Annotated in this window: 82 protein-coding genes, 2 tRNA genes and 2 riboswitches; of the genes, 47 read left to right on the top strand and 37 right to left on the bottom strand. The window is 36.3% G+C overall.

Annotation, left to right across the window (positions count from 1 at the left end):
• Window positions 1–307: 307 nt before the first annotated feature.
• On the top strand, window positions 308–1,090 hold the full coding sequence (locus ACFSAV_RS09250) for an SDR family NAD(P)-dependent oxidoreductase (RefSeq protein WP_379098850.1): 783 nt from the start codon (window positions 308–310) through the stop codon (window positions 1,088–1,090).
• Window positions 1,091–1,109: 19 nt separating this feature from the next.
• Here the strand turns inward: ACFSAV_RS09250 and ACFSAV_RS09245 are convergent, their stop codons facing one another.
• From ACFSAV_RS09245 to ACFSAV_RS09225, 5 genes are read right to left on the bottom strand one after another with little or no spacing between them, the layout of a single operon-like run.
• Entirely contained in the window at window positions 1,110–1,907 is a 798-nt protein-coding gene (locus ACFSAV_RS09245; protein ID WP_379098847.1) for a peptide ABC transporter ATP-binding protein, read from the bottom strand.
• A gap of 12 nt (window positions 1,908–1,919) precedes the next feature.
• Complete coding sequence (locus ACFSAV_RS09240; RefSeq protein ID WP_379098844.1) at window positions 1,920–2,969, bottom strand: peptide ABC transporter ATP-binding protein; 1,050 nt, start codon at window positions 2,967–2,969, stop codon at window positions 1,920–1,922.
• A gap of 8 nt (window positions 2,970–2,977) precedes the next feature.
• Window positions 2,978–3,865, bottom strand: a complete 888-nt coding sequence (locus ACFSAV_RS09235; protein WP_101775899.1) for an ABC transporter permease subunit — start codon at window positions 3,863–3,865, stop codon at window positions 2,978–2,980.
• The gene (locus ACFSAV_RS09230; protein WP_379098841.1) at window positions 3,855–4,820 is read right to left on the bottom strand and encodes an ABC transporter permease; all 966 of its coding nucleotides are present in this window, start codon (window positions 4,818–4,820) and stop codon (window positions 3,855–3,857) included. Before ACFSAV_RS09230 ends, ACFSAV_RS09235 begins: the two co-directional genes overlap by 11 nt.
• Window positions 4,817–6,508 (bottom strand): ABC transporter substrate-binding protein, encoded by a 1,692-nt coding sequence (locus ACFSAV_RS09225; protein WP_379098838.1) that lies wholly within the window; start codon window positions 6,506–6,508, stop codon window positions 4,817–4,819. Before ACFSAV_RS09225 ends, ACFSAV_RS09230 begins: the two co-directional genes overlap by 4 nt.
• Before the next feature lie 167 nt (window positions 6,509–6,675).
• Between ACFSAV_RS09225 and ACFSAV_RS09220 the strand changes: the two genes are divergently transcribed.
• The 3 genes from ACFSAV_RS09220 to ACFSAV_RS09210 all read left to right on the top strand — a co-directional run bounded on the left by ACFSAV_RS09220 (window position 6,676) and on the right by ACFSAV_RS09210 (window position 10,229).
• Entirely contained in the window at window positions 6,676–8,082 is a 1,407-nt protein-coding gene (locus tag ACFSAV_RS09220) for a YcjX family GTP-binding protein (protein ID WP_379098835.1), read from the top strand.
• Window positions 8,083–8,100: 18 nt separating this feature from the next.
• Entirely contained in the window at window positions 8,101–9,189 is a 1,089-nt protein-coding gene (locus tag ACFSAV_RS09215) for a TIGR01620 family protein (RefSeq protein WP_379098832.1), read from the top strand.
• An 86-nt stretch (window positions 9,190–9,275) separates the two neighbouring features.
• Window positions 9,276–10,229 (top strand): sigma 54-interacting transcriptional regulator, encoded by a 954-nt coding sequence (locus tag ACFSAV_RS09210; protein WP_379098829.1) that lies wholly within the window; start codon window positions 9,276–9,278, stop codon window positions 10,227–10,229.
• Window positions 10,230–10,283: 54 nt separating this feature from the next.
• Here ACFSAV_RS09210 and hflX read toward each other — a convergent pair whose 3' ends face one another.
• The 9 genes from hflX to orn all read right to left on the bottom strand — a co-directional run bounded on the left by hflX (window position 10,284) and on the right by orn (window position 17,810).
• Entirely contained in the window at window positions 10,284–11,663 is a 1,380-nt protein-coding gene (gene hflX / locus ACFSAV_RS09205) for a ribosome rescue GTPase HflX (protein WP_379098826.1), read from the bottom strand.
• 15 nt (window positions 11,664–11,678) lie between these two features.
• Window positions 11,679–11,975, bottom strand: coding sequence for an RNA chaperone Hfq (gene hfq, locus ACFSAV_RS09200; RefSeq protein WP_101775906.1), 297 nt, complete (start codon window positions 11,973–11,975; stop codon window positions 11,679–11,681).
• A 125-nt stretch (window positions 11,976–12,100) separates the two neighbouring features.
• A complete protein-coding gene (gene miaA / locus ACFSAV_RS09195; RefSeq protein WP_101775907.1) occupies window positions 12,101–13,051 on the bottom strand; it encodes a tRNA (adenosine(37)-N6)-dimethylallyltransferase MiaA in 951 nt (316 codons plus the stop codon).
• A gap of 4 nt (window positions 13,052–13,055) precedes the next feature.
• Window positions 13,056–14,927 carry a DNA mismatch repair endonuclease MutL gene (gene mutL / locus ACFSAV_RS09190; protein ID WP_379098821.1) on the bottom strand — a complete coding sequence of 624 codons (1,872 nt, stop codon included), beginning with the start codon at window positions 14,925–14,927 and terminating at the stop codon, window positions 13,056–13,058.
• A 3-nt stretch (window positions 14,928–14,930) separates the two neighbouring features.
• Entirely contained in the window at window positions 14,931–16,169 is a 1,239-nt protein-coding gene (locus ACFSAV_RS09185) for an N-acetylmuramoyl-L-alanine amidase (RefSeq protein WP_101775909.1), read from the bottom strand.
• A gap of 4 nt (window positions 16,170–16,173) precedes the next feature.
• Window positions 16,174–16,665 (bottom strand): tRNA (adenosine(37)-N6)-threonylcarbamoyltransferase complex ATPase subunit type 1 TsaE, encoded by a 492-nt coding sequence (gene tsaE / locus ACFSAV_RS09180; RefSeq protein WP_379098817.1) that lies wholly within the window; start codon window positions 16,663–16,665, stop codon window positions 16,174–16,176.
• A 160-nt stretch (window positions 16,666–16,825) separates the two neighbouring features.
• A tRNA-Gly gene (locus ACFSAV_RS09175) sits at window positions 16,826–16,901 on the bottom strand.
• A gap of 23 nt (window positions 16,902–16,924) precedes the next feature.
• A tRNA-Gly gene (locus ACFSAV_RS09170) sits at window positions 16,925–17,000 on the bottom strand.
• A 255-nt stretch (window positions 17,001–17,255) separates the two neighbouring features.
• Entirely contained in the window at window positions 17,256–17,810 is a 555-nt protein-coding gene (orn, locus tag ACFSAV_RS09165; RefSeq protein WP_379098814.1) for an oligoribonuclease, read from the bottom strand.
• A gap of 81 nt (window positions 17,811–17,891) precedes the next feature.
• Between orn and rsgA the strand changes: the two genes are divergently transcribed.
• The 4 genes from rsgA to crr all read left to right on the top strand — a co-directional run bounded on the left by rsgA (window position 17,892) and on the right by crr (window position 21,798).
• A complete protein-coding gene (gene rsgA, locus ACFSAV_RS09160) occupies window positions 17,892–18,944 on the top strand; it encodes a small ribosomal subunit biogenesis GTPase RsgA (RefSeq protein ID WP_379098811.1) in 1,053 nt (350 codons plus the stop codon).
• Window positions 18,945–19,168: 224 nt separating this feature from the next.
• Window positions 19,169–19,426 carry a phosphocarrier protein Hpr gene (ptsH, locus tag ACFSAV_RS09155; RefSeq protein ID WP_049215968.1) on the top strand — a complete coding sequence of 86 codons (258 nt, stop codon included), beginning with the start codon at window positions 19,169–19,171 and terminating at the stop codon, window positions 19,424–19,426.
• Between the two features lie 85 nt (window positions 19,427–19,511).
• Complete coding sequence (gene ptsI / locus ACFSAV_RS09150; RefSeq protein ID WP_379098808.1) at window positions 19,512–21,239, top strand: phosphoenolpyruvate-protein phosphotransferase PtsI; 1,728 nt, start codon at window positions 19,512–19,514, stop codon at window positions 21,237–21,239.
• Window positions 21,240–21,297: 58 nt separating this feature from the next.
• The gene (gene crr, locus ACFSAV_RS09145) at window positions 21,298–21,798 is read left to right on the top strand and encodes a PTS glucose transporter subunit IIA (RefSeq protein WP_379098805.1); all 501 of its coding nucleotides are present in this window, start codon (window positions 21,298–21,300) and stop codon (window positions 21,796–21,798) included.
• Window positions 21,799–21,849: 51 nt separating this feature from the next.
• Here the strand turns inward: crr and ACFSAV_RS09140 are convergent, their stop codons facing one another.
• Both ACFSAV_RS09140 and fumC read right to left on the bottom strand, forming a co-directional pair.
• Window positions 21,850–22,470: a hypothetical protein gene (locus ACFSAV_RS09140; RefSeq protein WP_101775915.1), complete on the bottom strand. Its 621-nt coding sequence runs from the start codon at window positions 22,468–22,470 to the stop codon at window positions 21,850–21,852.
• A 97-nt stretch (window positions 22,471–22,567) separates the two neighbouring features.
• Window positions 22,568–23,962 carry a class II fumarate hydratase gene (gene fumC, locus ACFSAV_RS09135; RefSeq protein ID WP_379098801.1) on the bottom strand — a complete coding sequence of 465 codons (1,395 nt, stop codon included), beginning with the start codon at window positions 23,960–23,962 and terminating at the stop codon, window positions 22,568–22,570.
• A gap of 238 nt (window positions 23,963–24,200) precedes the next feature.
• Between fumC and ACFSAV_RS09130 the strand changes: the two genes are divergently transcribed.
• From ACFSAV_RS09130 to ACFSAV_RS09110, 5 genes are all read left to right on the top strand, one after another.
• Window positions 24,201–24,629, top strand: a complete 429-nt coding sequence (locus ACFSAV_RS09130) for a DNA polymerase III subunit chi (protein WP_101776015.1) — start codon at window positions 24,201–24,203, stop codon at window positions 24,627–24,629.
• Window positions 24,630–24,640: 11 nt separating this feature from the next.
• Window positions 24,641–25,093 carry a DIP1984 family protein gene (locus ACFSAV_RS09125; protein ID WP_101775917.1) on the top strand — a complete coding sequence of 151 codons (453 nt, stop codon included), beginning with the start codon at window positions 24,641–24,643 and terminating at the stop codon, window positions 25,091–25,093.
• Between the two features lie 227 nt (window positions 25,094–25,320).
• Window positions 25,321–25,818 carry a thiol peroxidase gene (gene tpx, locus ACFSAV_RS09120; RefSeq protein ID WP_379098797.1) on the top strand — a complete coding sequence of 166 codons (498 nt, stop codon included), beginning with the start codon at window positions 25,321–25,323 and terminating at the stop codon, window positions 25,816–25,818.
• Window positions 25,819–25,973: 155 nt separating this feature from the next.
• On the top strand, window positions 25,974–26,147 hold the full coding sequence (locus tag ACFSAV_RS09115; protein WP_167383050.1) for a hypothetical protein: 174 nt from the start codon (window positions 25,974–25,976) through the stop codon (window positions 26,145–26,147).
• A gap of 114 nt (window positions 26,148–26,261) precedes the next feature.
• Window positions 26,262–29,126: a valine--tRNA ligase gene (locus ACFSAV_RS09110; RefSeq protein ID WP_379098793.1), complete on the top strand. Its 2,865-nt coding sequence runs from the start codon at window positions 26,262–26,264 to the stop codon at window positions 29,124–29,126.
• A gap of 179 nt (window positions 29,127–29,305) precedes the next feature.
• On the opposite strand, the gene ACFSAV_RS09105 is transcribed toward ACFSAV_RS09110, so the two are convergent.
• Together ACFSAV_RS09105 and prfC are read right to left on the bottom strand one after the other, a co-directional pair.
• Window positions 29,306–29,785: a Dps family protein gene (locus ACFSAV_RS09105; protein WP_379098790.1), complete on the bottom strand. Its 480-nt coding sequence runs from the start codon at window positions 29,783–29,785 to the stop codon at window positions 29,306–29,308.
• 243 nt (window positions 29,786–30,028) lie between these two features.
• Window positions 30,029–31,618 (bottom strand): peptide chain release factor 3, encoded by a 1,590-nt coding sequence (gene prfC, locus ACFSAV_RS09100; protein ID WP_379098787.1) that lies wholly within the window; start codon window positions 31,616–31,618, stop codon window positions 30,029–30,031.
• A gap of 176 nt (window positions 31,619–31,794) precedes the next feature.
• On the opposite strand from prfC, the gene ACFSAV_RS09095 reads away from it, so the two are divergent.
• The 4 genes from ACFSAV_RS09095 (at window position 31,795) to ACFSAV_RS09080 (ending at window position 35,962) form a co-directional block, all read left to right on the top strand.
• Window positions 31,795–32,655: a phosphoribosylaminoimidazolesuccinocarboxamide synthase gene (locus tag ACFSAV_RS09095; protein ID WP_101775922.1), complete on the top strand. Its 861-nt coding sequence runs from the start codon at window positions 31,795–31,797 to the stop codon at window positions 32,653–32,655.
• A gap of 66 nt (window positions 32,656–32,721) precedes the next feature.
• On the top strand, window positions 32,722–33,543 hold the full coding sequence (locus ACFSAV_RS09090) for an SDR family oxidoreductase (protein WP_379098784.1): 822 nt from the start codon (window positions 32,722–32,724) through the stop codon (window positions 33,541–33,543).
• Window positions 33,544–33,637: 94 nt separating this feature from the next.
• Complete coding sequence (argG, locus tag ACFSAV_RS09085; protein ID WP_379098781.1) at window positions 33,638–34,978, top strand: argininosuccinate synthase; 1,341 nt, start codon at window positions 33,638–33,640, stop codon at window positions 34,976–34,978.
• 117 nt (window positions 34,979–35,095) lie between these two features.
• Entirely contained in the window at window positions 35,096–35,962 is an 867-nt protein-coding gene (locus ACFSAV_RS09080; RefSeq protein WP_379098778.1) for a VirK/YbjX family protein, read from the top strand.
• A gap of 76 nt (window positions 35,963–36,038) precedes the next feature.
• Here the strand turns inward: ACFSAV_RS09080 and argF are convergent, their stop codons facing one another.
• From argF to ACFSAV_RS09050, 6 genes are all read right to left on the bottom strand, one after another.
• Window positions 36,039–37,043 (bottom strand): ornithine carbamoyltransferase, encoded by a 1,005-nt coding sequence (gene argF, locus ACFSAV_RS09075; protein WP_379098775.1) that lies wholly within the window; start codon window positions 37,041–37,043, stop codon window positions 36,039–36,041.
• Window positions 37,044–37,222: 179 nt separating this feature from the next.
• Entirely contained in the window at window positions 37,223–38,536 is a 1,314-nt protein-coding gene (gene potE / locus ACFSAV_RS09070) for a putrescine-ornithine antiporter (RefSeq protein WP_101775927.1), read from the bottom strand.
• A 56-nt stretch (window positions 38,537–38,592) separates the two neighbouring features.
• A complete protein-coding gene (gene speF / locus ACFSAV_RS09065) occupies window positions 38,593–40,755 on the bottom strand; it encodes an ornithine decarboxylase SpeF (RefSeq protein ID WP_379098771.1) in 2,163 nt (720 codons plus the stop codon).
• 284 nt (window positions 40,756–41,039) lie between these two features.
• Window positions 41,040–41,201 (bottom strand): leader peptide SpeFL, encoded by a 162-nt coding sequence (speFL, locus tag ACFSAV_RS09060; RefSeq protein WP_101775929.1) that lies wholly within the window; start codon window positions 41,199–41,201, stop codon window positions 41,040–41,042.
• Window positions 41,202–41,503: 302 nt separating this feature from the next.
• Window positions 41,504–44,275, bottom strand: coding sequence for a M16 family metallopeptidase (locus ACFSAV_RS09055; protein ID WP_379098768.1), 2,772 nt, complete (start codon window positions 44,273–44,275; stop codon window positions 41,504–41,506).
• Between the two features lie 83 nt (window positions 44,276–44,358).
• Window positions 44,359–46,779 (bottom strand): TonB-dependent receptor plug domain-containing protein, encoded by a 2,421-nt coding sequence (locus tag ACFSAV_RS09050; protein ID WP_101775931.1) that lies wholly within the window; start codon window positions 46,777–46,779, stop codon window positions 44,359–44,361.
• Between the two features lie 243 nt (window positions 46,780–47,022).
• Here ACFSAV_RS09050 and cmk point away from each other — a divergent pair, with 243 nt between their 5' ends.
• The 7 genes from cmk (at window position 47,023) to yciH (ending at window position 52,458) form a co-directional block, all read left to right on the top strand.
• Window positions 47,023–47,706 carry a (d)CMP kinase gene (gene cmk, locus ACFSAV_RS09045; protein ID WP_379098764.1) on the top strand — a complete coding sequence of 228 codons (684 nt, stop codon included), beginning with the start codon at window positions 47,023–47,025 and terminating at the stop codon, window positions 47,704–47,706.
• 105 nt (window positions 47,707–47,811) lie between these two features.
• Window positions 47,812–49,461, top strand: a complete 1,650-nt coding sequence (gene rpsA / locus ACFSAV_RS09040; protein WP_379098761.1) for a 30S ribosomal protein S1 — start codon at window positions 47,812–47,814, stop codon at window positions 49,459–49,461.
• Window positions 49,462–49,536: 75 nt separating this feature from the next.
• Window positions 49,537–49,821: an integration host factor subunit beta gene (locus tag ACFSAV_RS09035; protein WP_049213946.1), complete on the top strand. Its 285-nt coding sequence runs from the start codon at window positions 49,537–49,539 to the stop codon at window positions 49,819–49,821.
• A 95-nt stretch (window positions 49,822–49,916) separates the two neighbouring features.
• Window positions 49,917–50,213 (top strand): LapA family protein, encoded by a 297-nt coding sequence (locus tag ACFSAV_RS09030; protein WP_379098758.1) that lies wholly within the window; start codon window positions 49,917–49,919, stop codon window positions 50,211–50,213.
• Window positions 50,213–51,391, top strand: coding sequence for a lipopolysaccharide assembly protein LapB (gene lapB / locus ACFSAV_RS09025; protein ID WP_379098755.1), 1,179 nt, complete (start codon window positions 50,213–50,215; stop codon window positions 51,389–51,391). The genes ACFSAV_RS09030 and lapB overlap by 1 nt, the downstream gene beginning before the upstream one ends.
• 40 nt (window positions 51,392–51,431) lie before the next feature.
• Window positions 51,432–52,130 carry an orotidine-5'-phosphate decarboxylase gene (gene pyrF, locus ACFSAV_RS09020; protein WP_379098752.1) on the top strand — a complete coding sequence of 233 codons (699 nt, stop codon included), beginning with the start codon at window positions 51,432–51,434 and terminating at the stop codon, window positions 52,128–52,130.
• Between the two features lie 10 nt (window positions 52,131–52,140).
• Complete coding sequence (gene yciH, locus ACFSAV_RS09015; protein WP_379098749.1) at window positions 52,141–52,458, top strand: stress response translation initiation inhibitor YciH; 318 nt, start codon at window positions 52,141–52,143, stop codon at window positions 52,456–52,458.
• A gap of 70 nt (window positions 52,459–52,528) precedes the next feature.
• Here the strand turns inward: yciH and ACFSAV_RS09010 are convergent, their stop codons facing one another.
• Both ACFSAV_RS09010 and gyrA read right to left on the bottom strand, forming a co-directional pair.
• The gene (locus tag ACFSAV_RS09010) at window positions 52,529–52,879 is read right to left on the bottom strand and encodes a SirB2 family protein (RefSeq protein ID WP_379098746.1); all 351 of its coding nucleotides are present in this window, start codon (window positions 52,877–52,879) and stop codon (window positions 52,529–52,531) included.
• A gap of 60 nt (window positions 52,880–52,939) precedes the next feature.
• Window positions 52,940–55,630, bottom strand: coding sequence for a DNA topoisomerase (ATP-hydrolyzing) subunit A (gene gyrA / locus ACFSAV_RS09005; RefSeq protein WP_379098743.1), 2,691 nt, complete (start codon window positions 55,628–55,630; stop codon window positions 52,940–52,942).
• Window positions 55,631–55,782: 152 nt separating this feature from the next.
• Between gyrA and ubiG the strand changes: the two genes are divergently transcribed.
• On the top strand, window positions 55,783–56,511 hold the full coding sequence (gene ubiG, locus ACFSAV_RS09000; protein WP_379098740.1) for a bifunctional 2-polyprenyl-6-hydroxyphenol methylase/3-demethylubiquinol 3-O-methyltransferase UbiG: 729 nt from the start codon (window positions 55,783–55,785) through the stop codon (window positions 56,509–56,511).
• A gap of 148 nt (window positions 56,512–56,659) precedes the next feature.
• On the opposite strand, the gene parC is transcribed toward ubiG, so the two are convergent.
• Window positions 56,660–58,912 carry a DNA topoisomerase IV subunit A gene (parC, locus tag ACFSAV_RS08995; RefSeq protein WP_379098737.1) on the bottom strand — a complete coding sequence of 751 codons (2,253 nt, stop codon included), beginning with the start codon at window positions 58,910–58,912 and terminating at the stop codon, window positions 56,660–56,662.
• Between the two features lie 311 nt (window positions 58,913–59,223).
• Window positions 59,224–61,122, bottom strand: coding sequence for a DNA topoisomerase IV subunit B (gene parE, locus ACFSAV_RS08990; RefSeq protein ID WP_379098734.1), 1,899 nt, complete (start codon window positions 61,120–61,122; stop codon window positions 59,224–59,226).
• Between the two features lie 202 nt (window positions 61,123–61,324).
• Here parE and nspC point away from each other — a divergent pair, with 202 nt between their 5' ends.
• From nspC to ACFSAV_RS08970, 4 genes are all read left to right on the top strand, one after another.
• On the top strand, window positions 61,325–62,440 hold the full coding sequence (gene nspC, locus ACFSAV_RS08985; protein ID WP_379098731.1) for a carboxynorspermidine decarboxylase: 1,116 nt from the start codon (window positions 61,325–61,327) through the stop codon (window positions 62,438–62,440).
• A gap of 197 nt (window positions 62,441–62,637) precedes the next feature.
• A complete protein-coding gene (locus ACFSAV_RS08980) occupies window positions 62,638–63,876 on the top strand; it encodes a saccharopine dehydrogenase NADP-binding domain-containing protein (RefSeq protein WP_379098728.1) in 1,239 nt (412 codons plus the stop codon).
• 156 nt (window positions 63,877–64,032) lie between these two features.
• On the top strand, window positions 64,033–64,950 hold the full coding sequence (locus tag ACFSAV_RS08975) for a DUF7916 family protein (RefSeq protein WP_379098725.1): 918 nt from the start codon (window positions 64,033–64,035) through the stop codon (window positions 64,948–64,950).
• A 38-nt stretch (window positions 64,951–64,988) separates the two neighbouring features.
• Window positions 64,989–66,470, top strand: a complete 1,482-nt coding sequence (locus ACFSAV_RS08970) for a class I SAM-dependent methyltransferase (protein WP_101775945.1) — start codon at window positions 64,989–64,991, stop codon at window positions 66,468–66,470.
• Window positions 66,471–66,513: 43 nt separating this feature from the next.
• Here ACFSAV_RS08970 and glnE read toward each other — a convergent pair whose 3' ends face one another.
• Window positions 66,514–69,465, bottom strand: coding sequence for a bifunctional [glutamate--ammonia ligase]-adenylyl-L-tyrosine phosphorylase/[glutamate--ammonia-ligase] adenylyltransferase (gene glnE, locus ACFSAV_RS08965; RefSeq protein ID WP_379098721.1), 2,952 nt, complete (start codon window positions 69,463–69,465; stop codon window positions 66,514–66,516).
• A 217-nt stretch (window positions 69,466–69,682) separates the two neighbouring features.
• A riboswitch (TPP riboswitch) is annotated at window positions 69,683–69,775 on the top strand.
• Window positions 69,776–69,813: 38 nt separating this feature from the next.
• Here glnE and thiB point away from each other — a divergent pair.
• The 4 genes from thiB to bioB are packed head-to-tail and all read left to right on the top strand — an operon-like array spanning window position 69,814 to window position 74,143.
• Window positions 69,814–70,818 (top strand): thiamine ABC transporter substrate binding subunit, encoded by a 1,005-nt coding sequence (gene thiB / locus ACFSAV_RS08960; RefSeq protein ID WP_379098718.1) that lies wholly within the window; start codon window positions 69,814–69,816, stop codon window positions 70,816–70,818.
• A 4-nt stretch (window positions 70,819–70,822) separates the two neighbouring features.
• Window positions 70,823–72,433, top strand: coding sequence for a thiamine/thiamine pyrophosphate ABC transporter permease ThiP (thiP, locus tag ACFSAV_RS08955; RefSeq protein WP_379098715.1), 1,611 nt, complete (start codon window positions 70,823–70,825; stop codon window positions 72,431–72,433).
• A complete protein-coding gene (gene thiQ / locus ACFSAV_RS08950; protein WP_101775949.1) occupies window positions 72,426–73,076 on the top strand; it encodes a thiamine ABC transporter ATP-binding protein in 651 nt (216 codons plus the stop codon). The genes thiP and thiQ overlap by 8 nt, the downstream gene beginning before the upstream one ends.
• 59 nt (window positions 73,077–73,135) lie before the next feature.
• Window positions 73,136–74,143 carry a biotin synthase BioB gene (gene bioB, locus ACFSAV_RS08945; RefSeq protein WP_101775950.1) on the top strand — a complete coding sequence of 336 codons (1,008 nt, stop codon included), beginning with the start codon at window positions 73,136–73,138 and terminating at the stop codon, window positions 74,141–74,143.
• Between the two features lie 103 nt (window positions 74,144–74,246).
• Here the strand turns inward: bioB and nagE are convergent, their stop codons facing one another.
• A complete protein-coding gene (gene nagE, locus ACFSAV_RS08940) occupies window positions 74,247–75,707 on the bottom strand; it encodes an N-acetylglucosamine-specific PTS transporter subunit IIBC (RefSeq protein WP_379098711.1) in 1,461 nt (486 codons plus the stop codon).
• A gap of 305 nt (window positions 75,708–76,012) precedes the next feature.
• On the opposite strand from nagE, the gene nagB reads away from it, so the two are divergent.
• A complete protein-coding gene (nagB, locus tag ACFSAV_RS08935) occupies window positions 76,013–76,816 on the top strand; it encodes a glucosamine-6-phosphate deaminase (protein WP_379098709.1) in 804 nt (267 codons plus the stop codon).
• Window positions 76,817–76,826: 10 nt separating this feature from the next.
• Window positions 76,827–77,963 (top strand): N-acetylglucosamine-6-phosphate deacetylase, encoded by a 1,137-nt coding sequence (nagA, locus tag ACFSAV_RS08930; protein ID WP_379098706.1) that lies wholly within the window; start codon window positions 76,827–76,829, stop codon window positions 77,961–77,963.
• An 87-nt stretch (window positions 77,964–78,050) separates the two neighbouring features.
• Here nagA and purU read toward each other — a convergent pair whose 3' ends face one another.
• Window positions 78,051–78,887: a formyltetrahydrofolate deformylase gene (purU, locus tag ACFSAV_RS08925; RefSeq protein ID WP_379098703.1), complete on the bottom strand. Its 837-nt coding sequence runs from the start codon at window positions 78,885–78,887 to the stop codon at window positions 78,051–78,053.
• A gap of 78 nt (window positions 78,888–78,965) precedes the next feature.
• Window positions 78,966–79,370: an H-NS family histone-like protein gene (locus ACFSAV_RS08920; protein ID WP_379098700.1), complete on the bottom strand. Its 405-nt coding sequence runs from the start codon at window positions 79,368–79,370 to the stop codon at window positions 78,966–78,968.
• A 213-nt stretch (window positions 79,371–79,583) separates the two neighbouring features.
• Window positions 79,584–79,758: riboswitch (Lysine riboswitch) on the top strand.
• A gap of 88 nt (window positions 79,759–79,846) precedes the next feature.
• On the opposite strand from ACFSAV_RS08920, the gene ACFSAV_RS08915 reads away from it, so the two are divergent.
• The 4 genes from ACFSAV_RS08915 to cra all read left to right on the top strand — a co-directional run bounded on the left by ACFSAV_RS08915 (window position 79,847) and on the right by cra (window position 85,092).
• The gene (locus ACFSAV_RS08915; protein WP_379098697.1) at window positions 79,847–81,370 is read left to right on the top strand and encodes a Na+/H+ antiporter NhaC family protein; all 1,524 of its coding nucleotides are present in this window, start codon (window positions 79,847–79,849) and stop codon (window positions 81,368–81,370) included.
• A 289-nt stretch (window positions 81,371–81,659) separates the two neighbouring features.
• Window positions 81,660–83,384 carry an acetolactate synthase 3 large subunit gene (locus tag ACFSAV_RS08910; RefSeq protein WP_379098694.1) on the top strand — a complete coding sequence of 575 codons (1,725 nt, stop codon included), beginning with the start codon at window positions 81,660–81,662 and terminating at the stop codon, window positions 83,382–83,384.
• The gene (gene ilvN / locus ACFSAV_RS08905; protein WP_379098691.1) at window positions 83,377–83,868 is read left to right on the top strand and encodes an acetolactate synthase small subunit; all 492 of its coding nucleotides are present in this window, start codon (window positions 83,377–83,379) and stop codon (window positions 83,866–83,868) included. The genes ACFSAV_RS08910 and ilvN overlap by 8 nt, the downstream gene beginning before the upstream one ends.
• Before the next feature lie 234 nt (window positions 83,869–84,102).
• Window positions 84,103–85,092, top strand: coding sequence for a catabolite repressor/activator (cra, locus tag ACFSAV_RS08900; RefSeq protein WP_379098688.1), 990 nt, complete (start codon window positions 84,103–84,105; stop codon window positions 85,090–85,092).
• Here cra and ACFSAV_RS08895 read toward each other — a convergent pair.
• Entirely contained in the window at window positions 85,089–85,802 is a 714-nt protein-coding gene (locus ACFSAV_RS08895) for a SanA/YdcF family protein (protein ID WP_379098685.1), read from the bottom strand. The genes cra and ACFSAV_RS08895 overlap by 4 nt on opposite strands.
• Before the next feature lie 171 nt (window positions 85,803–85,973).
• Between ACFSAV_RS08895 and metX the strand changes: the two genes are divergently transcribed.
• Window positions 85,974–87,050, top strand: coding sequence for a homoserine O-acetyltransferase MetX (gene metX / locus ACFSAV_RS08890; RefSeq protein ID WP_379098682.1), 1,077 nt, complete (start codon window positions 85,974–85,976; stop codon window positions 87,048–87,050).
• Between the two features lie 198 nt (window positions 87,051–87,248).
• Here metX and folK read toward each other — a convergent pair whose 3' ends face one another.
• From folK to dksA, 3 genes are all read right to left on the bottom strand, one after another.
• On the bottom strand, window positions 87,249–87,743 hold the full coding sequence (gene folK / locus ACFSAV_RS08885) for a 2-amino-4-hydroxy-6-hydroxymethyldihydropteridine diphosphokinase (protein ID WP_101775962.1): 495 nt from the start codon (window positions 87,741–87,743) through the stop codon (window positions 87,249–87,251).
• Window positions 87,744–87,764: 21 nt separating this feature from the next.
• Window positions 87,765–89,129, bottom strand: coding sequence for a polynucleotide adenylyltransferase PcnB (gene pcnB / locus ACFSAV_RS08880; RefSeq protein WP_379098865.1), 1,365 nt, complete (start codon window positions 89,127–89,129; stop codon window positions 87,765–87,767).
• A 244-nt stretch (window positions 89,130–89,373) separates the two neighbouring features.
• The gene (gene dksA, locus ACFSAV_RS08875; RefSeq protein WP_101775963.1) at window positions 89,374–89,811 is read right to left on the bottom strand and encodes an RNA polymerase-binding protein DksA; all 438 of its coding nucleotides are present in this window, start codon (window positions 89,809–89,811) and stop codon (window positions 89,374–89,376) included.
• Between the two features lie 295 nt (window positions 89,812–90,106).
• Here dksA and ACFSAV_RS08870 point away from each other — a divergent pair, with 295 nt between their 5' ends.
• From ACFSAV_RS08870 to pgsA, 7 genes are all read left to right on the top strand, one after another.
• Window positions 90,107–92,524 carry a DNA internalization-related competence protein ComEC/Rec2 gene (locus ACFSAV_RS08870; RefSeq protein WP_379098678.1) on the top strand — a complete coding sequence of 806 codons (2,418 nt, stop codon included), beginning with the start codon at window positions 90,107–90,109 and terminating at the stop codon, window positions 92,522–92,524.
• 43 nt (window positions 92,525–92,567) lie between these two features.
• Window positions 92,568–94,316: a lipid A ABC transporter ATP-binding protein/permease MsbA gene (gene msbA, locus ACFSAV_RS08865; RefSeq protein WP_379098862.1), complete on the top strand. Its 1,749-nt coding sequence runs from the start codon at window positions 92,568–92,570 to the stop codon at window positions 94,314–94,316.
• 33 nt (window positions 94,317–94,349) lie between these two features.
• On the top strand, window positions 94,350–95,315 hold the full coding sequence (gene lpxK, locus ACFSAV_RS08860) for a tetraacyldisaccharide 4'-kinase (RefSeq protein ID WP_379098676.1): 966 nt from the start codon (window positions 94,350–94,352) through the stop codon (window positions 95,313–95,315).
• A 26-nt stretch (window positions 95,316–95,341) separates the two neighbouring features.
• Window positions 95,342–95,524, top strand: a complete 183-nt coding sequence (locus tag ACFSAV_RS08855; RefSeq protein ID WP_379098673.1) for a Trm112 family protein — start codon at window positions 95,342–95,344, stop codon at window positions 95,522–95,524.
• Between the two features lies 1 nt (window position 95,525).
• On the top strand, window positions 95,526–96,305 hold the full coding sequence (gene kdsB, locus ACFSAV_RS08850; protein WP_379098671.1) for a 3-deoxy-manno-octulosonate cytidylyltransferase: 780 nt from the start codon (window positions 95,526–95,528) through the stop codon (window positions 96,303–96,305).
• A gap of 26 nt (window positions 96,306–96,331) precedes the next feature.
• Complete coding sequence (gene uvrC / locus ACFSAV_RS08845; RefSeq protein WP_379098669.1) at window positions 96,332–98,158, top strand: excinuclease ABC subunit UvrC; 1,827 nt, start codon at window positions 96,332–96,334, stop codon at window positions 98,156–98,158.
• A gap of 94 nt (window positions 98,159–98,252) precedes the next feature.
• Entirely contained in the window at window positions 98,253–98,810 is a 558-nt protein-coding gene (gene pgsA, locus ACFSAV_RS08840) for a CDP-diacylglycerol--glycerol-3-phosphate 3-phosphatidyltransferase (RefSeq protein WP_379098666.1), read from the top strand.
• Window positions 98,811–98,828: 18 nt separating this feature from the next.
• On the opposite strand, the gene ACFSAV_RS08835 is transcribed toward pgsA, so the two are convergent.
• Entirely contained in the window at window positions 98,829–99,023 is a 195-nt protein-coding gene (locus ACFSAV_RS08835) for an IS3 family transposase (RefSeq protein ID WP_379098859.1), read from the bottom strand.
• Between the last annotated feature and the right edge of the window lie 1,511 nt (window positions 99,024–100,534).

The raw sequence follows: 100,534 nt of genomic DNA, 5'->3' as shown, positions 1-100,534 counted from the left end.
GTTCGACTAATCATATTAGGTAATATTGATAGACTAACTGATATTTTAGTTAAAAAGCCAGCTGGCTACTTGCTTTTATTACTGTTTTATTTCTTTAAAAATTTAAATATTAAGCATATTGGTATAGATAACCTAGGGGGTATGAGGGTTGTTAATTTCCAGTATGGAAAATGAGGGCGTTGGACAATGTAACGAGTGATATGTTTTATGAGGCATATTTAAGTTTATTTGTGGAATTTGGTTGACTTTTAAATCGAGATAAAATAAACAAGGATTCTGTAATTTATTAATTTGGTAAGGAAAATAAATGAATAAAGGATATATTTTAATAACAGGTGCAAGTTCTGGAATTGGATATGAATTGGCTAAACTTTATGCTGAGCAGGGACGTAAATTAGTATTAGTTGCGAGAACTTTACAACCTTTGCTTGTCTTACAAAAACAATATGGTGAACAGAATATTGAGGTTATTCAAGCCGATTTATCTTGTTTAGATAATGCGAGAAAAGTATACAGTATAACTCAAGAAAGAGGACTATTTATCCATATGTTAATTAATAATGCAGGTGTTGGGTTATTAGGCGACTTTTTGAGTACAGATTTGGAAACTGAAATTGCGATGGTCAATTTAAATGTTCAATCATTGGTTATTTTGACTAAGTTATATTTACAACATATGGTTGAAGTTAATCATGGACATATTTTAAATGTTTCATCTGTTGCTGGGGAAATGCCTGGTGGTCCACAGATGTCCGTTTATTATGCAACTAAAGCATTTGTTACCTCTTTTAGCCAGGGATTAAGTTATGAATTGAGAGGCTCGGATGTTCATGTTTCGATCTTAGCACCAGGACCAACGCTTACTAATTTTGTTAAAACTGCGACTCAGCAGGAAGAGGCTACTTTATTTGATACATTAAAATTCCAGACAGCAGAAGAAGTTGCGCAATATACAGATAAATGTTTAGGTAAGAAAAAAATACTAATTATTCCGGGTATTTTTAATAAAATTATGGTTTATTCTAGTTATATCGCACCTAAATCTTGGGTACTTTTTTTAGTTAATCGTATTCAAAGTTTAAAGAAATAATTTACTTTTTATCAGGATTTTATTTTATAGCCCATGAGTGATTGTCTAATAATTTCCCAAAATGGCTTTCAACAAGGCGTTTGGTGACTTCTGTTTGAGGTTCTGTAAAGAGCGCTTTTGTTGGACCATATTCAATCATTTTTCCTTCGTCCATGACTAATACGTCATCGGCAATATGCTTAATAATACCTAAGTGTTGTCCCACATAAATATAAGAAATACTGAGCTTTTCTTGGAGATGTAACATTAAATTAGTGAGTTGAGTTTTTACAGTGGCATCAAGTGAACCTAAGGCATCATCAGCAATGATAATTTCTGGTTCTAAAATCAGTGCACGCGCTAATGCAACACGTTGTTTTTGACTTGCTGACATAGTTTTAATCTTAACATTAGCATGATCTGGATATAAACCCACTAATTTTAATGTATTGAAAATTTTTTCATTACGATCTTGATTATCTAAATGTGTTACTAAGCGTAATGGTGCATCTAAAATTTGTCCTACATTTAAACGTGGATTAAAAGCTGTATTTGGATCTTGAAATACCATACGGATATGTTTAGCGCGATAATGATAGTCACCAAATTCTAACCGTTGCTCATTGAGCAAAATATGACCTGAAGTTGGCGGAATAATACCAACTATCATTTTAGCTAATGTTGACTTTCCTGAACCATTTTTTCCTATGATTGCTAACGTTTTTTTCTTGTCTAAGCTAAAACTAATTTTGTGCACAGCTTTAAAATGGCTAGCGCCAAAAAAGTTAATTGAATCAGTAAAAGATTTAGAAAGATCCTCAACTTGTAATAATGCCATGTGTGCTCTCCTTTATTCTGATTTTGTATTTTGAAGAGTTAAAGGGATCGTGACGTTTTTTTCTTTAAACTGTTTTTCCCGCAAATTAAGTGGGTAGTGACAAGAAAACTCATGCTGTTTAATTCTATATCTTATTGGTTTTAAAATACATTTTTTTTGTGCAAATGGGCAGCGAGGACCAAGACGGCAGCCAATAGGCATTTGTTCTAAGAGGGGAACAGTTCCTTTTAATGTATTTAAGCGGCTTTTAAGCGGTAATGGTTGACTAAAGTCAGGAATTGAGTGAAGTAATGCTTGTGTATAGGGGTGATGTGGGTGCTCTAAAATATCTTCTTTAGGACCTGATTCTGCATTTTGACCACAATATAATACTGAAAAGCTGTCGCACCATTCACTAATACTATTAATATCGTTACTTGTTAATAGAATAGTTGTTCCTTGATTTTGATTCATACTAGAGAGTAGGCGAAAAATTTGTACTTTAGTAATAGATTCAATTGAATTTGTTGGTTCATCAGCGATCAATAAGCGTGGTTGATTGGCTACTGCAATTGCAATCATGACTTTTTGACCTTCTCCTTCAGTGATTTCTTCAGGGTAGCTTTGCATAATATCTTTGTGTTCTTTAATACCAACTTTGTGTAATAGTTCTATTGCCCGACGTTTTTTCCACCCAAACCATTGCCACCAGCGACCTTTGAAAGTCCATGAAGGAATATGTTGAATAATTTGCTTGCCAATTTTTTTACTCGGATCTAGACAAGTTAATGGATCTTGGAAAATCATAGAGATTTCTTGCCCAACTAATTTTCGTCTTTGTGTTGGGGTAAGTTTCAGTAATTCAATATTATCAAAGCGAAAGCGATCAGCGCTAATGATCCAAGAATCTTTAAATGCATTACAAATGACTTTAGCAATTAGACTTTTTCCTGAGCCAGATTCACCGACTAAACCACAAATTTCTCCTTCATTTAACGTGAGATTTATGTTATCAACAATTTTAATTCGACCATTTGGCGTTTCAATCTCAATGCACAAATTACGAATATCTAATAATGCCATTTTTTCACCTACTCGTAATATTTTTCTATCGCTTTACAGAGACCTTGGCTAAAAATGAAGACCACAAGAATTGTCATAATAATCGCAATACCCGGCAAAATAACAGCCCACGGTGCTAGATAGATGAGTTCTAGAGAATCTTTGATCATGGCGCCCCATTCAGGTGTAGGACGTTGGGCACCTAAAGAAATAAAACTTAATGCGCTAATATCTAAAATAGCTACAGCAAAGGCACGTGCAATTTCTTGGATATAGCGAACGGAGATGTTAGGAAGGATAGTTTCTTTCAATAGTGTGCTGTTTGAAATGCCATCAAGTTTTAGCATGAGTACATATTCTTTTTTTAATTCTTGCTGAGTTGCTTGATATATTTCATGAATAAAATAAGGAAGCAATGCTAGTGTTGTAGCAATAATTGCATTCATTAAGCTTGGTTTCATTAATGTAGCAATAATGATTGCAATAAGTAGGCTTGGAATCGATAAAAATGTATCAAGAAAATGACTCAGAATTTTCGACTTGATACTATGTGAAACACCAGCCCAGATGCCAAGTATACTACCGATAATGATAGTAAAAAATACGACAATTAACGAAGCGCCAACGGTATAAGTAGTGCCGATGATAATGCGACTAAATACATCCCTACCTAGATCATCTGTGCCAAAGAAAAAGGATATCTGTCCTTCATCTATCCAAGATGGCGGCATCAGTTCCTGCCCAACGAATTGCATGTCACTTGAATAAGGGGCAATCCATGGGCTAAAAAGTGCGGTTAAAATAAATATAATAAAGAGATAAAAGCTGAACAGTGCAACACGGTTTTGGCGAAATAGCAACCAAATGTTTTTTAGTGCGGCACTATCGCGAAATTCATCGGGTTCTTTATCTTGCATACCAGCCTTTCTTGTTAAATGGATCGAGGATAAACGCTAGACTATTAGAAAAAATATCAACGATAATAATGCATAAGCCTATAATAATAATCCCAACAGAAATACTATTATAATCCTGTTGGGTAACTGCATCAATTAACCAGCGTCCAATACCAGGCCAGCCAAATGTACTTTCGACGAGCATACATTGAGTTAGTACTAATGTAAATAAGCGTGTTGTTTGTGGTACTAACAGCGGTAATGTATTGCGTAATATATATTTACGTAGAATTTTACTTTGTGACCAACCTCGTGTTGTTGCTGTTTTTACATAATTTTTGGTGAGTACCTCTTCGGCGCGTTGCTGTACAATGCGTGTAATTTCCATTGTTGGGAGAATAGTTAGTATGAGTGTTGGTAAAACAAGATGTTGTAGTACATTCTGGATCACTTTGGTTTTATAGAATTCTTCCATAAACCAGACATCAATTATTGGAAAACCTGTCACCGGCTTAATGGCGTATAATAAGTTATATTGCCCAATGGCAGAAATCTCCCAGCTATGAAGCGCAGAAAAATATAATGCAATAGGTGCAATCCAAAATACAGGCATTGATAGCCCTAGCGCAGAAATAGTATGGATACTTTTACCTATTATGTTATGGCGATTCATTGCACCGATTAGTCCTAATGGAATACCGAAAATGATTGCTAGCAAAATAGCGGTAAAACAGAGTTCTAGGGTAGGAGGTAAAACAGTTTGGATAATTGCATTTAGAGAATCGCCCCCATTGTAAGTGATCCCTAAATCTCCTCCAATAAGATGTTTGATGTGGGCAAAGTAACCTTGATAAAAACTTGGATTGATCAGTTCTTCATTAAGTGGATCTTGAATTAAGATTATATAACTGACTAAGGATAAAATAAGCAGTGTGATAATAATCAGAAAAACTTGGCGTAAGAAAGTAACAATCATGGTTTTGCCCCTTTCTTTAAAGATAAATTCTCAAAGTTGATACTACCAAAGGGGCTCATTTTAACACCACGTACATTGGCGTTGACGACTAGCATTCTTCTCGCATTTGCAATAGGGACAATAGGTACTTCTGATAAAATTAATTCTTGTGCTAAATTATATTCACTTGCTCTTAGCCGTAAGTGAGATGTATTTAGAGCATTATCCATAAAATGGTCAAAGAGTGGTTCACACCAGTTCGAAAAATTAGTAATTTCATTAACCGTACCACAGCTCAAAATAGGTCGCATAAAACTATCAGGATCTAGGTTACCCGCTAACCAACCTGCCAAAATCATATCATAATCTTCAGAATGATCTTTTAAGCGTTTAATTAAATAAGTTCGTGTAACTGGCTGAATAGTCACTTTGACGCCGACTTTCGCGAGATCTCTTTTTATTAGCTCTGCCATTTTCAGTGGGGAAGGATTATATACCTGTTCTTCATTAATAACCCACATTGTTAAATTAAGCTGCTTATCTTGTAAGTAGTCTTTTGCTTTTTCTATATTGTAGTCATAAGCGAAATCAGGTGTGTTGACACTGGATGCCCATGAGATGTTAGGAATAATATTGTTAGCCACTGTAGCCGTATTGTGGTAGATTGTTTGAATAATACGTTTTCGGTCAATGGCTTGTGATATTGCACGGCGTAATTTAGTGTCTTTCATTTCAGGCTTTTTAAAATTGAAAGCGAGATAAGATAAATTCATACCTTCAACGAAATTAACGTAAAAACGTTCATTTTTATCTTGTAATAAACCTAATTGACTCACTTCTGGATAAGAGGCAATTTGGCATTCGCCATTTAGAAATTTAATTAAGCGTCCAGTGCGATCTGTTGATAGATCAATAATGATGTTTTCAATTTGTGCTGCTTTTTTCCAATAATGTTCATTGCGTACAAAGCGAACATATTGATTACGAAAATAATTTTGAACTTTATAAGGTCCTGTACCAACAGGTAATAAGTCGAGCTGAATAAGGTTATCATCCGCATTGAGCTGTAAAGCATACTCTTGTGAAAAAATGATGGCATATTGACTTGCTAGATGAGATAAAATTGATGCATCAGCTTGAAATAGTTTTATTTGTACGCGGTAAGGATCAAGTGCTTTAATGGACTCGATTTTTTTATTTAATTTAATACTTTCAAAATAAGGAAAGCGAACTTTTTTCGCTTGTTTATGGAAAATACTGTGTTGTGGGTTAGGATAATGAATTGATTCATCTTCTAAAGTAGGTAAGTAAGAATGATGACCTAACATACGGTTAATAGAAAAGACTACATCATCAGCATTAAAATCACGTGTTGGCTTAAACCATTCAGTATGATGGAACTTGACTCCTTTACGTAAATTGATCGTAATGAGAGTACCATCATTAGAAATAGAATAGGACTCTGCAAGTGAAGGCATAATACTTGCACTATTATTCGTTGTTTCAAACAGTTTATTGTAAATTTGTTCTGTAATCACATTCATACTTGTACCCGCATCTGCCGTTTGTGGGTTAAATGAAAGCCCAGTAGCATGAGTACAGTAAATTAATCCATTTTGTGTTAATTCCTTTGGCACTTTCGGTGCAGCAGTAACAAAATGTGATAATAGAAGCAGAAAACTGGCAAATATAACCTTTCTAATCAACATAATTAGTACATTTGTGATAAATTATCGGGGAATTGTAAAATATATTGTGCTGATAAGCTATCCTTTTTGCCTCGAAGTGAATTGAGCAAGAGATGTTTTAAGGAAAAATTAAGATTTCTACGTTATCTTGAATTTAGTTATATTTAAATTTATAAAAGAACACTAATATGTTGAATTATCTGCAAAAAGAAGTAAATGAAATAATTAATCGTGGTTTTGACCGCACTTTACGTATTGCGGTTACTGGACTGAGTCGTAGTGGAAAAACTGCATTTATTACCAGTTTAATTAATCAATTGTTACATATTAATCGTGTAGATAACCAGCACCTTCCATTATTTGAACCAGCACGAAATCAATCTATTATTGCAGTAAAACGTGTGCCGCAGTTAAATCTGAGCATTCCTCGTTTTGATTATGATGCAAATTTAAAGTCATTAATGCAGCAGCCTCCTGTTTGGCCTCAATCTACTCGAGGAGTAAGTGAAACTCGATTAGCAATTCGTTATCAGCGCCATAGTGGTTTAATGCGTCATTTGAAAGAAAAAACGACACTTTATATTGATGTTTTCGATTATCCAGGCGAATGGTTGTTAGATTTACCTTTATTAGACTTGAACTATCAGCAATGGTCGCAAGAAACACAATGTATTACTCTGCATCGACGAGCAGAATTTGCTAAAACATGGCTAGCTAAAGTTAAAAAACTAGATTTAACTGAGATTGCAGATGAAGATGTTTTAGCACAGTTAGCGCAAGACTATACTGATTATTTATTAGCTTGTAAGCAACAAGGGCTATATTTTATTCAACCGGGACGTTTTGTTTTACCTGGGGAATTAGAAGGTGCACCTGCGTTACAATTTTTTCCGCTTATTCATTTAAATGAGGCTGAGTGGCAACAGCTAAAAAATGAGAAAAAAGCGAACAGTTATTTTGCTGTATTGACCCAACGCTATGAATATTATCGCCAACATGTAGTAAAGAAATTTTATCAAGACTATTTTTCTACTTTTGATCGTCAGGTGATTTTGGCAGATTGTTTAACGCCATTAAATCATAGCCATCAAGCTTTTGTTGATATGCAAGAAGGGCTGCAGCAATTATTTAAAAATTTTCATTACGGTAAACGCACTTTACTTAATCGTTTATTTTCCCCACGTATTGATAAACTGATGTTTATTGCCACTAAAGCCGATCACATTACCAGCGATCAATTACCGAATTTGGTAAGTTTGCTGCGTCAGTTAGTACAAGAAGGTGGACGCCATGTGGAATATGAAGGGATTCATACCGAATATACAGCAATAGCCGCCATTCGTGCGACACAGCAAGTAGTCGTTAACCAAAATGGGCAGAGTTTTAAAGCATTAAGAGGTTTGCGTTCAAGTGATAGACAAAAAGTCACCATTTATCCAGGTTCTGTACCAAGTAAATTACCAAAGCCAGAATTTTGGCAAAATCAACAATTTGAGTTTGATCAATTTGAGCCACAACAATTGACATTAGGGGAAAATATACCGCACTTGCGTATGGATTCCGTATTGCAGTTTTTATTAGGTGATAAATTTTAAATATAGAGCAATAAAAAAATGAGTGAAAAACGAATTTTTACAGAAACAGAGCAGGCTGATTTTATGCAGCAATTTTCACCTAAACGTGAATTTGTTGAGCAAGAAGTAGATATTGAAATTGATAATGCTGATCCATTAGTTGTAGAAGGGGAGTTATTGGATCAACAGTTTGAGCATATTGTTACGCCAAAATCAAGTTGGTGGAAAAAGGGACTGGGGTTAACGGCATTATTATTTCTTATTGCTACTATTGCACAATCAGTTCAATGGTTAGTGGATACTTGGCGACAAAATCAATGGATTTACTTTGTTTTTTCGTTAGTAGTTTGTTTTGTTGTACTACTTGGCGTATCTGCCATTGGTCGTGAGTGGCTGCGTTTATTCAGATTAAAGCAGAGAGCGGATTTACAGCAGCAAAGCCAACAATTGTTATTGGAAAGTGCGGTCAGTTTTGAGCAAAATTTTTCAGCAGATAAACATGAACAAGCCAAACAACTTTGTTTATCTATGGCAAAAATGTTGAAATTATCTTCACAAGATCCAACGTTAGTTTTATGGCAGCAGCAAATTCAAGATGGACATTCTGCACAAGAGATAGCTTATTTGTTCAGTCAAACAGTACTACAACCCTTTGATAAACAAGCAAAAAAACTGATTAGTAAAAGTGCAGTAGAAGCTGCTGTGATTGTGACAATTAGTCCATTGGCAATTGTTGATATGTTTTTCCTATCTTGGCGTAATATACGTCTAGTTAATCAAATTGCACAACTTTATGGTATTGAACTGGGGTATTGGAGTCGATTACGTTTATTAAAGATGGTGTTATTCAATATTGCTTTTGCTGGCGCGACAGAAGTTGTGCAAGATATTGGAATGGATTGGCTGTCGCAAGATCTTACTGCTAAATTATCAGCTCGTGCGGCGCAAGGGATCGGAGTTGGTTTGTTAACTGCACGTTTAGGCATCAAAACAATGGAGTTTTGTCGCCCTTTGGCGTTTCAACAAGATGAAACGCCGCGTTTACGACATATTCAACAAACTTTATTGAGTCATTTAAAAACTACAATTTTTTCTTCAAGGAAAACTAAAGAAAAACAAAAAATTTAAAGTGTAAATTTTTCTTTCCATGCTTTCTTCAATCTTTACAGCTTTGGTGTTATGATAAAGGCATTTATGTTTGATAGAGAAAAAATATGTCCTTGAATAAAATAAATAATGCTGCATTTGCCGATATTATTGCTAAAAGCCCTAAAATGGAAAATTTACTTACGCAAGCGATTAAATTTGCGGCAAGTGATGCCCCGTTGTTAATTCAAGGTGAAACAGGAACAGGGAAAGATTTGATTGCTAAAGCTTGTCACCTTGCGGGGTCTCGCTGTCAAAATAAATTTATTGCAGTGAATTGTGCGGGCTTACCAAATCAAGATGCTGAAAGCGAGATGTTTGGGCGTCGCGATAACGATAAAGAGTATGTCGGCTTTTTTGAATATGCCAATGGTGGAACAGTATTACTTGATAGTATTGCTGAATTATCACTTGAATTACAGGCAAAGTTGTTACGCTTTTTAAATGACGGCACTTTTCGACGTGTGGGTGAAGAACAGGAGCATTATGCTAATGTGCGTGTGATTTGTACTTCACAAGTGCCTTTACAACATTATGTAGATGAAGGAAAAATGCGTAGTGATTTATTCCATCGACTTAATGTGTTAACACTGAATATTCCACCATTACGTGAACGTAAAGAAGATTTACCTGATTTAGTTAATCTTTTTATAGCACAAATTAGTGAACAATTAGGGATAGCTAAGCCACATTTTGATGAGAAGTTTATTCAATATCTACAGGGTTATCCGTGGAGCGGCAATGTCAGAGAATTACATAACGCTTTATACCGTGCTTGCAGTTTAATTGATAATGATGAATTGACAATTGCTGGTCTGAATTTAGTCGAGCAGGAAATTGTGCCAGTGACACTAGAGCAATTTGGCAACGAAACGCTGGAGCAAATCATGAATAAATTTGAAGCTAGTGTGTTACGAAAATTTTACGAGCAATATCCAAGTACAAGAAAATTAGCCATGCGCTTAGGTGTTTCACACACAGCGATTGCGAATAAATTAAGGCAATATGGAATTAGTAAATAAGCGATAAGGGCAAATGATAGTGTTTGCCCTTATGTTAATGGTTTGCTCGTTTAGTTAAAGTGCGGTCGAATTTACGAAAGTTTCTAGCTCAGTAAATTGCTTAACTAATTTTAGCCATTCGACTTTACTAATTTGAACTTGTAAGAGAAATTCACCCTGCTCACTCATTTTTTCTTCCTGAATACAATTCAATTGGTATAAGTGATGGCGAATTTTACCGCTATAAAGAGGTAGTGTCAGGGATAAAGTTAAAATGTCACTTTTTAGCCGCTCTCTAATGGCATTGAACAGTAAATCTAGACCTTGTCCTGAATTTGCTGAAATATAGACCGCACTTGGTCTATTTTCATGATCATATTCAATATGCGGTTGTATTTCCTCTACTTGATCAATCTTGTTATAGACGAATAAAGTAGGAATATTATGTGCATTGATTTCTTTTAATACAGCTTCAACAGCTTCAATATTTTCTAGTTTACGTGGATCTGCGCAATCAGTAACATGTAGTAAAAGTGATGCTTCAGTTGTTTCTTGCAACGTTGATTTGAAAGCTGAAATAAGATCATGGGGTAAGTGGCGAATAAAACCAACAGTATCCGCTAAAATAGTCGTACCGACGTCTTGGATTTGTAAGCGGCGTAATGTTGGATCAAGTGTGGCAAAAAGCTGATCTGCTGCATAGACATTTGCTTGAGTCATCAGATTAAATAAAGTTGATTTACCCGCATTAGTATAACCGACTAATGAAATGGTTGGAATATCTGCTTTTTGGCGTGTTTGGCGATTTTGATTGCGTTGCTTTTCTACTTTTGCTAAACGGTTTTGCAATTGTGCCATGCGCACTTTAATTAAACGGCGATCTGTTTCTAATTGTGTTTCACCGGGACCACGCAAGCCAACTGCTCCTTTTTGTTGATCCAAACCTGTTTTACGGCGAACTAAGCGTGTTGACAAATGTTTGAGTTGTGCTAATTCAACTTGTAGTTTGCCTTCATGTGAGCGAGCACGTTGTGCAAAGATATCTAAAATGAGTCCTGTACGATCCACCACTCGGCACTGACAAAGGGTTTCTAAATTTCGTGTTTGGGCTGGTGTTAAGCTATGATTCACTAATACAACATCAGCATTATATTCTCTGGCCGCATCTGCAATCTCTTCAGCTTTGCCTTGTCCAACAAAATATTTTGCTTGCGGTGTTGCGCGTGTCGTTGTGATGATAGAAAGAATCTCTACGTTAGCAGATTGAGCCAGTAAGCGAAATTCAGTCAGCTCATCATCGTTATGTTGTTGTGATAAAAAACAATGCACAATAATTGCTTGATCAGCAATAGTATGTTCATTACTAAGTAATTGTTCTGATGGCGTTTTTGGATAAGAAAGTGCGGTGGATTTTGGATTAAAATCTACCGCACTTGAAATTGATTTATTTAACATTAATTCAACTTGTGATTATTCAGTTTTTTCTGCGTTTACTTCAGCTTGTTGCTCTTGAGCTTGCTGATAATTCTGCTGATTAGAATTATTGTTATTATTATGATGAGATACAGAACGTGCAGGGACAACAGTCGAAATAGCATGTTTATACACCATTTGATTAACTGTATTTTTCAATAAAATCACAAACTGATCAAAAGATTCAATTTGACCCTGTAATTTGATACCGTTTACTAAGTAAATTGATACAGGAATACGTTCACGACGTAACGCATTTAAATAAGGATCTTGTAAAGATTGTCCTTTTGCCATTTTTCTTTCCTTCTTGTATAAATAAAAATGAATATAAAAAACCGAATACAGGTGATTCTGTCTTCCCTCCAAATGCCAATATAACAATAAATCAATTTATTGTCATCATTGAACCGTAATTATTTTTAGCGCAGAGAATAATCAATGCTATTAAGCGAATTGATGATGTTTTGTTTTGCTTTTTCTATTTCTAAGCTATCTAACCATTCAATTGGATATTTCCAACCGCGAAGCCAAGTAATTTGACGCTTTGCAAGTTGGCGTGTGGCACAAATACCACGGAAAATCATTTCTTCATGAGAGTAGTCTCCGCGTAAATATTCCCACATTTGGCGGTAACCTACACAGCGGATAGCAGGTAAATCAGGGTGTAAATCGCTACGTTGATAGAGCTTTTCGACTTCTTGTTGGAAGCCTAGCTCAATCATTTTATTAAAGCGTATCGCTATGCGATCATGGAGTATTTTGCGATCTTTTGGAGTGATTGCGAATTGCAGAATATGGTATGGCAACATATCGCCTTTTTGTTCAGTAAGCGCAGTCAACGTCTTGCCTGTGAGATAAAAAACCTCTAGTGCTCGGTTAATACGCTGCGAATCATTTGGGTTAATACGCTGTGCTGCAATGGGATCGATTTGCACTAATTCTTGATGTAAAGTTGACCAACCTAATTGTTGCGCTTTTCTTTCAATTTCAGCACGTATGCTTTCATCAGCAGAAGGGAGGGGAGATAATCCTTCAATTAATGCTTTGTAATACAGCATAGTACCGCCGACAAGTAATGGAATCTTGCCTTGTTTAATAATTTGTTCCATTTCACGTAGCGCATCTTGACGAAAATGCGCCGCAGAATAGCTTTCTGCAGGATCACAAATATCAATCAAGCGGTGAGGGGCTAAAGCTAACTCTTCAGCATTTGGTTTAGCTGTTCCAATATCCATTCCTTTATAAATTAAAGCAGAATCGACACTGATTACTTCTACTGGCAATATTTGACGTAATTTAATCGCTAAATCAGTTTTACCAGAAGCAGTTGGGCCCATTAAAAAAATCGCAGTTGGTTTTGTTAAAGACATTTAATTAAATCTGCTCTAAATAAGGTTGCCAATAAATAGGGACTAACAAATCAGACAATGTATTTACCTGTTGATGACTGACTAATTGTTCTGTTTCGGTAAGTAAATTTACTGCATCAGCAAATACATTGATGGGAGGTAATGTTACTGTTGTACAAAGTTCGGTCAAAAATAGGGAGAATTCACTGAGAGATTGTGATAACAAAGCAATTACACATTTTTGTAAATTTTGTTGACGTAAGCAAGTAGGTACGCGAATCAACGTAATGCGTTGTTGCGGGAGATTTTCATTAAATTCAAAGCCCGTTTGTATAAAAAAGTGTTTTTGTTGTAGCCAATGTGTAAGCTGAGTTTCATTTAAACGAAAAACCACAGGGATGAGCAACGGTTGTTGCGCGACTTGCTTTTGTTGCAATGAAAGCGCTATTTTTAACTGTTGTAGTTTTGTTAATGACAACAAATAAAATTGCTGATGTTGCTGTAGTAGCAACGCTTTTTCTTCCACTAAGGCTAGAGTTTTTAAAACTTGGCTTGCTGTATGTTCTGTTTGTGTTACTACAGTCTTAGGGATTGGTGCTGTACTTGTGATATTATCAGCCTTCGTTGAATCCAATAGCTCGTTGTATGCTTGTCGTTCTGTTTTAGTGATTTGTTGTTGATGGAACTTAGGTGTAAAGTGCGATCGATTTTCACTCAGTTTACTATTATTTGACTGCGTGTAATACGCAGGAGTATAAGTAGGGGCAAAGATATTCTGCCCAGCAGCAGCTCGATTCGGTTTAATCTGCATTGAGTGAGCCCAATGCGGTGTTGGTTCTTGTACTTGATTATTTTGCGTAGTTGTCGTAAAGCTTAATTCAGATTGTGTCGTTTTGACCTGTTCAGAACTGAGGGCAGTAATTATGCCTTGGCAAATAAAATCATGAATTAAGCGTTGCTGATGGAAACGGACTTCATGCTTAGTTGGGTGAACATTAACATCAACTTCATTAGGATTTAAATCAATAAATAAGACAAAAGCAGGGTATTGTTCAGGTGTCAAATAGTTTGCATAAGCTTGTCGAATGGCATGATTGATGATTTTATCACGTACCATACGACCGTTGATATAACAATAATTTAAATCATTTTGTGCTCGTGTGAAGCGGGGTAGAGCTACCCAGCCCGATAAATGCAAATCATCATGTTTCCAGTCAATTTGCAGTGCATTTTGTACAAAATCATCGCCACAAATTGCAGCAACACGTTTCAATTTTTGTACATCATCCTGTGCACTTTTATATTGGCGCAACGTTTTTCCATTATGAGTTAGGCTAAAAGTAATATTGGGTTTAGCAAGAGCAATCCGACGAATAACTTCATCAATATGCGCAAATTCAGTTTTATCTGTGCGTAAAAATTTTCGGCGTGCAGGTGTATTAAAAAATAAGTTGGCTACTTCAACAGTAGTGCCTACTGGATGTGAAGCGGGTTTAATAGTTGTTTCCATTTCTCGCCCTTGTGCATAAACTTGCCAAGCTTCATTTTGTTCGGCAGTACGTGAGGTCAGTGTTAAGCGAGAAATAGAACTAATACTGGCTAATGCTTCACCACGGAACCCCAAGCTTAAAATTGTGTCCAGATCTGCTAACCTACTGATTTTACTCGTAGCGTGGCGTGCAAGTGCAAGAGATAATTCGGCTTTGGGAATACCGATACCATTGTCACGAATGCGAATTAGTGTCCTACCGCCATTTTCAATATCAATTTGAATACGTGTTGCACCTGCATCTAAGCTATTTTCTACCAGCTCCTTTACTACTGAAGCAGGACGTTCTACCACTTCGCCAGCAGCGATTTGGTTAGCTAATTGCGCAGGGAGAACTTGAATCGGCATAGGTTAGTCTCTTAATTTAATTTTTTGTCCAGTCAGGACTTTTCCATTTTTTAAATTAGGGTTTAATTTCAATAACTGTGCTGGCGGAATATTATATTTTCGTGCAATAGCATACAAAGTTTGTCCTTTCGTCACTGTATGATATTTCGGTATATTCGTGTTTATTGCTTGAGTATCTGTGCTGCCTTGCGTAGGAGGCTCAGTTTTTGTTTCAACGACTTTGTTGCTTGTTTTATCAGATTTACTTGGTGTTTTTGCGTCACTTGGAATTTTTAATGTTTCACCAATCCATAATTCACGACGTTTTAATCGATTTAATGCGATAAGATCGCTCATTTTTACACCATATTTTTTAGCAATACCATTTAACGTTTCACCTGATTTGACTTTATGACGAATACCACTATCAGTAACAGCTAATTTGTTTTCAGTCATTTTTGCAGCTGCCGTTTTAGCTGGTGTTTTAGGCTCATTGACAACAGTTTTTTTGCGGTATTCCACTAAACTTTCATAAATCATATAAGCGACTTTCTTGCGATAAGCTAAAGTGCTTAGTTTTTTTTCTTCATCAGTATTTGATAAAAAACCTGTTTCTACCAAAATTGAAGGAATATCTGGTGAACGTAATACACCTAAACTGGCATGCTGTGGTGTACTACGATTTAAAGTTGTAATTTTAGCAAAGCGTTTTAACACAATTGAACCTAATTCATAACCAACACGTTGGCTATGACCAAATTGTAAATCGAGTACCGTTTGATCTAAGTATTTTTCATTATGTGAAGAAAGTACCGTACCTGCACCACCGAGTAGTTCTGAACGTTTTTCGTGATCTTCTAGCCATTGTCCCATCTCACTGTTCGCTCGGCGATTTGACAACACCCAAACAGATGCACCGCGTAAATTAGGTGATAAATTAGAATCTGCATGGATAGAAACGAGTAAATTAGCTTTATGCTTGCGGGCAATTTCAGAACGTTTAGGCACAGAAATAAAGTAATCGCCAGTTCGAGTCAGGACACCACGAAAATTCGGATCTTTATCAAGTAACACTTTTAATTCTCTGGCAATGGATAACGTCACATTTTTTTCATACATTTTTAAATTACGGCTAATTGCACCGGGATCGGTACCACCGTGACCAGGATCAATTGCAATAATCCATAAATTATTGGCAAATGATGGTATTGAAATAAAAAAGGAAATAGCTAAGAAAAATAAAATAAAATTATGCTTTTTCATCGTATTACGTTGTTTGTGTTAACTTGGCAATAATTTGTTCGCCTAGTGTCGTGTTTGCTATTAATTCAATATTACGAGCACTATCCGCATAGATAATATTGACGAGTAAATCAGCTTCGGCAAGTAAACCTTGCCCTTTTTCTGCCCATTCTATTAAGCACAAGCAATTATTATTGAAATAATCACGAATGCCCATGAACTCAAGCTCTTCGGGATCACTTAAACGGTATAAATCAAAATGATAAACTGTTTTATTTGGTAAATGATATTCTTCAACTAAAGTATAAGTTGGGCTTTTTACATTACCGTGATGACCTAACGCTTGAATGATTCCACGACTTAAAGTGGTTTTGCCTGTACCTAAATCCCCATTTAAATAGAAAGTAATTGCTTTTTGTGTATTAAGCTCATTGATGACACTGACAAGTTGAGCGCCAAATTGGCACATTGCATTTTCATCAGGGATATACTGGGAATAGCAAGATACATTAGTCATGAGTTTATGCTTTGTTTACCATTAAATTACATTTTAAAATAGCCCAGAATTGTACCGCACTTTTATTGGATAACATAGCCTAAAAGCGTATTTTCTTTAATAAAAAGAAAGATAAAAGCGCAATAAATAATGAAATTTACAGTCAAGAATAAAGTGATTTTGGAGCGGGAAACGAGGCTCGAACTCGCGACCCCGACCTTGGCAAGGTCGTGCTCTACCAACTGAGCTATTCCCGCATTGAAAGATTGAATATTGTGATTGGAGCGGGAAACGAGGCTCGAACTCGCGACCCCGACCTTGGCAAGGTCGTGCTCTACCAACTGAGCTATTCCCGCATCACAGAATTTAACGCTGATTAATAGCGATAGGGCGGTATTATACGAAAAATTTTTAAGGGTGCAAGTGTAAAATGCAGAAAAAAGTCGCTTTGCTTAGATATTCAACGATATGCCAAAAAAGAGGACATTGTCATAATCCCCCTATTTTATTTAATACGTTGTACTATTTTCATCTTTTCTACGAGCATTATTGCAAGTGAAACACTGCCAACTTGAAAAGCAACATCAATTTTTTCATCAGGATAGTCTTTATCATTTTTCCTCTAATTTAATAAAGTGTTCGCGATAGTGAGCTAATTCAGCAATTGATTCTCGGATATCGTCTAATGCAAGGTGGGTATTTTTCTTTTGAAAAGTGTTAAGTACTTCTGGTTTCCAACGTGATGCTAGCTCTTTTAATGTACTGACATCTAGGTGGCGATAATGAAAATACTCTGCAAGCTCAGGCATATATTTAAATAAGAAGCGCTTGTCTTGCGAAATGCTATTACCACAGATAGGTGACGCGCCTTTGGGTACCCATTTTTTTAAAAAGTCTATTGTTTGTAATTCAGCTGCACGTTCAGTGAGGCGGCTATTTTTAACACGTTCAATTAAACCATTTGCTGTATGTGTTTTTGTACACCATTCACTCATTTTAGCTAACAGCTCATCAGGTTGGTGAATCGCCAAAACAGGCCCTTCGGCTAAAATATTGAGGTTTTTATCTGTTACAATTGTCGCAATTTCTATAATACGTTCTCTTTCAGGATCTAAGCCTGTCATTTCTAGATCGATCCAAATGAGATTTTGTTTATCTAATTGCATAATGTTATCCTATAAAAATATTTTTTCTGTATTTTAGCGGAAAATTTGTGAAAAAACGACCGCACTTTTAGGGATAAGCCATTGAGTAAACGTAAATTAACGCAGAATCAAAAACGCCGTATTCAATCAAAAAATGTAAAAGCATTACATCGTCATCAACGTAAAGAAAAGAAAGAAGTTGAATGGCAAGATGATATGTTAAGCGAATCACAAGATGGGGTGATTGTCACACGTTATTCGATTCATGTGGATGTCGAAGACATTCATGGTGAGATTTTTCGTTGTAATTTACGGCGCACTTTAGCTAATGTTGTAGTGGGTGATCAAGTTGTTTGGCGGAAAGGGAATGCGCAATTACAAGGTGTCAGTGGTGTTATTGAGGCGATCAAACCGCGTCAAAATGAAATTGCGCGTCCTGATTATTATGATGGTTTAAAAGTGATCGCCGCAAATATTGATCGTATCATTATTGTCTCTGCGGTATTACCTACATTATCTTTAAATATTATTGATCGTTATTTAGTTATCTGTGAAACCGCAAATATTCCAGCAGTAATTGTGGTAAATAAAGCGGATTTATTGACTGAGTTAGAGCGCCAACAAGTTGAAGAACAATTGAAAGTTTATCAGCAGATTGGTTATCAAACCCTCATCTTATCAGCACAATCAGGCGAAAATATGGAAAAACTGACCGCACTTTTGTCTGAAGGCACTTCAATTTTTGTTGGACAATCTGGTGTGGGGAAATCAAGCTTAATTAATCATATTTTACCTAACGTTAATGCGCAAACCGGCGATATCAGTGAGAATTCAGGATTAGGGCAACATACTACTACATCTTCTCGCTTATATCATCTTCCTCAAGGAGGTAATTTAATTGATTCTCCAGGGATTCGTGAGTTTGGCTTATGGCATTTAGAACAAGAACAAATCACTAAAGGATATCGCGAATTCCAATATTTTTTAGGCACGTGTAAATTTCGAGATTGTAAACATTTATCTGATCCGGGCTGCGCATTACGTGAAGCGGTGGCATCAGGAAAGATTCATTCGGTGCGTTTTGATAATTACCATCGTCTTATTGCTAGTCTCAATGAAACGAAATCACAACGTCATTTTACGCTAGACTCATAGTCGTTAATTGAATGTTAATGAAGGACTAAAAAACACTCTTTTTGAGTGTTTTTTTGTGATCTGCCTCAAGTTTTTATTTGATTCACCTTGATTATTTGGTTTCTAAGATTGATACTACCTACATATTTATTTTTTATTGAAAAATAAATGTAATATGCAAAAAATGAGCAAGTGATCATTTATTGCTTATTTTACTTTAATTATTTTGTTTAGAGGAAAAAATCATGTACTCAAAAGAAGTTGAAATTATTGCACCAAATGGATTACACACTCGTCCTGCAGCGCAGTTTGTGAAAGAAGCAAAAGCATTCGCTTCTGATATTACTGTCACTTCAGCGGGTAAAAGTGCAAGTGCGAAGAGTTTGTTTAAATTACAAACTTTAGCATTAACACAAGGTACGGTTATTACAATTTCAGCTGAAGGTGAGGATGAGCAAAAAGCGGTGGAGCATTTAGTCGCGCTTATCCCAACATTAGAATAATTGTTGTTAGCCATAATGTGATAAACATTATGGCTATTATTTTTCTTTTTATCATCAAATTTAATATATTTCGGAAGGGTTATATATGATTTCAGGAATTCCAGCTTCACCAGGTATTGTTTTTGGTAAAGCATTAGTGCTTAAAGAAGAAAAAATTGTACTTGATATGCGAAAAATCAGTGAGACTCAGATTGAATCTGAGATAGCGCGTTTTTATCAAGGGCGTGAAGCGGCTGTTGAGCAACTCAGTGCAATTCGAGACCGTGCAGAAAAAACATTAGGTGAAGAGAAAGCAGCAATTTTTGAAGGTCACTTAATGATTTTAGAAGATGAAGAATTAGAAGAAGAAATCATCGACTATTTACGGACAAATAAAGTGAATGCAGGCGTTGCCGCAAGTAAGATTATTGATCAGCAAGTGACTATGCTTTCGGAAATTGATGATGAATATTTAAGAGAGCGTGCTGGTGATATCCGTGATATTGGTAATCGTCTGATTAAAAATATTTTAGGTATGCATATTGTTGATTTGGGTGATATTAATGAAGAAGCGATTTTAGTTGCTTATGATTTAACGCCTTCTGAAACAGCACAGTTAAATTTAGAGAAAGTGTTAGGTTTTATTACCGATATTGGTGGTAGAACATCACATACTTCGATTATGGCACGTTCTTTGGAGCTTCCAGCTATTGTTGGTACAAATAATATCACAGAGCTGGTGAATACAGGTGATTACCTAATTCTTGATGCTGTAAATAATGCAGTTTATGTTAACCCTTCGCAGCAAGAAATTACACGTTTAAAAACATTAGAGCAAAAACTAGCAGAAGAAAAAGCTGAGTTAGCCAAATTAAAAGATTTGCCAGCATTAACGTTGGATGGGCATCGTGTTGATGTTGTTGCCAATATTGGTACGATTCGTGATGTAGAAGGTGCGGATCGTAATGGTGCTGAAGGTGTTGGTTTATATCGTACAGAATTTTTATTTATGGATCGTGACCAACTCCCAACTGAAGAAGAACAATTTATTGCGTATAAAGAAGTAGTAGAAGCAATGAATGGGCGCCTCGTTGTGTTACGTACGATGGATATTGGGGGAGATAAAGAGCTGCCTTACTTGAACTTACCAAAAGAAATGAACCCATTTTTAGGCTGGCGAGCAGTACGTATCGCATTAGACCGTCGTGAGATTTTGCATGCGCAATTAAGAGCAGTTCTACGAGCTTCGGCGTTTGGTAAGTTAGCGGTTATGTTCCCAATGATTATTTCTGTTGAAGAAATTCGTGAATTAAAAGCAGTCATTGATACATTAAAACAAGAATTACGTAATGAAGGTAAAGCCTTTGATGAAGAAATTCAAATTGGTGTGATGGTGGAAACACCAGCGGCAGCAGTTAACGCAAAATTCTTAGCAAAAGAAGTTGATTTCTTTAGTATTGGTACAAATGATTTAACGCAATATACTTTAGCGGTAGATCGTGGTAATGAATTAATCTCCCATCTATATAATCCTATGTCACCATCGGTGTTAAATTTAATTAAACAAGTGATTGACGCGTCACATGCAGAGGGTAAGTGGACAGGAATGTGTGGTGAATTAGCAGGTGATGAAAAAGCCACAATTTTATTGCTAGGTATGGGGCTTGATGAATTTAGTATGAGTGCTATTTCTGTACCACGTATTAAAAAATTGATTCGCAATGTTGATTATGCAGATGCCAAGGCGTTAGCCGCTAAAGCGTTACAGCAGCCAACAGCCGCTGAAATTGAACAATTAGTAGAAGATTTTTTAGCTGAAAAAGCATTAAATTAGATACAAGCTCAAAATTTTACGCTAAAATATAAACGCATTTACTTAGTAGGAGACTAAAATGGGTTTATTCGACAAATTATTTGGTTCAAAAGACAAAAAAGCCGTTGAAGTGGAAATTTTTGCTCCGCTTTCTGGTGAGATTGTAAATATTGAAGATGTACCAGATGTTGTTTTTTCTGAGAAAATTGTTGGGGATGGTATTGCTGTTCGTCCAACGGGTAATAAAATGGTTGCACCTGTTGATGGTGTGATTGGTAAAATCTTTGAAACTAATCATGCATTCTCAATGGAATCAAAAGATGGCGTAGAATTATTCGTTCACTTTGGTATTGATACTGTTGAATTAAAAGGCGAAGGATTTAAACGTATTGCGCAAGAAGGTCAAACAGTTAAGCGTGGCGATACTGTAATTGAATTTGACTTAGAAGTACTTGAAGCAAAAGCGAAATCTGTACTTACTCCTGTTGTCATTTCGAATATGGATGAAATTAGTAATATTGAGAAGAAAACAGGCGAAGTTGTTGCTGGTGAATCAGTCGTCTTAGTATTAAAAAAATAATCTTTGAAGTTTTCTGATTAAAAGTCTGTCTTATAATTAAGGCAGACTTTTTTATTTTAATTGTGAAAATTCATTGTTTCTATTTTCTAATTGATAATTGGGGGGTAATTCTGGATTTGCTGAATCTTCGGTCAGTGGAGCTATTTTAGGCGTTGAATTTGGTGCTTTTTCATCACTTGCTTCCTGTTTTTCATCACCTAATAATTTAGGTTGTAGTTTAGGAAAGTTCGTATTCGGCGATAGCCAAATTGCAATTAATGCTTGGGTAAATTGGGTATCGAACTCTTTATCTAAAATGGTGTCATTGAGTACAAAATAGCCACGGTCTTCAAGTGCGATATAATTTAAGACATCATTTGGGGAGATATCAGGAAAAATCTCTTTGAGCATAACGAGGTATTGTTTGCCGTCAATATCCTTAAGCTTTAAATTATCTATTTCTTTGACTAGGCTAATTGCAAAATTTTTGCCTTCAATTGGTTTGGCATAGTTAAATGTTAACATTAATGGGCGTAAGTTTTCTTCATAATGTCCAGTTTCGGTGTAAAGGCTAATCGTATAAACATGGAAAGGACCCCAATTATAATCAGCTTTTCCCACATTCAGCCATTGTGCTGAAAGTGTTGTTGAAAATAAGCACAAAATTGAAAATATTAATGCATTAAGTTTCATTATAAACTCGCCATAAACATATAATTGGCGCTGATTATAACAAAACAAATAAAAAAAAGGCGAACTTTACGTTCGCCTTCATTAGAAATTTATTGACTTATTTTAAGCTACCAACCATGTCTTCTGGACGAACCCATTTATCAAATTGTTCTGCCGTCACTAGACCTAGATTAATTGCTTCTTCTTTTAATGTTGTTCCATTTTTATGTGCTGTTTTAGCAATTTTAGCGGCATTTTCATAGCCGATATGAGTATTAAGTGCAGTAACTAACATTAAAGAGTCATCAAGTTGTTTCTTGATGCGAGGATAGTTAGGTTCAATACCTATTGCGCAATGTTCATCGAATGACACACAAGCATCGGCAAGGAGTTGCGCAGATTGTAAGAAGTTATATGCCATTACTGGTTTGAATACATTCAACTGGAAGTGACCTTGTGTGCCAGCAAAAGAGATTGTGGTGTCATTGCCTAATACTTGTGCACAAACCATTGTCATAGCTTCACATTGAGTTGGGTTGACTTTACCAGGCATAATAGATGAACCTGGTTCATTTTCAGGGATTAAGATTTCACCAATGCCAGAGCGTGGACCAGAAGCTAATAAACGAATATCGTTTGCGATTTTGTATAAAGATACCGCAAGTTGTTTTAAGGCGCCGTGTGTTTCAACAACTGCATCATGCGTCGCCAGTGCTTCGAATTTATTTTCTGCAGTAATAAATGGCAAACCTGTAAATTGAGCGATATAGTCAGCAACTTTGACATCATAGCCTTTTGGTGTATTTAACCCTGTACCAACAGCGGTACCACCTAAAGCTAATTGCGCTAAATGAGGTAATGTATTTTTTAATGCACGCAGACCAAAATCTAATTGTGCAGCATAAGCACTGAATTCTTGCCCTAGTGTGAGTGGCGTTGCATCCATTAAGTGAGTTCGACCAATTTTCACGACATCTTTAAATGCTTCTGCTTTTTGCGCGAAAGTTTTTTGTAAGCGTTCTACACAAGGAATCGTGACCTCAACGACTTTTTTATAAGCTGCAATGTGCATTGCAGTTGGATAAGTATCATTTGAAGATTGAGATTTGTTGACATCATCATTTGGATGAATGATAGATTTTTCACCTAACTTGCCGCCGTTTAAAACGTGAGCGCGGTTAGAAATGACTTCATTGAGATTCATATTTGATTGGGTACCTGAACCTGTTTGCCAAATCACGAGTGGGAATTGATCATTTAGTTTATTAGCTAAAATTTCATCACAAGCTTGGGCGATTAAATCACGTTTTTCGACAGGTAAAACACCTAAATCATGGTTAGCATAGGCTGCCGCTTTTTTTAAATAACCAAAGGCTTCAATAATTTCTTGTGGCATTGAGGCTTCAGGACCAATTTTGAAATTATTGCGTGAACGTTCTGTTTGAGCCGCCCAATATTTATCTGCTGGCACTTGAACTTCACCCATAGTGTCTTTTTCGATACGAAATGTCATAGTGTTACCTCTTGTTAAAAAATATAAGAAAATTAATGCTGAAATTCTAACACTTGAGCGTTATTTGTGGAATGCTATGCCGCAAGCAAAACTTGGTTTTGTGATTTAGATCATAAAGTGCGGTCAGTTTTATAAAAGTTTTGAAAAAGCCAAGTTGAAAAGCAGCAATTGCTTTATCTTCACATGCTTTTTCGTTAAAATCTTCCAGTTATACCTTTAATAAAGGATTTATATGCCGATGTTTAAAAATGCGCAATTTTACTTGTTAGGAACTGACTCCTATGTCGAAAAAATAGCTTGTGATTTAGCTGCTTCAGCATGGCGTTTAGGCAAACGAGTATTAATCGCCTGTGAAACGGAACAGCAAGCATTAGATATTGATGAAGCACTTTGGGCACGAGATGCTGATGAGTTTGTGCCCCATAATTTGTCTGGTGAAGTCACGACTTATGCAACCCCAATTGAAATTAGTTGGAAGGGGAAGCGTAACGCACAGCGACGAGATTTATTGATCAATTTGCAAGTGACAGTACCAGATTATGTTGGAAGTTTTAATCAGCTTATTGATTTTGTTCCAACGGAAGAAAGTCTGAAAGTCTTAGCACGCGAACGTTATAAGCAACTTAGACAGCTTGGTTGGCAATTATCAACAGAGCAGATGAAATAAAGGGAGAAAAGATGAAATTAGCTGAAGCCCTTATGCAACGCGCCGATGCACAGCGTCGTTTAGCACAACTTAATCAGCGTTTGCAGCAAAATGCAAAGTATCAAGAAGGCGAGAAACCTGCAGAAAACCCGATAGAACTGTTGATGGAATATCGCCAAGTTGCAGACAGTTTAGAAAAATTAGTTGTGCAAATTAATCTAGCAAATAATCAGATTACATTATCAAATGGTATGAAAATGGTTGAGGCTCTAGCGAAACGAGATCGTTTGAAAGATGAACATTCTGCTCTTATTAAATTAGCAGAAGCAGCTTTACCAGAACAAGATCGTTATAGCCGTAGTGAAATTAAAATGCTTTCATCTGTTGATATTAAAGTAATCCGTAAACAAGCAGATGATTTAGCAAAACAGCACCGCGAGTTAGATATTTTAGTGCAACAAGCAAATTGGCAGTATGGTCTTTAATTGAGCTTAAAGTGCGGTCAATTTTTTAGGTATTTTATTCAGAAGCGAACACAAAACACACACTATGGGAACGAAGAGCAGTTCATTTTTCTGAACTACTTTTGCTCCGTATAAGTGAATGTGTATAACGCAAATTGTATTGTGACTACCACGTGTTGATCTGAATAAAAGGGTGGGATAGGGGAATTAATCTAAGCAATCAGATTGAATAAATAAAGGAAAAGCGTATGAGTAAAATTACATTAGCAGGCAGCGAGATTGAAGTATCAGGTCATTTTCCACAATCGCATGAAAATGTTGCTGATTTCACTACAGTCAATGCAAAATTAGAAAACATTACATTATCTAGTTTTGCTGGTAAGCGTAAAGTGCTAAATCTTTTTCCAAGTATTGATACTGGTATTTGTGCGACATCGGTACGTAAGTTTAATGAACAAGCGGCTCATTTAGAAAATACAGTGGTATTATGTCTTTCTGCAGATTTGCCATTTGCACAAGCACGTTTTTGTGGTGCTGAAGGGATTGAAAATGTTATCACATTGTCTACTTTTCGTTATAAAGATGTACATAAACAGTTAGGCGTGGATATTATAGAAGGCCCATTAGCGGGTTTAACCGCGCGTGCAGTGATTGTATTAGATGAAAATAATACTGTATTACACAGTGAATTAGTACCAGAAATTAAGCAAGAACCCAAATATGAAGCGGCTTTAGCTGTTTTATAAGCATGTCTAGTTGTAGTTAATTGAAATATGAAAATACACTTTGAGTAGTTCAATTGATCACATTTGTATTCTTGATGAATATTGACGCGATTAACATAGTTACTTGAAGATGAATTAAAAATCATTTTATAAAAAACTAAAACAGGAGTAAGCCTATGGAAATGCGTTTTTCTTGGTTAAAAATTGCGGCACTTGTGGGGGGAAGTTTTTTTACTTTCCAACAAATAGATAGAAGTAATTTTGATCTGCTTTGGTTTAGATTAAAGGCATCTTTAAATCGCTATTTTATTGATTTTATGAAAGAATTTGATTTATTTCTTTTTTGGTAATAGTGGGTCTAGAGATTATATTAATGCTTATTAATAGCACGAGTATTTTATGCTTATGCTTAAAACTAAAAAACGAAATAGTTTAAAGTAAATTTACATACACAGAGAAATATAATGACAAAAAACTTCGAAATGGCAGATCGTTTTACGCCATCTGCAGTTGAACAGACCCTGTATAAACATTGGGAAGAAAGTGGTTATTTTAAACCGTCAGAAGATGCTTCAAAACCAAGTTATTCTATTGCTATCCCACCACCAAACGTAACAGGCAGTTTGCATATGGGGCATGCTTTCCAACAAACGTTGATGGACATTTTGATTCGTTTTAATCGGATGGAAGGACATAATACCTTGTGGCAAACTGGGACAGACCATGCCGGAATTGCAACGCAAATGGTTGTTGAACGCAAAATTGCTGCAGAAGAGGGTAAAACGCGCCACGATTATGGGCGTGAAGCTTTCATTAATAAAATTTGGGATTGGAAAGCTTATTCTGGTGGTACAATTAGTCAACAAATGCGCCGCTTAGGTAATTCAATTGATTGGGATCGTGAACGTTTTACTATGGATCAAGGTTTATCTGATGCAGTAAAAGAAGTGTTTGTCCGTTTACACGAAGAAGGATTGATTTATCGTGGTAAACGCTTAGTAAATTGGGATCCCAAATTACATACCGCAATTTCTGATCTTGAAGTAGAAAATAAAGAAAGTAAAGGTTCACTTTGGCATTTCCGTTATCCATTAGCCAACGGTGTGAAAACCGCAGATGGTAAAGATTATTTAGTCGTGGCGACTACTCGCCCTGAAACTATGTTGGGAGATACTGCAGTAGCGGTGCACCCAGAAGATGAACGCTACCAATCTTTAATTGGGAAAACTGTAGTATTACCATTAGCTGATCGTGAAATTCCAATCATTGCTGATGAGTATGTTGATCGTGAATTTGGGACTGGTGTAGTAAAAATTACGCCAGCTCATGACTTTAACGACTATGAAGTGGGTAAACGTCATCAACTGCCGATGGTGAATGTGATGACGCTGAATGCAGATATTCGCTCTGAAGCTGAGATCATTGGTTCAGATGGTAAAATTCTTGAGAATTACACCGCACTTATTCCGACCAAATATCAAGGTATGGAACGTTTTGCTGCTCGTAAGCAAATCGTCGCTGATTTTGAAGTACTTGGTTTATTGGATGAGATTAAACCACATGATTTAAAGGTACCTTATGGCGATCGTGGCGGTGTGCCAATTGAACCCATGTTAACTGATCAATGGTATGTGAGCGTAAAACCGCTTGCAGAAGTGGCGATAAAAGTGGTAGAAGAAGGCGAAATTCAATTTGTACCAAAGCAGTATGAGAATTTGTATTTTTCTTGGATGCGTGATATCCAAGATTGGTGTATTTCTCGTCAATTATGGTGGGGACATCGTATTCCAGCTTGGTATGATGAGCAAGGCAATATTTATGTCGCTCGTAGTGAAGAAGAAGCTCGTATAAAACACAATTTACCTGAAGATTTAACCTTAAAACAAGACGAAGATGTGTTAGATACTTGGTTCTCATCAGGTTTATGGACCTTTTCAACGTTAGGCTGGCCAAAACAAACGCCAGATCTAAAAATGTTCCATTCCACAGATGTGTTGATTACGGGGTTTGATATTATTTTCTTCTGGGTTGCACGGATGATCATGTTCACGATGCATTTTGTGAAAGATGAAAATGGCAAACCACAAGTGCCATTTAAAACAGTGTATGTCACAGGCTTGATTCGTGATGAGCAAGGACAAAAAATGTCCAAGTCAAAAGGTAACGTTATCGATCCATTAGACATGATTGACGGTATTGATCTTGAAAGTCTATTAGAGAAGCGCACTGGTAACATGATGCAGCCACAATTGGCGGAAAAAATCAGTAAAGCAACAATTAAAGCTTTCCCTGAGGGCATCGCAGAACATGGAACTGATGCATTACGTTTTACTTTAACTGCTTTAGCTACTAATGGGCGTGATATTAATTGGGATATGAAACGCTTAGAAGGTTATCGTAATTTCTGTAATAAGTTATGGAATGCGAGTCGTTTTGTATTAACGAATGACAAGTTAGATTTAAGCGAAGGTTCAGTAGAATATTCAGTGGCAGATCGTTGGATTCAATCGGAATTTAATCACACTGTTGAAGCATTCCGTAATGCTTTAGCACAATTCCGTTTCGATTTATGTGCAACGGCACTTTATGAGTTCACTTGGAATCAATTCTGTGACTGGTATCTAGAGTTGACTAAACCTGTTTTTGCTAATGGTAGTCCAGCACAAAAACGTGGTGCAAGTCGAACTTTAATTAATGTGCTAGAAAAATTATTACGTTTAGCACATCCAGTGATGCCGTTCATCACAGAAGAAATTTGGCAGAAAGTGAAAGCGTTTGCAGGTGTCACTGGTGATAGCATTATGTTACAAGCATTCCCTATATTTGAGCAAAGCGCGCTAGATTATCAAGCAGAGGCAGAAATTAGCTGGATGAAAGAGGTGATTGTTGCAATACGTAATATTCGCGCTGAGTGTAATATTGCTCCAAGCAAAGGATTAGATCTACTATTACGTAATCTTGCAAAAGCAGATCAAAATTGCTTGGAAAACAACCGCACTTTAATTCAAGCTATGGCGAAGTTAGATGCTATTCGTGTGCTTGAAGCAAACGAAGATGCCCCGCTTTCTGTTGCAAAATTGGTTAACAATATGGAATTACTGGTACCAATGGCAGGATTTATCAATAAAGAAACTGAACTTGCTCGTTTAAATAAAGAAATTGAGAAATACCTTGGTGAAGTTAAGCGTATTGAAAGTAAGTTATCAAATGAGGCTTTTGTTGCTAAAGCACCGCCTGCTGTGATTGAGAAAGAGCGTGAGAAAATGCGTGAGTATCAAGAAGGTCTTGAGAAGCTAAAAGGGCAATATCAAGCGATTGAAAATCTATAATGATTGAAAAATTGCAGCCAGTGTTGAATTGGCTGCAATTTTTTTATTTTAATTTTTTCATCTGTTTAGTTAATCTCGCCAAAATTTAGAGTAAGGTTGCTCCTAGCTAATGAAACGAAAATCTTCGTTTTCTGCCATGCCTAATGGAAAAGTGCGGTAAAATAACCGCACTTTTTTGCTTATCCGTTGCAACTTTGGCAAGCTGCAGTAAACATCCAAATTAATTTTTCTTGCTCTTTAATATAATCACTCATTTGTGAAGCTGTACCTTCATCATCAGCTTCTCCAGCAATTTCTAAGATTGTACGTTGTTGTTTTAATAACTCTTTAAAACCTTTTAGCGTACCAGTTAAGCATTCTTGTGCGCTACTTACACCAATATGTTCTGCAATAGTTGCGACTTTTAAGTATTGGCTGTAAGCATTGTTTGGTGTATGACCTAAAGTAAGAATACGTTCAGCGATTTCATCCACTTTAACTACTAAGTCATTGTAAATTTCTTCAAATTTTGCATGTAACTCAAAGAAATTAACGCCTTTAATGTTCCAGTGATAGCCGCGTACATTGGTATAAAAAACCTGATAATTAGCTAATAAATTATTCAGTTCATTAGCTAATTTTTCAGATGAAGTCGCGCATAAACCAATTGCTGTTGTCATAGGTATTTCTCCAATAATCAAAAAATCAAAATTTTATTTAAATAACGATGATAAGTCGTTAAGACAAAGCTCATCAAATGAGCAATATAACTACATGATACGTCTTATTCGCAGAGAACGGAAATTGTTAGTAATAATGACTTTGATAGGTAATATAAATTAATACTTGTTTTTTGAAAGGATATTTTGTACAAAAAGTGCGGCTTAAATTTTAGAAATTTTTTAACCGCACTTTAGCATAACTTAGTGCTCTCTGGTTTTGAAGAACTGTACGTCAGGATAACGTTCTTGCGCAAGATTTAAATTGACCATTGTTGGTGCAATATAAGTGAGGTTATCGCCGCCATCTAGTGCTAGATTTTGTTCATTTTTACGTTTAAATTCTTCAAATTTTTTAGCATCAGTACATTCAACCCAGCGTGCAGTCGCTACATTGATATTTTCGTAAATAGCTTCCACGTTATATTCCGATTTTAAACGCGAAACAACGACATCAAACTGAAGTACACCGACTGCCCCTACAATCAAATCATTATTCATTAAGGGACGAAATACTTGTACAGCACCTTCCTCTGAAAGCTGGACTAAGCCTTTTAACAACTGCTTTTGTTTAAGCGGATCTTTTAGGCGAATACGGCGGAATAATTCAGGCGCAAAGTTTGGAATTCCAGTGAATTTTAAATCTTCGCCTTGTGTGAATGTATCACCAATTTGAATCGTACCGTGATTGTGTAAGCCAATAATATCACCAGCATAAGCTTCTTCTGCATGAGTACGATCACCTGCCATAAATGTAAGTGCATCAGAAATCACGACATCTTTGCCAATACGTACATGGCGAAGTTTCATACCTTTCTCATATTTACCTGATACTACGCGCATAAATGCGACGCGGTCGCGATGTTTGGGATCCATGTTGGCTTGAATTTTGAAGACAAAGCCAGTGAGCTTTTGTTCTGAACTTTCAACTGTACGGTTATCTGCTTGGCGTGCTTGTGGTGCAGGTGCCCATTGTGTCAGACCGTCTAGAAAGTGATCTACGCCAAAGTTACCTAATGCAGTACCAAAGAAAACAGGGGTTAACTCACCGTTTAAAAATGCATCAAGATCAAATTCATTTGAGGCACCTTGGACGAGTTCTAATTCATCGCGTAGCTGCTGCGCTAAATCATCACCAACAGCGCAATCGAGTTCTGGATTATTTAAGCCTTGAATTATACGTACTTGTTGAATTGTATGCCCTTGTCCCGTTTGGTATAAATAGGTTTCATCTTTATATAAATGATAAACCCCTTTGAATAATTTACCACAACCTATTGGCCAAGTGATTGGTGCACAATGAATATTAAGTACGCTTTCTACTTCATCAAGTAATTCCATTGGATCGCGAATATCACGGTCTAATTTGTTCATAAAGGTGAGAATTGGTGTATCACGTAAGCGGGTAACTTCCATCAATTTAATAGTACGCTCCTCAACCCCTTTTGCACTATCGATCACCATTAAACAGCTATCTACAGCGGTTAGCGTGCGGTAAGTATCTTCTGAGAAGTCTTCATGTCCCGGTGTGTCTAATAAATTGACCAAACAATCATTATAAGGAAATTGCATGACAGAGGTTGTAATTGAAATACCGCGTTGTTTTTCCATTTCCATCCAGTCGGATTTGGCGTGTACGCTTGAGCCTTTTCCTTTGACAGAGCCTGCTGTTTGAATAGCTTGTCCATAGAGTAGAACTTTTTCTGTGATAGTGGTTTTACCCGCGTCAGGGTGGGAAATAATCGCAAAAGTACGACGTTTATTAACTTGTTGTGGGTAATCGTTTAATGACATTGTTTGTGTATTCATTTATAAGGTTAAAAAATAATGGGCTATTTTCGCTTATTTTGGCGTTGTTCTCAAATTTATTTATACAATCAATAAAAAATGCAAACGTTTGCTTATCTTTCGGAGTAAAGTACGTTACAATATGCCGCAATTTTTATAATACAAAAACAAGGTGCAAACAAATGACACAACTGAGTCTAAACAAAATCTATTCAGGCAAAGTGCGTGATCTGTATGAGATCGATGATAAGCGTATGTTGATGGTTGCAACAGATCGCCTATCGGCATTTGATGTGATTTTAGACGATCCAATTCCACGTAAAGGCGAAATTTTGACACAAATTTCGAATTTTTGGTTTAACAAATTAGCCCATATTATGCCGAATCATTTTACTGGAGAAACAGTATATGATGTGTTACCCAAAGCAGAAGCAGACTTAGTAAAAGATAGAGCAGTAGTCTGTAAGCGTTTGAAGCCAATTAAAATTGAGTCTATTGTACGTGGTTATTTAACTGGTAGCGGTTTAAAAGATTATCAGAAAACGGGTACGATTTGTGGTTTAGCATTGCCGGTAGGACTCGTTGAAGCCAGTAAGTTACCAGAACCTATTTTTACGCCATCAAGTAAAGCGGAAGTAGGTGATCATGATATTAATATTAGTTATGAAGAATGTGAAAATTTAATCGGTACAGAACTTGCTGCACAAGTAAAAGAAAAAGCGATTGCACTTTATCGTGCTGCCGCAGATTACGCATTAACTAAAGGTATTATTATTTGCGATACTAAATTTGAATTTGGTTTAGATGAAAGTGGCACTTTAACTTTAATGGATGAAGTACTTACACCAGATTCAAGCCGTTTTTGGTCAGTCGAGACTTACCAAGAAGGTATTAATCCTCCTTCATTTGATAAACAATTTATTCGAGATTGGTTAGAAAATAGTGGGTGGAATAAAGAGCCTCCGGCACCCAAAGTGCCAGTAGAGGTGATTAAAAAAACTGTTGATAAATACCAAGAAGCATTGGATTTGTTAACGAAATAAGCGGAAAATGAGCTTTCTTCCTTTGGGAAGGAAGCTTTTTTTCAACATGAAAATGCAAGGAGAATTATGAAATCGGTTTCAATAGTGGGATTAGGTTGGTTAGGCTTACCTTTAGCTCGCCATTTGAAAAATTTAGGTTGGGAAGTGAAAGGAAGTAAACGAACTCATGAAGGGGCAGAGCAAATGCGGCTTATCCGCCTTGAGTCTTATCCGTTAGAGCTTACCCCTGAAATTAATGCCGATCCTGATGATTTGACTATGCTGCTGTCAGTAGATTCGTTAGTGATCAATATCCCACCAAGTCAGTACTTTTTTAATCCAAAACATTATGTTTTAGGCATTCAAAATTTAGTCAATGAAGCCTTATTACATGGTATAAGTCATCTTATCTTTATTAGCTCAACATCTGTGTTTCCTGAGATCACAGGACAATTTGATGAGTCTTGTATACCACAACCTCAGTCAGAAATGGCAAAAGCGATTATGGAAGTTGAACAGTGGCTTTTCCAATTAGAAAATATTGATTGCGATATTATCCGCTTTGGTGGTTTAGTTGGTGATGATCGTCATCCAGTCTATTCGCTTGCAGGCAAAGAAATCAGAGCAGGGAATTCACCTGTCAATTTAGTGCATTTTGATGATTGTGCTCGAGCGATTCAATTATTGCTGGAAACACCAAGTTATCAACGCTTATACCATGTGGTTGCGCCTGAACATCCGCGCAAAGCAGAATATTATTCAGCGATGGCGGAAAAGTTAGGCATAGAAGCACCGCACTTCATTTGCTCAGAGAAAGATCCTGTACGCGTCATTCTGTCAGATAAGATTTATCAAGAAATTGATTTCGTTTATCAATATCCTGATCCTTATTTGATGTTGCCAAAATAGGGAAAAGTGTAGTGGACTTTCTGCTGTGTTTTTGAAATAATAAAGTGATTATTTAATCACTTTTTTTGCGTAATTATTTAAAATAAGGTTTAGTATGTCAAACACAATTTTACAACAGCTTCCAAAAGGTCAAAAAGTTGGTATTGCATTTTCTGGTGGGCTAGATACCAGTGCCGCATTATTATGGATGCGGCAAAAAGGGGCAGTACCTTATGCTTATACTGCAAATTTGGGTCAACCAGATGAAGATGACTATAATGCAATTCCGCGTAAAGCAATGGAATATGGTGCTGAGAATGCACGTTTGGTTGATTGCCGCGCACAACTAGCGCATGAAGGTATTGCTGCTATTCAAAGTGGTGCTTTTCATATCTCAACTGGCGGCATTGCCTATTTTAATACCACACCATTAGGTCGTGCTGTAACAGGTACGATGCTAGTTTCTGCAATGCGTGAAGATGATGTGAATATTTGGGGGGATGGTAGTACTTTCAAAGGTAATGATATTGAACGTTTCTATCGTTATGGTTTATTAACTAATCCAAATTTGAAAATTTATAAACCGTGGCTGGATAATCAATTTATTGAAGAATTAGGTGGACGCCATGAGATGTCAGAATTCCTCATTGCCAATGGTTTTGAATATAAAATGTCTGTCGAAAAAGCGTATTCAACAGATTCAAATATGTTGGGTGCAACTCATGAAGCAAAAGATTTAGAGTTTTTGAATACAGGCATTCGTATTGTTAAACCTATTATGGGTGTGGCATTTTGGCGTGATGATGTAGAAGTGAAAGCAGAAGAAGTGACGGTACGTTTTGAAGAAGGGAGCCCTGTTGCGCTAAATGGCAAAACCTTTAGTGATCATGTTGAACTTTTCCTTGAAGCAAATCGAATTGGAGGTCGTCATGGTTTAGGTATGTCAGATCAAATTGAAAATCGTATTATCGAAGCGAAGTCACGTGGTATTTATGAAGCACCGGGAATGGCATTATTATATATTGCATATGAGCGTTTAGTGAGTGGTATTCATAATGAAGACACGATTGAGCAATATCGTATTAATGGCTTACGTTTAGGGCGTTTATTGTATCAAGGACGTTGGTTTGACCCACAAGCATTAATGTTACGTGAAACGGCACAGCGTTGGGTTGCTCGAGCGATTACTGGAGAGGTCACTTTGGCGTTACGCCGTGGTAATGATTATTCAATTCTTAATACAGAATCGCCAAATTTAACTTATATGCCAGAACGTTTGAGCATGGAAAAAGTAGAAAATGCACCATTTGATCCAGTTGATCGTATTGGACAGTTGACTATGCGTAATTTAGATATTGTTGATACTCGTGATAAATTAGGCATTTACACGCAAACAGGTTTATTGAGTATTGCAAAAGATTCTTTCTTACCACAGCTAAATAATAAGAAAGGCTAATCTGCAATCTTTTTTAAAACAGACCGCACTTTTATTGCTATCTGGCATTGAAAGTGCGGTTATTTTTTATTAGAATTCGCCCCTACTTTTCTGTTTCCAATCAATTTTGGTGTTGTTATGTCTACTGTATTCTCATTTCCTACATTTGCGCAGATGTATCCTCATGAAAAGCGTTTTTTGAAACGTTTGCGTGAATCTTTACGTTATATAGGAAGAATAACCTTATGTTATCGGCAGGCCAAAATGTTGGAAGCATTCTTAAATCAGCATCCGTTATGGGCAGATCTTTTTAATCAACATTTGTACCGCGTGAATACCTTGTTATATGTTTATTGTGATAAAAACTTTAGTGCACAACAGCGTTTAGATGCAATAACACAGCATTTTGTCTTAGCGCAGCAGAAATTAGGTACAATGTTTTGTAAACAATTAATTACACAAAAATCGATTGTGTTGTCCTATTTAACAGAGAATTTATCATTAAAATTGAATATTAATGATATTGATCCGTTAGAAGGCTTTTTTTCACTAAATATTCAAGATAATGAAACTGGGCAAAGTCTTTATGATGCCTCATTTACTTTTTTGGCGCCGGATCAATTATTAATTGCCTCTATGCAAGGACCGAAAGGTGAAAATGCACAAGATCTTGTGCGTGCTGCAACAAAACAATTACATGGTGTGCGTCCAATGTTTATGTTAGTGAATGCTTTTAAAATATTCGCGCAAACATTGAATTGTGAATTAATTGGGATTCCGCATAAGCAACAAGCAAAATATCGTTGGAATGATTCTGCACGTTTATTATTTAATTATGATGAATTTTGGCAAGAGAATCAGGCACAGTTAGCCCAATATTGGCAGATTCCAACGGAAATAGAACGTAAGCCATTAGAAGAAATTCAGAGTAAAAAACGTTCAATGTATCGAAAACGTTATGATATGTTTGACAAGGTATTATTAGATATACAAAGCGGCTATTAATCATAAACTCTCCAAAAGTGCGGTGCATTTTTGGAGAGTTTCGTTTACCTTACATAAGGTATATGCATTAGTTGAGTTAGTTACCTAATGTCGCAACCATGACGGCTTTGATCGTATGTAAACGATTCTCGGCTTCATCAAATACAATAGAGGCCTCTGATTCAAAGACATCATCAGTCACTTCTAAACCATTCATACCATATTTTGCCGCCATTTCTTTTCCAATCGTCGTATTTTCATCATGGAACGCTGGTAGACAGTGCATAAATTTGACTTTTGGATTTCCTGTTTTTTGGAGTAATTCGCGATTAATTTGATAAGGTTTCATTAAATTAATACGCTGCTCCCATGCTTCTTCTGGTTCGCCCATTGAAACCCAAATATCAGTATAAAGGAAGTCTACGTCTTTAACGCCTTCTTCTACATTTTCTGTACAAGTAATGCGAGCACCTGTTTTTTGCGCAATTTCAGCGACCTCATCAAGTAGTTTTTGTTCTGGCCAATAGGCTTTTGGTGCAACAAGACGTAAGTCAACCCCCATTAATGCAGCTCCTTCTACAAAAGAATTTCCCATATTATTTCTGGCATCGCCTAAATATGCCATTTTCATCTGATTTAGGCGTTTTCCTTCGCCATGCTCCTGCATAGTAAGAAAATCAGCAAGGATTTGTGTCGGATGAAAATCATCAGTAAGCCCATTCCAAACAGGTACACCAGAATAATTTGCAAGCGTTTCAACGAGTTCTTGACCATATCCTCGATATTGAATGCCATCGTACATTCTACCTAATACTCTGGCGGTATCTTTCATTGATTCTTTGTGACCGATTTGAGAACCGCTCGGCCCAATATAAGTGACATTTGCTCCTTGGTCATAAGCTGCAACTTCAAAAGCGCAACGTGTACGAGTAGAGGTTTTTTCAAAAATCAATGCAATATTTTTTCCTTTTAGACGAGGTTGTTCTGTTCCTGTATATTTTGCCTTTTTTAAATTTGTAGAAAGTTCGAGTAGGAATTGAATTTCTGCTGGGGTGAAATCCATTAAACGTAAGAAATGGCGGTTACGTAAATTGACTGGCATATATTCTCCTAAATTTGAATTGATTGATGATGGGATTTTAAGCAAACGTTTGCGCGGCAAGATTATACTCTAATTTTGTGAAAAGACTAAGCAGAAATTTAGTGGATAAAAGAGAAAGTGACTGGGATAAAAAGTGCGATTTAATAAAAATAAATCGCACCATAACAAATAGGATCTAATTACGCTTTTGTTTTCATATCAAATTTATAGGATACGAAACCATATAATGTCCAACCAATGAAAGTTGCAATAGAGCCGTATAACATTGCCTGTTCACCAGCAGCATAGAGCGCATATAGGCTATAAACAGAACCAATAAATGCGACAATCGTTGTTACTTTAGCTTTATTCTCAGGTACTTTTTCTACTTTTTGTAACACGATTAAAGCTGCCATTGATAATAAATATGGAATGACATTAGTGACAACGGCTAAATCAACCAGTACATTAAATTGTTTATTTAATGATGGGCTTATGGTCATTAATGAAAGTAGGCTTTGAATCGCTGTAATAGTTATCATACCGACAATTGGAGCATCTTTACTAGTAACTTTTTTGAAGAAAGCAGGGAAATAGCCTTCTTCAGCGGAGCTTTTAAACACTTGTGCAATCGTGAATTGCCAGCCTAAAAGCGAACCAAAGCAAGACATCACCATCAATCCCATGACAATTTTACCTGTCGTTTCTTCAAACATATGTGCGAATGCTAGTCCAAATGGCGCAGTCGAATTTGCAAGTTCCATATTAGGCACGATACCTGCAATGACATTCGTTGATACAATATAAATAACCGCAGCACCTAATGTGCCTCCTAATACTGCAATGGGTACATTACGTTCAGGATTTTCAACAACATCAGTATTGGCACAAGCTGACTCTAAGCCTAAGAATGCCCATAATGTCATTGAAATAGAAACACCAATAGCTTCAAAAGTAGGAACATTGTGTGGATTCCAAGAATTGACATACATTTCACCATCAAACCAATACCAACCAATAAAGCAGAGACCTACGACAGGAATAATAACACCCCAAATAGTAAATGAACTGATGTTCCCAGTGATTCTTGCCCCACCAAAGTTTAATACTGTTGCTAACCATAACGTAATAATTGTCCATCCAGCGATAGCAACTGGAGAAAGTGTAACTTCAAGTAATTCTGAACCGTAGCCAACGGCAGATATTGCAATCGCCGTATTGGCAATGATGAGTGATACACCATAAGTATAGTTTGCCATGAAGTTTCCAGCTTTACCGAAAGAATACTCTGCATAACCGCCCATACCCCCAGATTTTTTGCTGAACATACCACATTGTGCGAATGCATAGGCAAGTGCAGTGGAACCCACTGCTGTGACTAACCAAGAGACAATAGAAATGGTACCAATTTCAGCGAGCTTAGTTGGTAACATGATAATGCCGGAACCCATCATATTTACCATAGTAAGAATAGTGAGTTGAACGACACCAATTTTATTATTTTTTGCACTCATAATTTTGTCCTCACAAAAGTGCGGTAAGTTTGTACCGCACTTTTTTAGTTAATGATTTAATTTTCGGTTAATACGTATCCATAAGCACGGGTACGTCCATCAAGATCTTTTTGTAAATAAACGCCTTGAATTTCTGGTGCAAAGCCTGGCAATACATTGATACCTTCTTCTAACGCAAGGAAGTATTCTTGTGCAGTCTTACTCCATCTTTCGCCTGGTACAACGCAAAGCACACCTGGCGGATATGGTAAAGCACCTTCTGCCGCGATCCGATTAACGATTTCTGTTAATGGCACAAGTTCTACTTTATTACGTACGAATTCAATATTGGCTTGATGTGGATTCATGACATATTCAGGCAGTGTCGCTTTTCTGAATAAATTGCGTTGTAACGTTTTGACATTACGACTCACATAGAGGTCGTGCATTTCTTGGCATAGACGTTTAATCGTATAGCCTGTATAGCGTTCTTCATTGTTTTTATAAACAGTTGGTAAAACGTCTTTTAACAATGAGTCTTTTTTGATGTGCTGTTCAAATGCAGCGATTTGGGCAACTAATGTTTGCATTTTAGTCAGCGTTTCTGCTGGTGTTAGTAAAAAAAGAATAGAATTTAAGTCACATTTTTCAGGAATGATGCCATTTTCGCGTAAATAGTTAGCTAAAATCGTGGCTGGTATACCAAATTTTTCATATTCGCCAGTTTCGATATCAATTCCTGGTGTCGTTAACATAAATTTGCAAGGATCAACAAAATATTGATTATCTACATAACCTTCAAATTTATGCCATTTATCTTCAGCATGGAATTTGAAAAACTCTAAACTATTAGCCATTTCTTCTGTGTCATAATCTTGCCATTTTTTACCTTTCACATATGGTGGAATGAATGGCTTAATCAGATCACAGCTATTTAATACCATTTTACGTGCTTCAATACCGACTTTTACACAATCATGCCATAAACGGATACCAGCAGGCGTACCTTGGATTTTGGCGTTCACGTCTAAAGTGGCAAATAGCGGATAAAATGGACTCGTTGATGCATGTAACATAAAGGCATTATTAAAATGTTTATGATTACAGTAACGAGCTTGTCCTTTGATATGTTTATCTTTTTTGTGAATTTGAGAGGCTTGTGAGAAACCAGCCTGTTGTTTATGAACAGATTGGGTGACGAAAATACCTGGGTCGTTTTCATTTAATTCTAATAATAATGGCGTGCAATCTCTCATCATTGGAATAAACTGCTCATAACCTACCCAAGCTGAATCAAATAAAATGTAATCACATAAATGACCAATTTTATCGACGACTTGGCGAGCATTATAAATAGTACCGTCATAAGTGCCGAGTTGAATCACTGCAAGGCGGAATGGACGTTGCTGATTTAATTTTTCTGGGGCAACTTCTTTGATTAAAGATTTTAAATAGTCTTCATCAAAACAATGATTATCAATACCACCGATAAAGCCAAATGGGTTACGTGCGGTTTCTAAGTAAATTGGCGTAGCACCCGCTTGAATTAATGCGCCATGATGGATTGACTTGTGATTATTACGATCAAACAGTACAAGATCGCCTGGAGTAAGTAGTGCATTAGTAACGACTTTATTGGCAGAAGAGGTCCCATTTAGTACGAAGTATGTTTTATCTGCATTAAATACTTGTGCCGCATGTTTTTGCGCATCACAGGCTGCACCTTCATGGATGAGTAAATCACCTAATTTTACGTCAGCATTACAAATATCTGAGCGGAAAATATTTTCACCGTAAAAATCATATAAATATCGCCCAGCAGGATGTTTGCGGAAGTACTGACCACCTTGGTGTCCAGGACAATCGAAAGCTGAATTACCCATTTCGACATACTCGCTCAACATTTTGAAGAATGGGGGTAATACTTTTTCTTCGTAGAGGTGCGCCGCTGTTTCAATTTGGCGACTATACAAATTAATATCATAATTGTTCAAATCTTGAACGTGATAAACTTTATCGAAGAATTTCGGGTCTAGGAATTGTCCTTCTTTAACAGCAACAAAGACAGGAATATTAAATTCTGTTGCCTGTATGTTATCAATATAATCTTCAATATCTTCAGCACTAAGTATTATAGCGCCTATATCAGTAAAATCCGTTTCTTGAACAGAAACTAACACTCTTGTTGTATTAAAGTAAGGTCGAATTAATGGACTATATGCAATTTTTAAATTTAACATAAATGACTCCTTTTTTTATTTAAGTAATAAAATTCCTTCCACTATTATTAAATAATGGATAAGAATTGAACTTAATATTTTAATTAATCTTATTTTTATTTATTCATATTTCATGCATAAAAATAGATTAAGTAATATATTAGGTTTTTTGAATGAGAACGGCTAAATTAAATACAGAGGCAATGCATAAGAGAATAAAAATTATATTTCTAAATGTATTGTTGTATTTAACAATAGCGAACTGCCTGTACTAAAGAGTACAGGTGTACTTACAGAAAGCACGCTTAATCAGCGTGATTAGATGAAGATATTTGAGAATTGAAGATAGAATAAGAAAAACAAGAACGATGCGACGGCATCATAATATGTCTTGTTCTACGAATATGTGCCATAATAGAACGCCCTTTGTCGGGGTGGTATTCTTTGTAATAGTCATGTATTAGCATAAAACTCTCCAAGTGTATTTATTTAACATTAGATTGCCTTACTTTATTGATTGTCTAATTTCTCTCATTCTTATTATTTTTGCAAGTTAAATTTATTCATTTGTGATATTTATCACATTTTTTATTCTTGTTTTAACGAAGTATTAATTTTATTAACAATTTTTTAATTTTGTTTTTGATTAAATTATTTATTTTTTAGATTTAATGATTGGGGTGAAATATTTTTTTATTTTCTAAAAAAATACTCCTTTACATAATGTATGTAAAGGAGTAAATGCATTAAAATAGAACCTTAACTTTCATTAAGGTTTTAACGTTGCTTGGAAACGTGCAGATGGATGTAAGATCTTTTGTGCGATATTATCAATTTTAGCTTTATGTGAAAGCTGTTCTAATTGTTGATAAAGATAGATTCCTTTCGTACTATTCGTGTGCCAAAAACTTTGTTCAATAATTGCGGCAACTGAAACTAAAGAGTCAAATTGTTGCTTAATTTGTGTGTGCTTCTCATTCACTTTCTTTTGTAATAATGATGATTCGACACCATGGCGCATAACCTCATCTAAGATTTGGTGAGTTTGAGCAGTAAGTTCTTGTACCCGTTCTGGCGCACAACTAAACTCAATTTTTCCCTCTAAATAAGCTTGCTCTTTATCTTGCCCAAACCAGCTATTTACAGCATAAATGCCAGAGGATTGTTCGCGTAAGGCAAGACGAAGTTTTTCTTGCAAAATATCACCTAATAAATCTAATTGATATTGCAATTCAGGTTGCCATTGGTTTTGAGCGCTGAGATAAATTTCGACTTCTGCACGAGGTTCCTCTAAGCCACGCATCACAAAGGGTTTACTCGGTGTGTTTGGCGAAACATCATAAGCTTGGCGCACTTGAGTATTCACAGGGATAGAAGCTAAGTATTTTTTAGCCAATGTTTCTGCTTGTTTCTGACTAATATCACCAATAATAAAGTAAGTAAAATCAGTTTTTCCTAGCACTGCCTGACGATAGAATTCTGTGAGTTGCTGTGCTGAAAAGGACAATAATTCTTTACGGTTTGGACTGTAAACGGTCGTAATATTGGGATAACGTAATGCAGAAACGTTTTGTATAAACTCCGTTTCTTTGTCTACTTGGCGGAAGTAATCTATTGTTTCTTTCTTATAGCGTTCAAGGGCTTGTTCAGATACTGCTGTGCCTTGTAGTTTTAATCGAAACAATTTCAATAAATCATCAAGCTGATCTGTTTTTCCTACTGCTGTAAATCCTTGTTTGTAATCATCTACAATTGTTGCTAAAGCAATTGGGCTTTGACTAAATAATTGGTTAATATCAGAGAGTGTTAGACTACCTACACCAGAATCGTCAGTTAAAGTGACCGCAGTTTTGAATAGATGGTAGTCTTTAGGTGCAACAGAGCGTAATCCTCCACTTGTAATCGCTTTAAAATAGACTTGGTTCGGGGTTTTATCGCTGTAGTGATAAATCAATTTGCTGCCATTCGCTAATTGATATTCTGTAATATCACCTTTTTGCCAATATTTCTGTTTTTTGACTTCACCACTTGCGATATCTATTACTGGCATTTCTACTTTTTGTTTTTGTTGTGTCCAGCTATGTTGTGGTGTGGTAATGGTTTGTTGCCACATTTTTTCGACATCACTTTGTTTTAGCGACAATGTTGTTGCTGGATAAGGCTGAGTGATTAACAGTAATTTCGCTTTGATATCTAATAATTGTTTAAAGTGTTGATTAATATCATTTAGCGTAATTTCTTTTAAAAAGTGTTGATTAAGACGATAACGATCTTCAATGCTAATAACGATTTGATTATTCGCGGCCGATACAATGAGATCATCTGCAATTTTTAAACTACCTGATTTGATCGTCCGTTGTTTTTCATTGAGTTTAACTAAACGAGAGATTTCTTGCTGGAATTCTTGCTCAGAGAAACCATGCTGCTTAATCTCGGCGATAAATGAAAATAAGGATTGTGTTACTTTTTGATAGTCAGTATCAAATAATTGTAATAAGAAAATGTTTTGTAAGGTTTCTTTACCTAAATGTGTACGGTAGAAATTGGCGGATTCTATTTTTTGATTTTCGACTTGTTCCCATGTTTGTAAACGTAAGTTAGTCAAACGAATTAGAATTTGTTGAATTAAGTCTTGTTTATAGGACGCAAGTGTATTTTTTTCTTTGAATTCTTCAAAAAAACTGAATTCAATTGTGGGAATGTTTGTGCCTTTTTCTGAAATACTGGCAAGGCGCCACTGATTTACTAATGGAATAGAAAAATCAATTTTTTGTAATGGTGTTTTACTGATTGGATTAGCAATATTAAGTTGCTCTTTTAACAGCGCTGTGACTTCTCGTGGATTAATATCACCAACAATAATGACAGACATATTATCTGGACGATACCATTTATGATAAAAATCGGCAACACGTTGTCTAGAAATATTGCGGATAATATTCATATCGCCAATCGGATCACGTAAAACATAACGAGAGCCAGCCATTTCGACAGCACTTTTTTTATCACCCAAACGTAGCATCGGGCTTAAACGACGGCGCCATTCTTCCTGCACAATACCACGTTCATTATCTAAATCTTTTTGCAAGATAGTTAAATTGTGCATCCATTCATTTAACACATCGAAAGCTAATACAAGACTTTGATTGTCATTTTTATCTAAATTCAAAGTATAAACAGTATTCTCAAAATCAGTGAACGCATTGATATCACGGGCAAATTTCATGCCTAATTTTTCAAGCGCATTAATAATTTGATTCTCGGGGAATTTTTTTGAACCATTAAATGCCATATGCTCAACTAAATGGGCAATGCCTTTTTGGTCATCATCTTCATGCATAGAACCTGCATTTACCACGAGGCGAATATAAACTCGCTTAGCAGGCTCAGTATTTTGCATGACATAATAGGTTAAACCATTTTCTAGTTTGCCATGTTGAACATTGCGATCAAAAGGCAGCTGTTCAGAATGAGTTTGAGTTGTTGAGTGACAAGCAAATAGAAACAAAAATGCACTTAAAAGTGCGGTCAGTTTTTTCATTATTTTTTTACCTAGTATAGGATCAACAAAATCTACGTATTATTAATATAACACGTAGATTCTTTTAGTTAGACAATGATTAATTAAAATTCATAACCCACTTCAAGCCAGAATTCACGACCTGGTGTGTAGATGCTATATTCGGATGTACTTGAAATCGAAACAGAGCGAATTTTTCGTGTTTGATTTAAGACATTCAGAATATCAGCTTGAACATAAACATTATGTTTTCCCGCAAAGTTAGGTTGCCAGCGGATGCTTGAGTCCCATTGTGTATGTGTGCCGTAGTCAAAAGTACGGAAACGCGGAATACCATCGGGATGGTTTATATCAAGTTCATCATACCCTTTAATCGGTGCTTTAATATACACTTTATTTGACCAAGTTAAATCCCAATTAGGCATAGCCATATCAAGACCTAAACGAGCGATCCAATCTTCTGTATTAGAATTCACTTTTTGTTGCATGGTTTTACGATCCATTAAACGACCATCTAAATAAACGGGATCATTCGGGTTGAGTGAATTCGCTAAGTCAGCTCGTTTTGTTTTTAACCAATCGAATCCAAGTGACGCATTCCAGTAAGTTTTACCTAATTGCCAAGGTTCAATATTATTGATTTGGATAGTGTGAATATCTACTTTATAATTATTCGCGTTACTATAATATTTCGCATATTCAGGACGACCGATCTTATTGATTTGTTTACGTTTTAAGATTATGCGATTTTTATTTTCACGGTGGATATAGCCTAATTTAAATAACAAGTTACGATATTCTTGTTCAAAGCTTAGGCTCAATTCGTCTGCATAAGGCGTTTTTAAACGACCAGATAATTGGAAATCACGAATATTAGTCGTATCTCGATTAATTTTTAAAATTTCATTAGTCAATTTCAGTGACGCAAAAGAACGTCCATAATAGCGGTTTAAACCTAAACTTAAACGCGTTTCCTCTAGTGGTTTAAATCTTACAACAAAACGGGGAGCAATATTATTATTTTTTAAATAATCATCACGCTCAAATCGAATACCTGGGCGTAATTCAAGTTTTTTCCAGCTAATTAAGTCTTCAGCATATAAAGCAACATTCTGGTAACGCGTTTTTGCACTCCCTTTTGGTGTCACACTAGTTGAGAACCAAAGAATATCAGGCTTTCCTAATTCTGCTTGACCTATTCTAGAATAGACATCTTTAGGGCGATAGAATTTATATCGCGTAAATTGATAAATTCCGCCTAATGAAATAGAGTGTGTGAATGGGCCTAAATCAAATGGTTCGAAGGCATATTCAGTAGAATAATGGAGATTCTGTTGTGTTAGTTGACTATCCCCATAGCCCCCTTTTTCATAATCATATAATACATCGTAGTTCTGATCCATCACACTTACTATATCTACATGATTAGAACTGGAATGGCGTTTATCTTTAAAATGATCATAGGCTAACGTATTTGTCCAAACACCTGAATTAAACGTACGAATCCAAGCTAATGTTGTACCAAATGCTTTATGATAGTCAGAGACGTTACTATTCAAGTTTGTTTGAGAATATTTTTCTTCACGATAATTTGAATAACGAGTACTCAGCTCTAAACGATTATTATCGTTAATTGTCCAGTTAAAATTTAAAAGAGCATTATCAGAATCACGAGTATGTGCTTGTTGGTGTAATTGTGCTTCCGTAGAGAAGCCAATGAGACGATATTGATCAATACGTGAGGTACGGCGACTTAATCCAAATACTAATCCTAAGTTGTCCGTCAATCCTTTTTCAGTAACAAGACTAAAGTTATGTTTTGCGTACTTAGGTTGTAAATCAGTTGCACCATCTAATCCTGGTCTGACTTTATTTAACACTTTTTTTGAGTCGCCATGTTCTACAAATTTTCCCCATGAGGAATTGGTTGTACGATATTTTAATTTAATACCATCTTTACCACTGTATTGTTTTGTTTTAGCAATGACAGCGCCACCAGTAAATCCGCCAAGGCTAGCAGAAACATTACTGTCTTGTACTTCAACTTTAGATAACATATTCGCATCAAAGAAATAAGCTTGTGTATGTGAAATACCAGGTAAAGTTTGCATTGCCCCATCAAATAATTCACTTTCAATTGTTAAATCATTATTGACGTTAACATTATCTACAAAGTAAGCAGTTTGATTAGCATCTGCTCCATTAATTGAAATATTTTCTGGTTTAATTTCACCACGCTGTAATCCATTTTGATCGCTATTTTCATAACGTACATGCGGATTCGAGCGTAAATAATCAGTAATATTGCCATTGGTGACAGGTATTTTTTTCATGTCATCCTGAGTCACACTTTGTGTTGATGTCATTGATTTATTTTGATCACCATACACAACGATTTCAGTTAGCATATTGCTTTTTTCTTGATTCTCTTCTTTTGCATCCGTTTTTGCATAAACAGGTGTGATAGCGGCACAGACCAAAATTGCAATAAGCCCTTTCTTAAATGTTTTTAATTGAGGTTCCATTTTTTTCTTCTCTTTTTTATTTGCTAAAATTGATAACAATTATCAATTTTATTTTTATTTTAGCTTTTTTGTAAAGAGAAAAATGAATAAAAATGTAACAAATTGATCAAAAATTCTTCTTTGACAAAATTTTTAAAAAATTGACCGCACTTTATGCTTGTAAAATAATGAAAAGTCTTCTGCGCTATTTGTGGATTATGATATGCTTTGGCACAATTTTTAGATGAAAAAAGAGTATTTTATATGCAAAAAAATATTGTGATTACAGTGGATGGTCCAAGTGGTGCTGGTAAGGGTACGCTATGTTATGCGTTGGCAGAGACGTTGGGTTTTGCGCTGTTAGATAGTGGGGCAATTTATCGTGTTACGGCACTGGCTGCGTTGAAAAAGAGAGTGGTATTAGATAGTGAAAATACTTTAGCTGAATTAGCGAGAAAACTGGATGTTCAGTTCTTACCACAGGATGGTGAAGTAAAAATTATTTTGAATGATGAAAATGTGAGTGCTCAAATTCGTACTCAAGAAGTGGCTGAAGCAGCTTCTAAAATTGCCGTTTTCCCCCAAGTGCGAGCAGCGCTGCTACAACTTCAACAGGATTTTTCTACTGCAAAAGGGCTAATCGCAGATGGACGTGATATGGGGACCGTTGTTTTTCCACAAGCGCAAGTAAAACTGTTTTTAGATGCAAGTGCAGAAGAAAGGGCAAAAAGACGTTATAAACAGTTGCAAAATAAAGGGATTAGTGGTAACTTTGACCAGATTTTAGCCGAGATAAAAGAGCGTGACTTTCGAGATAGAAATCGCGCGGTCGCGCCCCTCAAACCTGCTGAAGATGCTTTATTGTTGGACAGTACAACATTAACGATTGATGAAGTTATTCAACAAGCCTTAAGTTATATTCAGCAACGTCTTGATATTAAAGCTTAAATTATTTTTGACCGTTTGTTCAAGGAAGAATGAACATGTATTCTCAACCCCACATTCAACGGATTTTGAAGTGGACGTTATTATATTTTAAATTGAAGATTAATTATGACTGAATCTTTTGCTCAACTATTTGAAGAATCATTAAAAGAACTTGAAACCCGTCAAGGTTCTATCGTTAGCGGTACTGTTGTTGCTATTCAAAAAGGCTTTGTGCTTGTTGACGCTGGTTTAAAATCTGAATCAGCAATCCCTGTTGAAGAATTCTTAAACGCACAAGGCGAATTAGAAGTTCAAGTTGGTGATGTAGTTAATGTTGCGTTAGATGCTGTTGAAGATGGTTTCGGTGAAACCAAACTTTCTCGTGAAAAAGCCGTTCGTCACGAATCTTGGATTGAATTAGAAAAAGCATACGAAGAACAGGCAACTGTTATCGGTTTAATCAACGGTAAAGTGAAAGGTGGTTTCACAGTTGAGTTAAACGGTGTTCGTGCATTCTTACCAGGTTCATTAGTAGATACTCGCCCAGTTCGCGAAACGCTACACTTAGAAGGTAAAGAATTAGAGTTTAAAGTGATTAAACTTGACCAAAAACGTAACAATGTTGTTGTTTCTCGTCGTGCTGTAATTGAATCAGAAAACAGCCAAGAACGTGAACAAGTTCTTGAAACCTTACAAGAGGGTTCTGAAGTTAAAGGTATTGTTAAGAATTTAACTGACTACGGTGCATTCGTAGATTTAGGTGGCGTTGACGGTTTATTACATATCACAGATATGGCTTGGAAACGTGTTAAACACCCAAGTGAAATCGTGAATGTTGGTGATGAAATCACGGTTAAAGTATTAAAATTTGATAAAGATCGTACTCGTGTATCTTTAGGCTTAAAACAATTAGGTCAAGATCCTTGGGTTGCAATCGCTGAAAATCACCCAGTAAACAGCAAATTAACAGGTAAAGTAACTAACTTAACGGATTATGGTTGTTTTGTTGAAATTTTAGATGGCGTTGAAGGTTTAGTTCACGTATCTGAAATGGATTGGACAAACAAAAATATTCACCCATCTAAAGTGGTTAGCTTAGGTGATGTTGTTGAAGTCATGGTATTAGAAATTGATGAAGAACGTCGTCGTATTTCTTTAGGCTTAAAACAATGTAAACCTAACCCATGGTTGCAATTTGCTGAAACTCATAACAAAGGTGATAAAGTTGAAGGTAAAATTAAATCAATCACTGATTTCGGTATCTTCATCGGCCTTGAAGGTGGTATCGACGGTTTAGTTCACTTATCTGATATTTCTTGGAATGTATCTGGTGAAGAAGCCGTGCGTAACTACAAGAAAGGTGACGAAGTTGCAGCAGTCGTTTTACAAGTTGATGCAGTAAAAGAGCGTATCTCTTTAGGTATCAAACAACTGGAAGAAGATCCATTCAACAACTTTGTTGCAGTCAACAAAAAAGGTGCAGTATTAAGCGCTACAGTTGTTGAAGCTGATGCAAAAGGTGCAAAAGTTGAATTAGAAGGCGGTGTTGAAGGTTATATCCGTGCTGCTGATTTAACTAATGAAGTCAATGCGGGTGATGTTGTTGAAGCAAAATACACTGGTGTTGATCGTAAAGCACGTATTGTTCATTTATCTGTACGTGCAAAAGACCAAGCTGAAGAAGCTGCAGCAGTTGCGACTGTGAATAACAAGCAAGAAGAAGTTGCTATTCCAAATGCAATGGCTGAAGCATTCAAAGCAGCTAAAGGTGAATAATTAAATTTCCCTTGTAAAAGTATGGCTAGCGTGAATTGTTCACGCTAGCTTTATATATTAAGTTAGGAGAAAATTATGACTAAATCAGAGCTTATTGAGCGTTTAGTTCAAAAAAATCATTCAATTGCTGCAAAAGACGTTGAAAATGCAGTAAAAGAAATTTTGGACCAAATGTCATTCGCCTTAGAAAACGGTAAGCGTATTGAAGTGAGAGGATTTGGTAGTTTCTCTTTGCATTATCGTCAACCTCGTTTAGGACGTAATCCTAAAACAGGTGAACAAGTGAAATTAGACGCAAAATCTGTACCGCACTTTAAAGCTGGTAAAGAGCTGAGAGAGCGTGTTGATATTTACGCATAATTTCAACTAACTTTATATAACGACACCTTAAAGTGTCGTTTTTTGTATTTATTTTTGGCATAATGAGAAAGCTCATTTTTGTCAGGAGATAGTTGATGATTAAATATATTTTAGGATTAGTACTTGTACTTGCCATTGTACTTGTTGCAGTCACTATTGGCGCGAATAATGACCAGATCATTAGTTTCAACTATATGGTAGCGCAAAGTGAATTCCGTTTATCAACTTTAGTTGCGATTTTATTTGGTTTAGGCTTAATTTTAGGTTGGTTAATTAGCGCTATCTTTTATATCAAATTAAAATTGAAAAACATGTCATTAACTCGTCAAATTAAACGTCAAACTTTACAAATTAATGAATTAACCACAGCTCGAGATAAGGCTATTAAATAATGCTCGAGTTACTCTTCCTACTTTTACCTATTGCGGCTGCTTATGGCTGGTATATGGGACATCGTAGTGCAAAAAAAGATCAGGAAGATATGACCAATAAACTCTCCCGTGATTATGTCACGGGAGTAAATTTTCTTTTATCAAATCAACCAGATAAAGCGGTTGATTTGTTTCTTGATATCCTACAGAAGCAAGAAGCGGAAAACGAGATAGATAGTGCTTCACAGTTTGAAGCAGAATTAACATTAGGTAACCTTTATCGTTCTCGAGGTGAAGTTGATCGTGCACTACGTATTCACCAAGCGCTAGATCGCAGTCCTGATTATACTTTTGAACAAAAACTGCTTGCTAAACAACAATTAGCAAAAGATTTTATGGCTGTTGGTTTTTATGATCGGGCGGAAACGCTCTATATTATGTTAGTTGATGAACCTGATTTTGCCGAAAATGCGCTACAACAATTGGCTGTGGTTTATCAAAAAACAAAAGAATGGAAAAAAGCGATTAATGTCGCTGAAAAGCTTGCTAAGATTTCGCCTCAACAAAATAATATTGAATTAGCACAATATTATTGTGAATATGCGCAGAGTTTATCTTCTGAGCATAAACAAAAGCCAAGAATGTTATTAGAATCAGCTTTAAAAGTCGCGCCGAACTGTGTTCGTGCTTCTATTTTATTAGGTGAAAGTTTAGTTCAAGAAAAGCAATATCAACAGGCTGTTGGCATATTAGAAAATGTACTTGAACAAAACCCTGCTTATGTTGGAGAAGTTTTAGGCTTATTGAAAGATTGTTATCATAAATTAAATCAATTAGAAAGTTTTGAGCTATTTTTGATTAAAGCCAGTCGTATTACTAAAAATAGTGCTGTAGAACTTGCCCTATCCGATCTTATTGAGGAAATGGATGGTAAAAGTGCTGCACAAGCAAAACTCTATCAAAAGTTAAATCAGCATCCAACAACATTTTTATTTCATCGTTTTATTCAATATCAAATTACTGATGCAGAAGAAGGACGAGGAAAAGAAAGTCTCGTTTTGCTACATAAAATGGTAGGCGAGCGTATTAGGCAGAACTTTGATTACCGTTGTGCTAATTGTGGTTATCAAACCCATAAATTGGTATGGTGTTGTCCATCATGCCGTCATTGGGAAAGTATTAAGCCTATTGAAGATTAACAAACGCAACATAATTAATTGAACACTGAGAGGGAAAATTATGACGAATAAAATTATTGTGGCGCTAGATTATGAAAAAGAAGCAGAAGCATTAGCGTTGGTTGATCAAATTGATCCGAGTTTATGCCGTTTAAAAGTGGGTAAAGAAATGTTTACTACACTTGGTACTAAATTTGTTAAAGCATTACATAATCGTAATTTTGATGTATTTCTCGATCTGAAATTTCATGATATTCCCAATACAGTTGCAAGAGCAGTACGTTCTGCGGCGGATTTAGGCGTGTGGATGGTAGATTTGCATGCAAGTGGCGGTTTGCGCATGATGGAAGAGGCGAAAAAAATTCTTGAACCTTATGGTAAGGATGCACCTATGCTGATTAGTGTCACAGTGCTGACGAGTATGGAAGATCTTGATTTACTCCAAATTGGTATTAATGCTTCGCCGATGGAACAAGTGATCCGTTTAGCGAATTTAACACAACGTGCAGGATTAGATGGGGTAGTATGTTCACCACAAGAAGTTGAAATTTTACGTGCAAATTGTGGTAAAAATTTCAAATTGATTACACCGGGGATTCGTCCAATTGGTAGTGATTTTGGTGATCAACGCCGTGTGATGACCCCTGCAGGTGCAATTCAAGCGGGCTCAGATTATTTGGTGATTGGTCGCCCAATCACACAAGCAGAAAATCCAGCCGAAATGCTTAAGGCAATTAATGCTTCATTACCAACAAATTAGTGTGAATGTTATGAGTAGTGAATTAGTTTATTCTACTGAGCTTGGTCGAATTAAAACAGAAAAGCCAAAAGTTACACGTCTCAAAGGAGATGGGATTGTCCGTATTCAACGTCAAGTTAGTGGACGTAAAGGCAGTGGTGTTTGTGTCATTACTGGTTTAGATTTATCGGATGCTGAATTAAAATTACTTGCCGCAGAGCTTAAGAAACGTTGTGGTTGTGGTGGTTCTGTGAAGGATGGTAACATTGAAATTCAAGGAGAAAAGCGAGATTTACTCAAGCAATTGCTTGAGCAAAAAGGATATGCAGTAAAACTCGCTGGTGGTTAGTAGGCATTTTTCTTGTAAAAGAAAAGGATTGAAATTTAATCGTTTCAATCCTTTTTTGTTTGCTTTTTATTTAAATAAAATAGGCGATAATGATTACACTCACTAAACATAGTATTGAGGAGACAAGAGAGGCTTTTTTAAGTGGATAGTCTTTTTTATTGAATGCTTTTATAGACTCCATAATATACATAATGATCAGTGACATTTTTACAATGAAAAAAGGTTCGGCACTATGATCAAAAAGGATAAAGAGGCTGATACCTGTCCCAAGCAATAGGGTATCCGTTAAGTGCGGTAAGATTTTAAGGAGTGTATATTGACGCCAATTTTTACCAGTTAACACCATTGTTGCTCGTATGATTAATAAAGCCAAGCTTAGAAATGCACAAATAATATGTGTATAAATTAAGTTAATTGCCATAGTTCTCCCACACACAAATAAAAAAGCAGTAGCAATTACTGCTTTTGTTCAATCAATTATTTATTCTGCTGAAATCTCTTCAATTTCGACCACACTTTCATTACTGAACGTTTCTGAATCTTCATCATCAACTTCGCAAACACGCTGTAAGCCGACTAAAGTTTCATTTTCTGCGGTACGAATTAAACGCACACCCTGTGTATTACGACCAACAATACTGATCTCACTTACGCGCGTACGAACTAATGTTCCTGCATCAGTAATCAACATAATTTGATCAGCTTCATCCACTTGTGTTGCAGCAACAACTTTACCATTACGTTCACTCACTTTAATTGAGATAACTCCTTTAGTGTTACGTGATTTAGTTGGATATTGTTCTAATTCCGTACGTTTGCCATAACCATTTTGTGTTGCAGTAAGAATTGCTCCTTCCCCTTTTGGAATGACTAATGAAACAACTTTATCGACATTCAAATCCAGTACATCATTTGCGTTGTCATCTAAAATTTCTTCAATTTCGACCGCACTTTCATCTTCAGACATGTCATTAGTCAATGCTAGTTTAATACCACGTACACCAGTTGCAGCACGCCCCATTGCACGTACAGCACTCTCGTTAAAGCGTACGACACGCCCTTGTGCTGAGAAGAGCATGATTTCATTGCTGCCATCGGTAATATCTACACCGATTAATTCGTCTTCATCGCGTAGATTTAACGCAATGATGCCACTTGAACGTGGACGACTAAATTCAGTTAAGGCAATTTTCTTCACAGTACCACCTGCAGTTGCCATTACTACGAATTTATCTTCTTCATAAGCAGTAACTGGGAGAATCGCAGTAATACGTTCATTCTCATCTAACGGCAAGATATTGACGATTGGACGACCGCGAGCACCACGACTGGCTTGTGGTAATTGATATACTTTCAGCCAATATAAGCGTCCACGACTTGAGAAGCAGAGGATAGTATCATGTGTATTGGCAACGAGTAAACGCTCAATGAAATCTTCTTCTTTCGTTTTTGCCGCCGATTTGCCTTTACCACCACGACGCTGTGCTTCGTAATCAGTTAATGGTTGATATTTGACATAGCCTTCGTGTGAAAGGGTGACAACCACATCTTCTTGTGCGATTAAGTCTTCAAGATTAATATCCGCAGAGCTTGCTGTGATTTCAGTACGACGAGGATCATTAAATTGCTCGCGAATTTGTGCGAGTTCTTCACGGATCACTTCCATTAGGCGTTCTGGACTGCGTAAGATATAAAGCAATTCACCGATGACATCGAGTAATTTTTTATATTCATCTAGAATCTCATCGTGCCCTAAGTTGGTTAATTTTTGTAAACGTAAGTCTAGGATTGCTTGCGCTTGTACTTCTGTTAAATAGTACATACCATCACGAATACCGTATTGTTCTTCTAGCTCTTCTGGGCGAGCAGCGTCAACGCCTGTTGCAGCAAGCATATCTGCGACATGACCCAATTGCCATGCTTGCGCTAATAAGGCACGTTTAGCGCTTTCAGGATTTGGTGCACGACGAATTAATTCAATAATGGGATCGACATTGGCTAGCGCAATCGCCAAACCTTCTAAGATATGTGCACGTTCACGTGCTTTACGTAATTCATATACTGTACGACGAGTGACGACTTCGCGACGATGTAAGACGAAAGCTTCGATTAATTGTTTTAAATTTAATAATTTTGGCTGACCTTTGTCTAACGCAACAATGTTGATACCAAAAGTCACTTGTAATTGAGTTAACGCATATAGATTATTCAGGACGACTTCACCCACAGCATCACGTTTGATTTTAATTTCAATACGCATACCATCTTTGTCTGATAAGTCAGTAATTGCGCTAATACCTTCCACTTTTTTCTCTTTGACTAAATCTGCAATTTTTTCAATGAGCTTTGCTTTATTGACTTGATAAGGAATTTCGTGCACGACGATAGTTTCACTGCCTTTCTCATCAGCTTCCACTTCAGCTTTAGCGCGGACATAAATTTTGCCACGACCAGTCTTATATGCATCTTCGATACCTTTACGACCATTGATTAATGCGGCAGTAGGAAAGTCTGGTCCCGGGATATAAGTCATTAATTCATCAATCGTAATTTCGTTGTTTTCAATATAAGCTAAACAACCATCTAATACTTCGCCTAAGTTATGTGGTGGGATATTGGTTGCCATCCCAACGGCAATACCAGAGGAACCATTTACTAAAAGTGCAGGAACTTTGGTAGGTAATACTTCTGGGATTTGTTCTGAACCATCATAGTTTGGTACAAAGTTAACAGTTTCTTTGTCAAGATCAGCTAATAATTCATGGGCGATTTTGGTCATACGCGCTTCGGTATAACGCATTGCCGCCGCGGCATCACCATCAATTGACCCGAAGTTACCTTGTCCATCGACTAACATATAACGTAAGGAGAATGGTTGTGCCATACGGACGAGAGTGTCGTAAACCGCACTATCACCATGAGGGTGATATTTACCGATAACATCTCCAACGATACGTGCTGATTTGCGGTAAGGCTTGTTGTACGCATTACCGCCTTCATGCATGGCAAATAACACACGACGATGTACAGGTTTTAAACCGTCACGTACGTCAGGTAACGCACGTCCTACGATGACTGACATCGCGTAATCAAGATATGAAGACTTCAGTTCTTCTTCGATGCTGATTGGGCTAATATCTTGATGAATAGTATCTTGGACTAAATCGGTCATTGAAAACTTCCTAATCATTGAGTTTGATTAATCAAAAAATTGATGGAATTATAGCATAAAATCTGTTGTTCCCCTAATTTTATAGTGAAATTTTATGGGATTTGAGGAATAATAACGCATTGTTTCTATTCAAAATCATAAGAAGAAAGCGCATGCAAAATATTGATCAACAAGAACTTGATAAATTTGAAAAAATGGCGAAAAGCTGGTGGGATCCGCAAGGTGATTTTAAACCAATCCATCAACTTAACCCGTTGCGTTTAAGTTACATTGCTCAACAAGCCAATGGGCTAGTGGGTAAAAAAGTATTAGATGTTGGTTGTGGTGGCGGTATTTTGTCAGAAAGCATGGCAAAACAAGGGGCAAACGTGACGGGGATTGATATGTCATCTGCGCCTTTGCAAGTCGCCAAAAACCATGCACAAGCAAGTGGTTTGATGATTGATTATCAGCAAATTACCATAGAAGAATTTTTGCAAAAACAGACCGCACTTTATGGTGAAAATTGGCAAACAGAGAAGTTTGACGTGATTACTTGTATGGAAATGCTAGAACATGTACCTGATCCCAGTTCGATTATTGAAAGTTGTAAGCAATTGTTGAAGCCAAATGGTGTACTTTTTTTCTCAACAATTAATCGGACCTTAAAAGCTTGGGCATTGGTGATCATTGGTGCTGAATATGTACTAAAAATGTTGCCGAAAGGGACACATGATTATGAAAAATTCATTAAACCCGCAGAATTGTTGAATTGGTGTGATGAATCTCAGTTAACTTGCCTCGATATGGTTGGTTATCATTACAATCCATTGACTGGTAAATTTTGCCTCAATAAAGATGTGAGTGCTAACTATATGGCGAGTTTTAAAATCATGTCTTAACACAATATAGCATGCTATATAACAGTTCGTTTAATGTTTAATTAGCTAAACTACTTTTCAGCTGAATTGGCTTGTTTCTAAGAATATGCACCTGAAAAATGAAATTCCTATCTTCATTTTTTCAGGTGCATTTTATTATTACAGGTTGTTATTCACTCTCTGGGTTAATCACTTCAATATCAGCGTGACTATGTAACCCACGTGGTAATTGCGTCCCTTTTCTGCCTCGTTCTGCACGGAATTTTTGCAGATCTTCAGGTTTTAATGTAATTTTCCGTTTACCTGAATGGAAAACTAATGTCGAGTTTTCTTTAATTAATAGCAAACGTACGAGTAACTCTGTACGTGCCTTTGCATTGGCTGCGGGAATCGTCACAATTTTGTTACCTTTACCTTTGGCAAGTGATGGTAAATCTTTGGCTGGAAAGATTAACATTCTACCTGCCGAGGTAAGCGCAACTAATAGGGCATTTTCATCAGTTAGTGTTAGTGGTGCCAGTACTTTGGCATTTTCAGGTAATGAAATCAGCGCCTTACCTGCTTTATTACGTGCAACTAAATCCTCAAATTTACAAATGAAACCATATCCAGCGTCGGATGCCATGAGTAATGCCTGATTTTCATTTTCAATTAAAACTTGTTCAATTGTTGCCCCTGTCGGCAATGTCAATTTACCTGTCAATGGTTCGCCTTGTGAACGTGCAGAAGGTAAGGTTAATGGATCTAAAGCATAGCTTCGTCCAGTGCTATCAATGAATACTACAGCTTGATTGCTTTTACCGTAGGCATGAGCAAGATAGTTATCACCTGCTTTATAACTGATGTTTTGTACATCAATATCATGTCCTTTCGCACAACGTACCCAGCCCATTTCTGAGAGAATGACAGTGATAGGTTCTGCAGGTGTCATTTCACTTTCTGAAATAGCTTTGGCTTCTGTGCGTTCCACTAATGGTGATAAACGCGGGCTTGCATAGGTTTTTGCATCTTGTTGGATTTCTTTTTTGATTAAGGAATTTAAGCGACGTTCAGAACCTAAAATCAGTTGTAAACTATCACGTTCTTGTTCTAAACGATCTTTTTCCGCTTGGAGTTCGTGTTCTTCTAATTTTGCTAAATGACGTAAACGTAAGTTTAAAATAGCTTCTGCTTGCTCATCCGCTAAATTAAAACGTGCCATTAACACTGATTTGGGTTCATCTTCATGACGAATAATATGAATGACTTCATCAATATTGAGATAAGCAATCATTAAACCATCAAGAATATGTAAGCGAGTTAAGACTTTATCAAGACGGTGTTGTAAACGACGAGTCACAGTATGACGACGGAATGTGAGCCATTCAGTAAGAATTTGAACTAAGTTTTTGACGGCAGGTTTATTGTCTAACCCTATCATATTCATATTGACACGATAGCTTTTTTCCAAATCTGTTGTAGCAAATAAATGTGCCATGAGTGCCTCTACATCAATACGATTAGAGCGTGGCACAATCACAATACGGATTGGATTTTCATGATCCGCTTCATCACGAATATCTTCTACCATTGGCAGTTTTTTGGCTGTCATTTGATCAGCAATTTGAGCAATGACCTTTGAGGGGGAAGCTTGGTGTGGCAGAGCTGTGATAATAATTTCACCATCTTCTTTTTTCCATACTGCACGCATACGTACAGAGCCACGACCTTGCTCATATAATTTACGAATGTCTTCTTTCGAAGAAATAATTTCGGCTTCTGTTGGATAATCTGGTCCTTGTACTACGCTTAATAAATCATCTAATGTAGCTTTAGGATTATCAATCAACATGACTGCGGCATCGGCAATTTCGTTAATATTATGTGGTGGAATATCTGTTGCCATCCCTACTGCAATGCCAGTGGTACCATTTAATAAAATATGTGGTAAGCGCGCGGGCAAATATTGTGGTTCAGATAATGTACCATCGAAGTTAGGTTGATAATCAACAGTACCTTGCCCTAATTCAGATAAGAGAATGTCAGCAATTTTGGATAAGCGCGATTCAGTATAACGCATTGCCGCGAAAGACTTAGGATCATCAGGTGCGCCCCAGTTCCCTTGCCCATCTACTAATGGATAGCGATAAGAGAAAGGCTGTGCCATCAATACCATCGCTTCGTAGCAAGCTGAGTCACCATGTGGATGGAACTTACCCAGCACATCACCTACTGTGCGCGCTGATTTTTTATATTTGGCTGCGGCATTTAAGCCTAGTTCAGACATGGCATAAATAATACGGCGTTGTACGGGTTTTAAGCCATCGCCAATAAAAGGTAATGCACGGTCCATAATGACGTACATAGAATAATTTAAATAAGCTTTTTCAGTGAACGTGCGTAATGGCGTTTGTTCAATGCCTTCGTAGTTGATTGTGTTCATAATGTTGTTTTGGTTTTGAGGTTAATTTTATATCTTATATATCTGCTTTCACCGATGGTGACCTTCTTTCTTTTGCTTGTCCAAAAAAAGAAAGAGGGCAAACAGAAAAGCACTCGACTAAACAGTTTATCCTCATTACGAAAAATTTTTCTTTACGCAAAATAAGTTGTTTTTGCTTTGCTTCGCAACTTTCTTACTGAGAAATCTTTCTTCATTTGGGCGGTTTGCGTGAGGAAATTTGGATAAAATCCACCGCACTTTTCTATTTAGCTATTTCTATTAATAAATTTATTTAGTGCAGAAATTCCAATTTATACACTCAAGTCAACTTGATCGCCTTTAGTTTGTAGCCAATTTTTGCGATCCTCTGAGCGTTTTTTCGCGAGTAACATGTCCATTAATTCTAAGGTTTCTGCACCGTTATCTTCTTCTTTATTGTAAGTCAGCTGTACTAAACGACGAGTGTTTGGATCCATTGTGGTCTCGCGTAATTGGATAGGATTCATTTCACCGAGACCTTTAAAACGTTGTACGTTGGGCTTCCCTTTTTTGTTTTTCAGACGATCTAAAATCGCTTCTTTTTCCCCTTCATCTAAGGCATAGAACACTTCTTTACCTAAATCAATACGATAGAGCGGTGGCATGGCGACATAAACGTGACCATTTTGGACCAATTTAGGGAAATGGCGTAAAAATAACGCGCAGAGTAGTGTGGCAATATGTAGACCGTCTGAATCCGCATCAGCAAGAATACAGACTTTACCATAGCGTAATTGGGATAGATCTTCATTGTCAGGATCAATACCTAGTGCAACAGCGATATCATGAATTTCGTTGGAAGACAGGACTTGTTCAGATGACACTTCCCAGGTGTTTAAAATTTTCCCGCGTAAAGGTAAGATAGCTTGATATTCTCGATCTCGTGCTTGTTTAGCCGATCCTCCCGCAGAGTCACCTTCTACTAAGAATAACTCAGTTTTCGCTAAATCTTGTTGGCTACAATCGGCAAGTTTACCAGGTAACGCAGGACCGCTAACTAATTTTTTACGGACGACTTTTTTTGCTGCCCGTAAACGACGTTGTGCTGAGCTAATTGCTATTTCGGCAAGTTGTTCTGCTTGTGATATATGTTGATTGAGCCATAGACTAAAGGCGTCTTTTACTACGCCGCTAACAAAAACCGCACTTTGGCGTGACGATAAGCGCTCTTTGGTTTGTCCTGCAAATTGAGGATCTTGCATTTTTAGCGACAGCACATAAGCACAGCGTTCCCAAATGTCATCCGCTGTCAATTTTACACCACGTGGTAACAAGTTACGGAATTCACAGAACTCGCGCATAGCATCAAGCAAACCTTGGCGTAGTCCGTTAACATGTGTTCCGCCTTGAATAGTTGGAATCAAGTTAACATAGCTTTCACCTAATAATTCCCCCCCCTCAGGTAGCCATAATAATGCCCAACTGACTGCTTCTGTATTACCCTTGAAATCACCAATAAAGGGCTTTTCGGGGAGAGTAACAAAACCATTTACTGCTTCACTTAAATAATCAGCTAAACCATCTTCGTATAGCCAAACATCTTCAGTATTATTGACTTTATCAATAAATTTAATTTCTAAACCAGAACAAAGCACCGCTTTGGCGCGTAATAAATGTCTTAAGCGTGAAACTGAGAATTTTTCGCTATCAAAGTATTTGGGGTTGGGTTTGAAATGTACGGTCGTCCCCGTGTTTCGTCTACCACAAGTACCAATGACATCGAGTTCTTCTACTTTCACACCATTTTCAAAGGCAATTTTATGTATTTCACCATTACGTTTTACGGTGACATCGACACGTTGAGAAAGTGCATTTACGACAGAAATACCGACGCCGTGTAACCCCCCTGAGAATTCATAGTTTTTATTTGAAAATTTACCGCCGGCATGTAATTTGGTCAAAATAACTTCAACGCCAGAGACTTTTTCAACAGGATGAATATCTACTGGCATACCACGTCCATTATCAATCACTTCAAGTGATTGATCTTTATGCAAAATTACTTCAATTTTGGTTGCATGTCCTGCTAGCGCTTCGTCTACACTGTTGTCAATGACTTCTTGCCCTAAATGGTTTGGACGAGTGGTATCGGTGTACATACCTGGACGTAATTGTACAGGCTCAAGATCTTTTAATACCGTTATTTCGTGTGCTGAATAATTAGTTGTCATCATCGTTTGTTATATTGTTCTATTTTTTATCGTCAAAATTGGCGAAGATTTTAGCAAAAAAAGCCTGTTTTTGCACTATGGCATATTTATTCAAAAAATAGCAATAAATAAGTAGGAAAACGATTGCTCATTAATAAGACTTAGCTATAATAATTGGCTTTAATTTTGGAAATTAATCGTTGAAAAAAGGGCTAAAAATAAGATGACCGCATTACAAACACCTTATTATTTGATTGATAAAAGCAAGTTGTTACGTAACATGGAAAAAATCACCTATTTACGTGAAAAATCAGGGGCAAAAACATTACTTGCCTTGAAATGTTTTGCGACTTGGGGGGTGTTTGATTTTATGAGTCAATATATGGATGGCACAACCTCATCATCATTATATGAAGTAAAGCTCGGTAAAGAAAAGTTTGGTGGTGAAACCCATGCTTACAGTGTTGCTTATGCAAATGACGAAATTGATGAAGTCGTTGCAAATGCAGATAAAATTATTTTTAATTCAATTAGTCAACTACAACGTTTTGTTGATCGTACCCGTGATTTACCACGTGGGCTACGTGTTAATCCTCGTGTCAGTACCTCAAGTTTCTTACTTGCTGATCCTGCACGTCCACATAGTCGCTTAGGTGAATGGGATATTAATAAAATTCGTGAAATCATGCCATTGATTAGTGGTTTCATGTTCCATAATAACTGTGAAAATGAAGATTTTGAAAAATTCTGTGCCATGTTAGATCGTATTGAAACAGAATTTGGAGAGTTATTGCATCAAGTGGAATGGGTTAGCTTGGGTGGCGGTATTCACTTCACGGGTGAAAATTATCCATTAGACGCCTTTGCAGAGCGTCTCAAACAGTTTGCTGAAAAATTTACAGTACAAGTTTATTTAGAGCCGGGTGAAGCATCAATTACGTTAAGTACGAGTTTAGAAGTGACGGTATTAGATATTTTAAATAATGATAAAGATTTGGCGATTGTGGATGCTGCCACAGAAGCACATATGTTGGATTTATTAATTTACCGCTCAGAAGCAAAATTATTACCAGATGCATTCCAAGGCAAAGGGGAATATCAATATATGGTATGTGGTAAGTCTTGTTTAGCGGGAGATATTTTTGGTGAATATCATTTTGAAAAGCCATTGCAAATCGGCGATCGCATTTCATTTTGTGATGCAGCGGGTTATACCATGGTGAAAAAAAATTGGTTTAATGGAGTGAACATGCCTACCATTGCAATCAAGGAGTTAGATGGCACTGTACGTGTTGTCAAGCAATTTGGTTACCAAGATTATGTTGAGAGTCTGTCTTAAAAAATAAAAAGTGCGGTGAGTTTTTTATGAAATTTACTCAAAACAGACCGCACTTTCATTTGTTTTACTTTATCGGTTAATACGATAAAGCTATCTCTGCCTGATATTGACTTTTTAGGTTTTCAATATGTATCAGGTTTTTATCAACGCCTATGTCGATCCTTTAGCAAGTTCGGCACTTGGGAGGAAAATGCTAAATGAAAAAAAATGTTTTGGTGATTGGTGCGGGTGGCGTATCACAAGTTGTGGTACATAAATGTGCACAACATAATGATATTCTTGGCAAAATTTCTATTGCTTCACGTAAAATTGAGAAATGTCAAGCCATCGCGGAAAGTGTAGCAGAAAAAGGAAATTTTAAACTGCCTGCTACTATTGAATGCTTTGAAATCGATGTATTTGATGTTGAAGCAACGAAAGCATTAATTCAAAAAACAGAATCACAAATTGTGATTAATGTTGGCCCATCATTTGTCAATATGTCCGTATTACAAGCTTGTATTGAAACTGGCGCGGCGTATATTGATACTGCAATGCACGAAGATCCAAGTAAAGTTTGCGAAACACCACCTTGGTATGCAAATTATGAATGGAAACGTCGTGAACTATGTAAACAAAACAATGTTACTGCAATTTTAAGTGCTGGTTTTGATCCAGGTGTGGTCAATGCTTATGCAGCATATGCAGTGAATGATGAGTTTGATAGTGTAGATAGCATTGATATTATTGATATTAATGCGGGTAGTCATGGGCGTTATTTTGCCACAAACTTTGATCCTGAAGTGAATTTCCGTGAGTTTACAGGGACAGTTTGGAGTTGGCAAAATAGCCAATGGGTGGCGAACAAGATGTTTGAAGTGAAGCGTACTGACGACTTACCGATTGTTGGTATGCAAAATTCTTACTTAACTGGTCATGAAGAACTGCATTCTTTATCAACTCATTTAAATGTGCCTAATATCCGCTTCTGGATGGGCTTTGGTGATCACTATATTAATGTATTTAATGTATTAAAAAACCTTGGTTTGCTATCTGTTCATCCAGTTAAAACTGCAGAGGGTTTAGAGGTTATTCCGATTAAAGTTGTGAAAGCCGTATTACCTGATCCAGCTTCTTTAGCACCAAATTACACGGGTAAAACTTGTATTGGTAATCTAGTAAAAGGGAAAAAAGACGGTAAAGAGAAAGAAATCTTTATTTATAATGTGGCAGATCACAAAGACGCTTATGAAGAAGTGGGTAGTCAAGGCATTTCCTACACAGCGGGTGTCCCTGCTGTAGCAGCGGCATTACTGATTGCGACAGGTGAGTGGGATGTGGGTGAAATGTGTAATGTTGAACAACTTGATCCAAAACCATTCTTGAATCTTTTAAATAAAATGGGTTTACCAAATCGTATCAAAGATGAAAATGGCGATCGTGAGTTAGCATTTTAACTTATTTGAATAGCGATAAAGTGCGAGCATTGCCTCGCACTTTTTTATTCAATTTGTTAAAACTTTGAAAAAATAGACCGCACTTTCTTTCGCGAATTCAGATTGTTACAATGCACTAAACAATATTTTAACATGATTATATTGGAGGATAATGCAATGAAAAGACTACTAGATTGTACTGCGTCAGATTTTCAAAATATGACTGGACAACAGCTTAAACAAGCTATTCGTGCTAGTGAAGGGCGCGTAATGTTGTCAGAAAACATGGTAGCTGTTCAACCTTTGTATCCTAATGTCACGAATTCTGAATTAGCCGCTGCATTTGGTGCAGATTTGATTTTATTGAATTTATTTGATGTTTTCCAACCTTGTGTAAATGGTCTCGTATGTGATAGACCAGAGCAAACGATTCAAACCTTAAAACGATTAGTTGGTCGCCCAATTGGTATTAATTTAGAGCCTGTTGATATTAATGCGGAACAAATTGAGGTGTTAGAAACTATTGCAAAAGGGCGGATAGCAACTACGGAGTCTTTGCAACAGGCTAAAATGTTGGGATTTGATTTTATTTGTTTAACTGGTAACCCTAAAACGGGTGTAACAAACTACGAAATCGTCAATGCAATTAAACGTGCAAGAGCAGTACTGGGCAATGAAGGCCTGATCATCGCAGGTAAAATGCATGGTGCAGGCGTTGCGAATGAAACGGGCAGTTCCATTATTTCGCTACAAGATCTAGAGAATTTTATTGCAGCAGGTGCTGATATTATCTTATTAGCAGCGCCAGGTACAGTACCAGGCATGACAGTAGAGAAAGTAGAAAAATATATTCAGTTTATTCATTCCAAAGGTGCATTAGCCTTACTTGCTATTGGTACAAGTCAAGAAGGGGCTGATGCAGCAACTATTCGCCAAATTGCGTTGAATAGCAAAATGGCAGGGGCTGATATTTATCATATTGGTGATGCTGGTTTTTATGGCATTGCGGTACCAGATAATATTATGACCTATTCAATTGCAATTCGAGGTCGTCGTCATACTTATGTACGTATGGCAATGTCAGTTAACCGATAACTATTGCGCTTATTATTTAATTTTAAGTAAGTATAAAAATGGAAAATATTGATTTAATTAAAGAAAGCTATAATGAGTTACCTTATATTTCCAAAGGGTTTTCTCATACTTTGCCTGAAAGACAGAAAGCCGTGTTGACTTTATTTGGTTTTAATACACCAGATATTAAAACGGCTAATGTATTAGAAATTGGTTGTGGTTTTGGTGGAAATATTATTTGTAGCGCATTGATTCATCCTAATTCACATTTTGTTGGCGTTGATTTATCCGAAAAACAAATTGAAGGCGGTAAAGCTGTCGTTGAGCAACTTGGTTTACATAATGTGGAATTACTTTGCCAAGATATTTCTTATTTTGAAAAAACATCCGTTAAATTTGACTATATTATTTGTCACGGAGTGTTTAGCTGGGTGCCTGAATCTGTCCGTATTAAAATTTTACAGTTGATTAAATCACATTTAGCTGAAAATGGTTCTGCAACCATATCTTACAATACTTATCCAGGCTGGAAATCGCTTGAAGTATTAAAAGATATCATGAAATTTCGAGTCAATTTATTAGAACAAGAGAATATCCATTTATCGCCTTTAGAAAAGGTGGCTTATGGTAAAGGAACCGCTGAGTTTTTAGCAAAATTTTCACTTGCAGATAAACAATTAAAAGAGGCTGCAGAGAATCTTGCGGCAAAAGATGACCATTATATTTATCATGAATATTTTGAAGAATATAACCACCCTTTTTACTTATATGAATTTAATCAGTTATTAGAACAATATGGGTTAGCGCATATTTGCGATTCAACAGTAGGCGCAAGTTTCCCAATTTTTAAAGACGATAATATTGAGGAAATGATTGATAATGAATGTGGTGATAATCATCTACTCAAAGAACAATATTACGATTATTTGCTAAATAGGCAATTTAGAACCAGTATAGTGACGCATTTAGCAAATAAAGAAAAATGTAATATTTCTAGAACTATTAAGATTGAACATTTAAATAAACTGTATATTCGAGCAAATTTAGGTAGCGAATCTTCTTCTGAAGTGGCAGTGAAATTGAAGGATATTTATCCAAATTCAATGAATGTGGCTGATTTTATTCATACCTATTTTGCTGATAATCGAGAAGAAGGTTATTCCTCAATTTTGTTAGAGATTTATAATCAACATATTGATTTTTACGCAAGGGAGCTTGAAGTTAGGCAATCAGCTAAGATTAAGTTGAAAGACACCTATCGTCGCTATTTTGAATATCACTTAAATACCGATAAGCCTGTAGTTGAGCTGTCAAATTTTGTTGGTAACACATTAATCCTATCCTCCAGTGAGATACGTACTATATTGTTGTTTGATGGTATAAAAACGGATGCAGAGTTAGTCACATTATTATTAAATAAAATCGAAGAAGGGGTTTTCAGTATTGGTAAGCAATATGAAAAAGAGGATAAACAACAAGTCGTTAAGCAATTTGTTCAGGATGTCCGCTCTTTCGTTGAAGCAAATTTGATGAACGATTAAGATGGATTAAGAGGCACAGCATGATGAATCTGTGCCTCTTTATTTATTCAGCTTCCTTTTCTAGTAATTCATACCAAATCATTTGGATAAATTCTCGCTCTGATTGAAACTCTGAATTTGGTACGATAGCAGGTAAACCTAACAGACTTAAATGATGAATACGGTTACGTAATTCCACATAGCATTGTTGTAATCTTTCTGAAATTTGCCAAGAAATGACCGCACTTTCAGCCATGATCTCAAAAATACGCACATTGTCTGACCATGTTGCCAATATTGGATTTTGTGGTGCATGGGCGAGTACTAAATATTGGGCGATGAATTCAATATCTGTAATGCCACCACGGTCAGTTTTAATGTTGAATTGCCCTTCTTCTGTATTTGCTAAGTGCTCATACATTTTGTGACGCATCGTAACAACATCGGCTTTGAGAGTGTTGATTTCTCGTGGTGCGGAAAGTACGCTTTGGCGAATAGCTTCAAACGCTTGTCGGAGCGTTTTTTCACCATAAATAGCACGGCTGCGCACTAATGCTTGTTTTTCCCAAGTCCAAGCTTCATTGAGTTGGTAATCTTTAAATGCGGAAATAGAACTGCATAACAACCCAGATTCACCTGAAGGACGTAAGCGCATGTCCACTTCATATAATATGCCTGCAAACGTATTTATACTGAAAATGCTGATAATTTTTTGTGCTAAGCGCAAGTAAAATTGATTGCTATCAATACTGCGTTTCCCGCCAATTGTTTGGCTATTGTTAGCAGATTGATATAAAAAGACGAGATCTAAATCAGATTTGTAGCCTAGTTCAATACCACCAAGTTTACCGTACCCAATGACTAAAAAACCTTTTTGGTTTTCCGTTAAATGTTCAGGTATTCCAAAGCGAGTGGCGACCTGCTGCCAAGCTAAATTCACAACTACTTCAATGATCGCTTCTGTCAAAAATGTGAGATGATCACTTACTTTCATCACGGGTAATGCACCGAGAATGTCTGCAGAGGCGATACGTAATAAAGTCGCTTGTTTAAATTGGCGCAAACCATCAATAATCTGTTCATCATCATCAGAGGGTAAACGCAGTAAATATTGTTGTAGTTCGCTTTGATATTCTGTATAGGGCGGTGGATTAAGTAACGCTTTACGATCTAGTAGTTCATCAAGCAAAATAGGATGACGTGCAACTTGCTCTGCGATCAGTTTAGATTGGGCGCAAAGCTCAATCAGTTGATTAAGTGCTTGTGGATTTTCAAGCAATAATTCTAAATAAGTGGTACGTGTTAATATTTTTTCGACAATATTGAGGATTCTTGGTAATAAAGTACGATAGGCAGAATGCGAAAATAGTTGTTGTAATAAATGTGGCAATAATTGTGTAAGTACTTCTCGCCCACGTGTGCCAATTGGGCGACGAGATAATTCAGAGCGAAATTGAACTAATATCTGAATAATTTCGGTGAAATCTGCCTCATCTACTTGATTCTCAATCAATACTTGCTTAATTTCACTTTCATCTAAATCCGCATCAAGAAAGTCATGCCATAAGTCTAAGGCTTCTGCTATTTCTTCTTTTTCTTCACCAATTAAGTTAGTAAAAATAGCACGAACTTTTTGCTGATGTTGGTGTAATTGCTTGCAAAAACTTGTCCAGTCATCAATAGGGTAGAAGACATTTTCTGCTTGAAATTGAGTATTCCATTGCTTAAAAACTTGTGTTGCTTGTATCAAACGTTGGCGATCCAATTCCTTTTCGGGTAATTGTTGTGTTTGCTGATCGTTGATTGCTTGTAAGATATTTTCAGTACGGCGTAAAAACACATAAGCTTGTTGCAAATCTTGTTTTTGTTGTGCCGATATCAATTCAAGTGCAACTAGCTCAGGTAGCAATTTTAACAATTCATGGCGTTGTAATCTGATTTCACGTCCTCCGCGAATAAGTTGGAAAACTTGGACAATAAATTCAATTTCACGAATCCCGCCTGCGCCAAGTTTAATATTATCGTTGAGCCCACGACGACGCACTTCTCGTTCAATTTTCCCTTTCATTTCTCGTAGAGATTGAATCACACTGAAATCAATATAGCGACGATATACAAAAGGGCGTAATAATTGTTGCAGTGTTTTGATATTAGGATCTTGTGGATTTGCACCTAGAATTCGCCCTTTTATCATTGCATAACGTTCCCAATCACGCCCTTGATCTTGATAATATTGTTCCATAGCGGCAAAGCTTAATGCCAAAGCGCCACTTTCACCAAAAGGGCGTAAGCGCATATCTGTTCGATAAACAAATCCATCAACTGTATATTGATCTAATGCGCTAATTAAACGTTGTCCTAACCGTGTGAAAAATTTAGCGTTTTCAACCCTTTTTCGTGCACCGATGGTTTCACCATTAGCTGGATAAGTGAAAATTAAGTCAATATCTGAAGAAAAATTGAGTTCAAAACCACCAAGTTTACCCATGCCTAAAATATAGAGCTGCTGTGGCTGACCTTGTTCATCCATGGGTGTTCCCATTTCTTCACAAGCACGCACATAGAGCCAATCTCGAGCTGCAATAATTAAGCTCTCAGCTAACTGAGATAAACGAAGAAAAATATCTTCTACGGTACCTAAATTTAGACTTTGGCAAAAACTGAGCTTAGCCATTTCTTGATTGCGAAATTGACGCAGGACTTTATAAAGTTGCTCTTCTGAATGAGTTTGCGTTAATAGGATATTTAGCCGAACTACATATTGATCGCATTCATCTAACTTAGGAGGATTATGCCAACATTGTTGTAAAAAGTGTGGCTGTTTTGACAATACATCGGCAAAGAAGTCTGACATTGCAATAGCATAACGAAGCTGCCCGATTGAGCTATTGAGATCGTCTTTATCCAGTTCAATTTGTTGCAATAACGTGATGTCATATTGGTCAGGAAATGTATTTATCAGTTGTTGAGCAAGTTGAGCTAATTTGTGATCAAATTGGTTAAAAGATAAAGACATGAGAAATCCTATTAAATACACAAGAAACAGACTGACTTTAGCATAAAATAGCGGTTTTCACTGTAGTAATTTTTCACTTTTGCGATGGAAGTTCCAGAATTTTAGACAAATAATTTTTTGGTTTCTCTTTTATATTTTATTTTTCTTCTATTTGAAAATATAAGCTATAGGAATCAATAAATAACCTTTTGTTTCCTCATAAAATATTATAGACTTACCCACTTAGTCGGGGTGCTACTTTGATGGCTGAGATAATACCCGTGAACCTGATGCAGTTAATACTGGCGTAGGAAACTAACAGTCAATATTACTGTGTACTTTTTTGATGCCATAACAAGAGAGGACACAATGTCTAAATTTAAAACTTCTTTATTTTTAACCGCATTTTCAACCTTTTCATTGGCTGCGTTTGCACAAATGCAAACTATCAATGTTTATACTTATGACTCTTTTACATCAGATTGGGGAGCTGGTCCAAAGATAAAAACAGCATTTGAAAAACAATTTCCACAATGCCAAGTAAATTTCACTGCGTTTGGTGATTCTGGCACTATGTTTAATCGCTTACGTTTAGAAGGGAAAAAAACGAAAGCAGATATTGTTGTTGGGTTAGATAATTATGTATTAGAAGAAGCGAGAAAAAGCGAGTTATTTGCGCCAAATACAGTCGATTTAAATCAACTTTCGTTACCAATTATATGGAAAGATAAGACTTTTTTACCTTATGATTTTGGGCAATTTGCTTTTATTTATGATAAGACAAAAGTACAAAATCCACCGCAAAGTTTACAAGAACTGGTTACCCGCGATGATTTAAACATTATTTACCAAGATCCGCGTACGAGTAGTGTTGGACGTGGTTTATTAATTTGGATGAATAAAGTTTATCCTGAACATGAAATTACACAAGCATGGCAAAAGCTTGCTAAACATACAGTCACAGTAGGAAAAGGCTGGTCTGATACATATGGCGCTTTCTTAAAAGGTGAGGCAGACTTAGTACTTAGTTATAGTACATCGCCGTTGTATCATCTTGTATTTGAACAAAAAGATCAGTACATGGCAACAGAGTTTACTGAAGGTGGCGTACTTCAAATTGAAACAGCCGCAAAAGTGATAAATCGTGATAATGTTTGTGCTGATCATTTTCTTACATTTTTAATTCAACCTGAAGCTCAGCTGCATTTAGTTAAAAATAATGTGATGCTATCTGTAATTGACGCACAAATTGAACCGCATTTTGATGCATTAAAAGTAAAACAATTGCAATCGAAAGTATTAGATACTACCCAAGTTAATGCACAACAGCTAAAAAAATGGATCGCTGTTTGGCAAACAACCTTAACTAAGTAATCACATGTTGCAACTATTGATGTCACCAAAATTTCGCCCGTCCCACTATTTGGGCGGAATTTTGGTGATTTTATTACTTATTGTCTTTTATGTTTTTCCATTAACTGCTGTTTTTTCTATTCAAGGTGAGTATAGTTGGTATTATTTACTGACTGATCGGTATTTGCATCACGTTATTTTATTTAGTCTTTGGCAGGCATTTTTATCCGCATTGTTGTCTGTTATTTTTGGGGCATTATTAGCACGCGCATTTTTTTATCAACAGTTTATTGCGAATACATTGATTTTAAAGTTGTTTTCATTAACTTTTGTTTTGCCTGCTTTAGTAGCAATTTTTGGTTTATTAGGTGTATATGGTAGTTCAGGTTGGTTAGCTACGTTAATGGCAATTGGAGATATTAATTGGACACCAAACATCTATGGATTAACGGGTATTTTAATCGCGCACCTGTTTTTTAATATTCCATTAGCGACTCGAATGTTTTTGCAAGGATTACAACATATTCCCATTCAACAAAGACAGCTTGCTGCTCAACTTAATATTCGTGGTTGGCAATTTATACGCCTAATTGAGCTACCTTATTTGCGTCAGCAATTATCTCCTGTCTTTACTTTAATTTTTATGCTGTGCTTTACTAGTTTTGCCATTGTGTTAACCCTTGGTGGTGGACCTAAGTATACGACATTAGAAGTTGCCATTTATCAAGCAGTACTGTTTGAATTTGATCTCCCAAAAGCAGCTTTATTTGCACTATTACAATTTATCTTTTGCTTCGGTTTATTTGTGTTAAGTAGCTTTTTAGCTAAGGTACCAGAAACAACATTACACAGTCGTCAATATTGGATTTCCCCTCAACCAAGAGCGGTTAGATTTTGGCAAATTTTATTGATTATATTGGCAACTAGTTTTGTATTGTTACCTTTGTTGCATATTTTATTTTCCGCGTTATTTTCGCCAAAGCTGTTTTCTATATGGTTACAACCTCAACTGTGGAAAGCAATAGGTTATTCCGCATTGATAGCGCCAACTTCTGCTTTTATCGCACTAATCTTGTCATTTGCTTTATTACTATGCGCAAGGCAGTTATATTGGTTGGAATATCGTCGCTTTTCTGATTTGATTCTTAATATTGGTGCGACAATTTTAGCTATTCCTACGCTTGTTGTTGCGATTGGATTATTCATTCTATTACGTGAGATTGATTTTTCTACACTACATCTTTTTATAGTTGTAGTATGCTGTAACGCGCTAGCTGCGATGCCATTTGTATTACGAATTCTTGCAGTTCCGATGAATAACAACATGATTTACTACGAAAAATTATGTCAATCTCTGCATCTTCGAGGCTGGCAACGTTTTTCCTTGATTGAATGGCATACTTTACGTTCGCCAGTAAAGTATGCTTTTGCATTAGCTTGCGCTTTATCTCTAGGGGATTTCACTGCGATTGCCTTATTTGGTAATGAAGATTTTACTTCTCTGCCACATTTGCTCTATCAACAACTTGGTCATTATCGTAGCCAAGAGGCTGCTGTTACTGCGTTTATCTTATTAGTTTTTTGTATGGCTGCTTTTATTTTAATTGAGTGGCATAAGGAAAAAGATAATGATTAAATTACATCAGGTGCAATTTTGTTATAAAACAGCCAGATTTGAGTTGGATTTACATATTCCAGCACAACAGAAAGTCGCTGTCATTGGGGCGAGCGGTGCAGGTAAAAGTACATTATTAAATTTGATTGCAGGCTTTGAATTTGTAGAGCGAGGTGAAGTTTGGTTGAATGGTGAAAATCATACGAAAACACAACCGCATCAGCGTCCTGTTTCAATTTTATTTCAGGAGAACAACTTATTTACTCATCTTACTGTAGCGGAAAATATTGCCTTAGGATTAAAGCCAAGTTTAAAGTTAAATCAAATTGAGCAACAGAAAGTACATGATGTCGCAGCAGCGGTTGGTTTAGAAAAATATTTAGGCCAACTACCGCAAAACTTATCAGGTGGACAAAGGCAACGCGTTGCATTAGCACGTTGTTTGTTACGCGATAAACCAATTTTATTACTCGATGAGCCTTTTTCCGCGCTTGATCCTAATTTGCGTGTAGAAATGTTGGAATTAATTGATCAATTATGTATAGAGAAACAGCTGACTTTAATCGTGGTTACTCATCAGCCAAATGAATTATTGGAAAAAATTGATCGTATTATTCAAGTTGAGCATGGTAGGATTAGTCAATCGCAGATTTTAATTAGATAATTTTATTGGAAAATAGACCGCACTTTTAAGCGGTATATAACAAAGGAAATAGAAAAAATATGACAACAACAACTTTTGAGGTGCGAACCCTAACACCACATCCAACGTTAGAATATTGGTCTGTATGTAAAATCGAAGCGTTATTTGAGACTCCCTTTCTTGATTTAGTATATCGTGCAGCACAGGTACATCGTGAAAATTTCAATCCGAAAGCAATTCAGTTGTCTACCTTAATGTCAATTAAAACAGGTGGTTGCCCAGAAGATTGTGGTTATTGCCCCCAGTCTGCTCGTTATCAAACTGGCGTACAAAATCAACAATTATTAGATGTCGAAGAAATTGTTGCCAAAGCCAAAATTGCAAAAGCACGCGGTGCTGGGCGTTTTTGTATGGGCGCAGCATGGCGAGGTCCAAAGCCAAAAGATATGGAAAAGGTAACTGCTATTATTAAAGCAGTGAAAGAATTGGGTTTAGAAACTTGTGGGACGTTTGGTTTATTACAAGATGGAATGGCAGAAGATTTAAAACAGGCAGGCTTAGATTACTATAATCATAATTTAGATACTGCGCCAGAACACTATCATAATGTGATCGGAACACGTCAATTTGATGATCGTATTAATACTTTAGGTAAAGTTCGTCAAGCGGGATTAAAAGTGTGCTGTGGCGGTATTATTGGTATGAATGAAACAAGAAAAGAGCGTGCAGGATTGATTGCAAGCTTGGCTAATTTAGATCCTCAACCAGAGTCAGTACCAATTAACCAACTTGTTAAAGTTGAGGGTACGCCGTTAGCTGAGGCAGCTGAATTAGATTGGACAGAATTTGTTCGTACGATTGCCGTTGCACGAATTACGATGCCGAAAAGTTATGTGCGTTTATCAGCAGGGCGTCAAGGTATGTCAGAAGAAATGCAGGCGATGTGTTTTATGGCTGGCGCGAATTCTATTTTCTATGGAGATAAGTTATTAGTGACGGGAAACCCAGAAGAAGATGGTGATCAATTGTTGATGGCTAAATTGGATTTAGAGCCAGAAACTGAAGAAAATCGTTATCGTGCTGAATAAGTGCGGTCAGTTTTTACAATATTTTAATAACACAGTCGTCAGAACAACTAGCTAATAGTAAAGGGGCGAATTATATTCGCCCCAAGCTTTTTTACTGATGGTACTATTGTTTTACTTGTTGTTTGATTGCATCAGCCACTAATTCGGCTTCAGGTCCTAGAATGACTTGTAAACCATTTTCACCTAATTTTACGTTGCCTTTTGAACCAAGTACTTTGAGTTGTTCTTCATTCACTTTACTGCGATCAACTAAAGTTAAACGGAGGCGAGTGATACAAGCATCAATAGTTTGGAAGTTATCTTTACCACCTAAGGCAATAATAAAGTTAGCCGCACGTTCTTCACGAGAAGCATCTTTTTTCACTTCTACGACGACTTCGTCTTCTTCGCGACCTGGCGTTTTTAAGTTAAATGCTTTAATTGCAGCACGGAAGACGACATAGTAAATCACTGCGAATACGGCACCTTGTATTAATAGCATATACCATTGTGTCGCAAGTGGGTTTTGTGAAGAAAGCACCATATCAACGAAACCTGCACTGAAACCAAAACCTGCCATCCATTGCATTGATGCCGCGATAAATACGGATAACCCAGTTAATAAGGCGTGAATGACATAAAGCACAGGTGCGACAAACATGAAGGCAAACTCTAGCGGCTCTGTGACACCAGTGAAGAATGAAGCCAATGAAGCAGCGATCATTAATGAAGCGACTTGTGCTTTTTTCGCTGGTTTTGCACTGTGATAGATAGCCAATGCCGCAGCGGGTAAACCGAACATCATAACAGGGAAGAAACCTGCCTGATACATACCTGTAACGCCTAATACTGCGCTACCATTAGCCAGTGATTGTGCACCACCTAAGAAGTTCGGGATATCATTAATACCCGCTACATTAAACCAGAATACAGAGTTCAATGCATGATGTAAGCCAACTGGAATTAATAGGCGGTTTAGGAAGCCATAGATACCTGCACCTGTCGCACCAATATCTGTAATGGATTTACCAAAGCCAACTAAACCATTAAAGATCACTGGCCATAAGTACATTAAAATGAAAGAAACGACAATCATGACAACAGAAGTCACAATTGGTACTAAGCGTTTACCACTAAAGAAGGCTAGTGCTGGTGGTAGTTCAACTTGGTGGAAACGATTATATAATTCAGCTGAAATAACCCCCACTAAGATACCAATGAATTGGTTATTAATTTTGCCAAATGCAGCAGGAACTTGATCGGGCGCAATACTTTGTAATTGTGCAACCGCACCTGGTGATAGTAATGTTGTGACGACTAAGAAGCCAACTAAACCTGATAATGCAGCGGAACCATGTTTATCTTTAGACATACCAAATGCAACGCCCACAGCAAACAAAATCGCCATGTTATCAATAATTGCTGCACCAGATTTGATCAAGAATGCAGCGAGTTGGCTTTCACCACCCCAACCATTTGGATCTATCCAGTAACCAATTCCCATTAAAATAGCAGCTGCCGGCAATGCAGCAACAGGAACCATCAATGCTTGCCCAATTCTTTGTAAGTAACTTAGCACACTCATAGGAACTCCTTTTATTTTTTATTTCGATTTTATTGAGAAACAGCGTAAACGTTTTCTCAATCGCTTCTAACTATATGCTAATAATTTTCTATTGCAAATTAAAACTGTTGTTTTTGTGATTCTCATCACTAAATCTCCGATAGAGATGAGTTTTTGTTGGCTATTTAAAACGACTTATTTTATAATGAAAAAAAACAAAAACTCCATATTTTGATAAAAATTGATGGCATTTAATCAAAATTTTTAATATGGTTGTTATCACATTTATTACTTGTTTATTTTACATACAAAAGAGGTAACATATTATGCGTTTAATTCCATTACAAAATGCCGAGCAAGTCGCAAAATGGTCGGCTCGTTATATTGTTGATCGTATTAACCAATTCAAGCCTACGGAAGAGCGTCCATTTGTATTAGGCTTACCTACTGGTGGTACGCCATTGAAAACCTACCAGGAGCTAATTGCCTTAAATAAAGCGGGTGAAGTGAGTTTTAAACATGTGGTGACATTTAATATGGATGAATATGTTGGCTTGCCGAAAGAGCATCCTGAAAGCTATCATTCATTTATGTATAGAAATTTCTTTGATCATATTGATATTCAAGAGAAAAATATCAATATTTTAGATGGTAATACTGATGATCATGATGCTGAATGTCAACGCTATGAAGATAAAATTAAAGCTTATGGCAAAATTCATTTGTTCATGGGGGGGGTAGGTGTTGATGGGCATATTGCTTTTAATGAGCCTGCATCTTCTTTATCTTCTCGTACTCGTATAAAAACGCTTACAGAGGATACTTTAATTGCGAACTCGCGTTTCTTTGATAATGATGTAAATAAAGTACCAAAATATTCATTAACTATTGGTGTTGGGACATTACTTGATGCAGAAGAGGTCATGATTTTAGTTACTGGTTATAATAAAGCGCTTGCTTTACAAGCGGCAGTCGAAGGCAGTATTAATCATTTATGGACTGTTAGTGCATTACAAATGCATCGTCGCGCCATTATTGTTTGTGATGAACCTTCAACACAAGAATTAAAAGTAAAAACAGTAAAATATTTCACTGAATTAGAGGCTCGTGCAATTCATAGCGTAAGATAAGGAGAGCAAAATGTATGCTTTTGTTAATGCAGTAATTTATACTGCAAAAGAAGTGCTGTATGGTAAAGCAGTTGTTGTTGATGGTGATAAAATTAGTGCAATTGTACCAGTAGAAGAATTACCTGTAGAAATAGAAAAAATTGATTTAGCAGGAAATAATTTAACCGCAGGTTTCATTGATTTACAATTGAACGGTTGTGGTGGCGTAATGTTTAACGAAGATATTAGCGTCAAGACTTTGGAAATTATGCAAGCAACCAATCTTAAATCAGGTACGACGAGTTATTTGCCAACTTTCATTACTTCGCCTGATGAAGGCATGAAAGAAGCGGTAAAAGTGATGCGTGATTATTTAAACCAATATCAAAATCAAGCATTAGGCTTGCACTTTGAAGGTCCTTATTTAAGTGTAGAGAAAAAAGGGGTCCATCGCGAAGAGTATATTCGTGCTATTAGCCCTGAAATGAAAGCGTTTTTATGTGATAACGCAGATGTGATTATAAAAATTACTCTTGCAGCAGAAAATCCAACAGCACAACATATTCCTGATTTTGTTGAAAAAGGTATTATTGTTTCTTTAGGGCATTCGAATGCGACGTATGAAGTAGCGCAGGATGCAATTAAGAAAGGCGCAAGCTTTGCTACGCATTTGCATAATGCTATGTCACCAATTAGTTCAGGACGTGCAATGGGAGTTGTTGGTGCTGTATTAGATTCAGATATTTATACGGGCATTATTGTTGATGGCTTGCATGTTGACTATGGCAATATTCGTATTGATAAAAAAGCAAAAGGTGAAAAACTGTGTATTGTGACTGATGCAACAGCAGCAGCGGGGGCGGATATTGAGTCTTTTATTTTTGTTGGTAAAACAGTTTATGTGCGTGATGGTAAATGTTATGACGCAAATGGGACATTAGGTGGTGCAGCAGTAACGATGATTGAATCAGTGCAAAATGCAGTGCAAGAAGTTGGCATTCCATTAGATGAAACCTTGCGTATGTGTAATTATTATCCTGCAAAAGCAATTCATGTTGATGATCGACTTGGTTCAATTGAAGTTGGAAAAATTGCTAATTTAACGGTATTTACACATGATTTTAAAGTGTTAGGCACTGCAGTAAATGGTGAATGGAAAGTCAATTAATTGATGCTCTGAATCAGAAAAAAGAAAATAGCATGATAACTATCACGCTATTTTTTTGTTCGAAATTTGCTAAAAAATGACCGCACTTTACAGCACGATGGTTTTGTTCTTATAAACAAAGATTCGATCATGTAAAGCAAGATCTAATGCTCGACTTAATACAGTTTTTTCAACATCACGACCAGCACGCATCATTGCTTCAGCACTATATGTATGATCAACATTGATCACATTTTGCATAATGATTGGACCTTGATCCAATTCATTATTAATAAAATGAGCGGTAGCACCAATGATTTTTACGCCACGTTCATAGGCTTGATGATAAGGTTTAGCACCGATGAAGGCGGGTAAGAAAGAGTGATGAATATTAATAACTCGATTTGGATAACGTTCAACAAATTGAGGGTTAAGCACACGCATATATTTGGCTAGTACAATATAGTCTGGAGCGTATTCATCAATTTTATTTGCTAACAGTTTATCATGCTCTATGCGTGTTAAATTATCATGACTGATGTAATGGAACGGAATATCAAAACGCTCGACTAGGGTTTTTAATGTATCATGATTACCAATTACTGCGGCAATTTCGACATCTAAGCCGCCGTAATAATTCTTCATGAGAATATCACCAAGACAATGTGCTTCTTTAGTCACTAAAATAACGATACGTTTGCGTTTAACACTAATTAAACGACAATTTGTTCCTTCTGGCAGGCTAAATTTAAGATCTGCTAACAATGTTTCTTCATTAAAAATGCCTTCTAATTCAGTCCGCATAAAAAAATGTTTTGTTTCAAAATCAACAAATTCATTATTATGAATAATATTAAGTTGATGTTTATAACAAATATTTGTTATTTTGGCGATTAATCCTTTATCATCTGGACAATCAGTTAATAATATTTTATTTTCAATCATAATATTGTGCTTTTTATTTAGCTGATTTAAAAAGTAAAACCCATTAAATTAATGGGTTTTACGATGTGGTAAAATAAATTAAATTTCAAATGAATTCAGCGAGTTACCTGCATCTAAGGCTTTTTGAATTACTTTAGGTGTTCTGCCTTGACCAGTCCAAGTTTTTACTTCACCATTTTCGTCAGTATATTGATATTTTGCCGGGCGAGGTTCTCTTTTTTTGCGTTGAACTGGCGACTCTTGACCGAGTAACATTGCTAATTCTTTAGCTGTGATTCCTTCTTGCTCTAATGATTCCTTCAATTTTGCAATTCTTGCTTGGCGCGCTGCCGCTTCGCGTTCTGCTTTCTTTTCTGCTTCACGTTTTTCTTCAACAACAAGAGAGAACTTTTCTAAAGCAATTTCAAGTTGTTCTAAAGTCGTTTCACGAGCTAAAACACGTAAACTACGAATATTTGCTAAAGCTTTTAATAAATCACTCATATTTGTTCCTCTATATCATTTAAAAAATGGATTATATAAAAATATAATCAAACGCGAATTATCATATAGTAAATATTATGAGAGGTAAATGTTATTTTTGTAGAATATTTTAAAGTTAATATTTTTTAGTTATTAAAAATGTAAATTAAGTTAAAAATATTCTTTTAGTTCTATTGGCAAGTGTAATTTTTTATTGTAGTCTTATTCGCATCCTACGTATGTAGAGGAGCGATCACTATAAGTATTTTTTCTGAGTGGATAACGATGAGGAAAAAGGAAAGGAGTGACCGCCGAAATCAATTAAGAGTCATTTTAATTGGTTGGTGGCGTATTCGAAAGGAACGTCATTGTCATAGTCTTTTTTAAACTATGGAGCGCTACTGGCTAGGTTGGGTCTTAATTATTTTTTGCCTGCCTTTTTAGATCATTTCTATATTCACTCAGTGGTTATCCCTTCATTATAAGGTAGAAAACTTATGGAACTTATCGATTATTCGACATCCGTTTGGGCTGTCGTACCGCCAATTTTGGCACTCTTATTGGCAATTGTGACCCGTCGAGTCATTTTATCATTAAGTATTGGTATTCTTGTTGGCTCGCTAATGCTTGCGGATTTTAATTTAGTTAATGCATTGAGTTATTTGAAAAATAATGTTATTTCATTGGCATATAGCGATGGTGAGCCTAATACAAATAACATTAATATTGTATTGTTTTTATTTTTACTTGGTGTGTTAACGGCATTACTCACAGTTTCTGGTAGTAATCGCGCTTTTGCGGAATGGGCACAAAAACGCATTAAAGATAGACGTGGCGCTAAATTACTTGCTGCTTCTTTAGTCTTTGTTACTTTTATTGATGATTATTTTCACAGCCTAGCTGTCGGTGCAATTGCAAGTCCCGTAACAGATAAATTCAAAGTTTCTCGTGCGAAATTAGCTTATATTCTTGACTCAACTGCGGCGCCAATGTGCGTATTAATGCCAGTATCAAGCTGGGGAGCATATATTATTACGCTAATAGCAGGATTACTGGCGACCTATTCTATTACTGAATATTCGCCAATCGGTGCATTTATGACCATGAGTGCAATGAATTTCTATGCTATTTTTTCAATTTTAATGGTATTTTTCGTTTCTTATTATTCTTTTGATATTGGTTCAATGGTTCGCCATGAAAGAACAGCATTAGAACGTAATATAGAAATTGAAGAAGAACAAAGCGGTGTGCAAGGGCATGTGCGTAATTTAATTTTACCAATTGCTGTGTTGATTTTGGCTACGGTCGGTATGATGATGTATACAGGAAATGAAGCACTTGCTGCAGAAGGAAAGCCATTTGATATTTTAGGCGCATTTGAGAACACGACTGTTGGTCTTTCTTTAGTCGTTGGTGGTGTAAGTGCGGTTTTAATTTCGACAATTTGTATTATATTAGATCGTCAAGTCAGCCTTAATGAATATGGCAAAGCATGGATAGTGGGAATTAAATCGATGTTAGGTGCTGTACTCATTTTATTATTTGCTTGGACCATTAATAATGTCGTCGGTGATATGAAGACGGGTGTTTATTTATCCTCTTTAGTTTCTGATAGCTTACCAATTGCAGTATTACCAGCCTTATTGTTTGTGCTTACTGCTGTAATGGCATTTTCTACGGGTACGAGTTGGGGAACATTTGGCATTATGTTACCCATCGCGGCAGCTATCGCCGCTAATGCTGCACCAGAATTAATGTTGCCATGTTTATCCGCAGTGATGGCCGGAGCTGTTTGTGGTGATCATTGCTCGCCAATATCTGATACCACTATTTTGTCTTCAACAGGCGCAAAATGTAATCATATTGATCATGTTACAACACAATTCCCTTATGCTATATTGATTGCGATATCTTCAATTGTAGGTTATTTAGTACTTGGCTTTACTCAATCAGGCGTGCTTGGTTTTGTGACTACGGGTGGCTTATTAGCAGTTTTAGTATTTATTTTTAAACGAAATTAAAATGTGATCTTGATCACAAATGGTGCAAAAATATTCTATATTTATAAAATGCGGCTTAATGCCGCATTTTTTATGATTTCTTCTTTGTTTGTTTTATTAAATTCTTTTATTTTTAATTTTCTTGGTATTTAATGCTTTATTTGTTTTCTTGTTGTTCTAGAAAACTATCAAAAAGTGATGGACAAAAATTGTACTTTTCAGTAAAACATATCTCATATTAATTTTTAACATTATTGCAACAACATTATACAAAATAGCATGTTAAATGCGGTTAATTTGAGAGGTGAAAATGAAAAAGTTATCAGGCGCAGAAATGGTTGTGCAATCCTTAAGGGATGAAGGCGTTGAATTTTTATTTGGTTATCCTGGTGGCTCAGTTTTAGATATTTATGATGCGATTCATACATTAGGAGGAATTGAGCATATTTTGGTTCGTCATGAACAAGCAGCCGTACATATGGCGGATGGTTATGCCAGAGCAACAGGAAAAGTAGGTTGTGTTTTAGTCACATCAGGTCCTGGTGCAACGAATACTATTACTGGGATTGCAACAGCCTACATGGATTCAATTCCAATGGTGATACTTTCTGGACAAGTAATGTCAGGTTTAATTGGTAGTGATGCTTTCCAAGAATGTGACATGGTTGGAATTTCCCGCCCTGTTGTTAAACACAGTTTTCTAGTTAAATCAGCCGAAGAAATTCCAGAGACAATAAAAAAAGCTTTTTACATTGCTGCAACAGGTCGTCCAGGACCCGTTGTGATTGATTTACCAAAAGATGTTGTCAATCCTGCAAATAAATTTGTTTATCACTATCCAGCAAAGATTGAATTGCGTTCTTATAATCCCACAACACAAGGACATAAGGGGCAAATTAAGCGTGCGTTAAAAGCATTATTAGTCGCCAAGAAACCTATATTATTCGTTGGTGGTGGGGCTATTACAGCTAATTGTAGTGAACAATTAATAAGATTTGCACAGGCATTGAATTTACCAGTCACCTCCTCGTTGATGGGGTTAGGGGCTTATCCAAGTTCGGATAAACAATTCTTAGGTATGCTAGGTATGCATGGTACTTATGAAGCAAATAATGCAATGCATCATAGTGATTTAATCTTGGGTATTGGTGTTCGTTTTGATGACCGTACGACTAATAATTTAGCGAAATATTGTCCAAATGCCAAAGTTATCCATATTGATATTGATCCTACGTCAATTTCAAAAAATGTATCAGCAGCTATTCCAATTGTAGGTAGTGCAGAAAATGTGTTAGCTGAATTTTTATCTTTATTGGAAGATGATAATTTATTGAAATCACAAACTTCATTAGCAGAGTGGTGGAACGAAATTGAAACTTGGAAAGCGGTAAAATGCTTATCATTTGAGCGAGATACTCAAGTTATTAAGCCACAGCAGGTTATGGAAGTTGTTTACCGTTTAACTGATGGTGAAGCCTATGTGGCATCAGATGTCGGGCAGCACCAAATGTTTGCTGCATTGCATTACCCATTTAATCAACCACGTCGTTGGATTAACTCAGGTGGATTGGGCACAATGGGATTCGGTTTACCCGCTGCTTTAGGTGTGAAATTAGCTTATCCTGACTCAACGGTAGTGTGTGTGACTGGTGATGGGAGTATTCAAATGAATATTCAAGAATTATCAACTGCACAGCAATATGAAATTCCTATTGTGATCATCAGTTTAAATAACCGTTTCTTAGGTATGGTTAAACAGTGGCAAGATTTGATTTATTCAGGGCGTCATTCGCAGTCTTATATGAATTCGTTGCCTGATTTTGTCAAATTAGCAGAAGCTTATGGTCATGTAGGTATCCAAATTAATACACCAGATGAATTAGAGCACAAATTAGCTCAAGCGTTTTCAATGAAAGATAAATTAGTCTTTGTTGATATTAATGTTGATGCGACTGAACATGTTTATCCAATGCAAGTACGTGGTGGAGCAATGAATGAAATGATTTTAACTAAACCGGAGAATACTCATGCGTAGAATCTTATCTGTCTTATTAGAAAACGAATCAGGTGCTTTATCACGTGTTGTTGGGTTATTTTCGCAACGTGCTTTTAATATTGAAAGTTTAACAGTCGCACCAACAGATGATCCGACATTATCGCGAATGACGATAGAAGCTTATGGCGACGAGCAAGTGCTTGAACAAATTGAAAAACAATTACATAAACTAGTTGATGTGTTTAAAGTGATTAGCTTAAGCGATTGTGACCATGTTGAACGTGAAGTGCTATTGATTAAAGTAAGAGCACAAGGAAGTTCTCGTGATGAATTAAAACGTTTGGCTGATATTTATCGTGGTCAAATTGTAGATGTCACAACAAAATCTTATACCATCCAATTAACGGGAACGAAGGATAAATTAGATGCATTTATTACAGCGGTCAAAGAAGAAACTTCCATTATTGAGATTGTACGTTCTGGTTTGATAAGCCTTTCTCGTGGTGAAAAAAATTGTTTATAACTTAATTGATTGAAATAATTGAAAGTGCGGTTAAATTTTCAGGAATTTCACTGCACTTTTTTATTTTGCGAACTAGATCAAATATTACACATTTGTATTTTGTTATTTTAAAAAATTAAATATATAATTTTTCTTGTATACATATTTTTACATAATTTTACAAATGGATTGTGCTATTCATTATTCAGTTTTTTGGTTTGGGGATGACTTGAAAAGCATAATGCATTTTAAGGAGTGAAAGTGAAATTAGATGAACTAGCTAAGTTAGCTGGTGTTTCGCGTACAACAGCCAGCTATGTAGTAAATGGGAAGGCTAAACATTATCGTGTCAGCGGCAAAACAATTGAAAAAGTTGAAGAACTGATAAAAAAGTACGATTTTAAACCTAATGCAATGGCAGCAGGTTTACGAGCAGGTAAAAGCCACACTATTGGCTTGATTGTACCTGATTTTGAAAATGCCAGTTATGCCAAAATTGCAAGTCGTTTAGAAGCAGGTTTCCGTGAAAAGGGGTATCAGCTCTTAATTGCTTGTTCTAATGACAATGCAGATAATGAAATTAAATGTGCAAAGCATTTATTTCAACGCCAGATAGATGCACTTATTGTTTCAACAGCTTTACCTTCTGATACAGATTTTTATCAACGCTTTGCAGATGTACCAGTTGTGGGGTTTGATCGTCGTTTAATGATGAATGAAATGATGCTGCTGACTGACGATGAAGGGGATGCTTACCGTTTAGCTCAGCGTTTAATTAAAGATCATGCAGGTAAACGAGTATTATTTTTGAGTGCATTACCTGAATTTTCAGTGAGCTATAAACGAGAATTAGGCTTTCGTAATGCATTGAATGGTCAATGTACACCAGTCGATTACCTTTATGCTAATCAATTTCATAAATTATCAAGTGCAGAAGTATTTAGTCAATGGTTAGATAAAAATGCATTACCAGAAGCAATTTTTGTGACTTCCTTAACTTTGTTACAAGGCATTTTTCAAGTATTAATTAAGCGCTATAACAGTATTCCAAAAGAACTTGTTATTGCAACTTTTGGTCATCATGAAATGCTCGATGTATTAGAAAATAAAGTGATTTGTTGTGTACAGAACCATGAAAAAATAGCTCAATCTTTATTAAATCTTGTGTTACATAAAATGAGAGCAAAGAATATCAAACAGCCACACGAAGTAATTGTTCGAGAGTTGATCGAATCACGTACTTAAGACAACTGATTGCTTAGTTCGAATTCCACAATGGGTACGGTTGTAGGCGATGGTAAAGGTTCTGGCTCACCGAGAAAATGTGGTTTTTTTTCCATTAAGAGATCAAATATCGCCAGTATTCGCGCAAAAAACTCACGAAAACGGACAAAATAATGACCATGAGGGTACTCAGCAGCGAAACAAATTGCATCAATATCATGATATTTAGCGATAAATAAAGCACGTTCACAATGAAATTTCTGTGTAATAATTGTAAATGAATGTGCTTTAAATACTTGTTCAGCACGTATTACTGAATCTAAAGTGCGAAATCCAGCAAAATCCATATACATAAATTCTTGTGGTATTCCCATTTTACGTAAATCTTTAAACATATTACGTGGTTCATTATATTGGCTCGTACGGTTATCCCCACTTAATAATAAATAATCGATTTTACGTGCAGAAAAGACCTCGTAGGCAGAAAGCAGTCGATTATGATAGAACAAGTTCAATGTATTTTTGTCGAAATATTTCGATGTGCCAAGCACTACACCATAGGGTCTATAAGGTAATTTATTGACGTCAGTATAAATATTTTGCCGAACATAAAAGCTAATTGCTTGATCGATTAAGATTAATAGCGTGATAAAAGATGACAAACCAATAAGCAAATAGCGAATTAATCGCTTCAAGTATTGGGGAGAGAGGAAAGCAAAAATAGATGTCATTTTGAAGCTATCATTACTGTTTGGGAATTAAGCTTCACCATAATGAAAAAAGAGTTGAAGTGCAAGCTGAATTTTAGTAGATTTATACGTAAAGACGTTTAGATGTCTAAAATTGAACAATATTAAAAACAAACATTACTGTAATAATGATAATAAAATACAGGCGGTAGCATGACAGTACAGAAGGTAACACTGTTTACAGAAGAAGGATTTCCTTTAAGCTTAGGCGGTAAACTGAAACAGGTTGATGTAGCATATCAAACTTATGGTGTACTGGATGCTAATAAAAGTAATGCAGTATTAATTTGTCACGCTTTAACTGGTGATGCTCAGCCTTATTTTGCTGATAAGACACAGCAAGGTTGGTGGCAAAGCTTTATGGGAGAAGGATTAGCATTAGATACTTCTCGCTATTTTTTTATTTGCTCTAATGTATTAGGTGGCTGTCAAGGTACGACAGGTCCATCATCGATTAATCCTGATACGAATAAACCCTATGGTAGTCAATTTCCAAATATTATTGTGCAAGATATGGTAAAGCTACAAAAAGCTTTATTGGATCATCTTGATATACCTCGTTTACATGCTGTTGTTGGTGGTTCTTTTGGGGGAATGCAAGCGACACAATGGGCGATTGATTACCCTGATCTTGTCAATAATGTGATTAATTTATGTTCATCCTTATTATGTAGCGCAGAGGCTATTGGTTTTAATCATGTTATGCGTCAAGCAGTGATTAATGATCCTTATTTTAATCATGGAGATTATTATGAACATCAACCTCCAGAACGTGGATTGGCTATTGCACGTATGTTAGGAATGCTCACTTATCGTACTGATTTACAGCTAACCAAAGCCTTTGGGCGAGCAATAAAATCAGAAGCACAATTTTGGGGGGATTATTTTCAAGTTGAATCTTATTTAAGTTATCAGGGGAAAAAATTTTTAGGACGTTTTGATGCAAATAGTTATCTCCATTTGTTGAGAGCGCTAGATTTATATGATCCTAGTCGGGATTATCAGAATATGCATGCTGCATTATCCAGAATTACAGCGCGTTATACTTTAGTTGCAGTTGAAAATGATCAATTGTTTAAATTAGCTGAATTGCATAAGAGCAAGGCACTATTGGAGCAAAGTGGGGTCGATTTGAATTATTATGAGTTTACTTCTGATTATGGACATGACGCTTTTTTAGTCGATTATACCTTATTTGAAAGTAAGATTCGTGATGGTTTAGCAGAGTAGAACAGTATGGTTTCTATTTTTAAAAATGATAAAGCTAGCATATAAAAGTCCGCGAATTAAGCTGCTACTTGAAAAAATAATGAAAGTGAAAATAGGTGCGATTTGAATATGATCAGAAATTGTATCAATGAGATAGTTTAATCTCCCTAAAATGGGCTAGGGTATTGAAAGTACCAATAGATGAGCCGCTTCATTGATTTAAATGATTGCTTTTGAGTTTACAACTTTCATTTGGTGTGACTCGAATTGTTGGGCAAGTTCAGCAAGTTTTATTCCATTTGGAAGTACTAATGTTGGGGCAATTTCAAATAGAGGCACAATCACAAATTCACGGTTATGCATATCATAATGAGGAATAGTCAAACTCGTTGTCTGTATAACATCCTTATCATAAAGCAAGATATCCAGATCGAGAGTACGTTCTCCCCAACGACGTAAACGCACACGTCCTTGAGTATTTTCAATTTGTTGTAAATACTCAAGTAATGTATGTGCAGGAAGCACTGTCTGTAAATAGGCAACAGCATTCACATAATCGGGTTGATCTTGTGGACCAAGCGGCTTACTTTGGTAAAACGAGCTTGATTTGACTAATTGAGTATGAGGCAACTGACTAATCGCTTTTAATGCGGCATTGAGTTGATCAATTGGCGTATTTAAATTACTTCCTAGTGCAATATAAACAGGCTTCATTTTATAGCATCTCTTACTTTTTTATTGTAACGGTTTTGGTTTGCGACGCTTTCTAGAACGATAATATTTTTTCTTCGGTTTTGGATGCAAACGTTGCTGCTCTTGCACTAATAAATCGCGTTGTTCTAAGTTACTAAACTGATACTCATGCCACCAAGTTGCAAGCTCAATAGCTTCACCGCCTTCGATTTCTGCGCGCATAACCAGTAAATCAAATGCAGCACGGAATTTAGGGTGTTCCATTGTACGTACTGGATTATGTCCTGTGCGTTTTAACAATTGTAATTGTAAAAACCAAATATCACGAATGACAGCCGTGTGCCTACGTGGCGCGGCAAGTGTGGTACAAAAAATATCTAAAAGCTCATTACTTGCTAGTGCATAAGCATCATGATTATTTAACCCACCTTCATTTTTAAGCATTTCTATCTGTTCTCGTAGGGGATACCAAAAAAACGCAGCAAATAAAAAAGCAGGATTAATCCGTAAGTTATCAGCAACACGTTCGTCTGTTGAAGTGAGTGCTTTTAAAATCATACGTTCGGCAAAACTGTCCCCTTTCTCGGTGAAATAAGATATTAGTGCAGGAAATAGCTGCTCAAATAAACCATATTCACGTAATAATTGGTAAGTTTTTACGCCATGACCAGTTTGTAGTAATTTTAAGCTTTCATCAAATAAACGAGCTGGTGGAATATTTTTAAGTAAATGTGCTAGTTGCTGAATAGGCAACTCGCTTGGTTTTTCTAAGAACATGTCTAGTTTTGCCATGAAGCGAATGGCACGTAACATACGAACAGGATCTTCCTGATAACGTGTCGCAGGATCACCAATTAAGCGTAATTTACCCGCTTTAAGATCTTCAATCCCGTTAAAATAGTCACGTAAAGTATTATCTTGTGGATTATAATAAAGTGCATTAACAGTAAAATCACGGCGTTCTGCATCTTGTTCAAGCGTACCATAAACATTATCGCGCAATAACATGCCTTGTTCACTTTGTTTTGCATGATTTTCATTACGACTTTCATTATGATTGGCACGGAAAGTTGCCACTTCAATAACATCTCGACCAAACATAATGTGCGCAAGACGGAAACGGCGACCAACTAAGCGGCATTGACGCTGAAAAAGTGTTTGAATTTGTTCAGGACGCGCATTGGTAACCACATCAAAATCTTTTGGGTGTTTACCAAGTAATAAATCTCTTAAACAGCCACCGACGATATAAGCTTCAAATCCTTGACGGTGTAGTTTTTCTACGACAGTTAATGCATTACGATTAATCATACGTGGCGTAATACCATGTAGAGATGCTTTGATCACGTGCTTGTCGTAGTGATAAGAAGTCTTAGGTTGTGTTGTAGTAGGCGTGTCATGCTGAATAAAAGCGGATGAAACTTGTTCAGCTTGTGTTGTTCTTGATTTTGAATGAGTAGAATCTGCTTTTTCTCGTTTAACTAAATACGCTTTTGTTTTTTTATTAAACAGATTTTTGATGTACTTTAAAATAATAGACCTCGTCAAGGTAATTTTGCTTTCCAGTTAAAAGTGCGGTAAAAATCACCGCACTTTACTTTAAATCTTGTTTATTCTAATTCTATGTTTGTGTTGAAGTTAAAAATTAGGTTTAACCAATCATTTGCTTTTCACGGATCTCAGCCAGTGTTTTACAGTCGATACAGAGATCTGCTGTAGGGCGAGCTTCTAAACGACGAATGCCGATTTCAATACCGCAAGAGTCACAATAACCAAAATCACCTGTTTCAAGTTTTTTCAAGGTATTTTCAATTTTTTTCATGAGTTTTCTTTCACGATCTCTTGTACGCAACTCTAAGCTAAACTCTTCTTCCTGCGTGGCGCGATCAGCTGGATCAGGGAAGTTGGATGCTTCATCTTGCATGTGTGCGACAGTACGGCTCGCTTCTTCTACAATTTGATCATGCCATGCTTGTAGAATTTTTTTGAAGTGAAGCAATTGTGCTTCATTCATGTATTCTTCGCCTACTTTTTCTTTATAAGGCTCAACACCAGCTAGGGCTAATATACTTAAAGAGGATTTAGACATTGGGTATCTCCTAATAAAAAGTCGTCCATTTAACGGTTGAAATTACATTATTCACACGCATTGGCGTTGATTCGTTCAGTTTAAAATTACCTGTAAACCTGTTAGGCATTTTAAAAAGCGTTATAAATAGCAGAACTCATCTTAATTATCAAATAAATTTACCTGATATTACAATTTTTAGTGAAATAAATCTGATTTTTGCGATCTCGCTTGCAAAACCAGCTTAATAACCGAGAAAAACACTCGTGAAATGCTCATGCTTTTCTTTTTATATGTCGATAAAAGAGTAGGGTTAATGCGATTATCTATTGAACGAATTTCAGGCTGTATTTTACTAAGTGCACTTTCATTACTTTGCTTACCTGATTATTTATTGCTCGCTTGGCAGATAGTACTAATTGCTTGTGTAACGTTATTGATTTTACTACTGGTTTGTTATCTGAAGAAAAAAAAGCAATGGGTTAATTATTTGGTGTTGATATTTTGTATGTTATTTAGCCTAGGTTATATGCATGATTCAGCACGCCAATTATTATCTCAAGCGGATAGCGTGGCTCAGCTACCAAGAAAAGTGAAAACTAATTTTACCATTGTTGAGATTATCGACCAAACGGATTACCAAACTCTAATTGTTTCAGCACAACTACAAAAAGAACAAGCAGAACAGCGTATTTATCTTCAATGGTATGCAAAAGAAAAAGTGCATTTAGGAGAAACATGGTATGGTGAATTGTTATTGAAACCCATTTCTTCACGATTAAATTTAGCAGGTTTTGATAAACAGCAATGGTATTTATCTCAAAAAATTACTGCGCGTGCCTCGGTAAAAAGTGCGGTCAAAATTTCACAATATGCTTCATGGCGTGATAAATTGCTTCAAGCAGGTTTAACGCAAACCACAGGATTGGATTATCAAGGGTTATTAATTGCTTTGGCTTTCGGTGAAAGAGCATGGTTGCCACAACAAGTATGGCAAGTGTATCAAAAAACCAGTACCGCACATCTTATTGCAATTTCTGGATTACATATTGGTTTAGCAATGAGCATAGGTTATTGGTTAATTCGTAGTATTCAAATTTTATTGCCATTACGCTGGATTAGTCCTTATTTTCCTATTTTTAGTGGTTTGCTATTAGCCTATTTTTATGGACAGTTAGCCGGCTTTGCAATTCCTACTTCTCGTGCCCGCTTGGCATTATCTCTGGTGGCTAGTTGTCGATTATTACGCCTTTATTACACTTCATGGCAACTTTTGTTAATAGTGATTGCTATGTTACTGGTATTCGAGCCGTTAATGGTTTTATCGCTCAGTTTTTGGTTATCAATAAGTGCAGTCACAGCATTAATTCTTTGGTATCAAGTTTTTCCTATCTCTTTATTGCAATGGCAAGGTAAATCAATATTAGCAAGTCCTTGGTGTAACTTGCGTTGGATCTTTAGTATATTTCATCTACAGCTCGGATTACTGTGGCTTTTTACTCCCGTCCAATTACTGTTATTTCATGGCATTTCGTTGAGAGGTTTTTGTGCAAATTTAATTGCACTGCCGATTTACAGTCTGGTTTTAGTTCCCTTAGTATTGTTTGCTACTTTTACGCAAGGTGCTTTTTCTTCATGGGCTATAGCAAATAGCGTTGCACAAAAGACAACATTAATTTTACAAGTTTGGCAAGATAATTGGTGCCTTATTTCTCAATCAGAGGCGGTATTAATCATTGCTGTGCTTACTACATTTTTTATCGCAGCAGTTTGGTATGTATATGATTTTAAAAAAGTAGATAAGACGAGTATGAATCTTCATTTTATTAACCAGTGTTATACTGGTTTCCATTTTATGACCGAACCAACATTATCATGTTCCTTAAAACGTGTAATTTATTTAATTGCAACGTTAATTGTCATTATGTGTCTTGGCTATCCTGCTTATCAGTATGTTTTTTCACCTCAGTGGCGTTTAGATATTTTAGATGTTGGACAAGGATTAGCCGTATTGATAACAAAAAATGGACGAGGCATGTTGTATGATACTGGGAGTTCATGGCAAGGTGGCAGTATGGCTCAGCTTGAAATTGTGCCGTATCTACAACGACAAGGTATTGACTTAGAACATGTGGTTATTAGTCATGATGATAATGATCATGCTGGAGGAGCAAAAACAATATTACGTCAATATCCCAATGTTGAACTGACGACAGCATCAACACAAAATTATGGCAAAATAGACCGCACTTTTTGCCTGTCTGGTCAAGAATGGGATTGGCAAGGATTAAAAATAATTGCTCTTTCTCCTCATCGTATTGTAACACGCGCTAAAAATACTGATTCTTGTGTTTTGTTGATTTCTGATGGATACAATAAGGTGCTCCTAACAGGAGATGCAGATATGGCGAGTGAAAATCAATTCATATCCCAGCTAGGTAAAATTGATGTTTTACAAGTCGGGCATCATGGTAGTAAAACTTCAACAGGGCATGCTTTATTACAAAAAACTCAACCACAAATTGCACTTATTTCTAGTGGGCGTTGGAATCCATGGAAGTTTCCACATAAACAAGTGATACAGCGTTTAAAACACTATCAATGTCAAGTTTACAATACTGCAGAAGTAGGGCAAGTGAGTTTATTGTTTGATAAAAAGCAAATTAAAATTCATACAGCAAGAACGGAATTTTCGCCTTGGTACCGCAGATTAATTGGCTTACAAACAAAATAAAGGTACAATGCCGCATATTATTCCATATAAAATAGAAGAAATTATGCAAGATAAAGATTTTTCAACAATACAAACATTTAAGCGTTTATGGCCAACTATTCGCCCATTCAAACTTGGATTAGTTGTATCAGCAATTGCTTTAGTACTTAATGCGTTAGCAGATGCAAGTCTAATTTCTTTACTTAAGCCCCTATTAGATGAAGGTTTTGGTAATGCTGATACTTCTTTTTTGCGTACAATGTCATATGTGGTTGTTTTAGTTATACTTTTACGAGGAATAAGTAATTTTATTTCTTCTTATTGTCTCTCTTGGGTTTCAGGTAAAGTTGTGATGACTATGCGTCGTCGTATTTTTAAGCACCTTATGTTCATGCCAGTCCCTTTTTTCGACCAAAATTCAACTGGTAAGCTTTTATCTCGTATTTCTTATGATTCAGAAATGGTCGCCAATTCGTCTTCTGGGGCATTAATCACTATTATAAGAGAAGGTGCTTATATTATTTCTTTACTTGTTGTTATGCTCTACCACAGTTGGCAATTATCTTTAGTATTATTTTTAATTGGTCCAATTATTGCGGTTTTGGTTCGTTTAGTTTCAAAGCGTTTTAGAGAATTAAGTAAAAATATGCAAAATGCTATGGGGGAACTTACTGCAACAGCTGAACAAATGTTGAAAGGGCATAAAGTTGTGCTTTCATTTGGTGGGCAACTAGTTGAAGAAGAACGCTTTAATCATGTTAGTAATGATATGCGTCGTAAAGGGATGAAAATGGCTGTAGCAGATGCAATTTCTAATCCTGTGGTTCAAGTGATTGCTTCTTTTGCACTGGCGGCAGTGCTTTATTTAGCAACAGTACCAACAATTATGGATCAAAACTTGACGGCGGGTGCATTTACTGTGGTGTTTTCCGCTATGTTAGCGATGATGCGACCATTAAAGTCGCTTACAAATGTAAATGCACAATTCCAAAAGGGAATGGCGGCTTGTCAAACGCTGTTTGCGTTATTAGATTTGGATACTGAAAAAGATCTAGGTACACATAAAGGCGAAAATATACAAGGAAATCTTACGTTTAAAGATGTCACTTTTACTTATCAAGGGCGTAATGAGCCAGCATTACGTAATTTATCTTTTGAAGTTGAAAAAGGCAAAACAGTAGCATTAGTTGGGCGTTCTGGCTCTGGCAAGTCCACGATTGCGAATTTAGTGACACGTTTTTACGACATTGATCAAGGCGAGATTTTATTAGATGGCATCAATATTCAAGATTATCGTTTATCAAGCCTGCGTGAAAATTGTGCGGTAGTTTCACAACAAGTTCATCTTTTTAATGATACTATCGCAAATAATATTGCGTATGCTGCCAAAGATAAGTACAGCCGTGAAGAAATTATTAAAGCAGCAGAAGATGCTTATGCAATGGAATTTATTAAAAAACTAGAACATGGTTTAGATACAGTAATTGGTGAAAATGGACTCAGCTTATCAGGTGGTCAGCGCCAGCGCTTAGCTATTGCACGCGCATTATTACGTGATTCGCCAGTATTAATTCTAGATGAAGCGACATCTGCATTAGATACAGAATCGGAACGTTCAATTCAATTAGCATTAGAAAAATTACAAAAAGAGCGTACTGTCATTGTTATTGCTCATCGCTTATCAACAATTGAAAATGCAGATGAAATTTTAGTTATTGAGCATGGTGAAATCAAAGAACGTGGTACACACACTGAATTGTTGGCATTAGGTGGTGCTTATAAACAATTACATAGTATGCAATTCAGTCATTAATTTAGACGATATAACATATAGAAAGAGGTTAACATGCAATTTTGGTATTCGCATTCGTGGGTCACTTGTTTGCTGCTGCCTTTTTCTTTTTTATTTTGGCTCATCAGTTATGTACGCAGAGCATTATTTAAACATAATATTTTATCCTCTTATCGTGCCCCTGTTCCCGTGGTTATCGTTGGTAATCTTTCGGTTGGTGGAAATGGTAAAACGCCAGTTGTCATTTGGTTAGTTCAGCAACTACAACAGCAGGGATTAAAAGTAGGGGTTATCTCGCGTGGCTACGGTAGCCAGTCTAATACTTATCCTTTGTTAGTGACTGCACAAACAGATCCGCTACAAGGCGGTGATGAACCTGTATTAATTGCCAAACGGACCCAAGTACCTGTTTGTATATCACCTAATCGCCAGCAAGCAATCGAATTATTATTGCAACAGCAACATTATGATTTAATTATCAGTGATGATGGGTTACAGCATTATAAATTACAACGTGATATTGAAATTGTTGTAATAGATGCACAACGTGGTTTAGGCAACGGTTTGTTACTGCCCGCAGGACCATTACGTGAGCTGCCAAGTCGTTTACAACAAGCAGATTTAGTCATTAGTAATGGTGAGAGTAATCAATATACTGATGTTGTAATGAGGTTAGAGCCTCATTATGCAGTCAATTTAGTAACGGGAGAAAAGCGTTTGATTGCCTCATTTAAAGTAGCTTCAGCGATTGCTGGAATTGGTAATCCACAACGTTTTTTTATGATGTTACAGAGCTTGAATATTCAGCTTAGCCAAACACAAGCATTTCAAGACCATCAAAAATTTGAAGCTAATCAATTCGTTAAATTTGATAAAAATCGACCGTTATTGATGACAGAAAAAGACGCAGTAAAGTGTTTTGCATTTGCTCAGCCGAATTGGTGGTATGTACCAGTGGATGCAGTAATTGAAGGCGAGAAAGTGCGGCCATTTTTAGCAAAATTTCGCTCAACGAAATAACTGGTGCAGAATTTAGAGAGGAAAAAATGGATACAAAATTATTAGAAATTGTAGCTTGTCCTATTTGCCATGGGCACTTAGCGTTTGATAAAACAAATCAACAGTTAATGTGTAAATTTGATAAAGTTGCTTATGAGATTAAACAGGGAATTCCTGTTTTATTAGCTGAGCAAGCAATTCCATTTTTTGAACAATCACAGGATAACTAATATGGCAACATTTACCGTAATCATTCCTGCTCGCTATGCTTCCACTCGTTTACCTGGTAAGCCTTTAGCAGATATCGCAGGAAAACCAATGATTGCACATGTGTTTGAAAAAGCAAAGCAATCTGGCGCAAGTCGAATTATCATTGCTACCGATCATCTTAAGGTTGCGGAAGTTGCTCGTGATTTTGGCGCGGAAGTTTGTATGACATCTACTCAGCATAATTCAGGTACTGAACGTTTAGCAGAAGTTATTGAAAAACTGGATATTGCACAAGATGAAATTATCGTCAATATACAAGGGGATGAACCGTTAATTCCACCTGCGATTGTCAATCAAGTTGCAGAAAATTTATCGAAATATCAAGTAAAGATGGCAAGTTTGGCAGTAAAAATAACTGAGCCAGAAGAGCTGTTTAATCCAAATGCAGTAAAAGTGCTGACAGATAAAGAAGGCTATGTTTTATATTTTTCTCGCGCGGTTATTCCATGGAATCGCGATCAGTTTGCGACATTACATAACCAAACTCATACAATAGACCAATTGAAATTGTCCGATCATTATTTACGTCATATCGGCATTTATGCTTATCGCGCTGGATTTATTCAACAATATGTACAATGGCAGCCAACAGCGTTAGAACAAATCGAAAGTTTAGAGCAGCTCCGTGTATTATGGTATGGTGAAAAGATACATGTTGAACTAGCACAAGAAGTCCCCTCCGTTGGTGTGGATACATTAGAAGATCTTGAAAAAGTGCGGTCTATTTTACAGCAAAAATAAGCATAAAATTCCTTTGGCACTAAGTTATGTTTGAGGCAAAATCCTTCTTAGCTCATATTTCTCACTCACCAGGCGTTTATCGTATGTATGACGATAAGGACACGGTAATTTATGTGGGAAAAGCGAAAGATCTTAAAAAACGTCTCACCAGTTATTTTCGCACTAATTTAACAAACAAAAAAACGGAAGCATTGGTTGCCTCAATTGCACGTATTGAAACAACGATTACTTCTTCTGAAACAGAGGCTTTACTACTTGAGCATAACTATATTAAAACTTATCAGCCACGCTATAATGTTCTGTTACGCGATGATAAGTCCTATCCTTACATTTTACTCACTGACGAACACCATCCTCGTATTACTGCGTATCGAGGTAGTAAAAAAATAAAAGGTGAATACTTTGGTCCTTATCCACATGCCAGCGCAGTAAGAGAAACACTTTCTTTATTACAAAAACTATTCCCTATTCGGCAATGTGAAAACGCCGTTTATAATAATCGCTCTCGTCCTTGCTTACAGTATCAAATAGGACGATGTGCAGCACCTTGTGTTGCTGGCTATGTCAGTGACGAAGATTATTTACAACAGGTTGAATTTGCACGCCTTTTTTTACAAGGCAAAGATCAGCAAGTACTTGAGCATTTGGTAGCCAAGATGGAACAAGCTAGTGCCGAGCTTAATTTTGAAGTAGCAGCAAGGATTCGTGATCAAATTCAAGCTGTTCGTTCGGTGGTTGAAAAGCAATTTGTATCGAATGATTGCCTTGATGATATGGATATTATTTCAATAGCCTATCAATTAGGTATTGCTTGTGTGCAAGTTTTGTTTATTCGTCAAGGTAAGATTTTAGGTAATCGAAGTTATTTTCCTAAGGTTCCAGCTAATACAGATCTTGCAGAACTTACAGCAACTTTTGTCGGACAATTCTATTTACAAGCGCATCAAGGGCGTAGCATTCCGAATAGTATTGTTGTAGATCATAAGTTAGCAGAAAAAAATGAATTAGAAATCTTATTGACACAGCAGGCAGGACGTAAAGTACAGATTCAAGATCACGCGAAAGGTAATAAGAGTAAGTATTTGCAGCTTGCACAAATGAATGCCAAATCAGCTTTAGCTACTCAACTTAAACAAACTCATTTAATCCAAGAGCGTTATCAAGCGTTGCAAATATTATTGAATCTACCTGAAATTAAGCGTATGGAATGTTTTGATATTAGTCATACAATGGGACAGCAAACTATTGCTTCTTGTGTGGTGTTTAATCAAAATGGACCACTAAAATCCGATTATCGTCGTTTTAATATTGAAGGAATAACGGGTGGTGATGATTATGCGGCGATGGAACAAGCTTTACTCAAGCGTTATGATAAGCCATTAGAGCAAGATAAGATTCCAGATGTGATTTTTATTGACGGTGGTAAGGGGCAATTGAACCGAGCAATACAAGTATTTGCACGATTAAATGTAAAATGGGATAAAAATCGACCGCACTTGATTGGTGTTGCAAAAGGTGTAGATCGTAAAGCTGGTCTAGAAACTTTAATTATGAGTAAGCAGGAAAAAGAAATTCATTTACCTGCAGATCACTTAGCGCTCCATTTAATTCAACATATTCGAGATGAAAGCCATCATCATGCAATTAGTGGACACCGTAAAAAACGTCAACAAGCTTTTATACAAAGCGGACTAGAAACGATTGAAGGTGTTGGAACAAAACGTCGTCAAGCGTTATTAAAATATTTAGGTGGTATACAAGGGGTGAAAAAGGCGACTTTAGCCGAAATAGCTTCTGTACCAGGTATTTCTAAAGCACTTGCAGAACGAATTTATGAAGCATTACAGCATTAACGCAGGAATTTTTAATAGAACGGAAAATTCCATTTCCAAATAAAGCGATATGTTCTAGAATAAATACATTATAAAAATTGACCAAACTCTTTCTATGAAACCTAACATACCTATCTTTCTTACACTTTTTCGCGTTATTTTAATCCCATTCTTTGTGATCGCATTCTATTTGCCGTTTTCATGGTCACCTTTTCTAACAACGCTTATCTTTTTTATTGCGGGAGTAACAGACTGGTTTGATGGTTATCTGGCACGAAAATGGAAACAAACTACGCGTTTTGGAGCGTTCTTAGATCCTGTTGCCGATAAAGTAATGGTCACAGTCGCGCTTGCTTTAGTCGTTGAATATCATCATTCATTTTGGATAACACTGCCTGCTGTGATTATGATTTCAAGAGAAATTATTATTTCAGCGCTAAGAGAATGGATGGCAGAGATTGGTGATCGTAACAAGGTTGCAGTTTCATGGCTAGGAAAAGTGAAAACAACAGCACAAATGCTAGCATTAGGTGGATTATTATGGCGCTATAATGTTGTCATGGAAATTGCTGCAATTGTTTTATTGTATATTGCTGCAATTTTGACAGTTTGGTCGATGTTACAGTATCTAAAAGCGGCAAAAGGCAGCTTATTATCAGATATCTCATTATAATTTTCACTGAAGGATTTACTAAGAGTGCCCTTGTGATCTGCTCCTAATAGGCTGTGACATCAGGGGGTGTTTCCAATATTTTCTCGGACCCAATTCTTTTAATTTTAACTGTATTTGTTCCTGATTGTAATCGCGAATATAGTCATAAATTGCCCATACTAATTCACCCCGCGTCTCAAAAGTTAATGTGTAATTCCCGAAAAAACTTTCCATTACGCTGTTAGCCAAACAATTTCCTCTGTAAGACATACTCTGAGTAATTCCATTTTTTGGCAGATTATGTGAGGTTGTAAAAAAACTTCTGTAAAAGCGATTAGTGGCTTTACTTAGGCAAAACTAGGCGCTGATTTAAGAAATTGTACAGTTTGGCATTTATTAATATCATTTAGTGTAGACACTAAAGCACCCTTTCAGAATATTGAAAGAGAAAGTTAGTAGAGAAGTTTATATACAGCCAATAAGTCTCAGTGAGCTGCTCAAGATAGCGATTGCCACAATAGCTTATGTTTATTTGTAGTGAAAGCTCAGCTAAAGTTATTCGTGTCTGAAGTGATGGGAGCTTAAAAGGGGCAGATGATAATCAGATTGTCTAATAAGTTTTCGAATTTAAGGAAACATAAATTATGAAGTAATCACCTTTGGTCATGAGGTCACTGTGTGGATAGCCTTAAGTGCCAATGCAGAAAGATAAGGCTATATTCAATACCACAGAAACATAGGTTAGAAGATAAACAGTTAAGACTTTAAGTAATGTAAAATTCGGATTCTCAGAATCAAAATTTAGAAACCCGCCTATGGGGTGCTAATCAAAGCTACTTTCTTTGAAGGTGGATTTTTACTATGAACTAAAAAATACCTTGTATGAAGCTAATCGTCTTCTTTTTTAGATAGTATTTTTGACAGTTTCTGAGTTGTAGAGTTTTTAAAGATATTAAGTGATAACAGAATAACGACAAATAGTTTTTGAATATGATTAGGTATGACGTAATCCTTGGATATACAGATCTTTTGAGATATGAGTTAAGGTCATCTTCTAGAATCTCGTTAGAGGTCATTTCTATGGGAAACTTGAAAAGGTGATGAGTTAATTTACTGCCAATTAAGTACAAATTTAATCTTCTATAAAGATAGTTGTAAGGGGATGTTTTTGGATTTTATTAAGCTAGGATGTTATCAAATGAAACTCATCAGTGAATATTATGATAAGCAATACATCATTTATTAAGATAGTTTTTTTAAGCAAAAATTGAGATCGATGATTACGTGGGATGGTGCATATTTTCTTATGGTATTTTATCACTTCTTTTTTCTTTAAAAGTTAGTTTTTTGTGATTTAAGCTTACTAATTATTGGAAAATAAGAAGCAAGTGATCAAATACTGATTTCCAATAATTGCCAATGTTTTGATTGAATATTATACATGTTATAGTCTTAATAAGAATGGAATCAGGAGAATACTAAATATTTCAATCTGTATAAATTTTATTAATTTATAAGTGTTAATTATTTTATCTTATGGAGCGAATGAATATTATCTCTTTCTATGATTTTCTAGATTCTTTTTGACTGCGTTATCGTATGTTTCATGAAATAAAGGCTTCTTTTGTTATTTTGTGATTTGTTTTTAATCAATTGAGTTATTCTTTTGTATTTTTTATTTGACTAGTCTTAATAAATAGGTAAAATGCACCTCGTTGTTTAGGAACACAACATATTAGCTTAAA

This window comes from Pasteurella oralis, assembly GCF_042681465.1.
GTDB lineage: Bacteria > Pseudomonadota > Gammaproteobacteria > Enterobacterales > Pasteurellaceae > Pasteurella > Pasteurella oralis.
Note: the sequence above shows the minus strand (reverse complement) of the source record. Positions and strands in the feature narration are given on the sequence as shown.

Coding starts and splice junctions, on each gene's coding strand:
- ACFSAV_RS09250 (WP_379098850.1), top strand. CDS start 308: ATGAATAAAGGATATATTTTAATAACAGGTGCAAGTTCTGGAATTGGA.
- ACFSAV_RS09245 (WP_379098847.1), bottom strand. CDS start 1,907: ATGGCATTATTACAAGTTGAGGATCTTTCTAAATCTTTTACTGATTCA.
- ACFSAV_RS09240 (WP_379098844.1), bottom strand. CDS start 2,969: ATGGCATTATTAGATATTCGTAATTTGTGCATTGAGATTGAAACGCCA.
- ACFSAV_RS09235 (WP_101775899.1), bottom strand. CDS start 3,865: ATGCAAGATAAAGAACCCGATGAATTTCGCGATAGTGCCGCACTAAAA.
- ACFSAV_RS09230 (WP_379098841.1), bottom strand. CDS start 4,820: ATGATTGTTACTTTCTTACGCCAAGTTTTTCTGATTATTATCACACTG.
- ACFSAV_RS09225 (WP_379098838.1), bottom strand. CDS start 6,508: ATGTTGATTAGAAAGGTTATATTTGCCAGTTTTCTGCTTCTATTATCA.
- ACFSAV_RS09220 (WP_379098835.1), top strand. CDS start 6,676: ATGTTGAATTATCTGCAAAAAGAAGTAAATGAAATAATTAATCGTGGT.
- ACFSAV_RS09215 (WP_379098832.1), top strand. CDS start 8,101: ATGAGTGAAAAACGAATTTTTACAGAAACAGAGCAGGCTGATTTTATG.
- ACFSAV_RS09210 (WP_379098829.1), top strand. CDS start 9,276: ATGTCCTTGAATAAAATAAATAATGCTGCATTTGCCGATATTATTGCT.
- hflX (WP_379098826.1), bottom strand. CDS start 11,663: ATGTTAAATAAATCAATTTCAAGTGCGGTAGATTTTAATCCAAAATCC.
- hfq (WP_101775906.1), bottom strand. CDS start 11,975: ATGGCAAAAGGACAATCTTTACAAGATCCTTATTTAAATGCGTTACGT.
- miaA (WP_101775907.1), bottom strand. CDS start 13,051: ATGTCTTTAACAAAACCAACTGCGATTTTTTTAATGGGCCCAACTGCT.
- mutL (WP_379098821.1), bottom strand. CDS start 14,927: ATGCCGATTCAAGTTCTCCCTGCGCAATTAGCTAACCAAATCGCTGCT.
- ACFSAV_RS09185 (WP_101775909.1), bottom strand. CDS start 16,169: ATGAAAAAGCATAATTTTATTTTATTTTTCTTAGCTATTTCCTTTTTT.
- tsaE (WP_379098817.1), bottom strand. CDS start 16,665: ATGACTAATGTATCTTGCTATTCCCAGTATATCCCTGATGAAAATGCA.
- orn (WP_379098814.1), bottom strand. CDS start 17,810: ATGCAATTAGATAAACAAAATCTCATTTGGATCGATCTAGAAATGACA.
- ptsH (WP_049215968.1), top strand. CDS start 19,169: ATGTACTCAAAAGAAGTTGAAATTATTGCACCAAATGGATTACACACT.
- ptsI (WP_379098808.1), top strand. CDS start 19,512: ATGATTTCAGGAATTCCAGCTTCACCAGGTATTGTTTTTGGTAAAGCA.
- crr (WP_379098805.1), top strand. CDS start 21,298: ATGGGTTTATTCGACAAATTATTTGGTTCAAAAGACAAAAAAGCCGTT.
- ACFSAV_RS09140 (WP_101775915.1), bottom strand. CDS start 22,470: ATGAAACTTAATGCATTAATATTTTCAATTTTGTGCTTATTTTCAACA.
- fumC (WP_379098801.1), bottom strand. CDS start 23,962: ATGACATTTCGTATCGAAAAAGACACTATGGGTGAAGTTCAAGTGCCA.
- ACFSAV_RS09130 (WP_101776015.1), top strand. CDS start 24,201: ATGTTTAAAAATGCGCAATTTTACTTGTTAGGAACTGACTCCTATGTC.
- ACFSAV_RS09125 (WP_101775917.1), top strand. CDS start 24,641: ATGAAATTAGCTGAAGCCCTTATGCAACGCGCCGATGCACAGCGTCGT.
- tpx (WP_379098797.1), top strand. CDS start 25,321: ATGAGTAAAATTACATTAGCAGGCAGCGAGATTGAAGTATCAGGTCAT.
- ACFSAV_RS09115 (WP_167383050.1), top strand. CDS start 25,974: ATGGAAATGCGTTTTTCTTGGTTAAAAATTGCGGCACTTGTGGGGGGA.
- ACFSAV_RS09110 (WP_379098793.1), top strand. CDS start 26,262: ATGACAAAAAACTTCGAAATGGCAGATCGTTTTACGCCATCTGCAGTT.
- ACFSAV_RS09105 (WP_379098790.1), bottom strand. CDS start 29,785: ATGACAACAGCAATTGGTTTATGCGCGACTTCATCTGAAAAATTAGCT.
- prfC (WP_379098787.1), bottom strand. CDS start 31,618: ATGTCATTAAACGATTACCCACAACAAGTTAATAAACGTCGTACTTTT.
- ACFSAV_RS09095 (WP_101775922.1), top strand. CDS start 31,795: ATGACACAACTGAGTCTAAACAAAATCTATTCAGGCAAAGTGCGTGAT.
- ACFSAV_RS09090 (WP_379098784.1), top strand. CDS start 32,722: ATGAAATCGGTTTCAATAGTGGGATTAGGTTGGTTAGGCTTACCTTTA.
- argG (WP_379098781.1), top strand. CDS start 33,638: ATGTCAAACACAATTTTACAACAGCTTCCAAAAGGTCAAAAAGTTGGT.
- ACFSAV_RS09080 (WP_379098778.1), top strand. CDS start 35,096: ATGTCTACTGTATTCTCATTTCCTACATTTGCGCAGATGTATCCTCAT.
- argF (WP_379098775.1), bottom strand. CDS start 37,043: ATGCCAGTCAATTTACGTAACCGCCATTTCTTACGTTTAATGGATTTC.
- potE (WP_101775927.1), bottom strand. CDS start 38,536: ATGAGTGCAAAAAATAATAAAATTGGTGTCGTTCAACTCACTATTCTT.
- speF (WP_379098771.1), bottom strand. CDS start 40,755: ATGTTAAATTTAAAAATTGCATATAGTCCATTAATTCGACCTTACTTT.
- speFL (WP_101775929.1), bottom strand. CDS start 41,201: ATGCTAATACATGACTATTACAAAGAATACCACCCCGACAAAGGGCGT.
- ACFSAV_RS09055 (WP_379098768.1), bottom strand. CDS start 44,275: ATGAAAAAACTGACCGCACTTTTAAGTGCATTTTTGTTTCTATTTGCT.
- ACFSAV_RS09050 (WP_101775931.1), bottom strand. CDS start 46,779: ATGGAACCTCAATTAAAAACATTTAAGAAAGGGCTTATTGCAATTTTG.
- cmk (WP_379098764.1), top strand. CDS start 47,023: ATGCAAAAAAATATTGTGATTACAGTGGATGGTCCAAGTGGTGCTGGT.
- rpsA (WP_379098761.1), top strand. CDS start 47,812: ATGACTGAATCTTTTGCTCAACTATTTGAAGAATCATTAAAAGAACTT.
- ACFSAV_RS09035 (WP_049213946.1), top strand. CDS start 49,537: ATGACTAAATCAGAGCTTATTGAGCGTTTAGTTCAAAAAAATCATTCA.
- ACFSAV_RS09030 (WP_379098758.1), top strand. CDS start 49,917: ATGATTAAATATATTTTAGGATTAGTACTTGTACTTGCCATTGTACTT.
- lapB (WP_379098755.1), top strand. CDS start 50,213: ATGCTCGAGTTACTCTTCCTACTTTTACCTATTGCGGCTGCTTATGGC.
- pyrF (WP_379098752.1), top strand. CDS start 51,432: ATGACGAATAAAATTATTGTGGCGCTAGATTATGAAAAAGAAGCAGAA.
- yciH (WP_379098749.1), top strand. CDS start 52,141: ATGAGTAGTGAATTAGTTTATTCTACTGAGCTTGGTCGAATTAAAACA.
- ACFSAV_RS09010 (WP_379098746.1), bottom strand. CDS start 52,879: ATGGCAATTAACTTAATTTATACACATATTATTTGTGCATTTCTAAGC.
- gyrA (WP_379098743.1), bottom strand. CDS start 55,630: ATGACCGATTTAGTCCAAGATACTATTCATCAAGATATTAGCCCAATC.
- ubiG (WP_379098740.1), top strand. CDS start 55,783: ATGCAAAATATTGATCAACAAGAACTTGATAAATTTGAAAAAATGGCG.
- parC (WP_379098737.1), bottom strand. CDS start 58,912: ATGAACACAATCAACTACGAAGGCATTGAACAAACGCCATTACGCACG.
- parE (WP_379098734.1), bottom strand. CDS start 61,122: ATGACAACTAATTATTCAGCACACGAAATAACGGTATTAAAAGATCTT.
- nspC (WP_379098731.1), top strand. CDS start 61,325: ATGACCGCATTACAAACACCTTATTATTTGATTGATAAAAGCAAGTTG.
- ACFSAV_RS08980 (WP_379098728.1), top strand. CDS start 62,638: ATGAAAAAAAATGTTTTGGTGATTGGTGCGGGTGGCGTATCACAAGTT.
- ACFSAV_RS08975 (WP_379098725.1), top strand. CDS start 64,033: ATGAAAAGACTACTAGATTGTACTGCGTCAGATTTTCAAAATATGACT.
- ACFSAV_RS08970 (WP_101775945.1), top strand. CDS start 64,989: ATGGAAAATATTGATTTAATTAAAGAAAGCTATAATGAGTTACCTTAT.
- glnE (WP_379098721.1), bottom strand. CDS start 69,465: ATGTCTTTATCTTTTAACCAATTTGATCACAAATTAGCTCAACTTGCT.
- thiB (WP_379098718.1), top strand. CDS start 69,814: ATGTCTAAATTTAAAACTTCTTTATTTTTAACCGCATTTTCAACCTTT.
- thiP (WP_379098715.1), top strand. CDS start 70,823: ATGTTGCAACTATTGATGTCACCAAAATTTCGCCCGTCCCACTATTTG.
- thiQ (WP_101775949.1), top strand. CDS start 72,426: ATGATTAAATTACATCAGGTGCAATTTTGTTATAAAACAGCCAGATTT.
- bioB (WP_101775950.1), top strand. CDS start 73,136: ATGACAACAACAACTTTTGAGGTGCGAACCCTAACACCACATCCAACG.
- nagE (WP_379098711.1), bottom strand. CDS start 75,707: ATGAGTGTGCTAAGTTACTTACAAAGAATTGGGCAAGCATTGATGGTT.
- nagB (WP_379098709.1), top strand. CDS start 76,013: ATGCGTTTAATTCCATTACAAAATGCCGAGCAAGTCGCAAAATGGTCG.
- nagA (WP_379098706.1), top strand. CDS start 76,827: ATGTATGCTTTTGTTAATGCAGTAATTTATACTGCAAAAGAAGTGCTG.
- purU (WP_379098703.1), bottom strand. CDS start 78,887: ATGATTGAAAATAAAATATTATTAACTGATTGTCCAGATGATAAAGGA.
- ACFSAV_RS08920 (WP_379098700.1), bottom strand. CDS start 79,370: ATGAGTGATTTATTAAAAGCTTTAGCAAATATTCGTAGTTTACGTGTT.
- ACFSAV_RS08915 (WP_379098697.1), top strand. CDS start 79,847: ATGGAACTTATCGATTATTCGACATCCGTTTGGGCTGTCGTACCGCCA.
- ACFSAV_RS08910 (WP_379098694.1), top strand. CDS start 81,660: ATGAAAAAGTTATCAGGCGCAGAAATGGTTGTGCAATCCTTAAGGGAT.
- ilvN (WP_379098691.1), top strand. CDS start 83,377: ATGCGTAGAATCTTATCTGTCTTATTAGAAAACGAATCAGGTGCTTTA.
- ACFSAV_RS08895 (WP_379098685.1), bottom strand. CDS start 85,802: ATGACATCTATTTTTGCTTTCCTCTCTCCCCAATACTTGAAGCGATTA.
- metX (WP_379098682.1), top strand. CDS start 85,974: ATGACAGTACAGAAGGTAACACTGTTTACAGAAGAAGGATTTCCTTTA.
- folK (WP_101775962.1), bottom strand. CDS start 87,743: ATGAAGCCTGTTTATATTGCACTAGGAAGTAATTTAAATACGCCAATT.
- dksA (WP_101775963.1), bottom strand. CDS start 89,811: ATGTCTAAATCCTCTTTAAGTATATTAGCCCTAGCTGGTGTTGAGCCT.
- ACFSAV_RS08870 (WP_379098678.1), top strand. CDS start 90,107: ATGCGATTATCTATTGAACGAATTTCAGGCTGTATTTTACTAAGTGCA.
- msbA (WP_379098862.1), top strand. CDS start 92,568: ATGCAAGATAAAGATTTTTCAACAATACAAACATTTAAGCGTTTATGG.
- lpxK (WP_379098676.1), top strand. CDS start 94,350: ATGCAATTTTGGTATTCGCATTCGTGGGTCACTTGTTTGCTGCTGCCT.
- ACFSAV_RS08855 (WP_379098673.1), top strand. CDS start 95,342: ATGGATACAAAATTATTAGAAATTGTAGCTTGTCCTATTTGCCATGGG.
- kdsB (WP_379098671.1), top strand. CDS start 95,526: ATGGCAACATTTACCGTAATCATTCCTGCTCGCTATGCTTCCACTCGT.
- uvrC (WP_379098669.1), top strand. CDS start 96,332: ATGTTTGAGGCAAAATCCTTCTTAGCTCATATTTCTCACTCACCAGGC.
- pgsA (WP_379098666.1), top strand. CDS start 98,253: ATGAAACCTAACATACCTATCTTTCTTACACTTTTTCGCGTTATTTTA.
- ACFSAV_RS08835 (WP_379098859.1), bottom strand. CDS start 99,023: ATGGAAAGTTTTTTCGGGAATTACACATTAACTTTTGAGACGCGGGGT.